The organism is Nocardioides oceani (assembly GCF_030412965.1).
GTDB classification, from domain to species: Bacteria; Actinomycetota; Actinomycetes; order Propionibacteriales; family Nocardioidaceae; genus Nocardioides; species Nocardioides oceani.
The window spans coordinates 272,373-365,592 of the sequence record NZ_JAUHJQ010000003.1; the positions used below are offsets into that span (position 1 = coordinate 272,373).

The window sequence follows — 93,220 nt, forward strand, 5'->3', positions numbered from 1 at the left end:
TCGGCGATGTCGAGCTCGCGGTCGTCGAAGGCGAGCATCGAGGTGGCGGCGCTGGTGGCGGTGTACGCCCCGCCCATGACCTGGAAGGACAGGTCGGCGCTCGTCCCGCGGCGGCCGCGGACGACGTACTCCACGCCCTCGCGCAGGTAGGCGTTGAAGTAGAGCGCGTCGGGGTTGTCCAGGCCCTGCCGGGAGAACTGGTGGGTCGGATTGACGAACAGCGGCCGCTCGAGGTCGTAGTCGAACGCGGTCTGCATCGCCATCCGGATCCGGCCCGCGAGGTAGTCGTAGCCCTCGAGCCGGTCCTGCTCGGTGCGGATGAACGGCGCGTTGGCGATGAGCTCCTCGGCCTCGGCGATCGCGTCCTGGAGGGGCTTGGTCAGGTTCAGCGAGTGGCTCATCGGATCACCCGTTGACCTTGGCGATGACGTTCTCGGCGTACTGCTCGAGGTGGGCGACCTTCTTCTCCAGCGGCTCGGCGTCGGGCCCCACGATGTAGGGGACGCGGAAGCCGACGATGCAGTCGGTCACGCCCTTGTCCTCCAGGCGCTTGATGCCGTCGGGGTCGTAGGCGTCGTAGGAGATGACGTGGACCTCGAAGTCGTCGCGGGTGTCGCCCTCCTCCCGGCGGATCTCGGCGAGCCGGCCGAGCAGCCGGTCGAGCTCCTCGCCGTCGCCGCCGGCGTGCATCCAGCCGTCGCCCTTGCGCACGGCGCGGCGCAGCGCGGCGTCGGCGTGGCCGCCGACGAGCAGCGGCAGCCGCTCGGTCGGCGCCGGGGTCTGCTTGAGGGAGGCGACCTCGTAGAACTCCCCGGAGTAGGAGAAGTACGACTGCGTGCCGTCGGCGGCCGCCGGGGTGGTCAGGCCGCGGACGATGTCGATGCACTCGTCCATCCGCTTGCCGCGGCGCTCCCACGGCACGCCGAGGGCCACGAAGTCCTCGGGCCACGGCGAGATGCCGACGCCGAGGCCGAGCCGGTTGCCGGAGAGGTAGGCCAGGGAGGATGCCTGCTTGGCCACGAGCACCGGCGGGCGCACCGGCAGCTTGAGCACGAACGGCGTGAGCCGGAGCGTGGTCGTCACGGCGAACAGGTGCGCGCAGAGCACCATCGTCTCGATGAACTCCTTGCCGTCGAGGAACTCCCGGTCCCCGGTGTCGGTGTAGGGGTAGGTGGAGTCCGACTCCTCGGGGTAGATGAGGCTGTCGGCGACGGTCATGCTCGTGTAGCCGGCCGCCTCGGCGGCCTGCGCGAGCGGCGCGTAGTAGTCGACGCGCGTCATCGCCTCGGCGTAGGTGAATCGCATGGGCGCACACTAGAACGTGTTCCAGTTGTGTGCCAGGGTTCGTCCCGTGGACCTGGACGAGCTCAGCGACCGCACGGAGATCGCCGCCGTGCTGACCCGCTACACCCGCGCGATCGACACCGGCGACTTCGACCGGCTCGACACCGTCTTCACCCCCGACGCCCGGATCGACTACACCGAGTCCGGGGGGATCGCCGACGGCTTCGAGGCGGTCAAGCCGTGGCTGGCCGAGGTGCTGCCGGCGTTCTTCCCCCGGCGCATGCACACGCTCGGCCAGGTGGAGATCGAGCTGGCCGGCGACGAGGCCGACGTGGCGGCGTACTTCCACAACCCGATGCCGACGACGGCCGAGGACGGCAGCGAGAAGATCGTGGAGTTCGGCGGGATCTACCACCACCGCATGGTCCGGACCCCGGACGGGTGGCGCAGCCGCGAGCTGCGCGAGGAGATCGTCTGGAAGCGCACCTAGGGTGCCCTCCATGACCCTGCCCGACGAGAAGCCGGCCGGGCTCGACTCGCCGCTGGTCCCCAAGGTCCTCAAGCGCGTCGCGCAGGTGCAGGTGGCGGCCTTCCGCGCCACCAACGGCCGCGTCGGCTCCCGGTGGCGCATCGGCGCGGGCTGGCGCAAGCCGGTGCCGACGCTGCTGCTCGACCACGTCGGCCGCAGGAGCGGCCAGCGGTTCACGACGCCGCTGCTCTACCTCGAGGACGGCCGGGACCTCGTGGTGGTGGCCTCGCAGGGCGGCCTGCCGAAGCATCCGCAGTGGTACCGCAACCTCCTCGCCCATCCCGACACGCAGGTCGCCCTCAGGGGCGAGCGGGCGCGACAGGTGCGGGCCCGGGTCGCCGACCCCGCCGAGCGGGCGGCACTGTGGCCCCGGCTGGTCGAGCTGTACGCCGACTTCGACCGCTACCAGCGGTGGACCGAGCGGGAGATCCCCGTGGTGGTGCTGGAGCCGCGGTGACCGCCGGCCCTTGGCCCGGCTGGGTCCGTCCCCGACAATGGGGCCGTGCCCTCCGACCAGCCCACCGACAAGCTCCGTGACGAGCGCCCCGACCGCCCCGTGCTCACCGGCCTGATCGCGCTGGTCGGCGTGGGGCTGGTGGTCGGCCTGGTGCTCGGCGGCGTCGCGCTGGGCGCGGTCAGCGTGCTCGGCCTCGGTGGCGGTGACGGCGGCTCCGGCGGGACCGCGAACCAGCAGTCGTTCTACCTGCCCGAGCCCGAGCCCACCGACGAGCCCAGCGGCCCGCTGATCACGCTCGCACCCGAGCCCGGGTCCGACGGCTCGGGCTCGGCGGAGCCGTCGGAGTCGGCCACCACCGAGGCGCCGGAGGAGGAGATCTCACTCTCGGCCGGGCAGACCAGCGTGTCCCCGATGCAGCAGATCGACCTCACCGGCGTCTACCCGGGCGGCGAGGGCGCGATCCTGCAGGTGCAGCGGTTCGCCGACGGCCAGTGGGTCGACTTCCCCGTCACGGCGTCGGTCAGCAACGAGACGTTCTCCACCTACATCCAGACCGGCCAGCTGGGCGAGAACCGCTTCCGGATGGTCGACACCAGCACCGGCCTGGAGTCCAACGAGGTCACCGTCACCATCGGCTGACCGTGCGGCCGGTCCGGGGAGCACGCCGGCGAGCACGCCGCCCAGCACGAGCGCGGAGCCGAGCGCCTGCGCGGGCCCGAAGAGCTCCCCGGCGACCAGCACCCCGAGCACGGTGCCGACGACCGGGTTGAGCAGCCCGACCAGCGCGACCGCGCCGGCGGGCATCCGGGCCAGCCCGCGGAACCAGCAGACGTAGGCGAGCACGGTCCCGACGGCGCCGAGCCAGGCGTAGCCGGCGACCGCAGGGCCGTCGAGCGCCGGTGGCGGTCCCTCGACGAGCAGCGCCACCGGCACGAGCGCCAGCCCGCCGACCACCAGCTGCCAGGAGACGAGCGCCAGCATGTCGACGGGCGCGGGCCACCGCTTGACCAGCACGAAGCCGGTCGCGGAGACGACCACGGACGCAGCGGCGGCCGCGAGCCCGACCGGGTCGACCCCGGCCGGCGCCCGGAGCACGAGCAGGCCGACCCCGGCCAACCCGACGAGGGCCGCCAGGACCCGCCGACGCGTCACCGGCTCGCCGAGGACGGCGTACGCCAGGGCCATCACGGCCAGCGGCGAGGTCGCCTGGAGCGTGCGGCCAGCCCGCCCGGCAGGGCGTAGGCGGCGAGGAAGAGCACCGGGAAGAACAGGCCGATGTTGCACAGGCCCAGCACGACGGCCCGCCACCACCAGTCGCCGCGCGGCAGCCGGCGGCACCAGGCGAGCAGCAGGAGCCCGGCGGGGAGCGCCCGGACCGCGGCGCCGAAGAGCGGGCGGTCGGGCGGGAGCAGCGCCTCGGCGGTGAGGTACGTCGTGCCCCAGGCGGTGGGTGCGACGGCGGCGAGGGCTACGACGCGGACGGAAGTAGTTTCCACGGAAGACAAAGTACCTTCCGGGTGAGATATCGTCCAGGGGTGGACGGGACAGATCCGACGACCGACCCTGCCGGCGCGGGTCACGGGGACCCGGACTTCGTCGGCGAGGTGATGGACCGCTGGCGCGCCGAGCGGCCCGACCTGGACGTGGCGCCGCAGGGTGTCGTCGCCCGGCTGCACCGGCTGGCCGCCCGGCTGACCGAGGAGCTGGTGGCGGTGTACGCCGAGCATGGTCTCGGCGAGGGCGAGTTCGACCTGCTCGCCACGCTGCGGCGCTCGGGCGCGCCGTACGAGCTCACGCCGGGGGTGCTCGCCGCCTCGACCATGGTCAGCTCCGGCGCGATCACCAAGCGCGTGGACCGCTGCGTGCGGCAGGGATGGGTCACCCGCCGGGTGGACGATCGCGACGGCCGGGGCCGCGTCGTGGCGCTCACCGATGCGGGCCGGGATCTCATCGACCGGGCGTTCACCGCCCACATCGCCAACGAGCACCGACTGCTCACGGGGCTCACGCAAGAGCAGCGCGACCAGCTGGCCGGCCTGCTCGAAACCTGGGGCCGGGCACTGGAGGCCGCCGACTAGGATCCGAGGCATGACCGAGAGCGCGCAGACCTCGTCCAACGGCCCCCGCATCGTCGTCGGGAACGACGGCTCCGAGCCCGCCCTGCGGGCCGTGGAGTGGGCGCTCGACCACGCGCGCGCGGTCGGCGGCTCGGTCACCGTGCTGCGCGGGTGGACGCTGTCGACGGCCCCGCGGCCGGCGTCGCAGACGATCGGCTACGTGCCGCCGCGCGCCGACTTCGAGGCGGCCGTGCTCGACGACCTGCGCTCGGACGTCGCCGACGCCGTGGCGGCCCGCGGCGAGGGCGTCGACGTGCACTACGCGGCGTACTGCGGCCCCGCCGGCAACGCGCTCCTCGAGGCCTCCGAGACCGCCGACCTCGTCGTGGTCTCCTCGCGCGGCCGCGGCGGCTTCCGCGGGCTCACCCTCGGCTCGACCACCGACCAGCTGGTGCGCCACGCGGCGTGCCCCGTCGTGGTGGTGCGGGGCGCCCGGACCAGCGAGACCGAGCGCACCCGCACCCTCGACGTGGCGGTGCCGTCCTCCGAGTGAGGCGCCGCGCGGACGGGCGCCGGTCAGCCCGGCACGTAGTCGAACGTGTCGGGGTCCGGGCCGGTGCGGCCCGCCGTGCCCCGGTCGAGGCCGCTGATCTCGGCGACCTCGTCGACGGTGAGCGAGAAGTCGAAGATGTCGAAGTTCTCGCGGATCCGCTGCTCGGTCACCGACTTCGGGAAGATGATGTCGCCGCGCTCGACGTGCCAGCGCAGCGTCACCTGCGCGGGCGTCTTTCCGTGCGCCGCGGCGATCCGGCCGATGACCTCGTCGTCGAGCACCGCGCCCTGCGCGATCGGCGACCACGCCTCGACCTCGATGCCGTGGCGGATCGAGGCGGCGCGGGCCTCCTCGTTGCAGAAGTAGGGGTGGACCTCGATCTGGTTGACCGCCGGGACCACGCCGGTCTCCTCGACGATCCGGTCGAGGTGGGCGGGCTGGAAGTTCGAGACGCCGACGGCGCGGGCGCGGCCCTGCTCGACGAGCTCGGTCAGGGTGCGCCAGGTCGAGACGTAGTCGCCGTCGTACAGCGTCGGCAGCGGCCAGTGGATGAGGAACAGGTCGATGGTGTCGACGCCGAGCTTGGTCAGCGTCTCGTCGAACGCGCGGCGGGCGTCGTCGGGGCGGTGGAAGCCGTTGTTGAGCTTGCTGGTGATCCACAGCTCGTCGCGGGGGATGCCGGAGGCCTTGACGGCCTCGCCGACGCCGGCCTCGTTCTGGTACATCTGCGCGGTGTCGATGTGCCGGTAGCCGATCTCCAGCGCCGTGCCGACCGCCGCCGCGGTGTCCTCCGGCGGCACCTGGTAGGTGCCGAAGCCCAGCTGGGGGATGGTCGTCTGGTTGTTCAGGGTGATCGTCGGGACGCTCATGCCTCCCGACAAGACCAGCCGGGTCCAAATCCTTCCCCGACCGGCCCGCAGGAGAGGATGGTCACGTGAACGCCCCCGAGCCGGTCCCCTACACCGCCTACGACACCCGCCTGGCGTCGTACGCCGTCATCACCGACGACGAGGGCCGGATCCTGCTCGCGCTGTGGAACGAGGCGTCCGACGGCGGCCGGTGGACCCTCCCCGGCGGCGGCGTCGAGCTCGACGAGACCGTCGAGGAGGGCGCGGTGCGCGAGGTCCGCGAGGAGACCGGGTACGACGTCCGGCTCGACCGGCTGATGACCGTCGACACCTACGTCATCCCCTCCTCCCGCCGCCACGTCGAGACCGACCGCCCGCTCAAGGCGGTCCGCGTGCTCTTCGCTGCCACGATCGTCGGCGGCGAGCTCACCCCGGAGGTCGACGGCACCACCGACGAGGCCCGCTGGTTCACCCCCGCCGAGGCCGCCCGCCTCCCGCACGTCTCGCTCGTCGACCTCGCGCTGGGGCTGCTCGGCTAGTCCCGGGGCCGGCCGGCTCCGGCGCTCCGGCTCTTCGGCACCGGCTCCGGGCGTCGACAATCGTTCAATTGCGCGGTTGTAGCGCTTCTACCGGCGGGTAACGCGTCACAACCGTTCAATTGCGCGATCGTGGACCGGCGGACGCGGCTCGCCGGTCCACGGGGCGGCTAGCGTGGGCGGATGAGGCGGTGGGGGACGGGGCTGGCGCTGGCGACCCTGCTGCTGGCCGGGTGCACCGACGAGACGGCCGAGCCGGGGGCCTCGCCGACCACGAGCGGCCCACCCGAGGCCGAGCCGGGTCCGGAACAGGGGCCGGAGCAGGAGCAGAAGCCGGAGCTGGTCGTCGTCGGGCACGCGACGCAGCCGCAGCTGCGCCTGTCGCGTCGTACGTCGGCGCGGGTGACCAGCGGCGAGGTGACCCGGTGGCGCGGCCGGCGGGTGGTGGCGGCCGGCCCCGTCGAGCGGCGGCTGCGAGCCGTCGAGGGCGACCCGGGCACCGTGGCGGTCGTGCCGCTGGAGGAGGTCCGGCCGACGGTGGTGGCAGCGACGGTGGCCGGCCGCGACCCGGTCCGCGACGACCCGCGCGCGGTGCGGGTGGCGGTGGTCGGCGACGTGATGCTCGTGCGCGGGGTGCCGGACCCGTGGGGCGCGCTCGCGCCGACGGCCGGCCGGCTCCGCGCCGCCGACGTGACGGTCGGCAACCTCGAGAGCACGCTCAGCCTCGACGGCGAGCCGATGCAGGACCCGCCGAGCGACTCGTTCGGCGCGACGCCGGCCCTGCTGGGGCCGCTCCAGCGTGCCGGGTTCGACGTGCTGTCGCTGGCCAACAACCACACCGGCGACTTCGGGGAGCGCGCGCTGCTCGACACGGTCCGCACGCTGCGCCGCAGCCCGGTCGAGGTGTTCGGCGCCGGCCCGGACCGCGCGGCGGCCAGCCGGCCGGCGTACCTCGTGCGCGGCGGGGTCCGCTTCGCCTTCGTCGGCTTCAACGCGATCGGCGAGACGCCGCAGGCGACGCCGGCCGGTCCGGGGGCGCTGAGCGTGCGGATGCCGCCGCGGACCGGGCCGCTGGTCGAGGCCGACCTCCGCCACGTCGAGCGGACGATCGCCCGGGCCGAGCGCGAGGCCGACGTGGTGGTCGTGCTGCCGCACTGGGGCACGCAGTACACCCACGAGCCCGTGCCCGTGCAGCGCACGGTCGCCCGTCGCCTCGTCGCGGCCGGCGCGGACCTCGTCGTGGGCGGCCACCCGCACTGGGTGCAGGGCGTGGACGCGGTGGCGGGGGTGCCGGTCGTGCACTCGCTGGGCAACTTCGTCTTCGACATGGACTTCATGGAGCAGACCCTCGAGGGCGTCGTGCTCGAGGCGACGTTCTGGGGCGCCGACCTCAGGGACGTCCGGCTGGTCCCCTACGCGATGGACCCGGCCACCTTCGCCCCGCGGTTCGTCCGCGGCGCGCGCGCCGCGGACATCCTCGGCGACGTGTGGTCGACCAGCACCGGCCCGTACGCCGTCACCGGAGCCAGCTGAGCACCGTCCGCGCCGTGCGCGCCAGCTGGTCGCGGGAGACGACGGACGGCACGTCGGTCGAGGAGTGGTACGCCGCGTAGGACGTGCTTCCCAGCCGTGCCCCCGGCAGGCCGGCCCGCACGAACGACCAGTGGTCGCTGGACCGCTGCTCCAGGTCGGTCACCGTCGGCACGCCGGCCCGCTCCGCTGCCGCGAGCAGCTCCCGCTGGACGGGGTCGCCCGCGCCCGCGCTCCCGACCGGCAGCACCGACCCGACGCCGACCCGGTCGAGCGAGACCATCCCGCGCAGGCTCTGCCGCTCGCGGGCGGCCAGCCCGGCGACGTACGCCCGGGACCCGTAGTGGTGCTCGTCGTCGCTCGGCCCCCGCGGCTCCTCGGAGCCGAACGCGACCAGCACGACCGGCAGCCGGGTCCGCCGCTCGACCAGCGCCTCGGCGACCGCGAGCAGGACGCCGATCCCCGAGGCGTTGTCCTCGGCGCCGGGCGCCTGCGGCACGGTGTCGAGGTGGGCGCCGACGAGCAGCCACGGCCGTCCGGGCCGGAGGTCGCCGCGGGTCGCGACCACGTTGGTGGAGGGGCCGCCGCGGACCGGGATCCCCCACGAGACGCCCGCCGGTGTCGGGAACCGCTGCTGCTCCACGGACCAGTCGAGGTCGCGGAAGCGGCCGGCGACCCACCGGGCCGCACGGCGGTACGCCGGCGACGTGCCCGGCCGCGGGCCGACCGTGCCCGCGAGGTGCTCGACCGCGGCGACCGCCGTCGCGACCCGCACCTCGTCCGGGGACACCCGCGGCTCCGGCGCGGGCTCCGCGGTCGGAGAGGGAGGCGGAGGGGAGGTGGGCGCGGTCGCGGAGGTCGGGGGCGAGGGTGACGGCGCGGGCCCGGCGGCGGGCTCCGGGTCGCCGCTGCACGCGACGCCGAGGCAGACCACCAGCCCGACCGAGGCGATCGCGGACCGGCGCACCCGACGATCGTGCCCTACGCGGGAGCCCCGTGGGGCGCGAGCGCGCGGTCGACGAGCAGCGAGGCGTGGGCGACGGTCGAGTCGACGAGGGGGAGCGGGGCGTCCTCGGGCCCGACGAGCAGCCCGATCTCGGTGCAGGCGAGCACCACGGCGTCGGCGCCGCGGTCGCGCAGCCCCTCCATCACCGCGACGTACGCCGCCCGCGACTCCGCCCGCACGATCCCCTGCGTCAGCTCCTCGAAGACCACCCGGTCCACCAGGTCGCGCCCGTCCTCCGGCGGCACGACGACGTCGATCCCGTGCGTGGCCAGGCGGTCGGCGTAGAACGTCTCCTCCATCACCCACCGGGTGCCCAGGAGGCCGAGCGTGGTCCAGCCCTCCCGCCGCGCGACGGCCGCGACCGCGTCGGCGATGTGCACCGCCGGGACGGTCAGCGCCGACTCCATCGCTGGGAAGTTCTTGTGCATCAGGTTGGTGCACAGGCCGACGAGGTCCGCGCCGCCGGCCTCGCAACGGCGGGCCGCGTCGGCGAGCAGCGCCGCCGAGCCGGCCCAGTCGCCGCGCAGCTGGTGGTCGCGCACCTCGGCGAAGTCCAGGGACTGCAGCGAGATGCGCGCCGAGGAGTGGCCGCCGAGGCGCGCGGCGACCTCGGTGTTGACGATCCGGTAGTAGGTGGCGGTCGAGTGCCAGGACATGCCGCCGACGAGTCCGATGGTCTGCATGCGCCCCAGCGTGGCGGGGCGCGCGATCCAAAGGGAATCCCCATCCTGGTAAGACCGGGCATAAGTTGAGCCTATGGCCATCGACCCCCGCCGCCTGCTCCTGCTGCGCGACGTCGCCCGGGCCGGCTCGATCAGCGCGGCGGCGCGGGCCGTCGGCTGGACCCAGCCGGCCGTCAGCCAGCACCTCGCCCGGCTCGAGCGCGACGCGGGCGGGCCGCTCCTGCTGCGTGGACCGGCCGGCGTCACCCCGACCGAGGCCGGCCGGGCTCTGCTGCGCCGCGCGGACGTGGTCGCCGCCGAGCTGCACGCCGCCGAGGAGGAGCTGGCGGCGCTGCACGGGCTACGCGGCGGCCGCGTCCGCCTCGTCGCGTTCCCCTCGGCGGCCGCGACGCTGGTCCCCCGCGCGCTCGGCGCGCTCGCGGCGGCGCACCCCGACGTCGAGGTCGGCCTCGAGCAGGCCGAGCCGCCCGAGGCGCTCGCCGCGGTCGCGGCCGGCGACGCCGACCTCGCGCTCGTCTTCGGGTACGACGGCCCGCCGGCCGGTCTCGGGGCGCTGGCCTGGCGCCCCGTCCTCGAGGAGCCGGTCCACCTGGTCCTCCCGCCGGGACCGCCGGGTCCGGCGGAGGCGGCCGACCTGGCCGACCTCGCCGAGCTCGCCGACGAGGACTGGATCGGCGGCTGCGTGCGGTGCCGGACCCACCTGGTCGAGCGCTGCGAGGCCGCGGGGTTCACGCCGACCGTGCGGCACAGCAGCGACGACTACGTGGTGGTGCAGAACCTCGTGGCCCGCGGGCTGGGGGTCACGGTGCTGCCGGCGTCGGCGCTCGCGGCGTACCGCCACCCCGCTGTGCGCGTCGTGCCGCTCGCCGCGCTCGGCCGCCGGCACGTCGGCGTGGCGCACCGGCCGGGCGCGGACGCCGTGCCGGCCTTCGCCGCCCTGGTCGCAGAAGTCATGGCGGCAGGGCGGGAACAACCCCGGCCCGCCCTCCGTTGAGCCCAGTGAGCAAAGTTGAGTTGGACGGACTCAAGTCGTCTGTCAGACTCGGACCAGCACCGCGACCGGCCCGGCCGGCCCGCGGCCGAAGACTCCCGGTGCCCCGGCGGCACCGGTCCCAGAACACCCGAGCAAGCGGAGGTTGCATCCCATGGCACGTGCGGTCGGCATCGACCTCGGCACGACGAACAGCGTCGTGTCGGTCCTGGAGGGCGGCGAGCCCACCGTCATCGCGAACGCCGAAGGCGCCCGCACCACCCCGTCGGTCGTGGCGTTCGCCAAGTCCGGCGAGGTCCTCGTCGGCGAGGTCGCCAAGCGGCAGGCGGTCACCAACGTCGACCGGACCATCCGCTCGGTCAAGCGCCACATGGGCACCGACTGGAAGCAGAAGATCGACGACAAGGACTTCACGCCGCAGCAGATCAGCGCGTTCGTGCTGCAGAAGCTGAAGCGGGACGCCGAGGCCTACCTCGGCGAGCCGGTCACCGACGCGGTGATCACCGTGCCGGCGTACTTCTCCGACGCCCAGCGCCAGGCCACCAAGGAGGCCGGTGAGATCGCAGGCCTCAACGTCCAGCGCATCGTCAACGAGCCCACCGCGGCCGCGCTGGCCTACGGCCTCGACAAGGGCGACGACCAGCTGATCCTCGTCTTCGACCTCGGTGGCGGCACGTTCGACGTCTCGCTGCTGGAGATCGGGGAGGGCGTCGTCGAGGTCAAGGCGACTTCCGGCGACAACCACCTCGGCGGCGACGACTGGGACTCCCGCGTCGTGGAGTGGATGGTCACCAAGTTCAAGAACGCCAACGGCGTGGACCTGGCGGCCGACAAGATCGCCAAGCAGCGCCTGCAGGAGGCCGCGGAGAAGGCGAAGATCGAGCTGTCCTCCTCCTCGGAGACCACGATCCACCTGCCCTACATCACCCACGGCGAGTCCGGCCCGCTGCACTTCGAGGAGCGACTGACCCGCAGCGAGTTCCAGAAGCTGACCCACGACCTGCTCGAGCGCACCAAGCAGCCCTTCCAGCAGGTGCTCAAGGACGGCGGCGTCAAGGTCGGCGACATCGACCACGTCGTCCTCGTCGGCGGCTCCACCCGCATGCCGGCCGTGACCGACGTCGTCAAGGAGCTGCTCGGCGGCAAGGAGCCCAACAAGGGCGTCAACCCCGACGAGGTCGTGGCGCTCGGCGCCGCGCTTCAGGCCGGTGTGCTCAAGGGCGAGGTCAAGGACGTCCTGCTGCTCGACGTCACCCCGCTGTCGCTGGGCATCGAGACCAAGGGCGGCGTGATGACCACGCTGATCGAGCGCAACACCACCATCCCGACCAAGCGCTCGGAGATCTTCACGACCGCCGACGACAACCAGCCGTCGGTCGAGATCAAGGTCGCCCAGGGCGAGCGGCAGATGTGGTCGCAGAACCAGCCGCTGGGCAACTTCGAGCTGACCGGCCTGCCGCCGGCCCCGCGCGGCGTGCCGAAGATCGAGGTCACCTTCGACATCGACGCCAACGGCATCGTCCACGTCACCGCCAAGGACCAGGCCTCCGGCAAGGAGCAGTCGATGACGATCTCCGGCGGCTCGGCGCTGAGCAAGGACGACATCGACCGGATGGTCCGCGAGGCCGAGCAGTACGCCGAGGAGGACGCCAAGCGTCGTGCCGCGGTGGACGCCCGCAACCAGGCCGACCAGCTCGTCTACACGACCGAGAAGTTCCTGGCCGACAACGGCGAGAAGATCCCGGACGAGGTCAAGACCGAGGTCCAGGCCGACGTCGACGCCCTCAAGGCGACGCTCGAGAACGCCGAGGCCTCCGCCGAGGAGATCCAGGCCGGCGTCACCAAGCTCGGCGAGTCCAGCCAGAAGATGGGTGCGGCGATGTACGCCGCGGCCGAGGCCGACGCCTCCGCCGCGGGCGGCACCACCGGTGCGACCGGTGACGCCGACGACGACATCGTCGACGCCGAGGTCGTGGACGAGGGCGCCGAGGGCACCGAGGGCGAGACCAAGTGAGCGGCGCCCACCCCGAGGACCCTCAGCCGGACATGGGCGGCCCGCCGATGACCGACGACCCCGTCGACCCGGTCACCGGCGACGCGGCCGGCCACGTGGACGAGGCGGGGGTGGCCGAGACCCCCGCCGCGCCCGGGCCGGACCTCGCGCCCGAGGACGTCGAGGGCGCGCCCGCCACCGCGGCGGGCGAGACCCCCGGCGAGCCCGACCCGGCGCAGGACGAGCTCACCGTCACGCGGATGGAGCTCGCCGAGCGGACGGCCGACCTGCAGCGGCTGCAGGCCGAGTTCGTCAACTACAAGCGCCGCGTCGAGCGGGACCGCGACCTGCTCCGGGAGAACGCGACGTACGCCGCGCTCACCCCGATCATCGAGGTGCTCGACACCATCGACCGCGCGCGGGAGTCGGCGCAGCACCAGGGGGAGGAGCTCGAGGGTGGCTTCCGGACCGTCGCCGAGCAGCTCGAGCGGACCGTCGAGCGGCTGGGGCTGACCAAGTTCGGCGCCCCGGGCGACGCGTTCGACCCGAGCCTGCACGAGGCGCTCAGCCACCTCGGCGAGGACCCCGAGGTCGAGGTGACCACCTGCAAGGTCGTCGCCAAGGCCGGCTACCGGATCGGCGACCGCGTGGTCCGCGCGGCGCAGGTCCTGGTCGCGGACCCGCCGCAGTAAGGCAGACACCACAGATGACGGGAGGGAGGTGCGGATGAGCACCGACGACGGCTTCCGGGCCGACTGGGTCCAGAAGGACTTCTACGCCGAGCTCGGCCTGAAGAAGGACGCCACGGCCGACGAGATCAAGAAGGCCTACCGCAGGCTCGCGCGCGCCAACCACCCCGACTCCAACCCCGGTGACACCGCCAAGCACGAGAAGTTCAAGGCGGTGGCCGAGGCGTACGACGTCGTCGGTGACCCGGAGAAGCGCAAGAAGTACGACGAGCTGCGCTCCCTCCACGGCTCCGGCGCGTTCCGTGGCGGCTTCGGCGGGGGCGGCTTCGGCGGTGGTGGCGCGGGCGGCATCAACCTCGAGGACCTCCTCCGCGACCGCGCCGGCGGTGGCGGCGGGTTCGGGGACATGTTCGGCGACCTCTTCGGCGGGGGAGGCGGCGGTGGCGGCTTCGGCCGGCGCGGCCAGCAGGCCCGCCGGCCCGCCAAGGGCGCCGACGTCGAGACGACCGCGACGATCGGGTTCACCGACGCGATCGAGGGCGTGACCGTCTCCCTGCGGCTGTCCTCCGACGCGCCGTGCCCGGACTGCTCGGGCACCGGCGGCAAGCCCGGCACCAAGCCCAAGGTCTGCCCCGAGTGCGAGGGCGCGGGGTACGTCGTGGCGTCGGCGGGCGGCGCGTTCGCCATCAACGAGACCTGCCCCCGCTGCGGCGGCCGGCAGCTGGTCTACGACGAGGCGTGCCCGACCTGTCACGGCAGCGGCCGCGGCACCTCGGCGCGCACCATCCAGGCCCGGATCCCCGCCGGCGTCAAGGACGGCCAGCGGATCCGGCTGCGCGGCAAGGGCGCGGCCGGCGAGAGCGGCGGCCCGGCCGGTGACCTCTACGTCACGGTCAAGGTCTCCCCGCACCGGATCTTCGGGCGCAAGGACGCCAACCTCACCCTCGACGTGCCGATCTCCTTCGACGAGGCGGCGCTCGGGGCCGAGGTGAAGGTCCCCACGCTGAGCGGCGCGCCGGTCACGCTGCGGATCCCGCCGGGCACGCCCACCGGCCGCACGTTCCGCGTGCGTGGCAAGGGCGCGCCCAAGCCGGACGGCTCGACGGGCGACCTGCTCGCGACCGTCGAGGTGCAGGTCCCGGCCGTGCTCGACGCGCGGGCGCGCGAGGCGGTCGAGGCCTACCGGGATGCGATGGCCGGCAAGCCGCTGCGGGCCGGGTTGTTCGAGGGGAGCTGAGCATGGCGACGTCGACGCCCCCGCCGTTCGTCCCGGGTCCGGACGCGGCCGTCTACGTCATCAGCGTCGCGGCGGAGCTCACCGGCCTCCACCCGCAGACGCTGCGCACCTACGAGCGGCTCGGGCTGATCACGCCCGGCCGCACCGGCGGCGGCGGGCGGCGCTACTCCCACCGCGACATCGAGCGGCTGCGCGAGATCGCCGACCTCACCTCCGCCGGCATCGGCATCGAGGGGGTCCGGCGGATCATGGACCTGCAGAACCAGGTGCTGGCGCTGCGCTCGCGCAACGAGGAGCTGCAGGGCGAGCTCGACGCCACCCGCGAGGCGCTGCGCCAGGCGCTCGCCCCGCGGCGCGCCGAGGCCGCGGCGAACAAGCTGCCGGTCCTCCGCTCGCCCGACCCCACGGCCGCCGTCGTCGTCTGGCGCCGCGGCCGCTGAGCCGCCCACCCTGCAGCCCAGCCTGCAGCCCAGCCCGCAGCTGAGCCCGGCGTCAGCAGGCGCGCAGGCTGATGGTGAAGACCGACCCGCCGTAGGGCCCGGGGGCGTACGCCGCGCGGCCGCTCTGCGCCTCGGCCAGCGTCCGCACGACGTAGAGCCCGAGGCCGGTCCCGGTCGCGACCGTGCCGTGGGCGCGGCTGAACTCGTGGAACAGCGAGCCGCGGAACTCCTCCGGCACCCCCTCGCCGGCGTCGATGACGTCGATGGAGACCAGGTCGCCGTCCGGCCGGACGTGCACGGTGTAGGGCGCCGCGCCGTACTTGTGCGCGTTGCCGAGCAGGTTGGTGAGCATCTGCTCGAACCGCAGCGGGTCGGCGCGGACGAGGCGCTCGTCGTCGATGCGGACGGTGACCTCGTAGCGGTCGGCGACCACGGACTCGATGACCGCGCGCGGCTCGACGGTCTGCAGGTCGATGCGCAGCGTGCCGCGCTGGATCTGCGCGGCGGTCAGCAGGTCGGCGGTGATGCTGTCGAGCATCCGGGCCTGGCGCGCCACGGAGGTCATCAGCCGGTCCCGCTGCTCGGCCTCGAGGTCGGCGCCGGACCAGCCGATGGTCTCCGCGATGCCGCAGATGACCGCGACCGGGCCGCGGATCTCGTGGGCGGTCGTGGCGATCGCCCGGCGCAGCAGGCCCACGTCGTCGGAGGCGGAGTCGAGGTAGACCAGCACCGACCATCCGGTCCGCCGCAGCGTCGCGCGGACCGCGCCGCCGGGCAGGACGACCTCGAAGGACGCGTCGTTGTCGAGCCGGTGAAAGGCCACGAGGCCGGCCAGCTGCGGCGCGGCCAGCGACAGCGGCGTACCGGGCGCGCAGCGCTCGACGAGCAGCCGCTGGGCCACGGTGTTGGCGTAGACGACGCGGAAGAGCGGCTCGTCGGCCAGCTCGAGCACGCCGTACGGCGCCATGCCGAGCGCCTCCCACGACGAGACGTGCGCCCCGACCGGCGGGTGCGCGGGCTCGCTGGTGTCCGGGGCGTGCACGGTCGGTCGCCGTGTCGCCTCCTCGGTGACGGTGAGCGTGTCCCCGCTCGGGTCCTCAGCGGTCATCTGGTCGTGCTCCTCGGTGGCGGTGCTCGGCGGTTCGGGGACCACCGAGAGGGGACGGGGCGCGCGGACCAGGCCTCCGGCCGTGACACCACGGACGTAGTCGAGGATCGAGGTGAGCGAGGCGCCCTTCTGCACGTAGCCGTCCGCGCCGGCGGCCATGGCCCGCGCGGACATCTGGGTGGCGCCGAACCCGGAGAGCACCACGATCTTGGCCTGGGGGGCGAGGCGCCGGATCGTCGGCAGCGCCTCGAGCCCGTCCATGACGGGCATGGAGAGGTCGAGCAGGACCACGTCGGGCCTCGTCTCGCGGACGGCCTCGATCCCGGCCCGGCCGTCGCCGGCCTCGGCGACGACCTCGAAGCCGCCGCGGTCCAGGGCCATCCGGAGCAGCTCGCGCAGGTCGGCGGTGTCGTCGACGATGACGACGCGGCTGGGGTCGATGCTGGGTGCGGCGCTCATGGGGTCGGCCTCTCGGTCGCGGTGGCGGTGCCGGGCGCGGCGGCGACGTCGGCCGGCGCGCTGCGCGTCATGTCGACGGCGAAGTGCTCGCTGCCCAGCAGGTCGGTGATGATCCGGCTGGCGGAGTCGATGGAGGTGTCCAGCGCGCGGTGCGCCTTGGTCGGGTCGCCGAGGTCGAGCGCCATCTTGGCCACGACCATGCCCTGCAGGACGGTGTCGTTGAGCTCGAGCGCCTGCTGCTCGCGGCGACGGAGGTCCTCGAAGAGCTGGGCGCCCTGCATCAGCGAGGAGTAGGTGCGCCGCAGCGACCAGTACCAGATGCCGACGAGCGCGCCGACGATGTCGGAGATCGCCAGCGGCCAGCCCCAGGCGGTGCGCATCGCGTAGCCCGCGGCGAGGTCGATGCCGAACTCCGGCATCAGCATGTGCACCGAGTGTGCGCCGTGGTGCACCGCGCAGGAGAGGAAGATCGCCGCGGTCGCCGCGCCGAGCGGGTTCGACCGCAGCTGGTGGCTGCGCCACAGCGGCACGACGATCGCGACGCTGATGAGCAGGTAGGCGACCATGATCACGGTGTTGCACACCAGGCCGACGACCCAGGACTCGATCATGCCGCCACCCCGCTCAGGGACGTGACGGCCAGGACCACGGCCGAGCCGACGAGGAACCGGCGGGCTGCGGGCTGCCAGTCCCACCAGCGCGCGGGCCGCGTGCCGGCCGCGCCCGTGGCGAGCAGCCGGACGCAGGCCACGACCAGCACCAGCTCCCAGCTGGCCGCCAGCAGGTCCCACACGCCGACCGGCTCGGGGGCGGTGAGGCCCGGGACGCCCGGCAGGCCGGTGGTCCGCGAGGCCAGCCACACCCCGACGAGGGCCGTGTTGCCGAGCAGCGCGGCGACCACCGACGCGGGCGAGGGCCCCCGCAGCGAGTCCGCGGCCCAGGCCACCTGGGCGAGCGCGCAGAGCAGGAAGAAGGCGCCGAGCAGCGGCTGGCCCGCGAGGTGGGCGGCGCCGACGGCCGCGTGCACCCCCGCGGCCGCCAGGCCGGCGACCAGCGCGACGGGGACCGTGGCGCGGGCGGCGTACGACGGGGTGGCGCGGTCCGCGTCCCCGGTGGGGGCGTCGGCGGGGAAGAACGGCGTGGCGGTGGGTACGCCGCTGGACGCGCCGGCCAGCAGCCGGACGCGCACCTCGTGGACCCGCCGCTCGTGCTCGTCCCGCGGCGCCGACGGGGCCGGGTGGAGCCGGGGGGCGAGGCCGGGGGCGAGCCGGTCGAGCACCCGGTCGAGCAGGGAGGGCAGCACCAGCGCCACCATCCCGGCGGTCCCGCCGAGGACGATGGTCCAGTGCACACCGTGCGCGAGCAGGCTCGCCCCGCTCGCGGCCGTGAGGGCCGTCATCCGCTGTTCCTCCCCTGTCCCGACCGAGGCCGGGACTCCCGCGATCGAGGCTAGGACGGCGCGGCGCCGGCGTCGCCACCTTCGCCGCAATTGCGCCGCAAATGGCCCGGGCGGACTAGGCAGCGCCCCGGGGGCCGGGCCGATCGGCCAGTGCCGCCCGGCCCGCGCCACGCCGGCCGGGGAGCGGCCGCACCCGCTGCGACCTGCGCGAAGAAGTCGAAGTTGAGTGGAACAGACTCAACTTCTGGTGCGTTGTCCTCGTGACGACCACACTGGTCCCACCACGCAACAGGAGACACGCATGAGCCAGTTCGGTGCCGAGAAGTTCACGACCCGCAGCCGCGAGGCCATCGAGGCCGCGCAGCTCTCCGCCACCACCGCGGGCAACACCGCGACCGAGCCGATCCACCTCCTCGTCGCCCTGCTCCTCCAGGAGGGCGGCACCGCCGCGAACCTGGTCGCCAAGGCGGGCGTCGACGTGGCGGCCCTCGTCCGCACCGCGGCCGCCGAGCGCGACCGGCTGCCGAAGGCCTCGGGCGCGACCGTCCAGCAGCCCGCCGCCTCGCCGGCGCTGACCCGCGTCCTGGCCGGCGCGCTGGACCTCGCGTCCTCGATGAAGGACGAGTACGTCGCCAGCGAGCACCTCCTGATCTCGCTGGCCACCGTCGAGAGCAGCGCCCGGACCGTGCTGACCGGCGCCGGGCTCACCGCCGACGGGCTGCGCGAGTCGCTGACCGCCGTCCGCGGGAACCGCCGCGTGACCAGCCAGGACGCCGAGTCGACGTACGAGGCGCTCGAGAAGTACTCCGTCGACCTCACCCGGGCCGCCGAGGAGGGCCGGCTCGACCCGGTGATCGGCCGCGACGCCGAGATCCGCCGCGTGGTCCAGGTCCTCTCCCGGCGCACCAAGAACAACCCGGTCCTCATCGGTGAGCCCGGCGTCGGCAAGACCGCCGTCGTCGAGGGGCTCGCCCAGCGTGTCGTCGCCGGCGACGTGCCCGACTCGCTCAAGGGCCGGCGCGTGCTGAGCCTCGACCTCGCGGCGATGGTCGCCGGCGCGAAGTACCGCGGTGAGTTCGAGGAGCGGCTCAAGGCCGTCCTCGAGGAGATCAAGGACGCCGGCGGGCAGGTCATCACGTTCATCGACGAGCTGCACACCGTCGTCGGTGCAGGCGCCGGCGGCGACTCCGCGATGGACGCCGGCAACATGCTCAAGCCGATGCTCGCCCGCGGCGAGCTGCACATGATCGGCGCCACCACGCTCGACGAGTACCGCGAGCGGATCGAGAAGGACCCCGCCCTCGAGCGCCGCTTCCAGCAGGTCTTCGTCGGCGAGCCCAGCGTCGAGGACACCATCCAGATCCTGCGCGGCATCCAGGAGAAGTACGAGGCGCACCACGGCGTGCGGATCACCGACGCCGCCCTCGTCGCCGCCGCGACCCTCAGCGACCGCTACATCCCCGGCCGCCAGCTGCCCGACAAGGCGATCGACCTCGTCGACGAGGCCGCAAGCCGGCTGCGGATGGAGATCGAGTCCTCCCCGGAGGAGATCGACCAGCTGCGCCGCCAGGTCGAGCGGCTGAAGATGGAGGAGTTCGCGCTCGAGAAGGAGTCCGACGACGCCTCGGTCGACCGGCTCGAGCGGCTGCGCGCCGACCTCGCCGACCGCGAGGAGGAGCTGCGCGCGCTCGAGGCCCGCTGGGAGGCGGAGAAGCAGTCGCTCGAGGGCGAGGGCGAGCTGCGGCGCCACCTCGACCAGCTGCGCATCGAGGCCGAGCGGCTCCAGCGCGAGGGCGACCTGGGCAAGGCCAGCGAGATCCTCTACGGCCGGATCCCCGAGCTCGAGCAGCAGATCGAGGCGGCCTCCTCGACGTCCACCTCGACCCTCGAGCCGCTGGTCGGCGAGGAGGTCGGCGCGGAGCAGGTGGCCGACGTCGTCGAGGCCTGGACCGGCATCCCGACCGGCCGGATGCTCGAGGGGGAGACCGCCAAGCTGCTGCGGATGGAGGAGGTCATCGGCGAGCGGCTGATCGGCCAGCGCGAGGCCGTGACCGCGGTGAGCGACGCCGTGCGCCGCTCGCGGGCCGGCATCGCCGACCCGAACCGCCCGACCGGCTCCTTCCTCTTCCTCGGCCCCACCGGCACCGGCAAGACCGAGCTGGCCAAGGCGCTGGCGGACTTCCTCTTCGACGACGAGCGGGCGATCGTCCGCATCGACATGAGCGAGTACTCCGAGAAGCACGCCGTCTCGCGCCTGGTCGGTGCGCCTCCGGGCTACGTCGGCTACGACGAGGGCGGCCAGCTCACCGAGGCGGTCCGCCGCCGGCCGTACTCCGTCGTGCTGCTCGACGAGGTGGAGAAGGCCCACCCCGAGGTCTTCGACATCCTGCTGCAGGTCCTCGACGACGGTCGGCTGACCGACGGCCAGGGCCGCACGGTCGACTTCCGCAACACCATCCTCATCCTGACCAGCAACCTCGGCTCGACCTACCTGGTCGACCCGACGCTGGACCCGGAGAAGAAGCGGGAGTCGGTGATGGCGGTGGTCCGGTCCTCCTTCAAGCCGGAGTTCCTCAACCGGCTCGACGAGATCGTCACGTTCGACGCGCTGTCGCTGGCCGACCTCACCCGGATCGTCGACCTGCAGCTCGCGCTGCTCGAGCAGCGGCTCGCCGTGCGTCGCATCTCGATCGGGGTCTCCGAGGCCGCCAAGGCGTGGCTGGCCGAGAAGGGCTGGGACCCGGCGTACGGCGCCCGGCCGCTGCGTCGGCTCATCCAGTCGGCGATCGGCGACCCGCTCGCGCGGATGCTCATCGCGGGCGAGGTCACCGACGGCGGCGCGGTCTCGGTCGACCTCGGCGGCGAGGGCCTGGAGCTGCGTGCAGGCTGACCTGGGAGACTGGGCGCCATGAGCGACCAGCCGGCCCGTCCCCGCCAGGCCACGCTGTCGGCCTGGATGATCATGGGCGGCTCGCTGTTCGTGGTGCTCTCGGTCTTCGAGCGGGTCTCGGGGCTCACCAGCCTCGAGACCCGCGAGGCCGTGGAGGACTTCCTCGCGGTCCCGCCGGGCGACGGCCTCGGCCTCGGGACGAGCGAGGTGCTCGACCTGCTGCGGGTGCTCTCGATGGCCGCCGGGGCGTGCGCGGCCGCGATGGGGGTGCTCGGGTTCTACGTGCTCCAGCGCTCCCGGGGCGCCCGGCTCGCGCTGTCGGTCCTCGCGCTGCCGCTGTTCCTCACCGGCATGGCCGCCGGCGGGTTCGTCTCCTCGATCGTCGCCGCCGCCGTCGTCGTGCTCTGGATGCAGCCGACCCGCTCCTGGTTCGACGGCACGCAGCCGCCGGCCCGTCCCGAGCCGGTGCGCCGGGCCGAGCAGCCGGGCCGGTCGGGATCCTCGGCCGGGTCCGCCGGCGGTGCGGCCGGGTCCCCGCAGGCGGGGCCGCCGTCCGCGGCCGAGCCGCGCCCGTGGCAGGGCTTCGGGACGTCGGCCGGGCACGCGCCCGCCGCCCCCCGGCAGCAGCAGCCGTCGGGCCAGCCGGCGGCGTACCCCGCCCGCCGCGGCGACGCCCGCCCCTCCGGGCTGGTGTGGGCCTGCGCGCTGACCTGGGCCGGCACCGGCCTGGCCGCGATCGGCATGGGCATGGCGGTCCTGGTGGTCCTGGTCGCGCCGGAGTTCGTGCTCGACCAGGTCCGCCGCAGCGCCGACCTGCGCGAGGGCGAGCTGACCGGCTCCGCGGTGCGCGAGTCGGTGCTGGTCACCGGCGCGGTGGTCGTCGTCTGGTCGTTGCTCGCCGCGGTCGCGGCCGGCTTCGCCTGGCGGGGCGCCCCGTGGGCCCGCGTCGTCCTGCTGGTCTCCGCGTCGCTGGCCTCGGTGCTGTGCGTGGTCAGCCTGGTGCTGGGCAGCCCGCTCTCGGTGCTGCCGCTCGGCATCTGCGTGGCCGCGCTGGTGCTCCTCGCCCGCCCCGAGGTGCGCGCGTTCTTCGCCGCTCGGTGAGCGCGTCCGCGGCGCGGTGGTCTGGGAGAGTGGCCCCATGAGCGACTCTCCCTACGGACCGCCCCCGGCGAGCGAGAACCCCTACGGCCAGCAGCCGCCGAACCAGCCGCCGTACCAACCCCAGGGCCAGTCCCAGGGCCAGCCGCCGTACGGCCAGCAGCCCTACGGCGGCCAGCCGGCCGGCCAGCCCCAGGATCCCTACGGCGCCGCCTCGTACGGCACGCCCCCGCAGGACCCGGACCGCCGCCCCGGCACCGTCACCGCGGCCGCCGTCATCACGCTGGTGTGCGCCGGCCTGTCGGCGCTGCTGTTCGGGCTGGCGGCGATCGCCCTCGTCGTCGCCCGCGACTCCTTCTCCGAGGAGCTGCGCCGCGCGATCGAGGACGACCCGGCCTTCGACGGCACCGACATGCCGAGCGGCGACGAGCTGGCCTCGATCTTCATCGTGGTGATGGTCGCGCTGTTCGTCTGGTGCGTCGTGGCGTGCGTGCTGGCCGTGCTGGCCATGCGCCGCTCGAACGTCGCCCGCATCCTGCTCGTCGTCAGCGCCGCGATCAGCGCGCTGCTCAGCCTCGTCGGCATCCTCTCGATCGTCTCGGCGGTGCCCCTGATCGCCTCGATCGCCACGATCGTGCTGCTCTTCGCCGGTGGCGCGGGGGACTGGTTCGCGCGCCGCGGGCAGCAGCAGCTGCCGACCGGCACCTCCCAGCCCTGGGGCTGAGGCCGGGACCGCCGGCCGGGGATCAGGCCCGGAGGTCGGCCTCGCGCAGCCGCGCGAGGCCGTCCTCGATCACCGCCTCGTCCTTGCAGAACGCCCACCGCACCAGGTGCCGGCCGGCCTCGACGTCGTCGTGGAAGGCCACCGCCGGGATCGCCACGACCCCGGCCCGCTCGGGCAGGGCGAGGCAGAACTCCCGCCCGTCGGCCCAGCCGTACGCCGCCACGTCGGCGATCGCGAAGTAGGTGCCCTCCGGCACCCGCACGTCCATCCCCACCTCGGCCAGCCCCGCGCAGAGCAGGTCCCGGCGCCGCCGCAGGTCGCGGGCCAGCTCGCGCGGCCACTCCGGCTCCTCGTCGAGGGCCCGGGCGACCGCCGGCTGCAGCGGCGCGCCCGAGGTGAACGTCAGCCACTGCTTGGCGCCCAGCAGCGCGCCCACCAGCTCCCGCGGACCGGTCGCCCAACCGACCTTCCAGCCCGTCAGCGACCACGACTTGCCGACGCTGGAGAGGGCCAGCGTCCGGTCGCGCATGCCCGGCAGCGTCGCCAGCGGGACGTGCTCGTGGTCGTAGGTGAGGTGCTCGTAGACCTCGTCGGTCACCACGACCAGGTCGTGCTCGACGGCGACCTCGGCGACGGCGGCCAGCTCCGCGCGGGTCAGCACGGTGCCCGTCGGGTTGTGCGGGGAGTTCAGCAGCACCAGCTTCGTGCGCGGGCCGACGGCCGCGCGGAGCTCGTCGGGGTCGAGGCGGAAGTCCGGCGCGCGGAGCGTGACCGGGCGGCGTACCCCTCCGGCCATCTGGATCATCGCGGTGTAGGAGTCGTAGTACGGCTCGAGCACCACGACCTCGTCGCCGGGGTCGACCAGGCCGAGCAGCGCGGCCGCGATCCCCTCGGTCGCGCCGGTGGTGACGACGACCTCGGTGTCCGGGTCGAGCTCGAGGCCGTAGTGGCGCTGCTGGTGGCGCGCGACCGCCCGGCGCAGCGCGGGGACGCCGGGGCCGGGCGCGTACTGGTTGTGGCCCTCCCGCAGCGCGGCGACGGCCGCCTCCCGCACCGAGGCCGGGCCATCGGCGTCGGGGAAGCCCTGCCCCAGGTTGACCGACCCGGTCCGCAGCGCCAGCGCCGACATCTCGGTGAAGATCGTCGGCGGGATGCCGTCGAGGCGCGCCGCGCTCCGGGGTCTCGTCACGCCGGCCAGGGTACGCAGCCGCGGTGCCCCGGCGGCGTACGTGGCGGCCTCGGCGGGGGCGTGCGCGACAATGCCGTCGTGACCACGACCGACGACTCGCTCGCCGCCGACATCGACGCCTGCTGCCGCCTCACCGGGACGTTCACGCTCCGGTCGGGGCAGGTGGCCTCGGAGTACTTCGACAAGTACCTCTTCGAGGCCGACCCGATCCTGCTCCAGCGGGTGGCCCGGGAGATGGTCCAGCTGCTCCCGCACGACACCGAGCTGGTGGGCGGGCTGGAGCTGGGCGGCGTGCCGCTCGCGACGTCGGTCAGCGGGATGACCGGCACGCCGGCGCTGTTCGTGCGCAAGAAGGCCAAGGAGTACGGCACCTGCAAGCTCGCCGAGGGCCCCGACGTCGCCGGGCGCCGAGTCACCCTCATCGAGGACGTCATCACCACCGGCGGGGCCGTCCGCGACGCCACGCTCGCGCTGCGCGAGGCCGGCGCCGTGGTGGAGGTCGTGGTCTGCGCGATCGATCGCAGCCCCGAGGGTGAGCAGCCGCTCGCCGACCTCGGCCTGGAGGTCCGCGCGGTGCTGACCAAGGCCGACCTCGACGCCGCCCGCGGCTCCGCGTGACCCCCGCCGCCGTGCTGGGCTCCACGGTCCTGGCCGCCGCCGGGGAGTCCGAGGAGCTCGGCGGGGTCGCCGGCTGGGCCGTCGACCTGATGGAGAAGCTCGGCGCCCCCGGCGCGGGGCTGGCCATCGCCCTGGAGAACCTCTTCCCGCCGCTGCCCAGCGAGGTGATCCTCCCGCTGGCGGGCTTCACCGCCAGCCAGGGCAGCTTCACCCTCGCCGAGGCGATCGGCTGGACCACCGCCGGCTCGGTCCTCGGTGCCGTGCTGCTCTACGCGCTCGGCGTGGTCATCGGGCGCGACCGCGTCTACTGGGTGTGGGAGCGGCTGCCGCTGGTGAAGACCCAGGACCTCGAGCGGACCGAGGCGTGGTTCGGCCGGCACGGCCGCAAGGCGGTCTTCTTCGGCCGGATGATCCCGATCTTCCGCAGCCTCATCTCGGTCCCGGCCGGGCTGGAGCGGATGCCGTTCGGCCAGTTCCTGCTGCTCACCCTGGCCGGGTCGGCGATCTGGAACACCACCTTCGTGCTCGCCGGCTACTGGCTCGGCGAGCAGTGGCACCGCGTCGAGCAGTACGTCGGCGTCTTCCAGTGGGTCGTCATCGCCGCCGTCGTGCTCGGCGTGTGCTGGTGGCTCGTCCTGCGCGTCCGCGCCATCCGCCACGAGCGCCGCTCCGCCTGACCCGCCCAGCCGCCCCTCCCGACCCGCGCCCGGCCTTGTAACGCGACGTTCGCTGCTCTGTCGGCACGCTGCAGCGTGCCGACACAGTGGCGAACAGCGCGTTACAAGGGCCGCCCCGGCCCGCGGTGGAGGACGTTCAGACGCCGTGCTGCGGCGGGACCGAGGCGCCGGTGATGTCGCGGTCGGGCCGGCCGTCGTGGTCGTTGTCGTCGGCGAGCGGGCTGTCGGTGCGGCGGTGGCGCCACCACTCGTAGGCGATCGGCACGGCGGTGAAGGCGAGGATCACCAGGAAGATCAGGTCGATGTTGCTCTCCAGCCACGGGACCGTGTGGCCGAGGAAGTAGCCCAGGCTGGTCACGACGACCACCCACGAGACGCCGCCGACGAGGCTCCAGGTGTAGAACCGGCGCCGCGGCATGCCCGTGATGCCGGCGACCACGGTGATGTAGGTCCGCACGAACGCGACGAACCGGCCGATGACCAGCGCCTTGTTGCCGTGCCGGTCGAAGAACGCCTCGGTCTGGTCGAAGTACTTCTGCTTGAGCACCCGGCCCTCGCGCTCGCGCAGCGACGGGCCGATCCGCCGGCCGATCTCGTAGCCGGTGACGTTGCCCAGCCACGCCGCCACCACCATGAGCGTCATCGCGACCAGCAGCTCGACCAGCCGGGAGCCGGGGAAGAGGTCGATCTGGCCGGTGGCGATGAAGATCCCGAGCGCGAACAGCAGGCTGTCGCCGGGCAGGAACGGGAAGAACAGCCCGCACTCGACGAAGACGATCAGGAGGCTGAGCCAGAACAGCTCGGCGCCGAACTGCGCGAGGAGCCACTGGGGGTCGAGGAAGTCGAGGCCGAGCATCATCGGCGAGGGGAGGACGAGGCCTCCCGCGAGCGCGCTCACCTCCCCAGCCTATCGGCCGGGCCGCGGAGCCGCGGGCCTGCCCGCCTAGTCTCCTGCGCGTGGACGAGGACCGCCGGGCGCCGTACGACCCCATGCCGCACGGCCCGGCCGAGGTCGGCGTGGGCCCGTGGGAGGGGCCCTGGCCGACGGGGGAGCAGTACGACGCCGCGCTGCTGGCCGAGGGCGACCGTCGCAACGTCGTCGACCGCTACCGGTACTGGTCGGTCGAGGCGATCGTGGCCGACCTCGACTCCCGCCGCCACGACTTCCACGTGGCGATCGAGAACTGGCAGCACGACTTCAACATCGGCACGATCGTGCGCTCGGCGAACGCCTTCCTCGCCGCGGAGGTCCACATCGTCGGCAACCGGCGGTGGAACCGGCGCGGGGCGATGGTCACCGACCGCTACCAGCACGTCCGGCACCACCCGACGGTCGCCGACCTGGCGACGTACCTCCACGGGCTGCCGGGCGGGCCGGTGCCGCTGCTCGGCATCGACAACCTCCCCGGGTCGGCGCACTTGGAGACGATGGACGTCCCGCGACGGGTCTGCTTCCTCTTCGGGCAGGAGGGGCCGGGGCTGAGCGAGGGCGCGCGGAAGGCGTGCGACGGGACGTTCTCGATCGCACAGTTCGGCTCGACCCGCTCGATCAACGCCAGCGCCGCCGCCGCGATCGCCATGCACGCCTGGGTGCGCACCCACGCGGACCTCTCCGGCGACAGCGCCTGGCGCGGCTGACCGGGTCCGCCGAAGCCGCTCGACTGCTGTCGGTGGTCGGGTCCACGATGGGCGGATGACCGACCTCGTCCTCTTCCACCACGCGCTCGGGCTCACCGAGGGCGTCCGCGCCTTCGCCGACCGGCTCGCGTCCGCGGGCCGCACCGTGCACACGCCGGACCTCTTCGCGGGCCGCCGGTTCGACACCGTCGAGGAGGGGGTCGCCCACGCGCAGGAGCTGGGGTTCGCCACCGTCCTCGAGCGCGGCCGCGAGGCGGTGGCCGGGCTCTCGGAGGGGCTGGTGTACGCCGGGTTCTCCCTCGGCGTGCTGCCCGCGCAGCTGCTGGCCCAGACCCGTCCGGGCGCCCGCGGGGCCGTGCTGATGGAGTCGTTCGTGCCGCCGTCGGAGTTCGGCACCTGGCCCGACGGGGTGCCCGCCCAGGTGCACGGGATGGCCGACGACCCGTTCTTCGCCGGCGAGGGCGACCTCGCGGCCGCCCGGGAGCACGCGGCCTCCGGCGCGGCCGAGGTGGAGGTGTTCACCTACCCCGGCGACGTGCACCTGTTCGCCGACAGCACGCTCCCGACGTACGACGAGGACGCGGCCGGCCTGGTGGCCGAGCGCGTCCTCGCCTTCCTCGAGCGGGTCGGGTGAGGGTCGTCGGGGCAGCGCTCACCCGGCCCGGCGGCAGGCGCGCAGGTCGAGGTCGCGCACCTGGCCGCGGGCGACGAACACGCGCGTGCGGTGCAGCACCTTCCCGCCGCGTTCGCAGGTCAGCGTGTAGACCTCGCGCTTCCCCGCCGTCGTGCGGGTGACGGTGTCGAACGCGCCGACGGTGACCTCGTGGCTCGGGGCGACCGAGGCGTAGTTCGTCGCGCGCAGCACGTAGGTCCCGGCCCGCGCGTCCGGCACCTCGACCGACTCCGCGGTGCCCGGCAGGTTGCCCGAGCTGCCGACCTCCATGAGGCGGTCGCCCTCGCGGCGGTAGACCGTGAGGTCCATGTCGTCGGGGGTGGGCCAGGTCAGCCCGACGCGCAGGACGTCGGCGTCGCGCGGGAGCCGCACCTCGTGGTCGGTCGAGGACCCGGGGGCGGTGAAGGAGCCCTCGATGCTGCGTGCGAACCACGGCTCGCCGGAGACCTGGTCGTAGGTCCGCGGCTGCACCACGGGCCGGGTCGAGGGGTTGACCACCCAGCGGAACCGGCCGCTGCGGGGCACGGTGATGGTGGAGTCCACGAAGTCGTCGTAGGCCGACTCCCACGTCGGTGAGCGGAACTCCTTGCGCAGACGGAGCACCGTCCCGGCCGGGGCGGAGCCGCGGAGCACGCCGTGGTGGGCGGTGTCGATGGTGTGCTGGAGGGCGACGAGGTACGCGCCGCGGTTGCCGCCGCCGGCGTACTTCCCGGTCCCGCCGTACTGGTCGACGACGTCGGGGAACGGCGGGTGGAACTCGTCGGGCCCGATCTCGAAGGTGTAGCCGAAGCCGCCGGTCGCGTTGTACGACCAGTCCTCGGTGGTCCCGGTGGTGTCGTAGAGCTGCCAGCCGTGGATGTTGGCGTAGCCGTTGTTGGCCGCCATCGCGGCGCCGAGCCGCTTGAGCGCCTTCTCGTCCGGGGCGTCGCCGACCGGCTTGCCGTCGGGGCCGAGCGTGCTCGGGTTGACACCGTTGGGGCGCAGGATGAGGTTGCCGAAGGTGTGGTTGGAGATGAGCATCGTGACCTGGCGGCCCCGGACGAGGTCCTGGATGTTCTGCGTCTCCGGCTCGGAGAACGCCGCGGGGCCCCGGTAGGTCGGGTCGAGCACGCCCGCCTCGACGTTGCCCACGTCGGGCGTGGTCGCGGCCGCCCCGGGCCCGCCCCAGAAGCCGCCGTAGTTGCGGTTGAGGTCGACGCCGATGCCGAACCCGCCGTTGCTGGTCAGCGACGCGCGGCAGGTGCCGTCGGGGGTGTCCACGCCGTCGAGGACGCGGCAGTTCTTGCGCTTGTAGGCGTGGCCGGGCGTGCCGAGGATGGACAGCGAGCCGTCGAGCGGGTCCGCGTCGTTCAGCGCCCGCAGGTCGACGTACTCGCCGTCGGTGCGGGAGAGGTCGAAGCCGTCGACGTTGACGACAGGGACGACGACCACCCGTGCCTGCTTCAGCATCCGGGTGATCCGGCGGTCCTTGCCGTACGACGTCGCGAGGTCCACCGCGAACTCCATGGCGTTCTCACCCGACGGCCACTCGCGGGCGTGGTGCACCCCGAGCAGCACGAACGTCGGGCGGCCGCTGGCGGGCCGGCGCACGTCCTCGCCGATCTCGACGCCGTAGATCGTCCGGCCGTCGAGGCTGGGCCGCTTCAAGGCGAACCGCTTCACGATCCGGCGGTGGTCGCGCTCGAGCTGCGCCATGTCGGCCTCGTAGTCGGCGAGCGTCCGGTAGGTGTCGCGGCCCGAGGGCAGCGGCGAGCGCGCCACGCGGGCGGCGTACGCCTCGTTGATCTCGGCGACCTCGACCCCGCGGCGGACCAGGTCGGGGATGCGCACGTCGAAGGAGAACCCGCCCGCGACGAGCGCGGCCAGGTCGGCCGGCGTGTGCAGGACGACCTCGACGTAGTCGTGGCCGGCGTGCTCGGTCAGGTCCAGTCCCAGCGCGGTCAGCTTGTCCTTGTGCGCGCCGGTCGGGGTGTCGACGGTGACCAGGCGCGGGGCGAAGGCGGTGGCCGCGCTCGCGGCCGTGCCGGTGGCGGAGGGCGCCGGGCTGAGGGCGCCGAGCGCCAGGGCCAGGGTGGCGGTGGTCGCGGCGGCGAGGGCGGGGAGTCGCATGTCGGGCTCCTGGGTGGCGGGTCGGTTGCCACCAGAACGGGTCTTTACCCCTCCAGGTCACGCGCCAGGTCACGGGCGAGGGTGTCGACCGCCGCGGTGGGCGAGACCACCACCGTGCCGACGTCGCCGGGCAGGTCCCACGGGTCGAGCAGCACGAGCGGCACGCCCGTGCGGCGCGCCAGCGCGATCCCGCTGAGCGTGCCCCAGCTGCAGCCGACCGCGACGACCGCGTCCGCGGCCCTGACCAGCAGGCCGTTGCGCAGCTCGCCCAGGCCGGTCGGCAGGAGGAAGGCGTGCTCCGGCGACCCCGCCGTCCGGTCGTCCCCGGGCAGCAGACCGATCGCCGTGCCGCCGGCGTCCCGCGCACCGGTCGCCGCGGCCCGCATCACCCCGTGCAGGCCGCCGGTGAGCACGACCGCGCCGGCGCCGGCGAGCAGCCGGCCGACCTCGGTCGCCGCGGCGAGCTGGTCCCCGGTCGCGGTGTCCGCCGGGCCGACGACGGCCACGTACCGGCCCGCGAGTCCTCGGCCCATGATCGGCTCAGCGGCCCTGGAGCACGTCGCGCAGGACGCGCCGGTGCACCAGCTCGGCGACGGTCTCCCGCGCGGGCAGGTCGGCGAGGAGGTACGCCGCGCCGACGATCCCGTCCGGGTCGAGCCGGACCTCCTGCTCGAGCCGGCAGCCCGTCGGCCCGTCGGGTGCCACCGTCGTCGTCAGCGTCACCCGGCCCGGGGAGCGCAGGTCGGCGACGAGCACCAGGCGGCGGGTGCCCGCCGGCTCCTCCTCGACCTCCCAGACGCGCCAGAACCCGACCGTGTCGCCGCGGACGAGCAGCGGCCGGTCCGGCACCTCCCACCGCCGGCCGGCCCCGCCGGCCAGCCGGTCGATCAGTCCCCGCACGACGAGCGGGCCGGCGTCGACGTACCACCGGGAGCCCGCGAGGCCGCACGCGACGACCGCCCAGGCGTGGTCTGCGGGCAGCGGGACCCGGCTGGCGCGGCGGGTCGTCCGGAGCGAGGTGCGACGGAGCATGCCCCGCAGGTAGCCACTAGGGTGCGAGCAGAATCCCTGGCCCCGCGCCGGTCCCCGTTCGTCCCGATCCCTGCCCGTCCCCTGGAGGAGCCCGCAGTGCCCATCGCGACCCCCGAGAAGTACGCCGAGATGCTCGACGCGGCCAAGCAGAACGCCTACGCGTTCCCGGCCATCAACGTGTCGTCCTCGCAGACGCTCAACGCCGCCCTCAAGGGCTTCGCCGACGCAGGCAGCGACGGCATCATCCAGGTCTCCACCGGCGGTGCCGAGTACCTCTCGGGCCCGTCGGTCAAGAACATGGTCAGCGGCTCGGTCGCCTTCGCGCAGTACGCGGCCGAGGTCGCCAAGAACTACCCGGTGAACATCGCGCTGCACACCGACCACTGCCCGAAGGACAAGCTCGACGGGTTCGTCCGCCCGCTGCTCGACATCTCCCGCGAGCGGGTCCAGCGGGGCGAGGCGCCGCTGTTCCAGTCGCACATGTGGGACGGCTCCGCGGTGCCGCTGGAGGAGAACCTCACCATCGCCTCCGAGCTGCTCGAGAAGTGCATCGAGGCCAAGATCATCCTCGAGATCGAGGTCGGCGTCGTCGGCGGGGAGGAGGACGGCGTCGCCCACGAGATCAACGACAAGCTCTACTCCACCCCCGCCGACGCGATCGCGACGGCGAAGGCGCTCGGCTACGGCGACCGCGGCTACTACATGACCGCGCTGACCTTCGGCAACGTGCACGGCGTCTACAAGCCCGGCAACGTCAAGCTGCGCCCCGAGGTGCTCAAGGAGGCGCAGGAGGCGGTCGTCTCGGAGTTCGGCCTCGAGGCCGGCGCCAAGCCGTTCCACCTCGTCTTCCACGGCGGCTCCGGCTCCACCGCCGAGGAGATCGCCGCCGCCGTCGACTACGGCGTGGTCAAGATGAACGTCGACACCGACACCCAGTACGCCTTCACCCGCCCGGTCGCCGCGCACATGTTCAGCAACTACGACGGCGTCCTCAAGGTCGACGGCGAGGTCGGCAACAAGAAGACCTACGACCCGCGCGCCTGGGGCAAGGCCGCCGAGGCCGGCATGGCCGCCCGCGTCGTCGAGGCCTGCGAGCACCTGCGTTCCGCGGGCGCCTCGCTCGGCTGAGGCCCTCTCCGCTCCACCTCGCTCCATCTGTTCTACCTGCGACGCCGGTCCCGCCTCGGGGCCGGCGTCGTCGCGTTCCGCCGAGCCTCCCCGGTCGACCCGACCGGTGTTCAGCGACCTTCCTGCCGCTTCACAGGTCGCCGGAGGCGTGTGAAGCGACCACAGGGTCGCTGAAGTCGCCCCAGCGCGGTCGCGGCCCACCGACCTTCCACAGACGGCTGCGCGGCGGGACCGTCCCCAGGGCGCCGGCTCGGCGGTAGCCGAGGAGACGGTGAGTGCCGAGAGTCGACGCATGCGCCCCGCCCTCCGAGCCATCGCCGACCGACAGTCGGGCTTGGTGCTGCGCCACCAAGTCGCAGCTGCCGGGTACTCCGACCGCGACCTCCGCTCCCACCTCGCCCTGCACGGGTCCTGGACGGGGGTCCGTCGCGGCGTGTACGCCGAGTCGTCGGTGTGGGACGCCCTCGACCCGGTCGGCCGATGGCGGCTGCGTGACCTTGCCGTCCACCTCACGACCGACGTGGAGCACGCGATGAGTGTCGACTCGGCAGCGCGGGCGCTCGGGTTGCCGTTCGTCATGCCGGCGCAGCCGATGTCCCACCTGGTCCGCCCGGGCAGGAGAGGCACCCGATCGGAACGAGGAGTGAAGCACCACCTGTCCCGACGCATGCCGGAGCCGTTGGTCGAGGTCGAGGGCATGACGGTCACTCCGCTGGCGAGGACAGCTCTCGACATCGCGCGTGAGCACGGGTTCGAGGCGGGCGTGGCCGCGTGCGACGGCGCCATGCGACGCGGGGTCAGCAGGCAGGTGCTCGAGCGGGAGCTCGACGTCATGACCTCGTGGCCCTTCATCACCCGCGCACGGCCAGCGGTCGAGCACGCGGACGCCGGTGCGGAGAACGTCGCCGAGTCCTACGCCCGCATCCTCGTGGCTGAGCTGGGCCGGGGCCGTCCCTCGACGCAGTTCCCCGTGCGGGTCGCCTCAGGCGTCGTGTGGTGTGACCTGCAGCTGGGCAACCACGTCTTCGAGTTCGATGGACGGATCAAGTACGTCGACCAGACACACGGCGGCGTCGCCGATTTGCCCGTCGATCGGGTGGTGTGGGAGGAGAAGAAGCGTCAGCGCGAGGTCGAAGCCGTCGGACTCGGCCTCTCGCGGATCATCTGGGCGGACTTCTTCGCCGAGGGGCGTGCGGCCGCCCGAACCCGCCTCCTCGCCGACGTGGAGATCTCCGACCGCCGATTCGGGCCCGTCCTGGCACCGCACCTGGCGGAGGACGCAGCGCGCCTGCGCCTGGTGCGTGAGGCTCGCATCTTCCGCTCCGCGAGCTGAGCCGAGGCCGAGTGTTCAGCGACCTTGTCGTCGCTGCACACGTCGCAGAACGCGTGTGGAGCGACAACAGGGTCGCTCAAGACGCGCCAGGGACGACGCGCCAGGGACGACGCGCCGAGGACGCGCCGCCGACGACGCGCCAACGGACGCCGCGCCGCGGTCAGTCCGCGGCGACGGCGGGGACCGGCACGACGGAGCCCCCGCCGAAGCCGGCGTGCCGTGGCCGCTCGAAGAGCAGCACGGCGAGCAGGCCGAGCAGCAGCACCGCGGGCGGCAGGAGCAGCGAGGCGCCCATCGCGTCGCTGAAGGACTGCGCCACGTCGGCGGGCAGGTCGCCGACGGCCGAGGCGCCGGCCTCGCCGCCGCCGTACGCCGGCAGTCCCTCGGCGGCGAGCCGGGCGTCCATCAGCACCGCGATCGCCGCGGAGCCGAGCACGGCGCCGACCTGGCGGGTGGCGTTGTAGACGCCCGATCCGGCGCCGGCCTGGTGCGGCGGCAGGTTGCGGGTGGCGGTCGCGGAGGTCGGCGCCCACACGAAGGCGTTGCCGACGCCGAGCAGGAGCATCGGCGGCACCAGCCACAGGATCGAGCCGTCCGGACCGATCGCCAGCGCCAGCCAGACCAGCGAGCCGATGATCGCGGTGAACCCGAACCCGGTCAGCACCCGCGGGTGCACCCGGTCGGTCAGCCCGCCGACCGGCCGCGCGAGCACGATCGTCATCACGGCCATCGGCACCAGCAGCAGGGCCGACCGGGTCGGGCTGAGGCCGCGCACGACCTGGGCCCAGAGCATGAGCGGGATCGCCATCGCCGTGATCGCGAAGCCCATCGCGCTGATGGCGACGTTGGCCAGCGAGAAGTTCCGGTCGCCGAACAGGCCCAGCGGCACGAGCGGCTCGGCCCGGTTGCGCGCCTGCCAGCCGACGAACAGCGCGAGCACGGCCACGCCGCCGACGATCATCGACCAGACCAGCGGGCTCCAGTCGAGCTGGTGGCCCTCCTGCACGCCGAAGACCAGCAGGAACATGCCGGTCCCGCTCAGCGCGACCCCGAGCCAGTCGAAGCGGTGGGCGTTCGTCGGGAGCACCGGCACCAGCCGCAGGGCGAGCACGAAGCCGACGACGCCGACCGGGACGTTGATGAAGAAGATCCACTCCCAGCCGAGCCCGTCGACCAGCACGCCGCCGAGGATCGGCCCCACGAGCGTCGCCACGCCGGCGGTCGCGCCCCACAGCGCCATCGCCTTGCCGCGGCGCTCCGCGGGGAAGATCCGGGTGATGATCGCCATCGTCTGCGGCGTGATCATCGCCGCGCCGAGGCCCTGCACCACCCTGGCCGCGACGAGGCCCTCGACCGAGCCGGTCAGCCCGCACCACAGCGAGGCGAGCGTGAAGACGGTCAGGCCGGCGAGGTACATCCGCCGCGGCCCGAACCGGTCGCCGAGCCGGCCGGTGATCAGGATCGGCACGGCGTACGCCAGGAGGTAGGCGCTGGTCACCCAGACCACGGCGTTCACGTCGGCCTCGAGGTCCTCGATGATCGCGGGCGTCGCCACCGAGACGATCGTGGAGTCCACGAGGATCATGAAGAAGCCCAGGCACAGGGCGAGGAGCGCGGGCCAGGGGTCCTTGGTCGCGGTGGCCGGCGCAGCGGTGCCGGGAGCGGTCGAGGTCACGGCGGGAGTCAACACCTCGCCATGGACAATGCTTCCATGACCACCCCGATCGGACGCGACCTGATGGCGGGACCCCCGCCGACCCACCTCCCGGCGGACCCGGCCAGCGACGCACTCGCGGGCGGGGAGTCGCCGACCGAGGTCGTGCGCCGCAGCCCCGCGTCCCCCGTCGCCTGGGCCGCGCTGGCCGAGCAGGCGGTCGCGGCCGACGCCGACGCGGTGACGGTCTACGCCTACGCCCGCGTGGGCTACCACCGCAGCCTGGACATGCTGCGCCGCAACGGCTGGAAGGGCCACGGTCCGGTCCCGTGGGAGCACGAGCCCAACCGCGGCTTCCTCACCTGCCTGGCCCTGCTGGCCAAGGCCGCCCGCTCGATCGGCGAGACCGACGAGTGGGAGCGGTGCCGCGACTTCCTGCGCGACTCCTCCCCGACCGCCTACGCCGAGCTGCTCGGCGACGCCTGACCCGACCGGGCGAGCCGCACCAGGGCGGCGGCCGGTCCCTCCGGCCGCCGCGACGGCAGCCAGACCGCCCGCAGCGCGCGGCTGAGGTCGAGGTCGGCGACGGGTACGTCGACGAGCTGGCCGGTCGCGAGCTCTGCGGCCACCGCCAGCTCGCTCAGCACCGCCGGCGCTCCGCCCTCACCGGCCGCGGCCTTGACCGCCGCGGTGCTCGCCAGCTCCAGGCGCTGCTCACCGAGCGCGTGGCCGGCCAGGTCGAGCGCGCGCACGAGCGTCTCCCGCGTGCCGGACCCGGCCTCGCGGAGCACGAGGTCGGAGGCGACCAACTCCGCGGCGGTCACCGCCGTACGCCGCCGCGCCCACGGGTGCGACGGCCCGACGACGACGAGCAGCCGGTCCCGGGCGACCGTGGTGGAGGCGACGGTCCGAGGCACGGTCGGTGACTCGACGAACCCGAGGGGCACGCGGCCGGAGGCGACCCGCTCCAGCACGTGGTGGGAGTTGCCGACGTCGAGGCTGACGTGCAGGTCGGGGTGGTCGCGCCGGAACCGCGCCAGCCACCGGGGCGCGAGGTGCTCGGCGACGGTGAGGCTGCTCGCGACGGTCAGGTGCGCCTTGCGCTGCGCCGCGAGCGACCGGGCGCCCAGGACCACCCGGTCGACGGCGGTGAGGGCCTCCCGCGCCCACGCCACGACCACCTCGCCCTCGGTGGTGAGCCGCGACCCCGCCGTCGTGCGGACGAGCAGGACGAGGTCGAGCTGTCGCTCGAGCCGGCCGAGCAGCCGGCTGGCGTTGGGCTGCGCCATGCCGACCTGCCGCGCCGCCGCGCCGACCGAGCCGGTCTCGGCCACGCGGACCAGCAGGTCGAGTCCGGAGAGGTCCAGCGGCGCGGCCATGCGTCGACGATATGAGCACGCCGGCGCTCATATCAAGATGGCATGACTCGCGGCTCGATCGACGGCTACCGCGCGGGAAGCCCCGGACCGAGGCTGGTGCCATGGTCGATCGACGTGTCCCCGGGCTGGCGCTCGCCGGCGCGGCCGGTGGTGCGGCCCTCGCCGCGCACGCGGCCGTGCCGGCCCTCGGCGCCACGCTCGTCGCGGTGCTGCTCGGCCTCGCAGCCGCCGCGTCGGGGCGGCTCCCGGCGGCCGTGCGCCCCGGGCTCGCGACGGCGGCGCGGGGCGTCCTGCGCACGGGCGTCGCCCTGCTCGGCCTGCAGCTGGTGCTCGCCGAGGTCGTCGCGCTCGGGTGGCCGGTCCTCCTGGTCGTGGTCGGCGTGGTCGCGCTCGGCATCGCCGGGACCCTCCTGGCGGCCCGGCTGCTCGGCGTACCTCCCGAGCAGGGGCTCCTCGTCGCCTGCGGCTTCTCGATCTGCGGAGCGGCCGCCGTCGCAGCGCTCGACGGCGTGCGCCGCGGCCGTGCCGAGGACGTCGCCCGCGTCGTCGCGCTCGTCGTCGTCTGCGGCAGCGTCGCGATGGTGGGGGTGCCGTTGCTCGGCGCGCTGCTCGGGCTCTCCCCGGTGTCGACCGGCGCGTGGGCCGGGGCCTCGGTGCACGAGGTCGGCCAGGTCGTCGTGGCCGGCAGCATCCTCGGTGGCGCGGCGCTGCAGGTCGCCGTCGCGGTCAAGCTCGGCCGGGTGCTGCTCCTCGCCCCCGTGCTCGCGGTCGTCGCCGTCCGCGCCCGCCGCGAGCACACCCCCGACAGCCCCGTACGCCGCCCGCCGCTCGTGCCGGGGTTCGTGCTCGTCTTCGTGGCGCTCGTGGTGCTGCGGGCGGTCGTGCCGCTCCCCGACGTGGCGCTCGGCGCAGCCGCGCAGGTCCAGTCCGCGGCGCTGGCCACCGCGATGTTCGCGCTCGGCTGCTCGCTCGACCCCGTCGCGCTCCGGCGGACCGGCCGGCCGCTGCTGGCCCTCGCCGCGGCCGCGACCGCGGTCGTCACGCTGCTCGGCCTGCCGGCGGCGTACCTCGTGGCCGGCTGACGCCCCGCGGCCGCGGTCAGGCCCGGTCTCGGCCGGATCTCCGGGAAGGGAGGGGGTCTCGAGACGGCCCTGGTGGGCCTCCTCGGCCGGCCGGGCCGGGCCCGACCCGCCGGGGTGCAGCGTGTCGGTCAGGCCGGCGGGGTCAGCAGGTGCCGGATGCGGTCGGAGCCGAGGGCGAGGAACAGCGTGGGCAGGCGCGGGCCGCGCTCGGCGCCGACGAGGAGCTCGTAGAGCAGCCGGAAGAACGCCTTCTGGTCGGCCTTGACCTGGTCGGTGGGGGCGTCGTCGATGCCCAGGCCGCGGGCCAGCTTCGGCACGCCGTAGACCAGGGCGGTGGTGCCGTCGACGTCGAGCTCGGAGGGCAGCCGGTCCAGCAGCTGCGCGAGCCACAGCTCCTCGTCCTCGGAGAGCCGGGCGAGCCGCTCGGCGTCGGGCTCGTCGCGGACCGTGGTGCGGTCCTCGGCCGGCACGAACTCCGCGGTCCAGGTCATCGCCCGGCCGAGCCGGGGCTGGAGGTCCTCGACGGAGCCGTGGTCGTGCCCGCCGCGGGCCGCGATCCCGCTGATCAGCTCCGCGCTGCCGGCGGTGACGTCGGCGACCGAGGAGAGCAGCCGGAAGGGGACGACCACCCGCGGCGTCGGCAGCGTCCCGGCCGCGGCGGTGGCCGACGCGCGCTCGAAGGCGAGCACCTGCGCGTCCCGCTTCGCGGGGTCGCCGGCCTTGCGGCCCAGGGAGTCCCACTCGTCGTACAGCCGGACGACCTCGGGGCCGAAGTCCACGTTGAACGCCTGCTTGGGCTGGCGCCGGACGTAGAGCCACCGCAGGATCGGCGCCTCGAGCACCTTCAGCGCGTCGGCCGCGGTGGGCACGCCGCCCTTGGAGGAGCTCATCTTCGCCATGCCCGCGACCCCGACGAAGGAGTAGCCGACGAACGACGGCGCGCGGCCGCCGTAGACGTCGGCCACCAGCTCCTTGCCGACGGTGTAGGAGGACCCCGGCGTGGCGTGGTCGACGCCGCCGGGCTCGAAGTCGACGGCCTCGACCGACCAGCGCATCGGCCAGTCGACCTTCCAGACCAGCTTGCCCTCGTGCTGGGTCGTCACGTTGGTGACGCCGGTGAACCCGCAGGAGGAGCACGCGTAGGACAGGTCGGTGGTCGCGTCGTCCCACGCCGTCACGGTCGTGGTGTCGCGGCCGCACTCGCGGCAGTACGGCTTGTACGGGAACCGCGCGAGGTCGTCGCCGGCACCTGGGGCGGCGGCCTCGTCGTCGGCGTCGGCCACGGAGTCGGCCAGCGCCTCGGCCTCCTGCTCGGACTCCGCGACCGGAGCGGCCTTCTTGGTCCGGTAGCGGCTCAGCACCGCCTCGATCTCGTCGCGGCGACGGATCGCGGTGAGCACCTGCTCGGTGTAGGCGCCAGCCTGGTACCGCTCGGTCTGGGACACCTCCTCCATCTCCACGCCCATCTCGGCCAGCGCGTCGCGGAGGGGGGCCTTGAAGTGCTCGGCCCACGACGCGTGGCAGCCCCACGGGTCGGGCACGGCGGACAGCGGGCGGCCGATGTGCTCGCTCCAGGAGGGGTCGACGCCGGCCGGCACCTTGCGGAAGCGGTCGTAGTCGTCCCAGCTGTGCAGGTGCCGCACCGGCAGGCCGCGGCGGCGGATCTCCTCGGCCACGAAGTGGACGGTGAGGAACTCACGCAGGTTGCCCAGGTGGATCGGGCCCGACGGGCTCGCGCCGGACGCGCAGGTGATCACGCGCTCGCCGGCCTCGGCGCCGGCGTGCCGGATCGCGTCGTCGGCGGCACGGGTCACCCAGTCGGTGGGCTCGGCGCCCTGGTCGGACCGGTTGCCTCGCGCCACTGCTCGCTCCTGCACGTACGTCGGGTGGGGGCCGTCGACACGTGGCCCGGCCCGGGACGGGGGCCCACGCTACCGCCGGGGGAGGAGGGCGCCGGAACCGTCCCCTGCGGCGGTCCCGACGCCCTCCGGCACGCCGACCGACCTCCACGTCCCCCGACGCGGGCCCGGTCGGTCGCCGCCTCCCCCGAGTCCGGCGGCCGACCCGTCGGCGCACACCCCCAGCATGCCTGGCCGTTCCAGGACAACACAGCACTCGGCTGCCGGTGGCCGGAAGATGCCACTACCGTGACCGGATGGCCGGCTCCCGCGTCCCCGCGACCCTGCTCGAGGCCCTGGGCCTCGGCGACGACGACGACCACTTCTACGAGAAGGTGCGCGCGCAGTCCGGCCGCGAGGTCGTGTCGGTCGCGGCGGCGCTGATGCGCACACCCGTGGAGCTGATGCGCGACCTGCAGCCCTTCGTCGAGCACGGGATCGTGCAGGTCCGCGACGACCGGGTCTTCGTGGACAGCCCGACCGAGGCGGTGGTCCGGGTGCTGACCGAGACGGCGGCGACGGCCGCCCGCGCGCACGCCCGGCTCTCCGACCTCGCTGCCGCGGTGCCGCTCCTGGCCGGCCGGGGCGCCCGCCCGCTGCCGGGCGACGTGGACGTGCGGCCCCTCGACGGCGAGGTCACGAGCGGCGGCCGGCCGGTGGAGCTGCTGCGCGGCCTGGTCGAGCGCGGCCGGGGCGAGATCCGGTGGCTGCGGCCCGACCCGTTCCGCGGCCCCGAGGAGGACGCGATGGTCGAGGTGATCGCGAAGGCGGTCGCCCAGGGCCGCCGCTCGCGGGCGATCTACCCCGTCCGCTCGCTCACCGACTCCCGCGAGTCCCTCGCGCGCCGGGTCCGCATCGGTGAGGAGGTGCGGGTGCTCCCGCAGCTCCCGACCCGGATGCTCATCGTGGGATCGACCCACGCGGTCGTCCCCGAGCCCCTGGGCTCGGCCGACGAGCCGCGCTCCCTCGTCCGCGAGCGCGGCCTGGTGCAGGCGATGACCCTGTGGTTCGAGGCGATGTGGGACCGAGCCCTCCCCGTGCCGGAGCTCGAGCACGGCGACGCGCGCCCCGACCTGCGCCGCTTCCTCATCCAGCAGCTCGCCGAGGGCGCGCAGGACGAGCAGATCGCCCGCCGGCTCGGCGTCAGCCTGCGGACGGTACGCCGCCGGGTCGCCGACCTGCTGACCGAGCTGGGCGCGGACACCCGCTTCCAGGCCGGCGCCGAGGCGGTCCGCCGCGGCTGGCTCTAGCGACCGGGGCAGGAACGGACCGGGGCAGGACGGGACTAGGGCAGGACGGGACTAGGGCAGGACCAGGGAGTACGCCGCCGGCTCGAGGCGCCACGTGCGCCGCCGCTCGGGGCCGTAGACCTCCCCGTCGGCCGAGCAGTAGAACTCCTCGCCGTCGACGGTGACCTGGCGGCCGCGCAGGTAGATGACGTCGTCGCGCTCGTGGTGCGTGCCGCGGACCAGCGCGCCGAGGTAGCCCACCCGCTGGAACGGGCCCACCGCGCGGGCCACCATCACGTCCATCAGCCCGTCGCGGGCATCGGCCTCGGGCGTCAGCTCGGTCCCGCCGCCGACGTTCGACCCGTTGCCGACGGCGACCATCAGGACCGGCTCGTCGTAGTCGATCACCACCTCGCCGTCGACCTCGACGCGGAGCCGGACGTGCAACGGCTTCACGGCGGCGAGCAGCGCACCGATCGGGTAGCCGAGCTTGCCGAGGTTCACCCCGCCCACCCCGAAGCGGTGCAGCCGCTCCTTCCAGAAGTCGGCGCGGCGGCTGGCCTGGGCGCCGGCGCCGGCGTGGACGCTGTTGACGACGATCTCGCCGACCTCGTCGAGGATCAGGTCCATGCGCCGGGGGCGTCCGTGGAGCACGACCTTGGCGGCCTCCTCGATGTCGAGGGGAATGCCGTTGCCGCGGGCGAAGTCGTTGCCGGTGCCCAGCGGGAGCAGGCCGAGGACCGCCTCCGAGAGCTCCCGCCTGCGGTGCAGCGCCGCCACGACGGCGTGCATGCTGCCGTCGCCGCCGGCGACGACGATGCGCCGCGAGCCCGCCCGGTGCAGCACGCCGTCGAGCTCGCCGGGGTCGGAGGTGCCGCACACCTCGACCGAGGTCCGCTCGCGCAGGATCGCCAGCGCGCTCTCGAGCTGCTGCTCGTCGGAGGTGCCGGCGTCGCTGTTGGTGATCACCAGGAGGGGGTCCATCGCGGCGACCATAGCGGTGCGGCGCCCTCGGCGTCCCCGCTCGCGGTCACGGCGAGCCGCGGCACCGTCGTTCTTGCTAACGTGTTGTCGCAAGAGCCCCGGACAGCGCTTGCTGCACCCGGGGCCTTTTCCATGGCGATGAGCCATCGCTTGTGAGGAGTCACGCATGCCCGCGATCGTCGTGCTCGGAGCCCAGTGGGGTGACGAGGGCAAGGGCAAGGCCACCGACCAGCTGGCCACCACCGACCCGATCGACTACGTCGTCCGCACCAGCGGCGGCCACAACGCCGGCCACACCATCGTGATCGACGGCGAGAAGTACGCCACCCACCTGCTGCCCAGCGGCATCCTGACGCCGGGCGCCACGTCGGTGATCGCCAACGGCGTGGTCGTCTCGCCGGAGGCGCTGTTCCGCGAGCTCGACGGCCTGCTCGAGCGCGGCGTCGAGATCGGCGGGCTCGTGGTGAGCGCCAACGCCCACGTCATCGCGTCCTACCACTCCACGATCGACAAGGTCACCGAGCGGTTCCTCGGCAAGAACCAGATCGGCACCACCGGGCGCGGCATCGGCCCGGCGTACTCCGACAAGGTCAACCGCTACGGCGTGCGCATCGCCGACCTGTTCGACGAGAAGATCCTGCGCGAGAAGGTCGAGGCGGCCCTCGACGTGCGCAACCACCTGCTCACCAAGATCTACAACCGGCGCGCCATCGAGGTCGACGCGGTGGTCGAGGAGCTGACGGCGTACGTCGACCGGCTGCGGCCGATGGTTGCCGACACCTCGCTGCTGCTCAACCAGGCGCTGGACCGCGGCGAGACGGTGCTCTTCGAGGGCGCCCAGGCCACGATGCTCGACGTCGACCACGGCACCTACCCGTTCGTGACGTCCTCCAGCCCCGTCGCGGGCGGCGTGTGCACCGGCGCCGGCGTCGGCCCGACCCGCATCGACCGCGTGATCGGCGTGATCAAGGCCTACACGACCCGCGTCGGCTCCGGCCCGTTCCCGACCGAGCTGTTCGACGAGGACGGCGTGCAGCTGCAGCGGCTCGGCGGCGAGATCGGCGTCTCGACCGGGCGCACCCGCCGCTGCGGCTGGTACGACTCCGTCGTCGCCCGCTACTCCTCCCGCGTCAACGGCCTCACCGACTACTTCCTCACCAAGCTCGACATCCTCGGCGCCTGGGAGCGGATCCCGGTGTGCGTGGCCTACGAGGTCGACGGCGTCCGGCACGAGGAGATGCCGATGACCCAGACCGAGTTCCACCACGCGACCCCGGTCTACGAGTACTTCGACGGCTGGGGCACCGACATCTCCGGCTGCCGCACCTTCGAGGAGCTGCCGACCAACGCCCAGCGCTACGTCCAGGCGCTCGAGGAGCTCTCGGGCACCAAGATCTGGGCGGTCGGGGTCGGCCCCGGCCGGGAGCAGACGGTGGTCGTCAACCCGTGAGCGCCCCCGCGGACATCCCGGCGCGCGTCCTGGTCGTCGGCACCGGCGGCCGCGAGCACGCCCTCACGCTCGCGCTGTCCCGCGACCCCGGCGTGCTCGAGGTGCACGCGGCCCCGGGCAACCCCGGGATCGCCGCGGTCGCCACGCTGCACGACGTCGACCCCGGTGACCCGGCCGCCGTCGCGGCGCTGGCCTCCGACCTGGGGGCGGACCTCGTCGTCGTCGGGCCCGAGGCGCCGCTCGTCGCGGGCGTCGCCGACGCGGTGACCGCCGCCGGGATCGCCTGCTTCGGGCCCTCGCGCGCGGCCGCCCGGCTCGAGGGGTCCAAGGCGTTCGCCAAGGAGGTCATGGCCGCCGCGGGAGTTCCCACCGCCAAGTCATGGGTGTGCGACTCCCCGACCGACGTCGGTAGAGCACTGGACGAGGCTGGGTCTCCGTACGTCGTCAAGGACGACGCGCTCGCCGCCGGCAAGGGCGTCGTCGTCACCACCGACCGGGACGAGGCGCTCGCGCACGCCGCGAGCTGCGGCACGGTCGTGGTCGAGGAGTTCCTCGACGGTCCCGAGGTGTCGCTCTTCGCGGTGTGCGACGGCAGCACCACCCGGCCGTTGCAGCCGGCGCAGGACTTCAAGCGCATCCACGACGGGGGCCGCGGTCCCAACACCGGCGGCATGGGGTCCTACTCCCCGCTGCCCTGGGCGCCGGCGGACCTCGCCGAGGTCGTCGTCGCGACCGTCGTGCAGCCGACCCTCGACGAGATGGCGCGGCGCGGTGCTCCCTTCCGTGGCTGCCTCTACGTCGGCCTCGCGCTGACTGCCGCCGGGCCTCGGGTCATCGAGTTCAACGTCCGCTTCGGCGATCCCGACGTCCAGCCGGTCCTCGCCCTGCTCGACTCCCCGCTCGGCGAGCTGCTGCTGGCCGCCGCGCAGGGCCGCCTCGACGAGGTCGACCCGCCCCGCTTCCGCGAGGGGGCGGCGGTCAGCGTGGTGCTCGCGTCGGCCGGCTACCCCGAGTCGTCCTCGAAGGGCGACGTCATCGTCGGCGCCGACCGGGCCGGCGACCGCCCCGGGGTCGACGTCATCCACGCCGGCACCGCGCTCGAGGGCGACGCGCTCGTGACCGCCGGCGGCCGGGTGCTCGCCGTCCGTGCGACCGGGGCCGACGTCGCTGCCGCCCGCGCCGCGGCGTACTCCGCTGCCGAGGAGATCACCTTCCCCGGCATGCAGCGCCGCTCCGACATCGCCGCCGAGCCGCTCGGCGTCGTCGAGGGCGCCTCCGTCGCCGGTTGAGCCGCGGCAGCCGGACGTTTCATCGGCCGGCCGATGAAAGTGTCGGTGGGCCGATGAAGTTCCATCGTCCCAGCGCGAGTTCCAGCGGCCGGCCGATGAATCCTCCGGCCGGCCGACCCGTGGAAGAATCCGCCGCGTGAGCGTCCCGAACGTCCTGGCCACGCGGTACGCCGCTCCCGACCTCGCCGGCATCTGGTCGCCGGAGCACAAGGTCGTCCTCGAGAGGCAGCTGTGGATCGCCGTCCTCAAGGCCCAGCGCGACCTGGGGATCGAGGTGCCCGACGGCGTCGTCGAGGCCTACGAGGCGGTCGTGGACCAGGTCGACCTCGCCTCGATCGCCGCCCGCGAGCGCGTCACCCGCCACGACGTGAAGGCGCGGATCGAGGAGTTCTGCGCACTGGCCGGCCACGAGCACGTGCACAAGGGCATGACCTCCCGCGACCTGACCGAGAACGTCGAGCAGCTCCAGGTTCGCCAGTCGCTGGCGATCGTCCGCGACCGCGCCGTCGCGACGCTGGCACGTCTGGGCCGCCTCGCCTCCGAGCACCAGGTGACCGTGATGGCCGGTCGCAGCCACAACGTGGCGGCGCAGGCGACCACGCTCGGCAAGCGGTTCGCGACGGTGGCCGACGAGATGCTGGTGGCGCTGGACCGCGTCGAGGACCTGCTCGGGCGCTACCCGCTGCGCGGCATCAAGGGACCCATGGGCACCGCCCAGGACATGCTCGACCTGCTCGACGGCGACGAGTCGCGGCTGGCCGAGCTCGAGCAGCGCGTCGCGAGCCACCTGGGCTTCGACCGGGTGCTCACCAGCGTCGGCCAGGTCTACCCGCGCTCGCTCGACTTCGACGTGCTCTCCGCGCTCGTCCAGCTCGTCGCCGGTCCGTCCAACCTCGCCACGACCATCCGCCTGATGGCCGGCAACGAGCTGGTGACCGAGGGGTTCAAGGAGGGCCAGGTGGGGTCCTCGGCGATGCCGCACAAGATGAACAGCCGCTCCTGCGAGCGCGTCAACGGCCTGGCCGTCGTCACCCGCGGCTACCTCTCGATGATCGGGGAGCTCGCCGGCGACCAGTGGAACGAGGGCGACGTCTCCGACTCCGTCGTCCGCCGCGTCGCGCTGCCGGACGCGTTCTTCGCCGTCGACGGCCTCTTCCAGACCTTCCTCACCGTCCTCGACGAGTTCGGCGCGTTCCCGGCGGTCGTGCAGCGCGAGCTCGACCGCTACCTCCCGTTCCTCGCCACCACGAAGGTGCTCATGGCGGCGGTCCGCAACGGCGTCGGCCGCGAGGCCGCGCACGAGGCGATCAAGGAGGCGGCCGTCGGCACCGCGCTCGACATGCGGCGTGGCCAGGCCGAGAACGACGTCTTCGCCCGGCTCGCCGCAGACCCCCGGCTCTCGCTATCGGCGGACCAGCTGACCTCGCTCGTCGCCGAGCCGATCACCTTCACCGGCGCCGCGGTCGCCCAGGTCCAGGAGGTCGTACGCCGGGTGGCGGCCGTGACCGATCGCCACCCCGGCGCCGCGGCGTACGCCCCCGGCGCGATCCTCTAGGCCGGCCGGTCCGGTGCGTCGGCGGGCCGGGGTGTGCCGATCCGCGGGCCAGCCGGCCCCGTGTCCAGCGACCGTACGGCCGCTCCACACGCGTCAGAACGCGTGTGAAGCGACCACAGGGTCGCTGGACATGCCGCCGCAGGCGGGGGTCGCCCGGGCCCACCGGCCTGCAACGACCCGGGCGGTGCCGGACATGAGCGAGGCATGAGCCCAGGCAGCGGCGCACGCGACGGCCCGCGCGAGGACGAGTTCCGCCGGTTGTACGCCGCCCACTTCGACGCCGTCCTCGGCTTCGCGCTGCGCCGCGTCGACCGGCCCGAGGACGCCGCCGACATCACCGCCGACACCTTCCTGGTGGCCTGGCGGCGGCTCGCGCACGTGCCGGCGGAGCCCGAGGCGCGGCCCTGGTTGTACGGCGTCGCCCGCCGCGTGCTGGCCAACCAGCGGCGCGGCGAGGGGCGGCGCAGTGCGCTCGGCGACCGGCTGCGCCGCGAGCTGGCCACCGTGGCGCCCGACCCGAGCGCCGACGTCGTGCAGCGGGCGGACGTGACCGCGGCGATGCGGCGGCTCAGCGGTCGCGACCAGGAGGTCCTGGAGCTGCACCTGTGGGAGGGGCTCGAGCCGCGGGAGATCGCGGAGGTCCTGGGCCTCTCCACGGTCGTCGTGCGACCGCGGCTGTCGCGAGCGCGCGCACGCCTGCGGGCGCTGCTGCCCGACGGGCCGGAGCCGCCCGGCAACGGGCCGGAGCCGCCCCGCAACGGTCCGGCGACGGCCGGACATCTCCCCAGCACACCCCAGCTCACCCGGAAGGAGCGGTAGATGGACCCCACGATCAGCGACGACGCGGTCGGCCGGCTGCCGATCGCGTCCGGGCGGGCCGAGCTCCTGGAGGAGATCATGAGCACTCCCGTCACCGACCGCCCGACCGCGCCGGCGGCCACCCCGCGCGGCCGCACCACCTGGCTGGTCCCGCTCGCCGCGGCCGCCGCCGTCGCGGCGGTCGCCACCGGCCCGCTGTGGTGGCCCTCCGGGGACGGCTCGACGCCCGGGCCGGGCGACGGCCCCGCGGCGCAGGGCTCGCCGACGGCAGGGTCCGGGTCGGGGTCGGAGCCGCAGGCACCGGCCGACGACGCGACGTACCGCGCGGTGCTGGACATGCCGGGCTGGACCGTCACCCACGTCTACGAGGAGGCCGGGGGCAACGGCGGCGAGATCTCCTACGAGCGCGGCGAGGCCCTGCTCGAGGTCACCTGGCGGCCGGGGTCGCTCCACGACGACTACGTCGAGGACCGCCGGCACATCGTGGACCCGCCGGCGGACGGGGCACCGCTGCAGGTCCTGGGGCTCACCGCGCAGCGGTGGTCCTACAGCGCCGACGACCACACCGTCATCCGCCCGGTCGAGGACGGGTTCACGCTGGAGGTCCGCGGCAGCGGGATGCCGTTGAGCGGCTTCGAGGACCTGCTCGACGACCTGCGCCTGGTCGACGAGGCCGGCTTGGAGAATGCCCTCCCGGACACGTTCGTCACCACGAGCGAGCGCGACGCGGTGGTCGAGGAGATGCTCGACGGCATCGCCGCGGCGAGCGGCCAGGAGCGGGTGGCCGGTGAGGAGCGGCCGGCGATCACCTCCGAGCAGGCCGACCGCTACCACCTCGGAGCGGAGGTCGCCGGACAGGTGGCCTGCGCCTGGATCGAGGAGTTCCGTGCGGCCCGGCAGGCCGGGGACGAGGAGCGCGCGCAGGAGGCGGTCGACGTGCTGGCCAGCTCCCGGCAGTGGCCGGTGCTGCGCGAGATGGACGCGCGCGGCGACTACCCCGAGGCGATCTGGGACTACGCCGACGAGGTCGCGCGCGGCGAGGTGCCCGAGGGGTTCCGGGGCGGCCTCGGCTGCTGAGCCGATCGGCGCAGGACGCGCGAGGGCCCGGACACCGAGCGGTGTCCGGGCCCTCGTGGGTGTGCCGGCGCTCAGCCCTCGATCGCGGCCGGCTGGGCCTCGGGGGAGGTGGAGCCGATCTCGATCTTGCGCGGCTTGGCCTTCTCGGCGACCGGCACGACCAGCCGCAGCACGCCGGCGTCGTACGACGCCTCGATGCGGTCGAGGTCGAGGTTGTCGCCCAGGACGAGCTGGCGGCTGAACGAGCCGCGGGTGCGCTCGCTGGCGAGCATCTGCCAGTCGCCGTTGTTCGCCACCCGCTCGGCGCGGACGGTCAGCACGTTCCGCTCGACGTCGAGGTCGATGCTCTCGCGGGCGACGCCCGGGAGGTCGAACTCGATGACGAACCGGTCGCCCTCGCGCCAGGCGTCCATCGGCATGACGGCCGGGCGGTTGGTCGTCCCCAGCAGCTGCTGGGTCAGGCGGTCGAAGTCGCGGAACGGGTCGGTGGTGCGCAGCAACATGGGGGTCTCCTCCTGCTCTGGGATGTCGCGACGGGCCTGCGTGAGTCCGTCGTACCTGTATCAACGGCTACAGGTTTCTTATATTCCACGTTTGCGGCAGGATCAAGTCCGTGAGTCGCGGAGGAGCAGAGCACCGGCGCGGGGTCTTCGCGATCTCGGTCGCGGCCGAGATGGTCTCGATGCAGATCCAGAACCTTCGGGTCTACGAGCGCCGCGGGCTGGTCGACCCCGACCGCACGGCCGGGGGCACCCGTCTCTACAGCCGGGCCGACATCGACCGGCTGCACCGCATCCGCGACCTGCTCGCCGAGGGCCTCAACCTGGCCGGCATCGCCCGGGTGCTCGCGCTGGAGGAGGAGGTACGCCGCCTGCGCGACGCCAACGCGCGGCTGCGCGCGTCCGCCCCGGAACAACGCGCGCCGCGGGACGGTTGAGCCGGCCGTGACCACCGGACTGTGGGTGCTCCTCGGCGCCGTGCTCCTGACCCTTGCCGTCGGCGGCTGGCGGACGGCGGTCGACGGACGGTTCGGGCGAGGGAGGACGAGGGTGCAGCAGGGGAGCGGGGACGCGGCGACGGTGCCGACCACGTGGTCGCAGGTCGCCGACGCGCTGCCCGGCGTCGTACCGGGGGACCGGGCGACGCTGCTGCAGTTCTCGACGGCGTTCTGCGCGCCGTGCCGGGCGACCCGCCGCACGCTGGCGGAGGTCGCCGAGCTGGTGCCCGGCGTGGTCCACGTCGAGGTCGACGCCGAGCAGCACCTCGACGTGGTGCGCCGGCTCGACGTGCTGCGGACCCCGACCACGCTGGTGCTCGACGCGTCGGGCCGCGAGGTCAGCCGCGCCGCCGGTGCCCCGCGCAAGGAGCAGGTGCTCGGCGCGCTCGCCGAGATCGTCTGAGCCGGATCGGGTCCTCGGCGGCCGCTCGTCCCGGCGCGGCGCCCCTCTCCAGCGGCACTGCTGCCTCTCCACACGCGGCAGGACGCGTGTGGAGCGGCAACAGCGTCGCTCCAGAGGCCGCCCGGCAGCCACCCGTCCGCCGGCCCGGCCGGCCTCACGAACCGGCCGGATCCTCGATCGGCCGGCCCCAGGTGACGGCGTCGAGCACCTCGGGCGGGGCGGCGTCGCGCAGGCCGGCGCCCGGCCGGGCGCCCAGCGCGCCGTTGACGGTCGAGAAGGCGAGCCGGGTGGCGACGTACACGGTCGCGGCGACGATCTCGGCGTCGCCGAGCCCCACGTCCCGCAGGCGCTCGACGTCCTCGGGCGTGGTGCCGCCCGGGTCGCGGGCGACGGCGCGGGCCCAGGCCGCGAGGGCGCGCTCCCGCTCGTCGAGCCCCTCGTCGGTGCCGGTGAGCACCGCGACCGGCACGGCCGGGTCGCCCGCCTCGTCGGCGAGCCGGCCGCCCCAGGCGATCGAGCAGTAGCCGTCGCCCATCGTGCTGGCCAGCGCGGTGACGAGCACGCCGCGGTCGCGCATGGAGAGGCCGGCCGCGTCGGCGGCGGAGGTGACCAGGGTGACGTAGGCGCGGTGGACGTCGGGCTGGTGCGCCCACACGCGCGTGAGGTTCATGACGAAGCCGTGCTCGGCCCGGTCGGCGTCGAGGAGTGCAGCGACGGCCGGGTACGGCTCGGGGTCGCGGACGAAGTTCTCGGAGGCCATGACCCATCACACCTCATTCGTGGCGACGCGACCAGACCGCAGCGGCCAGCGCCGTCGACAGCACGACCAGCGAGGCGATCAAGGCGGCCCGCAGGGCGCCCTCGCCACCGAACGGGCCCATCGCGACGCCGTACGTCGTCATGAGCAGCGCGGCCCCCAGCGAGGAGCCGATCCGCTGGCCGGTCTGCAGCGCGGCCCCGGCGGCGCCGCCCATCCGCGGCGGCACCTCGGCGAGCGTCAGGGTGAAGTTCGGCGAGATGACCCCGCCGCCGCCGAGGCCGGCCAGCAGCAGGCAGGGCACCAGCGCCATCCAGATCGCGCCGTCGTCGAAGCCGGGCGCCAGCCACGCGGCCAGCGCGGTGCCGCTCATCATCGTCACCAGCGCGACGACGGTCAGCGTGCGGCCGGCGCGGGAGACGAGCCGCCCGGAGAGCGGCGCGGTGATCGCGGCGCCGACGGCGAAGGGCGTGGTCAGCAGGCCCGCCATGAGCGGGGAGAGCCCCAGCTCGCCCTGCAGGTGGACCGAGAGCACCAGGAAGATGCCGGTGAAGCCGGTGAAGTACAGCGTGCCGATCGCCATGCCGGTGCTGTAGCCGGGCAGCGTGCGCAGCAGGCCGACGTCGAGCAGCGGCGGGCGGCCGAGGCGGCCCAGCCGCGCCTCCCACCGCACGAAGCCCCAGCCGAACGCCGGAGCCCCCAGCAGCAGCGCCAGCGGCAGCAGCGCCCCGCCCTCGAGGCTGACGAGCGGGAACAGCACGCACAGCACAGCCCCGCCGAGCAGCAGCGCGCCCGGCACGTCGATCCACGTGCCGCTGTCGTCCTGACGGTCGGGGCCCGGGACGATCACCGCGATCGCGACCAGGGCAGCCAGCCCGATGGGGACGTTGACGAGGAAGAGCCAGCGCCACCCCTGCTCCTCCCCGGCCAGCGCGATGATCGCGCCGCCGAGGACCGGCCCGAGGGCCGAGGAGAGGGAGACGGTGAAGCCGAAGGCACCGAAGGCGCGCCCGCGCTCGGGGCCGCGGAAGAGCTGCTGGATCAGCCCGGAGTTCTGCGGGGTGAGCAGGCCGGCGGTCGCGCCCTGGGCGAGCCGGGCGGCGATGACGGTCTCCACGTTGGGCGCGAGGCCGACCGCCGCGCTGGAGACGATGAAGCCGGTCAGGCCGATCAGCATGAGCCTGCGCCGGCCGTAGGCGTCGCCGAGGCGGCCGCCGGCCACCAGGGTCAGGCCGAACGCGAGGGCGTACCCGGAGACGACCCACTGGATCGTCCCCGTCGACGTGTCGAGTCCCTCCTGCATCGAGGGGATCGCGACGTTGACGATCGTGACGTCGAGCAGCGACATGAAGCCGACCACCAGGGTCACGCCGAGGATCCGCCAGCGCCGGGGGTCGGGGGTGTGCTGCTCCTGGCCCTCCGCCACCTCCCGGGTGTCGACGCCCTCCTCGCTCACCGGCACCCGTTGCCCCATCCGGGTCGCCGCCAGTCACGTGCCGGGTGGCCGGTTTGCGGCGGGCGCCGGCGTACGTCGAGCATGCGGCCATGAGCCAGCCCGTCACCGTCTCGATCACCCGCACCCTCGATCCGGGCCACGACGCGGAGATGCTCAGCTGGCTGCAGGCCGGCACCACCCTGGCCCAGCAGTTCCCGGGCTTCCTCGGCGCCGGCTGGGTGCGCCCCGAGACCGGCTCGGACACCTGGCACATGCTCTACCGGTTCGCCGACGACGCCGCGCTCCAGGCCTGGGAGCACTCCCCGCAGCGGCAGTGGTGGCGGTCCTCGGCGGCCGGCCTCGGGGTGGTGGAGTCCCGCGTGGAGCGACGCACCGGCATCGAGGGCTGGTTCGACGACCCGGCCGCGCGCGACGTCGAGGACCTCCGCGCGACCCCCGGCGCCCCGCCGCGGTGGAAGCAGGCGTCGGTGATCTTCCTGGTCTTCTACCCGCTGAGCGTGCTGGTCAACTGGCTGGCCACGCCGCTCCTCGGCGAGGTCTGGCTGCCGGTGCGCGTGCTCGCCGTCGTGCTCGTGATGACCCCGGTGATGACCTACGTCGCGCTGCCCTGGATGACCCGCCGGATGGAGTGGTGGCTCCAGGGCCGCCCCGCCCCCTGGCGCCGCACCGCTGGTTGAGCAGCGAGGGCCGCGGGGCCTGGACGTGTCGAGACCTGGTGTGACGTGCCCGAGGCCCTGCGCGGGTGCGGGGGTTTCGACGACGGCTCGCTGGCGCTCGCCTGCTCAACCAGCGGGCGTCGCTGGCGCTCGCCTGCTCAACCAGCGGGCGTCGCTGGCGCTCGCCTGCTCAACCAGCGGGCGTCGCTGGCGCTCGCCTGCCTCGACCAGCGGGCCGGTCAGGCGCGGGCGGTGCCGCCCCAGTTGGCGAGCTTGACGGCGACGGTGTGCAGGTCGGCGCGCCAGACGTCCTCGGGGCCGGGAGGCAAGATGGCGTCCCACTCCACGGCGTACGAGCCCAGCACGCTCGCGAGCCCCTCGGTCCGCGCGAAGAACCACAGGTGGAAGTGCGAGCCGCCGTCGCCCCAGCGGTTGACGTGGACCCGCCCGATGCCGTCGAGCGCGCCGACGATCCGCACGAGCCGGTTGGTGATCCGGCCGAGCTCCGAGGCGAGGTCGTCGTCGAGGTCGCCCATGTCGAGGTGCTCGCGGGTGTGCAGCATCAGCACGAGCGGCAGGCCGGACGGCTCGCCGAGGTGGGTGAGCACCCAGTGCTCGTCCTCCCACACGACCCGCTCGGGGTCGAAGCCGGCGCAGGAGGAGCACGGGCGCGCAGGGTCCTCGCCCTCGCGCAGCCGCTCTGCCTCCGGGGGGCGCAGCGCCCGCGGCGCGACGGCGCCCTCGCGCACCTCCCACGGGAAGACGTCCCACTCGCCGAGGTCCGGCATCGGCAGCCGGCCGTCGGAGGCGTGCTGGAGGACCCGGGCGTGGACCTGCTCGGCGGACTCAGCCATGGGCACACTCTGCCACCGCACTAGCCTGGAGGCGTGCCAGACGTCGAGATCCCCGCCGCCCCGACGATCGACGGGGCCACCCACCTGCACTCGGGAAAGGTGCGCGACCTCTACGAGCTGACCGAGGGCCCGTACGCCGGGGCGCTGCTCATGGTCGCCAGCGACCGGATCTCGGCCTACGACTTCATCCTCGACGCGACGATCCCCGACAAGGGCGAGATCCTCACCCGGATGTCGCTGTGGTGGTTCGACCGGCTGGCCGACATCGTGCCCCACCACGTCATCTCGACCGACGTGCCCACGCAGGTCCGGGGCCGGGCGGTGGTCTGCGAGAAGCTGTCGATGTTCCCGGTCGAGTGCGTGGCCCGCGGCTACCTCACCGGCTCGGGCCTCAGCGACTACCGCGCGACCGGGGCGGTGTGCGGCAACCCGCTGCCCGATGGTCTCGTCGACGGGTCCCGGCTGCCCGAGCCGATCTTCACGCCGGCGACCAAGGCGGCCGTCGGCGACCACGACGAGAACGTCGACCTGGCCGCGGTCGCCGAGGTCGTCGGCCCAGGCGGAGCGGCCCGGCTGCGCGACCTGACCCTGGAGGTCTACGCCCGCGCGGAGTCGATCGCCCGCGAGCAGGGGATCATCCTGGCCGACACCAAGCTGGAGTTCGGCGATCGAGCCGACGGCACCACGGTCCTCGGCGACGAGGTGCTGACGCCGGACTCCTCGCGCTTCTGGCCGCTCGCGGAGTGGCAGCCCGGCCGCGCCCAGCCGTCGTACGACAAGCAGGTCGTCCGCGACTGGCTGACCTCCCCGGCGTCCGGGTGGGACAAGGCGTCGGGCGCGGCGCCGCCCCCGCTGCCGCCGGAGGTCGTGGAGCGCACCCGGTCGAAGTACGTCGAGGCGTACGAGCGGCTGACCGGCGAGACGTGGTGACCGCGCCGCGATGAGCGGGACGGTCCGCTTCGAGGCGCCGCCCGCGGTGGTGCTCGACTACCTCGCCGACCCGGTCAACCGGGCGGCGTGGCAGTCCAGCCTGGCCCGGGTCGAGGACGTCGTCGGCCCGGTGGGCGTCGGCCAGACCTGGACCGACGTCACCGTGCCGGGGCTCCGACCGCGGATGCGGACCACCGAGCTGGTGCCCGGCGAGCGCTGGACCGAGACCGGGACGTGGCGCGGCTTCGAGGCCGACCTGACCCTCGAGGTGGCGCCGGCCGCCGGCGGCGGGTGCGTGGTGTCGGTGGCGATGGACCTGCGCGGCCGGGGCCTCGCCGGCCCGCTGGCACGGGCGCTCGCGCTGGTCTCGCCGCGCGCCGTGCGCTCCGACCTGCGCCGGGCGGCGCGCCTCCTCGGGGACGGCACCGGCCGGGCTCGTCCGCTTCGTGACCAGTGAGTAGGTTGGGCCCGTCCCGACCGACGTGATGGAGGCCACCCCAGTGTCGACGTACAACCTCTCGTCCCTGCTCGAGAACAGCGCCCGGCAGTACCCCGACCGGGACGCGGTCGTCCTCGGCGATACCCGGCTGACCTACGCCGCGGTCGACTCGTTCGCCAACATGGTCGCCAACCTGCTGGTCTCCCGCGGCATCCGGCCGGGCGACAAGGTGGCGCTGAGCTGCCCGAACCTGCCGTACTTCTCGGTCGTCTACTACGGCATCCTCAAGGCCGGCGCGACCGTCGTCCCGCTCAACGTGCTGCTCAAGGGCCGCGAGGTGGCCTACCACCTCGCCGACAGCGATGCGAAGGCCTACTTCTGCTTCCAGGGCACGCCGGACCTGCCGATGGCGCAGGAGGGGTACGCCGGGTTCGGCGAGGTCGAGGGCTGCGAGCACTTCTTCGTCATCACCGCCGACCTCGGCGCGCCGAGCCCGATCGAGGGCACCGAGACCATGGCGCAGGCGATGGGCGGCCAGCCGGGTGAGTTCACCTCGGTGGAGACCGACGAGGACGACACCGCGGTGATCCTCTACACCTCCGGCACCACCGGCCAGCCCAAGGGCGCGGAGCTGCGGCACCGGAACATGCGCGACAACGCGCTGCTCGGCGAGCAGCTCTTCGGGGCCGACGCGAGCAACCCCGACACCTACCTGTGCGTGCTGCCGCTGTTCCACTCCTTCGGCCAGACCGTCATCCAGAACGGCGCGTTCGCCTACGGGGGCACCGTCGTGATGCTGCCGCGCTTCGAGGCGCAGGCCGCGCTGGGCCTGATGCTGAAGGAGAAGGTGACGTTCTTCGCCGGCGTCCCGACGATGTACTGGGGCCTGCTCGGCGCGCTCGAGGAGGGCGTCGACGTCGCCTCGATCGCGGAGAACCTGCGGGTCGCGGCGGCCGGCGGCTCCGCGCTGCCGGTCGAGGTCCACAAGGACTTCGAGAAGCGCTTCGGCGTGACGATCCTCGAGGGCTACGGCCTCTCCGAGACCTCGCCGGTCGCCTCGTTCTCCCCGCACGGCCAGCAGCCGCGCGTCGGCTCCATCGGCGTGCCGGTGCCCGGCGTGGAGATGACGCTGCTCAAGCCCGAGTCGTGGGAGGAGATCGACGAGCCGGGCCCCGACGCGGTCGGCGAGATCGCGATCAAGGGCCACAACATCATGAAGGGCTACCACGGCCGGCCCGAGGCGACCGAGGAGGCCATCCGCGACGGGTGGTTCCGCTCCGGCGACCTCGCGCGCAAGGACGAGGACGGCTGGTACTACATCGTCGACCGGTCCAAGGACATGATCATCCGCGGCGGCTTCAACGTCTACCCGCGCGAGATCGAGGAGGTCCTGATGACCCACGAGGCGGTCTCGCTCGCGGCGGTCATCGGGGTCCCCCACGAGAGCCACGGCGAGGAGATCAAGGCGTTCGTCATCCTCAACGACGGCGCCACGACCACCCCCGAGGAGCTCGTCGCCTGGTCCAAGGAGCAGCTCGCGGCGTACAAGTACCCGCGCGTCGTCGAGGTCGTCGACACCCTCCCGATGACGGCCACCGGCAAGATCCTCAAGCGCGAGCTCGCGTGACGGTGCCGTCCCGGCTCTCCCGCGGAGGCGGCCGATGAGGGCCCTGCTGATGATCCTGGCGGGGTTCCTCATCATCTCCGGCGGCCTGTGGTGGGTCGACGGTGGATCGGGGATCCTCGGGCCGCTGCTCGCCGGTCTCGGCGTCGCGCTCGTGATCGTCGTCGTGCAGAACAGCCGCGGCTGAGCCGGCGCCGTCACGGTCAGGCGCCGGCCGTCCGCTCAGGCGAAGGGGTCCGGGCGGCCACCGGGCAGCTCGGCGAGCAGCTCCCGCGCCTGCGCGGCGACCTTGTGCTCGACGAGCACCTCGTAGCGGGTGGCGACGACCTGGGTGACCGAGGAGAAGTCGCGGCGGCCGCGGGTCGCGGCGTAGCCGGCGAGCGCCCAGATCACGCCGAAGAGCGCACCGAACAGCACCGTCGACAGCAGGATCGTGAGCAGGCCCTCCTCGGTGAACAGGCCGAAGAGCAGGCCGATGAAGAGGCCGAACCAGGCGCCGGACAGCAGCCCGCCGAGCGCGACCTTGCCGGTGGTGAGCCGGCCGGTGATCCGCTCCAGCCGCTTGAGGTCGGTGCCGACGATCATGCACTGCTCGACCGGGAACTTCCGGTCGGCGAGGAAGTCGACGGCCTTCTGGGCGGCCGCGTAGTCGTCGTACACGGCCAGCGACTGCGGGAAGTCCAGGCCGAGCGGGGAGCGGCCGGCGCCGGGGCCGCCCATCGGCGTACCAGTGGGGATGCTCATGCTCTGACCAGTGCCCGGCGCACCTAGACTGGACACATGCCTCGAGTCGTCGTCGACGTCATGCCCAAGCCCGAGATCCTCGACCCCCAGGGCAAGGCGGTCCTCGGCGCACTGCCGCGGCTCGGCTTCGACGGGGTGACCGACGTCCGCCAGGGCAAGCGCTTCGAGCTCGTCGTCGAGGGCGAGGCCGACGGCACCGTCAGCGAGGCGGTGCTCGCCGACGTCACCCGGATGGCCGAGACGCTGCTGTCGAACCCGGTCATCGAGAACTTCGCGGTGCGGGTGGAGCAGGACGCATGAAGGTCGGCGTCGTCACCTTCCCCGGCTCGCTCGACGACGTCGACGCGCAGCGCGCCGTCCGCCTCGGCGGCCACGAGGCCGTCGCGCTGTGGCACGGCGACCACGACCTCCGCGGCGTGGACGCGGTCGTGCTGCCGGGCGGCTTCTCCTACGGCGACTACCTGCGCTGCGGCGCGATCTCCCGCTTCTCCCCGGTGATGACCGAGGTGGTGGAGGCGGCCGGTCGCGGCATGCCCGTGCTGGGCATCTGCAACGGCTTCCAGATCCTGTGCGAGTCCCACCTGCTGCCCGGTGCGCTCATCCGCAACCAGCGCCAGAAGTTCCTCTGCCTCGACCAGCGCCTGCGCATCGAGAGCACCCGCACCCCGTGGACCGCGGCGTACGCCGAGGGCCAGGAGGTCGTCATCGCGCTCAAGAACGGCGAGGGGTCCTTCGTCGCCGACGAGGAGACGCTGGACCGGCTCGAGGGCGAGGGACAGGTCGTCGCCCGCTACCTCGGTGAGAACCCCAACGGCTCGCTGCGCGACATCGCCGGCATCAGCAACGAGCGCGGCAACGTCGTGGGCCTCATGCCGCACCCCGAGCACTCCGTCGAGGAGCTCTGCGGCACCGGCACCGACGGGCTCGGCTTCTTCGCGCTGGCCTCGCTGGCCGCCGAGGTCTTCGCGTGATCTCCTCGCCGAACCGGCTCTTCCGCACCGTCGCGACCGCCGAGGCGATCACCTGGGCCGGCCTGCTGGGCGGGATGTTCCTCAAGTACGCCACCGACACCACCGAGCTCGGCGTCCGGATCTTCGGGCCGATCCACGGCGCGGTGTTCATCGCCTACTGCGTCACGACCGTCGTCGTCGCCGTCGACCAGCGCTGGTCGCCCGGCCGGCTCGTCGGCGGCCTGGCCTCCTCGGTGCCGCCCTTCCTGACCCTGTGGTTCGAGCGGTACGCCGGCCGGCAGGGCCTGCTCGCCGACTCCTGGCGGCTGCGCTCCACCGACACGCCCGCGACCGGCCTCGAGCGACCCGTCGGCTGGCTGGTGCGCAACCCCGCCCGCGGGCTCGTCGCCGCCCTCGTCGCGGTCGTCGCCCTCTTCGGCCTCGCGCTCGTCGCCGGCCCGCCCGTCGGCTGACCCGTCCGCGCCGCCGGAAGTTTCATCGGCCGGCCGATGAAACTCCCGGTGGGCCGATGAAACTTCATCGTCCGACCGACAGTTCCAGCGGCCGGCCGACGAAACGTTCGCCGCTGGGCCGCTCGAGCCTCAGCGGACGCCGGAGCGGAGGGCGGCCCAGGACTCGGGGTTGACGACGCCGGAGACCGGCAGGTCGATCTTGTCCTGCCAGGCGCGGACGGCGGTGTCGGTACGGGCGTCGAAGACCCCGGTGACGACGACCTGCGCGCGGGGGCTCGCGGCGTTGATCGCCCGCTGCACGCGGCGCACGTCCGAGCCGGCCGACCCGCGCTTGAGGACCGGCGAGCCGCCGGCTGCGTGCAGGGACATCCAGTTGGCCTTGGTGAACCGGTCCTGGACCGGGAAGCCGTGGGCGGACTGCCACGCGCGGATGCTGGCGAGGGTGCGGGCGTTCAGGGTGCCGGTCAGCGCGCCGGCGTACTCGCCCTTCTCCTTGAGCAGGCACTGCAGCGCCTTGACCTGGCCGGGGTCCGACGGCTTCTGGTTGCCGGTGGCCGGACGGAGCGCGGCGTACGTCGGGTAGGAGACGCGCGTGCCGCCGCAGCGCGACTCGGGCGCGGCGACCGAGCCCCGGCCGACGTCGAGGAAGTTGCTGTCGATGTTGATCCGGACGCCGCCCCAGGTCTCGTCGTGCCCGCCGCGGTACTGCTTGACGCGGCCGTGCGGACGCCAGCCGTCGTCGCGGATGTAGGAGGTCGAGGTGTTGGCGACGCCGTCCCAGCGCGCGACCCAGATGTAGTCGGGCAGCGTGTAGGTGCCGGGCCGGTTGACGCGGACGTCGTCGAGCGCCTTGATGCCGGAGCCGGCGCTGGAGTAGACGCCGGAGACCCAGCCGAGCTCGTGGAGCCGCTCGGTCCACGCGCCGAGGAACGCCAGGGCGGACTCGCGGCAGTGGGTGTTGCTGTTGTCGTAGCCCTCGAGGTCGTACCACAGCGTGCTGCCCGGGGCGATGCCGAGCGCGGTCGCGGCGGCGACGGAGGAGTCGGCCTCGGCGATGCCCTGCTGGCGGGCCTGGAAGTACCGACCGTTGCCGCCCGGCTTGGGGTTGATCTTCACGTCGTCGTCGTAGCGGGGGAACCGCGGCTGGCACGACGCCTGCGGGCCGAGGGTGATCGGCAGCAGCCGCCAGCCCTTGCTGAGCTGGCTGCTCACCCAGGCCGGCGTCAGGTTCGGCTGGCTGCGGCAGGCGCGTGAGTCGCCGGCGATGTAGATGCCGACGGCGAGGAACGGGGAGTGCTTGAGCCAGCGGTTCATCGCCCGCTGGTCGGGCGCCAGGCACTGGTCGAAGCCGTAGCCGGTGAAGTCGCCGGGCGTCACGACGTTCGCCTTCTTGGCGACCGCCTTCGCGGCCGGTGCGGAGGAGGCGGGGGAGGGACCCTCGGCCTCGGCGGCCTGCGGGCCGAGCAGCAGGGCGCCGGCGAGGAGGGCGGACAGGACGGCGGGGGCACGGCGGCGCATGGGGCTCGATCACTCCAGGAGACGGGAAGGCGCCTCACCATAACCACAGCAGTCACACCAGTCACAGGGCTTCGGTCGAACTACACCGGGGTAGTTCTCGTCGCGCCGGCCGTGGTCGGTGACGCGACGTACCGCCGGTAGATTGTCGCCGTGCTCGACACCGTGGCCGCTGCCGCCGAGGACCCCGCCCGTGACCAGCCCTGGGCCGACCTCGGCCTCAAGGCCGACGAGTACCGACGGATCCACGAGATCCTCGGTCGTCGCCCGACGAGCTCGGAGCTGGCGATGTACTCGGTGATGTGGAGCGAGCACTGCTCCTACAAGTCCTCCAAGGTCCACCTCAAGCAGTTCTCCGAGCTGCCGCAGGAGACGCCGCTCGGCAAGACCCTGGCCGGCATCGGCGAGAACGCCGGCGTGATCGACATCGGCCAGGGCTACGCGGTGACGTTCAAGGTGGAGAGCCACAACCACCCGTCGTACGTCGAGCCCTACCAGGGCGCCGCGACCGGCGTCGGCGGCATCGTCCGCGACATCCTCGCGATGGGCGCCCGCCCGGTCGCCGTCATGGACCCGCTGCGCTTCGGCCCGCTCGACGCCGACGACACCCACCGCGTGCTGCCCGGGATCGTGGCGGGCGTCGGCGGCTACGGCAACTGCCTGGGGCTGCCCAACATCGGCGGCGAGGCCGTCTTCGACGAGACCTACCTCGGCAACCCGCTCGTCAACGCGCTGTGCGTCGGCGTGCTGCGCCACGAGGACCTGCACCTGGCCAAGGCGAGCGGCGTCGGCAACAAGGTCGTGCTGTACGGCGCGAAGACCGGCGGCGACGGCATCGGCGGTGTCTCGGTGCTGGCCTCGGAGACCTTCGACGCCGCCGAGGACGGCACCAGCGGCCCCGCGAAGCGTCCGGCCGTGCAGGTCGGCGACCCCTTCATGGAGAAGCTCCTCATCGAGTGCACCCTCGAGATCTTCGCGGCCGGCCTGGTCGCGGGCATCCAGGACCTCGGCGGCGCGGGCCTGTCCTGCGCCACCTCCGAGCTGGCCAGCGCCGGCGACGGCGGCATGCACGTCGACCTCGACCTGGTGCCGCTGCGCGACTCCACGCTCTCGCCCGAGGAGATCCTCATGAGCGAGTCGCAGGAGCGGATGATGGCGGTCGTCGAGCCCGGCGACGTGGAGGCGTTCCTCGCGATCTGCGCGAAGTGGGACGTCGACGCGACCGTCATCGGCGAGGTCACCGACACCGGCCGGCTCCACGTCGACTGGCACGGCCAGCGCGTCGTCGACGTGCCGCCGCGCTCGGTCGCGCACGAGGGCCCGACGTACCAGCGTCCCCTCGCCCGGCCCTCCTGGCAGGACGAGCTGCAGGCCGACCGCGCCGAGGACCTCCCGCGGCCGACGACGCCCGAGGAGCTGCGCGAGACGCTGCTGCGGATGGTCGCCAGCCCGAACCTGTGCGACAAGTCCTGGATCACAGACCAGTACGACCGCTACGTCCGCGGCAACACCGTCCTCGCCCAGCCCTCCGACAGCGGCATGGTCCGCGTCGACGAGGAGACCAACCTCGGCGTGGCCGTCTCGACCGACTGCAACGGCCGGTTCGCCAAGCTCGACCCGTACGCCGGCGCGCAGCTCGCCCTCGCGGAGTCCTACCGCAACGTGGCGACCGGCGGCGCCGTCCCGCTCGCGATCTCCGACTGCCTCAACTTCGGCTCGCCGGAGGACCCGGCGGTCATGTGGCAGTTCGCCGAGGCCTGCCGCGGCCTCAAGGACGGGTGCGCCGAGCTCGGCATCCCGGTGACCGGCGGCAACGTCAGCCTCTACAACCAGACCGGCGAGACCGCGATCCTGCCGACCCCGGTCGTCGCGGTGCTCGGCGTCGTCGAGGACGTCACGCAGCGGACCCCGTCGGCCTGGTCGGCCGCGGGCGAGTCCGTCTTCCTGCTCGGCGAGACCCGCGAGGAGCTCTCCGGCTCGGAGTGGGCGCACGTCGTGCACGGGCACCTCGGCGGCCTCCCGCCGCGGGTCGACCTGGCCGCGGAGAAGGCGCTCGCCGCGCTGCTGCACGAGGGCGTCGGGCTGCTCACCAGCGCCCACGACGTCGCCGACGGCGGGCTCGCCCAGACCCTCGCCGAGGCCGCGATGCGGACCATGGTCGGCGTGACCGCGACCGTCCCGGGCGACCCGTTCGTCGGGCTGTTCGCGGAGTCGGCCGCCCGCGCGGTCGTCACCGTGCCGGCCGGCGACGCCGACCGCCTGCGCGACCTCGCCGCGCGCCACGGCGTACCCCTCACGGAGCTGGGCACCACCGGCGGCGACTCCCTCGTCGTCGAGGGCGCCTTCGACGTGCCGCTGCTCGAGCTGCGGTCGGCGTGGATGGCCACGCTGCCGGCGGCTCTCGCCTGAGTCGGGCCGCCTGAGTCGGGTGCCGGAGGACCTCGTGGTCACGGGGACGTGGACCGTCCCCGACGCCGAGCTGTCCGAACGGTTCTCGCGCTCGTCCGGCCCGGGCGGGCAGGGGGTCAACACGGCGGACTCGCGGGTGGAGCTGTCGTACGACGTCGCCGGCTCCGCCTCGCTGCCCGACCGGCTGCGCGACCGCGTCCTCGCCCGGCTCGCCGGACGGCTGGTCGACGGGGTGCTGACGATCGCGGCCAGCGAGCACCGCACCCAGCTGGCCAATCGGAGGGCCGCGCGGGAACGAATGGCCTCCGTGCTCCGTGACGCCTGCGCCCCGCCCCCGCCGAGCCGGCGACCGACCCGGCCGACCCGCGGTTCGAAGGAGCGGCGGCTGTCGGCCAAGAAGCGGCGCGGGGAGACCAAGCGGGGCCGGCAGGGGCGGTTCGAGTGAGGGCCACCCGGCGTGGGCTCCTCGGCGGCGGCCTGGTCGCGGGCGTGGGTATCGGGACGCTGGCCGCCTGCAGCGAGGGCGAGCCGCCGACCACCACCAGGAGGAGCGAGGGCGTGACCGGAGCACCGACGACCCCCGAGCGGCGACGCATCGAGTACGGCCAGGACCCCTCCCAGTTCGGCGAGCTGCACCTGCCGTCCGGCGAACCGCGCGGCGTCGTGGTCGTGGTGCACGGCGGGTTCTGGCGCTCGCAGTACGACCTGTCGCTCGGCACCCCGCTCGCCGTGGACCTGGCCCGGCGCGGGTGGGCGGCGTGGAACATCGAGTACCGCCGGGTCGGCTCGGGTCCCGGCGGGGGCGGCGGCGCGCCCGAGACGTTCGACGACATCGCCGCGGCCGTCGACGCGTTGCGGGAGACCGGCCTGGACCTGTCGACCGTCGTCGCGGTCGGCCACTCCGCCGGCGGCCACCTCGCCGCCTGGGCCGCCTCGCGGACGCGCGACGAGCGCTGGGCCGGCGGGGTCGGGCTGACCGGCATCGTCTCCCAGGCGGGCGTGCTCGACCTCCGCCGGGCGATCAGCGAGGGCGTCGGCCAGACGGCCGTGCCGGACCTGCTGGGCACCGACCCCGACCCGGCCGCCGTCGACCCGGCCTACGACCCGCAGCAGCAGCTGCCCCTCGACGTACCGCTCTGGTGCGTGCACGGCCGCGAGGACGACATCGTCCCGATCAACCAGTCCGAGGAGTACGTCGCCGCCGCGACCGCCGCCGGCGCCTCGGCCGAGCTGGTCGCCGTCGACGGCGACCACTTCGTCGTCATCGACCCCGCCGGCGACGCCTGGGCCCGGATCGTCGCCATCCTCGACGCCCTCGCCTGACCCCGCTGGCCGAGCGACTCCGCCGGTCGAGCAGAGAGCCCTGGCGGGCGTCGTCGAGCTCCCGCTGGTCGAGCAGCGAGCGCCAGCGAGCGTCGTCGAGACCCGGTGAGGGTGCGTGCGGTGCTGGGTACGTCGCGGGGTTTCGACACGGTCGGGGCTGGGGCGCCTCCCTGCTCAACCAGCGGTGGACTCCTGCTGGTCGAGCAGCGAGCCCCGGCGAGCGTCGTCGAGACCCGGTGAGGGTGCTTGCGGTGCTGGGTACGTCGCGGGGTTTCGACACGGTCGGCGCTGGGGCGCCTCCCTGCTCAACCAGCGGTGGACTCCTGCTGGTCGAGCAGCGAGCGCCAGCGAGCGTCGTCGAGACCCGGTGAGGTGCGCAGGGCCTTGCGGTGGGCGGTGGCGGACTCCTGCTGGTCGAGCAGCGAGCGCCAGCGAGCGTCGTCGAGACCCGGTGAGGTGCGCAGGGCGTTGCGGTGGTCGCGGGCGCTCGGCTGGTCGAGGGGCGCGCGCTCGTGGCTGCCCCACCGCGACCACCCACCGCCCGCCGCCCGCAGGCCGCCTAGCCTGAGGGCGTGCTGCTGCGGTGGAGGCTGGGCGTCGTGGTCGGCGGCGGGACCGGGGTGGGGCACGAGGTCTGCCTGCGGCTGGCTCGGTCGGGGTCGGGGGTGCTCGTGGTCGACCCCGACGCGGCGGCGGCCGAGGTGACGGCGGCGGAGGTGCGGCGCAGCCGGGTGTCGGGCTGGACGCTGCAGGCCGACCCGGCGACCGAGCCGGCCGACGACCAGCTGGTCGCGGGCCGGGCCCGGGACCTCGGCGGCGCCGACCTCCTGGTGACCTCCGGCATGACCGCGCGGGCGGCGCTCGCCCTGGGCCGCGCGCTGCTCATCGAGCCGGTCCTCGTCCCAGGCCCGCGCGACCTCGACGCGAGCCGCACCGCGGCCGCCGTGCTCGGCCTCCTGCGCGACGCCGACCCGGGCGCCGTCGTCGTCCTCTAGCGCGCCGCCGGCGACGTGAGCGTGCGGGCCTCCGGCCCGGGGCCGGGCTGGCAGTGCGGGCACCACCAGGTACGCCGGTTGGCGGGGTCGTTCGGGACCTCCGGCACCACCTCGACCCGGGTGCCGCACCGCAGGCACGGCCGCCCGGCCCGCCCGGACACCCAGTGCGACTCGCCCTTGCGGCCGACGCCGGTCGTGACCTGGTAGGCACCCTCGACGGTCGCCGAGTGCACCAGCGCCCGGGCCCCCAGCGCGACGAGCCGCTCGACGTCGACGTCGCCGATCGGCGTCCAGGGGCTGCGGCCGACGAGGAAGGCCAGCTCGTTGGCCCACAGGTTGCCCCAGCCGGCGACCTTGCGCTGGTCGAGCAGCGCGGACACGAGCGGCACGGCGGGCTCGGCGCGCAGGCGGCGTACGGCCTCCTCGGCGTCCCAGTCCGCCCGCAGCGGGTCCGGTCCGAGGTGGCCGACCAGCTCGTGCTCGCGGGCGGTCTCGACGAGCTCCACCTCGTGCAGCTTCAGCCCGTACGCCGTGTGGCCGGCGTCGGTCGCGAGCACGATCCGCACGTCCGGCATGAGCCTGCGGGGCAGCTGCTTGCCGGGGCCGGTGACCGACCAGGAGCCGTCCATCAGCAGGTGGGTGTGCAGGGTGGCCCCTCCGCTGAACCGGGTGAGCAGGTGCTTGCCGTGCGTCGCGTGCTCCAGCACGACACGCCCGGCGAGGTCCCGCGTGGCGAGCCGGGGCAGGCGCAGGTCGCTGCGCACGATGGTCCGCCCGCGGAGCGGCCGGTCGAGCCGCCGCGCCAGCTTGTAGACGCTGTCCCCCTCCGGCACCCCGCCATCCTCCGGGGCCCGGTCAAGCCCGCGGGCGGGGGAGGCCGGCGGCGGAACCTATCCTCGTGACCGTGCCCGCACGACTCCGCCCCGCCGACCCCGCCGACGTGTCCGCCGCCCTCGCGCGGGTCCGCGCGGACGAGTCCGGCAGGGGCGAGAAGGGCGACCTCCGGCTGCTCGTCAAGCACTACCTGGCGCTCCTCGAGACCCGCGCGCCGGGCCACTCGGTGGAGGTGCGGGTGCCGCCCTACGCCGCGGTCCAGGTGGTCCCGGGCGTCCGGCACACCCGCGGCACCCCGCCCGCGGTGGTCGAGACCGACGCCGCGACGATCATCGCGCTGGCCACCGGCGAGCTGACCTGGCACGAGGCCGAGCAGGCCGGCCGGGTCCGGGCGAGCGGCGAGCGGGCCGACCTGTCGCCGTACCTGCCGCTGCACCGCTCGATGTCTTGACCTAGCGTTGCGCGCATGACGACCCGCCCCACCACCGACGAGCTGCGCGCCAAGGTCACCGAGGTCCTGCCGGGCCTGAGGAAGGACCTGGAGGACCTCGTCCGCATCGAGTCCGTCAGCGCCGACCCCGCCCGCGCCGGCGAGGTGCAGCGCAGCGCCGAGGCGGTCGCCGAGCTGTTCCGCGCGGAGGGCTTCCAGACCGTCGACATCGTCAGCGCCGAGGGCGGCGCGCCCGCCGTCATCGCGCACAAGGCCGGCCCCGAGGGCGCGCCGACCGTGCTGCTCTACGCCCACCACGACGTGCAGCCCGAGAACGACCACGCCGACTGGGACTCCCCGCCCTTCGAGCCGACCGAGCGCGACGGGCGGCTCTTCGCGCGCGGCGCGGCGGACGACAAGGCCGGTATCGCCGCCCACCTCGGCGCGCTCCGCGTCTTCGGCGACGACCTGCCGGTGAGCGTCACGATGTTCATCGAGGGCGAGGAGGAGGTCGGCTCGGAGTCGCTGCCCGCGCTGCTGCGCGAGCACCAGGAGCGGCTGCGCTCCGACGTCATCGTCATCGCCGACTCCGGCAACTGGGACATCGGCGAGCCGGCGCTCACCACCAGCCTGCGCGGCCTGGTCCGCGCCGACATCGAGGTCCGCACCCTCACCCACGCCGTCCACTCCGGCATGTGGGGCGGCCTCGTGCCGGACTCCCTCATCGCGCTCTCCCGGGTCATCGCGAGCCTCCACGACGACGAGGGCAACGTCGCCGTCGCCGGCCTGCACAGCGGCCCGGCGGCCGACGTGGAGTACCCCGAGGAGCGGCTCCGCGCCGAGTCCGGCGCCCTCCCCGACGTGCACTGGATCGGCAGCGGCTCGACCGTGGAGCGGCTCTGGACCAAGCCGGCGCTGTCCATCACCGGGCTCGACGCCCCCAAGGTCGAGGGCGCCAGCAACACCCTCGTCCCGGCCGCCCGGGCCAAGATCAGCCTGCGCATCGCGCCCGGCGACACCACCGAGAACGCCGTCGCCCGCCTGCGCGAGCACCTCGAGGCCCACGTCCCGTGGGGCGCCCGGCTCACCTTCACCGTCGTCGACACCGGCGGGGCCACGCAGATCGACGCGACCGGCCCGGCGTACGACGCCGCGCGCGAGGCGTTCACCGAGGCCTGGGACGGCACCGCGCCGGTCGACATGGGCGTCGGCGGGTCGATCCCGTTCATCGCGGAGTTCCTCGAGGCGTTCCCCCGGGCCAGCGTGCTCGTGACCGGCGTCGAGGACCCCGACACCCGGGCGCACGGCGCGAACGAGGGCCTGCACCTGGCCGAGTTCGAGCGGGTCGTGCTCGCCGAGACGCTGCTCCTGGACCGCCTGGGCATCCTGGAGGTGTGATCGCCGCCACCCACGCCGCCCTGCTCGAGCACCGGCGGGCGCGGGTGGAGGTCCTGACCGACCGGCTCGTCGCGACCATCGAGGCGGCCAACCCCGGCTACCGCGCCACCGGGCTCGTCCCGCATGCCGACCTGCGGCGCTCCTGCCACGACAACGTCGTCCGCGCGCTGGAGCTCCTCGGCGGCCCCGCGCCGGGGGAGGGCGGTCTCGACCCGGCCGACGACCCGGCGTACGACGCGGCGCGCGCGACCGGTCGGCGCCGCGCCGAGCAAGGGCTGCCCCTCGACGACGTCCTCCGCTCCTTCCGGCTCGGCGGCCGGCTGATCTGGGAGGACCTCGTCGACCAGGTCGGTGAGTCGCTCCCCGGCGCGGAGGTCCGCGAGGTCGGGACCCGGCTGTGGGAGGTCATCGACGAGACGTCCGCGCAGGTCGCCGCGGCCTACCACGCCGCCGAGCGGGCGGCCGTCCGCGCCGACGAGCAGCTGCGGGCCGAGCTGTGGGAGGGCCTGCTGAGCGGCCGTGGGGAGGACCCGGGGTTCGCCCACGAGGCGGCGCGGATCCTCGACCTCCCGGTCGCCGGGCGGTACGTCGTCCTCACCGGCCCCGCGCTCGACCCCGACCGGCAGCAGTCGGCCCTTGCGCCGCTCCGCTCCTGCTGGGTACGCCGCACGGGCGGCGCCGTCGGGCTGGTGCTGGTCGGGGCGGGTCGGGCGGGGGAGGTGCACGACGCGCTCCGCCCGGTCGACAGCCCGCTCGGCGCCTCGGTCGTCGTGGCGGGCCTCGCCGGGGTCGGCACCGGCTTCCGACAGGCGTCGGTCGCGCTGCGGACCCTCGCGGGCGAGCCGGGGCTGGCGGCGTTCGACGAGCGGCTGCCCGAGGCGCTGCTGCTCACCGCGCCGGAGGTCGCGGGCCGGCTGGTCGCGGTGTGGCTGGGCCCACTGCTCGCGGCCGGCGGCGGGGAGCTCGACGCGCTGCTGGAGACGCTCGAGGCGTGGGTCGCCACCGGCGGCTCCGCGACGCACACCGCCGCACGGGCGCACTGCCACCGCAACACCGTGCTCAACCGGCTGCGCCGGGTCTCCACGTTGACCGGCCACGACCTCGTCGACGTCGTGCCGCCGGTCGAGCTGGCGCTGGCCCTGCGCGCCCACCGCGCCGGCCTGCCTCAGTAGCCGCCACGCGGTGTGCGGAGTGCACAGACCCATCCGTTGAATCGTGGGCGACGAAGGCATGGTGTGGCGACGGTCACCCGTGCCACGATTCGACACTCGGGCTGGCGTTGTAAAGCCCGGTGACCTCTCGGGAAGGACCACGCATGACCGCGCTCGAGCACGACCCCCAGGCCGGACCGGACTCCCCGGGGCTCGGCCGGCGCGGCTTCCTCGGGTGGGTCATGGCGGGCACGACGCTCGTCGTCGCGGCCGACCTCGGGCTGAGCCGCACCGCCGCCGGCGCCGCGATCCCGTCGGGCCCGCAGGTCCCCGAGATCTACGACCTCGAGGACCTCCAGACCGACGCGGCGCTGCCGACGGCGAACCTGATCACCGTCACGATCAACCGCGACGGCACGGCCTCCTTCGCGCTCCCGCGCATGGAGGTCGGCCAGGGCATCGTCACCTCGACCGCGATGATCCTCGCCGAGGAGCTCGACCTCCCGGTCGAGAAGGTCAAGGTCTCCCTGGCCCCCGCCCGCCCCGAGCTGCTGTTCAACCAGCTCACCGGCGGCTCGAACACGACGTTCTCGACGTTCACGCCGATCCGCGTCGCCGCGGCCGTCGCGCGACGGCGCCTGCTCGAGGCCGCCGCGATCCAGCTCGGCACGACCGTCGACCGGTTGACGACCACCGGCGGGATCATCAGCGACACCCTCGGCAACACCGTGACGTACGGCGACCTCGCGACGTCGGCCGCCAGCCAGGTCGTCGAGGCGGTCGAGGTGCTGCTGAAGTCCAAGGCCGACTACCAGGTCATCGGCAAGCCGCGGAACCGCACCGACGCCCGCGACGCGGTCACCGGCAAGAAGAAGTTCACCACCGACCTCGACGTCCCCGGCGCCCTCCCCACGATGGTCTGCCGCCCGCCCGAGCACCAGGGCTCGCCCCGGCGCGTCCGCAACAAGGCACAGGTCCTGAAGATGCCCGGCGTCACCCACGTCGCGATGGTCGACACCGGCGTCGCGGTGCGCGCCCGCACCTTCGGCCAGTGCATCGACGCCGTCCGCGCGCTCGAGGTCGACTGGAACCGCGGCACCGCCAGCGGCGAGTCCGACCAGACGGTCCTGGCCAAGCTCAAGGCCCAGGAGCTGCCGATGGTCGTCCCGGAGGTGCCGGTGCTGGCCGAGCAGGTCGACACCCGCTTCGAGTTCATGTTCCGCTCCAGCGCCGCGCTCGAGCCGTACGCCGCCATCGCCGACGTCCGCGCCGACCGCGCCGAGGTGTGGGCCGGCCTCAAGGCGCCGATCGTGGCGCAGGGCAACATCGCGGCGGCGACCGGCCTGCGGCAGGACCAGGTGAAGGTCAACGTCGTCACCGGCGGCGGCTCCTTCGGTCACAAGCTCTTCGGCGACCACGCGATCGAGGCCGCGAAGGTCTCGAAGGCGATGGGCGTGCCGGTCAAGCTCATGTGGCACCGCGTCGACGAGCCGCGGCAGGGCCGCCTGCACCCGATGGCGACCTCCCGGGTGCGCGCGACGGTGCTGGCCGGCCAGGTGCTGAGCTTCGAGCAGCGCCACACCAGCGTCACCACCGACTTCAGCCACGGGCTCGGCGAGATGATCACCTCGCTGGCCGACGAGCTCCCGACCGGCCTCGGCGGGCTCGGGTTCGCGGAGACGATCTTCACCCTCACCCAGGAGCTGCCCTACAACTTCGGGGTCGTCACCCAGCTGCTCAACGAGCCGCTGGAGTTCGAGGACAAGTTCTCCACCGGCTCCATGCGCAACATCTACTCCCCGGACACCTGCGTGGCCGCCGAGCTCACCATCGACCTGCTGGCGAGGAAGGCGGGCAAGGACCCGCTGCAGTTCCGCCTGGACCACGTGAAGAACAAGCGGGTCCGCGCGGTGCTGGAGAAGGTCAAGAAGGAGGGTCGCTGGGGCCGCCCGATGCCGGAGGGCATGGCCCAGGGCGTCGCGCTGCACAAGGAGTACAAGGGCGCCACCGCCGTCCTCGTCGAGATCGACTGCCGGCCGCGGACCGTCGAGCGCGACCTCGGCAAGGAGACCTACACCGGACCCCGCGTGACCAAGGCCGTGATCGCCGTCGACTGCGGGCTGGTCGTCAACCCGCGCGGCGTCGAGGCGCAGATGCAGGGCGGGTTCATGGACGGCCTGGCGATGACGTTGAGCGCCAGCAACCACCTGCGCGACGGCCGGTTCCTCGAGGGCAGCTGGGACAACTACTTCTACACGCGGCAGTGGAACGTCCCGCCGGAGGGCGTGGAGGTCCACATCGTCGAGTCCGACTCCGACACCCCCGGCGGGATCGGGGAGGCCGCGGTCGGCTCGTCGGCCGCCGCGGTGGCGTGCGCGTACGCCCGTGCCACCGGCACCCTGCCGACGCGCTTCCCCATCAACCACGGGCAGGTCCGGTTCAAGCCGAAGTCGTTCGTCCCCTCGATGCCCCCGTCGCCGACCGACGGCCTGAAGAAGACCTACTGAGGAGCCAGCCGTGCCCAAGCAGACCTTCATCCTCAACGGCAAGCCCGTCACCGTGAACGTCAACGACGACGTCCGCGTGCTCTGGGTCCTCCGCGACCTCCTCGGCGTCACCGGCCCGAAGTACGGCTGCGGCATCAACGTGTGCAAGGCCTGCACCAGCCACATCAACGGCAAGGCCTTCAACCCCTGCTCGGTCCGGGTCGGCGACCTGGAGAAGACCGACAAGGTCACCACCATCGAGGGCCTCCCGGCCACCGTCGGCGCGCGGGGCGACGACCTCCACCCGATGCAGGAGGCCTGGCTCGAGCTCGACGTCGCCCAGTGCGGCTACTGCCAGCCCGGCCAGATCATGGCGGCCGTCGCGCTGGTGAAGAAGGTGCGGCGCGAGGGCCGCGAGATCACCGAGGCCGACCTCGACCGGATCCGCAACGTGTGCCGCTGCGGCACCTACGTCCGGATCCGCGAGGCGATCGAGAAGGGCGCCCGCGCGATGCGCTGACCCCGACCCGGTCGGCCGGTCGTCGGGGTAGTCACGGACAGAAACGTCCGTGGCTACCTGACCGACGGACGAAAACGTCCGTGACTACCCCCGGACCCCGGTCGGTCGGCAGTCCGGCTCAGGCGGCCGGCTGGGCGCCCGGCAGCCGCACGCGGAACGTGCTCCCGCGGCCCAGCTCGGAGTCCAGCTCGATCCGGCCGCCGTGGCGCTCCACGATCCGCGCGACGATCGCCAGCCCGAGCCCCGTGCCGGGCTGGGCGACGGCGACCGGGTTGGTGGAGCGGAAGAACTCGGTGAAGAGCTTCTCCTGGTCCTCGGGGCTGATCCCGAAGCCCTCGTCGCGGCACTCCACGACGACCTCCTCGCCGTCGCGGGCCAGGCAGACGGTCACGGTGCGACCGGGCTCGGAGTACTTCACCGCGTTGCTCACCAGGTTCGACAGCACCCGGTCCAGCTCGTCGGGGTCCCCGCTGGCCAGGACGGGGTACGTCGGCGACTCGACGAGCACCGTGATGTCCCGCTTCTGCGCGGCGACGCTGGTCAGGTCGACCACGTCGGCCGCGACGGACGCCAGGTCCACGGGCCGGGGGATGACCGGGTTGCTGGGGTCGCCGACCTTGGAGAGCAGCAGCAGGTCGTCGATGACGCGCACCATCCGCCTCGCGCCGCGGTCCATCGCGGAGAGGGCCTGCTTGACCGCGCCCTCGACGTCCTCGCCCTCGAGCATCTCCAGGTAGCCGACGATCGAGGTCAGCGGGTTCTTCAGCTCGTGGGCGACGGTCGCGATCAGCTGGCCCTTGTACTGGTCGAGCGCCTGCAGCTCCTTGACCAGCCGGTGCTCGCGCTCGAAGGCGCGGACGTTGAGGATGGCCGTGCCGAGGTCGTGGCCGATGTCGAGCGCGGCGCTGGCCTCGGTGTCGGTCCACGGCGCGCCCCCGTGCGGCCGGGTGAGCACCAGGTTGCCGAGGGTCTCGGGGCCGACGCCGATGGGCACGAAGAGGATCGAGCCGATGTCGAGGCCGTCGAGGAAGTCGACGATCTGCTCGCGCTCGTCGTCGCTCAGCCCGTCGCGCAGGCCACCGCGGGCGACCACGACCGTCTGCTGGGCCGCCCAGGCCATCCGCGCGGACCTCTCCGCGACGGCCAGGATCGCCTCGGGCAGCACCACCTCGGTGCCGTCGGTCGCGTGGATCGCCCCCGTGCCGAGCCCGTCCTCGTCGATGGTCTGGATCCACATCCCGAGCGCCCGGAAGCCCTCGACCAGCGCCTCGCCCGACTCGTCGAGGATCTTCGACAGCGAGCGCTGCCGCGACGCCCGGCGCACCACGCGGCGGGCCGTGGCGGCCAGCCGGACCTGCTCCTCGAGCTCCTCGCGCTCCAGCGCGCGCAGCACGGCGCGCGAGGCCTGCGCGGCGTACCGCTCCAGGAGCCGGCGGCGCTCGGGGCCGGGGCGGCGGCCGTCGTCGGGCAGGTCGATGGAGACCAGGCCGCGCATCGTGCCGTCGGCGTCGAGCAGCGGTGCGGTGAGCATGTCGAGCGGGTGCCAGGCGTCGGGTGCCTCGAGCGGTTCGAGGGTCGGCACCCAGCCCCAGGTCTCGATGTCGGAGCGCAGCCGCTCGTGCGGCACGAACTTCAACGGACCCCAGTCGTCGGCGACCTCGAGCTCGTTGGTCAGCAGGTGCAGCGGCGTGCGCCGCCCGACGAGCTCCTTGCGCGCCTGCGGGCTGCCCGCGACCGAGACCATCTCGAGGAAGCCGTCGCGCACGAGACCGATGGCGGCGACGCCGAAGCCGGCGATCGCCGTGATGCCCTCGGCGATGAGCTGGAGGGACTCCAGCGCCTCGGGCGAGAGTCCCGGCGACAGGTCCGGCGACCCCGGTGGGGTCGGTGCGGTCGCGCGCGGGGCCATCGTGCTCCAAGGGGGTGAAGACCGGGGGGAGCGCCCACGATACGCAGCCTCCGGCGCCGGCGTCCGGGGAACAGGTACGGACCGGGCCGTGGGCCTCAGTCGAGGGGGCCGGTGCGCGCCTCGACCCGGGGGCGGACGGCGGCGGTGATCTGGCGTACCGCCTCGACCTCCGCGGGGTCCAGGGTGCGGGTCCAGTAGTCGGTGGACTGCTGAACGTTGCGGTGCGGGTCGTGGGTGCGGGTGGCCGACGGCTCGCTGGTGCCCTCGTCGCGGTAGTCCTGCTCGATCGCCGCCCGCGCGTCCGCCGTCAGCTCGAGCCCGGCCAGCGCGTAGAGCCGGCGGTAGGCGGCCATCGGGTCCGCGATCAGCCCGGCCGTGCTCACCCACGCGACCGGCGGCGGGGCGGCGGCGGGCCCTGTGAGCCCTGGGAGCCCGGTGAGCGCCGCGTCGAGGTGGCCGTAGAGCAGCCGCCACAGCAGCGCGCCGTTGGTGGTCGGCGAGTCCGCCCAGGCGTCCCACCCGTCCTCGCGGACGGCGGCGTCCAGGTCGGGGAAGCGGGCGGCGACCTTGCGACGTACCCGATCGACGTCGAAGCTCCACCCCAGCCGCTTGAAGCTCGCCGCGGTCGCCTCGGGGGAGCGGACCGTCACGACCGTCGGCATGGCGTGCCGGGCCACGACGCGGTCGACGAGGAACGCCGCGAAGGGGTCCTTCCACACCACCGTGCGCACCCGCGGGTCGAACCGGCAGCGGTACGCCGAGGTGCGGGTGCGGCTGCCGGTGACCCGCTTGACGGTCCGCCGCAGGGCGCCGTCGGTCGGCCAGACGCCGTCGCGCACGCGCAGGTGCAGGCCGAGGACCTCCGCGAGCCGCTCGTCGACGCCGGGGTCGTCGGGGAGCAGGAAGTACTCCGGCACCGAGCGGAGCCCCGACTCGGCGTTCAGCGGCTCGTAGAGGTACGCCGCCCCGGGCGCGTGGGCGAGGGCGCTGCCGATGCCGGTGGTGCCCGACCGCGGCATGCCGGTCACCAGCACGAAGCGGCGCCCGCCGCGACCGCGCGTCGGCTCCGGCGCCGAGGGCGAGGGTCCACGCGGCTCGGTCACGAATCGGACCCTACTGCCGCCCGCCGCTACGATCGGGGCCGTGCCCTACCTCAGCAGCAGTGGCAGCTCGCGCAGGGGCGGCGACGGCCGGCTCACGACCGCGCTGGACCCGCAGGAGGCCGGCCCGCAGGACGCGTGCGGCGTCTTCGGGGTCTGGGCGCCGGGCGAGGACGTCGCGAAGCTGACGTACTTCGGTCTCTACGCGCTCCAGCACCGCGGCCAGGAGTCGGCCGGCATCGCGGTCAGCAACGGCCGGCAGATCCTGGTCTACAAGGACATGGGCCTGGTCTCGCAGGTCTTCGACGAGACCACGCTGGACTCCCTCAAGGGCCACGTCGCGATCGGCCACTCGCGCTACTCCACGACCGGCGCCAGCACCTGGGAGAACGCGCAGCCGACGTTCCGCCCCACCGCCGACGGCTCGATCGCGCTGGGCCACAACGGCAACCTGATCAACACCCACGAGCTGCGCGGCATGGTCGACGACCTGCCCGGGCCCGACGACGAGCTGGAGCTGCACACCCGGCCGGCCGGCGAGGCCACCAACGACACCAGCCTGGTGACGGCCCTGCTGGCCCACCACCCGGACAGCACGCTCGAGCAGCGCGCCCTGGAGGTGCTGCCCACGCTGCGCGGCGCCTTCTGCTTCGTGTGGATGAACGAGAACACGCTGTACGCCGCCCGCGACCCGCAGGGGATCCGCCCGCTCGTCCTGGGCCGGCTCGACCGCGGGTGGGTCGTCGCCTCCGAGGACGCCGCGCTCGCGACGATCGGCGCCAGCGTCGTGCGCGAGGTCGAGCCCGGCGAGATGCTCGTCATCGACGACCAGGGCCTGCGCTCGCACCGGTTCGCCGAGCCCGAGCGGAAGGGCTGCGTCTTCGAGTACGTCTACCTCGCCCGCCCCGACGCCACCATCAGCGGCCGCAACGTCCACGAGGCGCGGGTCGAGATGGGCCGCCGGCTGGCCCGGGAGTTCCCCGTCGAGGCCGACCTGGTCATGCCGGTCCCGGAGTCGGGCACGCCGGCCGCCTCGGGCTACGCCCAGGAGAGCGGGATCCCCTTCGGCCAGGGCTTCGTCAAGAACGCCTACGTCGGCCGCACCTTCATCCAGCCCAGCCAGACCCTGCGCCAGCTCGGCATCCGGCTGAAGCTCAACGCGCTGGAGCACATGATCCGCGGCAAGCGGATCGTCGTGGTCGACGACTCGATCGTCCGCGGGAACACCCAGCGCGCGCAGGTGCGGATGCTCCGCGAGGCCGGCGCGCTCGAGGTGCACGTGCGGATCTCCAGCCCGCCGGTGAAGTGGCCGTGCTTCTACGGCATCGACTTCGCCACCCGGGCCGAGCTGATCGCCAACGGCCTCGACGTCGACGAGATCGCCGCCAGCGTCGGTGCCGACAGCCTCGGCTACATCTCCCTCGACGGGATGATCGAAGCCACCGGACAGCCGGCGCAGTCGCTGTGCCAGGCCTGCTTCACCGGCGAGTACCCCGTGGCGCTGCCCGACGAGTCGCTGCTCGGCAAGCACCTGCTCGAGGCCACGCTGAAGTCCCCCACCATGGGCAAGGCGCTGCCCGTGCTCAACAACCCGTGAAGGACCGCCCGGTGACCGACGGCCAGAACGCCTACGCCCGCGCGGGCGTCGACATCGAGGCGGCCGACACCGCCATCGAGCTGATGAAGGGGTACGTCGCCCGGGCCAGCCGGCCCGAGGTGATCGGCGGCCTCGGCGGCTTCGCCGGCCTCTTCGACGCCAGCGCGCTGACGAAGTACGAGCGTCCGCTCCTCGCGACCTCCACCGACGGCGTCGGCACCAAGGTCGCGATCGCCCAGGCGATGGACGTCCACGACACCATCGGGTTCGACCTGGTCGGGATGGTCGTCGACGACCTGGTCGTGTGCGGCGCGGAGCCGCTGTTCATGACCGACTACATCGCCACCGGCCGGGTCGTCCCGGAGCGGATCGCCGCGATCGTCAAGGGCATCGCCGAGGCCTGCCAGGTCGCCGGCTGCGCCCTCGTCGGCGGCGAGACCGCCGAGCACCCCGGCCTGCTGGCGCCCGACGAGTACGACGTCGCCGGCGCCACCACGGGCGTCGTGGAGGCCGACCGGCTGCTCGGCCCGGGCCGGGTGCGTCCCGGCGACGTCGTCCTCGCGATGGCCGCCAGCGGCCTGCACTCCAACGGCTACTCCCTGGTCCGCCACGTCCTGCTCGGCGCCCCGGACGCCGGCGGCGCCGGCTGGTCGCTGGACCGCAACGTGCCCGAGCTGGGTCGCGCGCTGGGCGAGGAGCTGCTCACGCCCACCCGCATCTACGCCAAGGCCTGCCTCGAGCTGGCCGACCGCACCGGCGTCCACGCGATGTCGCACGTGACCGGCGGCGGGCTGGCCGCGAACCTCGAGCGGGTGATGCCGGTCGAGCTCACCGCCACGATCGACCGCGGCACGTGGACCCCGCAGCCGGTCTTCGACCTGGTCCGGCGCGTCGGCGACGTACCCCAGGCGGACCTGGAGGCGACCCTGAACTGCGGTGTCGGCATGGTGGCGCTCCTGCCGGCCGACGACGTCGACGAGGCCGTCCGCGTGCTCGCCGGCCACGGCGTCCGCGCCTGGGTCGCCGGCGAGGTCCGGGCGGCCGGGGCCGCGGGCTTCGCCCAGTCCCAGGCCGGCGGCAGCGTGCACCTCACCGGCCAGCACCCCGGCTGGTAGCGGCTCGCCGACGCCACTTGGCACCCGGACGTGCGGGAACAACCACGTAACAGGTAGCGTTGGCGTCACGGAGAATTTCTGAGGACCGCCCGGGTGCCACTGTGCCCCGGCCAAGTTGCGAGGGGGCTGACCCTATGGGGCGCGGCCGAGCGAAGGCTAAGCAGACGAAGGTCGCTCGCGACCTGAAGTACCGGACTCACGAGACGGACTTCGGGAAGCTGGCGCAGGAGCTGCACGGCGGAGAGACCGACCACCCGGAGTCCGAGGTGGATCCCGAGGTCCTCGAGAAGTGGGCCGACGTCGTGGAGCCCCGCCGCGACTGACCGCTGAGCCGGCCCCCGGCTCCTGCTCGCGCAGGGGCCGAGGACCGGGTCGAGGCGTGCAGCCGGCGGGTCCGCGTCAGCGGCCCAGCCAGATGCCCCGCAGGCGGCCGACGTCGCGGATGCGGCGCTCGGCGAGGCGGTCGGCGGCGACGGCCGGCGAGACCCCCTCGGCCGCGGCGGTCTCCAGCACCGCACGCGTGGTGTCGTAGATGCCCGTGGCCCGCTGGTGGGCGCGCTCGAAGGAGAACCCCTCGAGCTCGTCGGCGACCTGGATCAGGCCGCCGGCGTTGACGCAGTAGTCGGGGGCGTAGACGATCCCGCGGTCCAGCAGCGCCTTCTCCACGCCGGGGTGGGCGAGCTGGTTGTTGGCGGCGCCGCACACCACGCGTGCCGAGAGGATGTCGACGACCTCGTCGGTGATCGCCCGGCCCAGGGCGCACGGGGCGTAGACGTCGAGCGGCTCCGCGAGCAGGTCGGCGGTCGAGGCGACGGCGCGCACGGCGCCGCCGGCGTGACCACCGTGCTCGGCGAGCACGCGCTCGACGGCGGGCGTGTGGACGTCGGTGACGACGACGCGCGCGCCGTCCTCGACGAGGTGGCGCACCAGGTGGCGCCCGACCTTGCCGACCCCGGCGACGCCGACGGTGCGGCCGGCCAGCGAGGCCTCGCCCCAGGCGTGCTCGGCGGCCGCCCGCATGCCCTGGAACACGCCGTACGCCGTGAGCACCGAGCTGTCGCCCGCGCCGCCGTGGGCGACGGTGCGGCCGGTGACGTAGGAGCACTCGCGGGCGACGTGGTCCATGTCCTCGCTGTAGGTGCCGACGTCGCAGGCGGTGTAGTAGCGGCCGCCGAGCGACTGCACGAACCGCCCGTAGGCCCGCAGCAGCGCCTCGGTCTTGAGCGTCGCGGGATCGCCGACGATGACGGCCTTGCCACCGCCGAGGTCGAGGCCGGCGAGCGCGGCCTTGTAGGTCATCCCGCGGGAGAGGTCGAGGACGTCGGAGACGGCGTCGGCGGTCGAGGCGTACGGGTGGAACCGCGTCCCGCCCAGGGCCGGGCCGAGGGCGGTGGAGTGGATTGCCACGACGGCGCGGAGGCCGGTGGCCCGGTCGGTGCAGAAGACGACCTGCTCGTGCTCGGAGCCGAGCTCGAAGACGTCCACGACGGGGCTGGCTGACGAGGGTGTGGCTGACATGGGTGTGCCTGCTTCCTGTGCGGCCGCGGGGTGTGCGGCGGTGCGGTGTCGACCCGCAGGGGTGGCGCGGGTCACACCCAGCGTAGGGGCCTCAGGAGGCGAGGTGCACGGCGGCGTACGCCGCCGCGAACGCGACCACCAGCACCAGCACGGCCAGCAGCGCGGTGACCACGGGCGAGGACACCGGTGCAGGGCCCGGCCGCGCGTCAGCGGCGCGCTCCGCCCGAGCGGACGCCGTCCGGGGCGGCAGCAGCACCGTCGCGTCCGCCCCGAGCGCGCGGCGCAGGCCGGCCACGAGCGCGGCGACGTCGTCGGGGCGGCGGTCGGGATCCGGGTCGAGCGCGCCGAGCAGGACACCGTCCACCGCGGCCGGGAGGTCGGCGCGCGTGGACGGCGCGGGAGGCAGGCCGGCGGCGGCCAGCGAGCTGACCGAGCCGGTGCGGGCCAGCTCGCCGGTGAGCATCTGGTAGGCCACCGCCGCCAGCGCGTGCACGTCCGCACGTCGGTCGACGCCGGTCCCGAGGGCCTGCTCGGGAGCCATGTACGCCGGGGTCCCCACGACCTGGGTCAGGCCGCTCGCGTGGAGCATCGCCTTGGCGACGCCGAGGTCGGCGACGAGCAGCCGGTCGCCGGCGCTGCCGCCGCTGCGCAGGAGGAGGTTCTGCGGCTTCACGTCGCGGTGGACGACACCGAGGTCGTGCAGCACGGCCAGCCCGTCGGCGGCCTGCGCGACCAGGTCGAGCACCCGGCCGGGCGGGAGCGGCCGGCCCGGTTCGAGGAGCGTGGCGAGCGAGCCGAGGTCGGCGTGGGTCATCACGAAGTACGGCGTCCCGTCGGCCTCGCCGATGTCGTGCACCCGGACGACGTGGTCGCTGTCGGCTCGCCGCAGGATTCGTGCCTCCTCGAGGAAGCGCTCGCGGACGTCGAGCCGCTGCGCCCAGTTCTCCGCCAGCGCCTTCACGGCGACGTCGGAGTCCAGCTCGGCGTCGTGGTAGAGCCACACGGTCGCGAACCCGCCGACCCCGAGCCGGTCGACGCGCCGCAGGCGGCCGAGGCGCTCGGGGAGGGGCATGGGTCGTATCGTCCCAGACCGTGGAGGACCCGACACCCGACGAGCTCGACGCCCTCGCGCTGCGCGCGGCCGCGGGCGACCGGGACGCGCTCGAGGACCTGCTCGCCGCGGTCCAGCCGCGCGTGCGGCGGATCTGCGGCCGGATGCTGCTCCACCCCGAGGACGCCGAGGAGGCCGCGCAGGACGCGCTCCTGCTCGTGGCGACGCGGATCGGCTCCTTCGGCGGCCGCAGCCGGTTCACCACGTGGCTGCACGTCGTCGCGTCGAACAGCGCGCGGTCGACGTACCGCACCCTCAAGCGGCGCGCGGCCGAGCGCCCCACCGACGAGCTGCCGGTCGCCGCGGACCCGCGCACGACGAGCGTCATCGCGGGCAGCCGGCTGGACCTGCTCGACGCGCTCGAGGTCGTCGCCGCCGACCGCCCCGAGCTGGTCGAGCCGCTGGTGCTGCGCGACGTGCAGGAGCTGGACTACGCGGAGATCGCCCGCGTCCTCGACGTGCCGCTGGGCACGGTGAAGTCGCGCATCCACACCGCACGCAACGCCGTCCGCCCGCTGCTGCGCGTCACCGACTAGGGCTGACCGGCGGCCGTCCGCATCACGACGACGTCGCCGTGCGTCCCGTAGCCGGCCAGCGGCCCGCCGGCCCGGGTGCCGTCGAAGGTGACGGCCAGCCAGCCGCCGCCCTCCGCCTCGGTGAGCGGGACGAGCGTGGGCCACGGGATGTTCGAGGGGTACGGCGCGTCGAGCCGGCCCGTGCGGCGCACGGCGAGGTCGTGGACGGGCCACGAGCGCTCGTGCCGGTCGCTGGCGAGCAGCCGCCAGGCGCCGTCGAGGTGGAGCAGCGTGCTGCCCTCGCACTCGCGCGGCGTGGGGTCCGCCCCGAGCAGCCGGAGGCGGTCGAGCCCGGGCCCACCGGCCAGCGCGGGGTGGAACCGGAAGTAGCGGCTGGCGTTGACGAAGCCCACCAGCCAGCCCTCGTCGGTGCGGACCAGGTGCGGGTCCCAGACCGCGACCGAGGGCAGGTCGCCGGTCGGCAGCGGCAGCTCGCGGCTGTCGAGCACGTGGGTCCCGTGCAGCAGGTCGGCGGTGGTCTCCGCGAGCGTGACGCGGGTGCGCCGGCGACGGTCGAAGTCGCCCCACGTGCTGGTCGCGACCAGCCACCGGTCGCCGTCGCGGACCAGGTGCGTGGCGTGGTCGCCGAGCACGCCCGGCCGGTCGGGGCGGCGGAAGAACAGGTCGGCGCCGTGGGTGAGCGCGGACGTCGCCGGGTCGAGGGTCCACACCGAGGTGTGTGCGGTGTCGAAGAACCCCGGTCCGGCCGAGGTGGCGGTCAGGTGCACCAGCCCGTCGGGGCGGTACGCCGCACCGTCGGCGGTGGTGACCACGCGCAGGTCGCGCAGGCCGAGCTGGCCGAAGGAGCCCAGCCGCCCGCCGACCGCCTCGAGGGTGGCCAGCCGGTCCTCGTCGCGCGCGTCGACCCGGCCGGCCAGGTCGACGCGGCAGCGGGCGACCCAGGCCCCCGCCTCCCGCGTCAGGAGGGTCACGTGGGTGCCGGTGAGCGCCAGGCAGAGCCGCTCGACCGGCGCGGCCGCCCGCCCGTGCCGCCGGGACCGGTGCCGCGTGGTGCGCCCGCCGGCAGTGACCGCCAGCCGGGCCGCGCCGTCGCACTCCCCGACGACCTGCAGGCCATGACCGGCGAGCGTGAGCGGGCCGTCGCCCTCGACGGCGAGGTACGGCGCCACCGGCCGTTCCAGCGGCCGGACCAGCTCGACCGGGCGCCGGCGGGCGACGACCTCCAGCCGGGGGCCGAACGGGGGCAGCACTACCGCTCGACCGCGTCCCGGAGCGCGGCGACGGCGGCGGCGACCTCCCGGTCGAGGTCCTCGAGCATCCCGGTCATGCCGGCGGTGCTGCCGAGCTCGGCGTGGTCCTCCATGCGCTGGGTGACCTCGGCGACCCGGGTCAGCCCGAGGTTGAGCGCGCTGCCCTTGACGAGGTGGGTGGAGGTGAAGGTCCGGTTGGCGTCGCCGGCCCGGACGGCGTCGCGGATGGCGGCGACCTGCTCGTCGATGCGCCCCATGAACGACCCGGCGGTGCGGACGAAGAAGCTAACGCCGTCCTTGCGCAGCTCGTCGAGCATGCGCACCCGGGAGGGGTCGAGCACCGGACCGGTTGGCAGCGGGCCCCCGGCCTCGCCGGCCAGCGCCTCCGCCGCCTGCACGGTCCGGTCCGCCCCGGCCGGCTCGGCCGCGGCGGCGGCGGCCCGACCGCGGCCGGCCGGCGTGGCCTGGGGGCCGGTCCAGCGGCGCAGCACGGCGTCGAGGTCGCCGGGGTCGACGGGCTTGGTCAGGAAGTCGTCCATGCCGGCGGCCAGGCAGCGCTCGCGCTCGCCCTCGAGGGCGGACGCGGTCATCGCGATGATCGGCACCCGGCTCCCGGTGCGCTCCCCGCGACGGTAGGTGCGGGTGGTCTCGAAGCCGTCGAGCCGCGGCATCCGGCAGTCCATCAGCACGGCGGCGTACCCGTGGTCGGGGCGCAGCCGCTCCAGGGCCTCCAGCCCGTCGGAGGCGACGTCCACGGCGTAGCCGCGGCTCTCCAGGATGCCGGTCGCGACCAGCTGGTTGACCGGGTTGTCCTCGACGACGAGCACGCGCAGCCCGAGCTCGTCGGCGGGCTCGGCCGCCGGGAGGGCGCCGGTGTCCGCGGACGTGCCGAGCAGGGAGGCCAGCAGCTCGCGGAGCTCGTCGTGGCGCACCGGCTTGGCGACGGTCGTGTCGAACCCCGCGGCGCGCGCGTCGCCCGCGCCGACGGCCTGGTCCGGTGAGAGCAGCACGAGCCGCGGCTGCCGCAGCGTGGTGTCGGACCGGAGCCGGCGGGCGAGCTCGAGGCCGTCCTCGCCGGGCATGACCAGGTCGATCACCGCGACGTCGTACGGCCGTCCCCGGCGTGTGGCGGACCGCAGCGCGAGGAGCGCCTCGGGCGCGGTGGCCACGGCGACGACGTCGACCTCCCAGGCGGCCAGCTGCTCGGTGAGCACCCGGCGGTTGGTGGCGTTGTCGTCCAGGACGAGCACGCGGCGTCCGGCGAGCGCCGCCACGGGCGGTCCGCCGGCGGGACCGTCGGTCCGCGCCGGGGCCGCGCCCCGGGCGAGCCGTGCGGTGAAGGTGAAGGTGCTGCCGACGCCCGGCTCGCTCTCGACGCCGATCTCCCCGCCCAGGGCGTGCACGAGCTGGCGGCTGATCGCCAGGCCGAGCCCGGTGCCGCCGTGCCGGCGCGTCGTGGACGGGTCGGCCTGGGTGAAGGCGTCGAAGAGCCGGCTGCGCCCCTCGGGGTCGATGCCGACGCCGGTGTCGCGCACGGAGACGCGCAGCACCACGGCGGTCGGCGTCTCGCTGACCACCTCGGCGCTGACCACGACCTCGCCGCGGTCGGTGAACTTCACGGCGTTGGAGGTCAGGTTGGCGACGACCTGCCCGAAGCGCACGGCGTCGCCGCGCAGCACCGGCGGCAGGTCGGGCGCGCACGCGATCACCAGCTCGAGGCCCTTGGCGTGGGCGGGCCCGGCCAGCACGCCGGCGGTCTGGTGCAGCACGCCGCGGAGGTCGAAGTCGGCCGTCTCCAGCTCGAGCTTGCCGGCCTCGATCTTGGAGAGGTCGAGGATGTCGTTGATGATCGCCATGAGCGTCTGGCCGGCGTCGCGGAGGCCGTCGACGAGGCGGCGCTGCTGGTCGTCGAGGCCGGTGCGTCCGAGCAGCTCGGTCAGGCCGATCACGCCGTTCATCGGCGTGCGGATCTCGTGGCTCATGGTGGCGAGGAACTCCGACTTCAGCCGGGACGCCTCCATCGCCTCGTCGCGCGCCTCGGCCAGCTCGGTCGCGTGCTGCGCCCGCTCGGCGACGATGCCGAGCTGGATGGCGACCTGCCGCAGCATCGAGTACGACGTCTCGTCCGGCGGCACCTCGTCGGCCAGGAGCATGATCACGCACTCGATCCGGCCGCCGGCCGCGACCGGCACCGCGACCACGCTGTGCGTCGTGGCCCGGCCCGGCGCCGGGACGGCCTCGATCTCGCCGCTGCTGCGGGCCCGCTCGGCCAGGTCGCGCGCGAAGGCGCCGTCCATCGGCACGTCGCCGTCGAAGGCGGCGAGCAGCACCATCCGGCCCCCCTCGGGGACGTGCACCCCGAGCGCCTCCCACCCGTCGGCGTTGGCCGGCAGCGCCCGGGCCGCGATGTCGATGGCCTCCGCGAGCGTGCTCGCCCGGTTCGCGGCGAACGCCATCTCCTGGAGCAGCCGCAGCCTCCGGGTGGCGTCGGCGGCCTCCGCGTCGGACTCCTGCAGCTCGGTGATGTCCTGGCCTGTCCCGCTCAGCACGCGCTCGCCCGACGGGGTCTCCCGCGCGCGGCCGAGCCCCCGCACCCAGCGCACCGTGCCGTCGGGGCGGATCACCCGCGCGTCGAAGGAGAACGACTCCTCGCCCTCGAGCACCGCGGCGATGGCTTCCGCGACCCGGTCCCGGTCGTCGGGGTGGACCAGCGCGAGGAAGGAGGACAGCGTCGGCCGCCACGTCCGCGGGTCGCGGCCGGCGATCCGGTACATCTGCTCCGACCACTCCGCGAGGTCGGTGCGCGGCTCCCACGTCCAGCTGCCGACGCGGGCGATCTCCTGGGCGTCGGCGAGGGCACGCTCGCGCTCCTGCCACTGCTCCAGCAGCCCGCGCCGACCGGCGTACGGCGTCACCCGGACCATCCGGCGCCACCGGGGGCCAAGGTCCTCGGGCAGGGGCACCGAGGAGGCCAGCGCCGGCACCTCGGTGCCGGCGGCGTGGGCGAGGAGGGTCTCGACGTTCTCCCGCCTGCGGCCGTCGGCGTACGCCGCCTCCTCGCCGGGCGGGATCACGAACAGGTGGGCCAGCGGGCTGCCGACCAGGTCGGCGACGGTCCGCCCGACCGCCGCGGCCACGGCGTCGTTGGCGAAGGTGATCGTCCCTGCGGCGTCGACGAAGCACAGGCCGTCGGTCGTCGTCTCGGCCACGAACCGGAACAGGTGCTCCGGCGGCCGCTCGGCCTCAGCCACGGGCACCACCTCCAGCGCACCATGATGACGTGGACCGCCTCATCGTGCGGCCGGACCGTCAGAAGCGGGCGCGGACCGACCCGGGCCGGCGCCCCACGGGGCAGGTCACGGTGCAGGTCTCGGGGCAGGTCACCGGGAGGGTTCGGGCACCTCCGGCACCTCGCAGTCGACCTTCGGGTTGGCGCCGACGTAGTTGAGCGGGCCGGCGACGATCGTCAGGGCGGTGTCGCCGAAGCTGCTGCAGCTGACCTCCTGGTCGTCGCCGAAGTAGCCGCGCTGCCACGCGGCGGCCGCTCCGATCACCAGCCAGACGACCAGCAGCAGTCCGATGAGTCCACGCACGGGTCGCTCCTTGCTCCGGGGACGCCTCCGGTACCCGCGCGGGCCGCGGGGGATGTGTCCGGGCGCCCACCCTCCGTCCGGCTGCACCCGCCGAGGCGTGCAGTAGGTTCCGCCCATGCCCGAGAGTCCGACCATCGTCGTGGTCGACGACGCGCCCGAGGTCCGCCTCCTGGTGAAGACCCAGCTGCGTCTGTCCGGTCGACTGGAGGTCGTGGGCGAGGGCGCGGACGGGTACGACGCCGTCGAGCTCGCCCGCGCGCACCGCCCGGCCCTGATGCTGCTCGACGTCTCGATGCCCGGCCGCGACGGGCTCGCCGCGCTGCCGCTCGTGCTCGACGCCTCCCCGACCACCCGGGTCGTGATGTTCAGCGGCTTCGACCGCTCCGGCCTGGCCGACCACACCCGGCGGCTCGGGGCGACCGAGTTCGTCGAGAAGTCGGTGCCCCTCGACGAGCTCGTCGACCGGCTGGTCGCCATCGCCGCGCCGCCGGGCGGCGGTGCCCCGCCGGCCCACGCGGGGCGCGACGACGGCGGCGCGACCGGTGCGGACGGTGGCGCGGGTGCTGCGGGCGGCCGTCGCGCCAAGGCGGACCTGGATCTCGACCCGGTGCTGGCCGAGCACCTCGAGCGCTTCCGCGAGATCTTCGACGACGCCGCCATCGGCATGGCGACCATGACGCTCGACGGCCGGATCGTCCGGGCCAACCGCCACCTCGTGGGGCTGCTCGGCGACGACGCCGACGCGCTCATCGGCACCGCCTACGCCGACCTCGCGCTCGACGCCACCCCGGTGCTCGAGGGCCTCCAGGCCCTCCGCGAGGGCGGCGGTGCGGTGCAGCTCGAGCACGGCCTGGCCGACGAGCCGGCGCGGCGGTTCGCCGCGACCCTGTCGGCGGTGCTCGACGCGCAGGACCGCCCGCTGTACTTCCTGCTGCAGGCCCAGGACGTCACCGAGCAGCGCGCCGCCGAGGCCGAGCTGCACGAGACCGAGCAGCGCTTCCGCCTGCTGGTCGAGGCGGTGCAGGACTACGCGATCTTCATGCTCGACCCCGACGGCCACGTCGCCAGCTGGAACGCCGGCGCCCAGCGGCTCAAGGGCTACAGCTCCGACGACATCGTCGGGCGGCACTTCCGGATCTTCTACCCCGTCGACAAGCAGTCCGAGCGGCATCCCGAGCACGAGCTGGCGATCGCCCGCCGCGAGGGCCGCTACGAGGAGGAGGGGTGGCGGCTGCGCAAGGACGGCACCCGCTTCTGGGCGCACGTCACCATCACCGCCGTCCACGACGCCGACGGCGTGCTGGTCGGCTTCGCCAAGGTCACCCGCGACTCCACCGAGCGGCGCCGGATCCTCGAGCTGCAGCAGCAGGCCAACGAGCGGCTGCGCCGGTCGGCCGCCGAGCAGGCGGAGTTCCTCGCGGTCACGGCCCACGAGCTGCGCTCGCCGGTCGGCGTGCTGGCCGCGACGGCGGAGACGCTCGCGCGGCACCACGACGAGCTGACGCCCGTCGAGCGGACCGACTTCGCCGAGGGCATGCGGCGCACCGCCGACCAGCTGCGCCGGCTCCTCGACGACCTGTTGACCGCCTCCCGCGCGGACGCCCGCAGCCTGGGCCTGAGGGTGGAGCCGGTCCCGGTCGACGACCAGCTCCGGGCGGTGGTCACCTCCGCGCGCAGCAGTCGCCCGGGTGCGGAGATCGTGCTCGACGTCGAGGAGGGGCTGGTCGTGCGCGCCGACCCCGGCCGGCTCGCGCAGATGGTCGACAACCTCGTCGTCAACGCGCTCACCCACGGCCGCCCGCCGGTCGCCGTCGCCGCCCGCGCCGAGGGCGATGCCGTCGTCGTGTCGGTCCGCGACTCCGGGCCGGGCGTCGCGGCCGACCTCCGCGGGCGGCTCTTCGAGCGGTTCGGCACCACCACGGGCGGCACCGGGCTGGGCCTCTACATCGTGCGCGCGCTCGCCCAGGCGCACGGCGGCGAGGCGACGTACCAGGTCGAGGACCAGAGCTTCGTCCTCCGGCTGCCCCGCGAGCGGGGCGCCTGACCGGCTCGGACGTTCTTTGCCGTCGACGCCGTATGCGCGCCGACACGCCCGGCTACCGCGCGGACGCCAGCGAGCGTCAGGAGCGCCATGAACGACCCGCACCCGCCCGTCCCGGGCGCGCACCCCGACCGTCCCTCGATCCCGCGGCCGGCCGACGAGCAGGTCGTCCTGCGCGCGGCCGAGGACGACGTCGTCGGTGCCTCCCACCGCCGACGCCTCGACGTCCCGGCCACCCTCGGCGGCGCGCTCGCCGCCCTCGGCACGCTGCTCCTGCTCTCCAGCCTGGTCGGCACCCTCGGCACGATCGGCTTCCAGCGCGGCGTCGACGGCCAGGACCTCGGCATCGGCGGCCTCGTCGCGGGCCTCGTGGTCCTGCTGCTCGCCTGCCTCGTCGGCGGCTTCGTCGCCGGTCGGATGGCGGGTGCGCGCGGCGGGCTGCACGGGCTGCTCGCCGTCGTCTGGCTGGTCGTGCTGGCCGCGGCGCTCGCCGCCCTGGCCGCCCTCGCCGGCGACGAGGCGGACGTGCGCCAGCGGGTGGGGCTGCCGGACTGGTTCGGCTCCGACGCGCTGGGCGCCGCCGCGGTCGCGACGGGAGTCGTCGCGCTGCTGCTCATGCTCCTCGGCGGGTGGCTCGGCGGCCGGCTCGCGGACCGGCACCGCGCCGGCACCGACGTCGAGGTGGTCAGGACCCGCCGCAAGGTGCGCACGCACCCGGGCGGCATCACCGCGGAGGAGCACCGATGAGCCACCGTCCCGACGAGCCCGGCGACCGCACGGAGCCGATCGACGCCCTGGACCCCCTGGACCCCCGCACGCCGGTCCCCGACGAGACGGCCGTCGTCCGCCGCGAGGAGCGCGCCGACGTCGGCACCGAGCTCCACGAAGCCGGCCGGGTCCGGGTCCGCAAGCACGTCGAGACGCACGTGGTCGAGGAGCCGGTCAGCCGCGGCGTCGAGCACGCCGACACCTCCGAGCGCGTCCCCGCGCTCGAGGGCGACAGCGGCGAGGTCGAGACGCTCGAGGACGGGTCGGTCTCGATCCCGGTCTTCGAGGAGGTCCTCGTCGTCACCAAGAAGCTCGTCGTCCGCGAGCGCGTCATCGTCCGCAAGCACACGGTCGTCGACGAGCACACGCTGCGCACCGAGCTGCGCCGCGAGCACGTCACGGTCGAGGGCGACGACGACGTCGAGGTCGAGGACCGCCGCCCGACCGCGGGCGCCTGAGCGCCTGCTCACACCTTCCGCGTCCTGCCACGCGGAGCCACCGCGCGCGCCTACCCTCGCGCCATGGCGCTCGTCCGTTGCACCTGCCTGGCCCGGATCGCCCCGGTGACCGGAGGCGGTCATGCGCTGCGCGTGGAGGTCGCCGACCCCGAGTGCGGGTACGTCCTGCACCGGTTGGCCGCCGAGCTGCCGTCCGAGCCCGCGGCCCCCACCAGCTGATCCGACCGGCTCAGCCACCCGAGTGGGTCCGCCCGGCTGGTCTGCCCCGGCTGATCTGCCCCGGCTGGCCCGACCCGGCTGGTCCGCCCGGCTGGTCCGCCCGGCTGTTCCGACCCGGTCGGCCGACCTGGCGACGTACCTCTCCGGGACGCGCGGACGCCCGCACCCGGGTCCGGGTGCGGGCGTCCGCGTCGTCGTGCGGGACCGAGCTCAGGCGGTCCGGGGGTCAGAGCCGGCGGTCGTCCGCCTCGCCCTCGACCTCGATGTGCTCCTTGCGCACGTCCTCGGTGACGGTCTCCTCACCGACGACCGTCTCGGTGCCGAGGCGCACCCGCTCGACCGGCTCGGCGGTCTTGTCGACGACCGCACGCTCCTCGTGGAGGACGACCTCGTGCTCCTCCTCGGAGATGGCCGGGCCGTCGAGCGCCTGGTCGACGTTGCCGCCGGTGACCGGCTCGGTCTCGACGACCGCCCGCTCCTTGGCGACCGGCACGGTGCGCGTCTCGGTCTCGGTGGTGACGTACTTGCGCAGGCGGGCGCGGCCCGCCTCCTGCGTGGTCGTGCCGACCTCGAGGTGCTCCTCGGAGCGCGTCATCGCGTCGTCGGTGTTCGGGCCCGACGTGTCGTGGCCCGCGGGGGCGGTGCCAGCGGTGCCAGCCGTCCCGGTGGTCCCGGCGACGCCGAGCACGCCCGCGTCGTCGGTGGTGCCCGCGGTGTCGTACGACGTGCCGGCGTCACCGTAGGTGCTCGCCACGCCACCGCCCATGCCGTAGTGGGCGTAGAGGCGGTCCTCCTCGGCCTGGTCGAGGTGGCCGGCGTCGAGGTCGACGTTGGGGGCGTCCTTGACGGTGTCCTTGGTGTAGGGCACGCGGAGCTCGGTGCCGTTGAACTCGGCCTCGGAGACCGGGACGAAGGTCTCCTTGAGCCCGAAGAGACCGGTGTTGACGGTCACGAACTCCGGGCGACCGGTCTGGTCGTCCAGGAAGAGCTGACCGACCTTGCCGATCTTCTCGCCGTCGGTTCCGTAGACGGTCGATCCGACGACGTCGCGGGCCTGGGTCTCGGTGATCATGGGGGAGTGCGTCCTTCCGAAGGGGATGGTTGCCGTCCCTCCCGTCTCCGGCTCGGGCCCCGCGCATCCCCGGCGGGACGGCAAAGAACACAAGACCATCCCGCCGGGTGAGGCCCGTCACGAGCGCTCAGGTGCGGCGCCAGTCCGACCCCGCGCCGTCGTGCCCGTGGGCGGCCATCAGCGACAGGCCGCCGTCGACGACGTAGCTGCTGCCGGTGACGTACGCCGCCCGCGGCGAGGCCAGGAACGCGATCACCGAGGCGACCTCGTTGACGTGGCCGGGCCGGCCGAGCGGGTTGCCCGGACGCTCCTCGTGGTAGGCGTCCTCGGTGTCCATCCCGGTCATCTCCGTCGAGATCTCGCCGGGGGCCACGGAGTTGACGGTGATGCCGTGCTCGCCCAGCTCGAGGGCGAGCACCTCGGTGAGGGCGCCGAGGCCCGCCTTGGCGGCGCAGTACGCCGCCGCGCCGAGCCGGGGCAGGTGCTCGTGGACGCTCGTGACGTTGACGATCCGGCCGGGGTGACCGCCCTCGACCATGTGCCGCGCGGCCGCCCGGCAGGTGAGGAACGGCCCGTCGAGGTCGGTCGCCAGCACGTGGCGCCAGGTCTCGAGGTCGGTGTCGAGGACGCGGCTGCTGTGGCCGGTGCCGGCGACGTTGACGAGCACGCCGAGGCCGCCGAGCTGCGCGACGAGGCGGTCGACCACGGCGCCGGCGTCGGCGTCGGAGGCGTCGAAGGGCTCGACGAAGGCGCGCTGGCCGCGCTGCTCGATCGCGGCGGCGGTCTCCCGGGCGCCCTCGGTGTCCTGGTGGCAGGTGAGCCCGACGTCGTACCCCTCGGTGGCGAGGAGCTCGGCGGTGGCGCGGCCGATGCCGGAGTCGGCACCGGTGACGATGGCGAGGCGGGGGTGGTGGGTCATGCGGCGTCGGTACCCAGCCCCGCGGCCCGCAGGACCTCCGGCAGGAGCGCCGCGGCGATGACCGCGTAGCCGGCCGAGGAGGGGTGGAACCGGTCGGCGGAGAACAGGCCGGGGTCGTCCGCGAAGGCGTCGGACCCGCGGTGCTCGGGGTCGGCCACCCGACCGCCGGCGGCGCGCACGGCGTCCTCCTGGCGCGAGCGCAGGTCCTCGCTGGCGGCGCGCACCAGCGCCCGCAGCGGCTCGGGCACGTGCGGCACCGCGCTCAGGTCGGGTGCGGCGGCCACGACGACCTCCGCGCCGGCCTCCCGCAGCCGGCGCACGGCCCGGCCGAGGTCGGCCGCGGCGCGCTCGGCGGGCACGCGGTGGGTGAGGTCGTTGGCACCGATGACGACGACGGCCAGGTCCGGGTGGAGAACGGCCGCCCGGTCCACCTGGCGCGCGAGGTGGGCGCTGCGCGCCCCGGGCACCGCGACCACGTCGGCGCGCGCGTCCGCGCCGGCCGCCGCCAGGCCGGCCACCAGGCGCGGCGCCAGCCGCTCACCGGGCGCCGCCGCGCCCTGTCCCCACGCGATCGAGTCACCGAGCAGCACCAGCGAGAGCCCCATGCGGGCGCGGTACCCGCCGCGAGCCGTCGGCCTAGGGTGGCCTCCGTGACCAGCACCGACCGCCCCGTCGACGCCGCCTCCGACCGGTACGTCGAGCAGCTCGCGGCGCTCGACCCGGTCTCGGCGACGTACCTCGGCGTCGCCGGGCACGAGCACCGGCTCACCGACCTCTCCCCGGAGGGGTACGACGCGCGGGAGGAGCTCACCCGCCGCGCGCTGGCCGAGGTCACCGCCGCGACGCCGGTCGACGCGCGCGAGGCCGTGGCGCGCGACGCCTTCCGCGAGCGGCTCGGCCTCGAGGTCGACCGCTACGACGCGGGTGTCGTCCGGTCCGAGGTCTCGGTGATCGCCAGCGGCCTCCACGACCTGCGGCAGGTCTTCGACCTGATGGACACCGGCTCGACCGAGGGCTGGGAGGCGGTCGACGCCCGCCTCGCGGCGGTCCCGGCGGTGCTCGAGGGCTACCGGGTCACGCTGGCCGAGGAAGCGGCGCGCGGGCACGTGTCCGCCGTGCGGCAGTACGTCGAGGTCGCCGAGCAGGTGCGCGGGTGGACCGGCCAGCAGGGGGCCGGCGGCGACGTCTTCTCCGCGCTCGTCGCCCGCAGCGGCCGGTCCGGTGCGCTGCAGGCGCAGCTGGAGCAGCACGCCGCCGCCGCGACCCGGGCGCTCGCCGACACCGGGCTTTTCCTCGAGGACGAGATGGCCCCGCGCGGCCGGGAGCGCGACGCGGTCGGGCGCGAGGCCTACGCCCTGGCCTCGCGCTACTTCCTCGGTGCCGAGGTCGACCTCGAGAGCACCTACCTGTGGGGCTGGGCGGAGCTGCACCGGATCACCGAGGACATGGCGCGGACCGCCGACCGGATCCTGCCGGGCGGCTCGGTGGACGAGGCCGTGGCCGCGCTCGAGGCGGACCCGGCGCGGACCATCCACGGCCGCGAGGCCTTCCGGGACTGGATGCAGGAGCTGGCCGACCGCACCATCGCCGAGCTCGACGGCGTGCACTTCGACGTCCCCGAGCCGGTGCGGCGCATCGAGTGCATGCTCGCCCCCACCAACGACGGCGGCATCTACTACACCGGTCCGTCCGAGGACTTCGCCCGCCCGGGGCGGATGTGGTGGTCGGTCCCCGACGGCATCGAGGACTTCGCGCCGTGGAAGGAGGTCACCACGGTCTTCCACGAGGGCGTGCCCGGCCACCACCTCCAGGTCGGGCAGACGGCGTACCGCTCGGAGCTGCTCAACCGCTGGCAGCGGCTGATGTGCTGGGTCAGTGGCCACGGCGAGGGCTGGGCGCTGTACGCCGAGCGGCTGATGGACGACCTCGGCCACCTGGCCGACCCGGCGGACCGGCTCGGCATGCTCGACGCCCAGGGCTTCCGCGCCGCCCGGGTCGTCGTGGACATCGGGATGCACCTGGAGCTGGAGATCCCTCGCGACAACCCGTTCGGGTTCCACCCCGGCGAGCGGTGGACGCCCGACCTCGGGCTCGCCTTCATGCGCCGGCACTCGCGGATGGACGACCCGACGATCCGGTTCGAGGTCAAGCGCTACCTCGGGTGGCCGGGCCAGGCGCCGTCGTACAAGGTCGGCGAGCGGATCTGGCTCGAGGCCCGCGAGGAGGCCCAGGCCCGCGCCGGCGCCGCGTTCGACCTCAGGGCGTTCCACCGGGCCGCGCTCGACCTGGGCTCGCTCGGCCTCGACCCGCTCAAGCAGGCGCTCGCCCGCCTCTGAGCCGACCCACCTGCTGGGGTGGATGACGCGGGGCGGGTGCGGCGGTTAGCGTCCCGGCATGAGGCGCCCCCACGAGAACGTGGCGACCGTCCTGGTCGACCCGGCCGTGCTGCCCGAGCTCGAGCTGGACCTGATGGCGCTCGACCTGTGGGTCTGGCCCCTGGCCACCGCACCGATCGCCGGCGACGGCCCCCGCCTCGCCTTCCAGGTCCGGCGCCGGCTCGTGGAGGCGCGGCGCGGGACCTGGGACTGCGCCCGGGACTGGACGCCGGTCTGGGTCTCCTTCGGCCAGAGCTGGTACGACGGCGACGAGCCGCTCCCGTGGTCGGCGCACCAGGCGCTGTGGACGGCGCTCGGCCGGCACGCCGACCGCGTCCGCCACACCGTCCGCCTCGGCGGCGTCCCACGCCTGCCGGTCCGGCACGAGCGGGGCGTCGAGCGGGACTCCGCCTGACCCTCTGGTCCATGCGTGTTCGCGGACGTTCCGTGCACGAACGCCCGCTCCCTCCTACGCTGCCTGCCGTGGACGGACGCACGCTCACCTTCAAGGCACAAGGAGACGTGCTGCGCGTCGCCGGCAGCGTGGACGAGGACATCGTCGCGGTCCTGCAGGAGCGGCTGGCCGACTTCGTCGCCGCCCACCGTGGCGGGGTCGTCTGGGTGGACGTCGACGAGGTCGACTTCCTCCCGAGCGCCGGCATCGGCGCGCTCGTCGCCGCCCAGGGTGCGGCCCTCCGCTCGGGCGGCCTGCTGACCCTCGTGGCCGCCGACGGGACGCTCGCGGCGCGGGTCTTCGGGCTGATGGGGATCGAGCACGACGCCGAGCTCCGAGGCCGTCCGACGGCCTGATCCGGGGAGGGACCACCCCGATTTGGCACTTCACCACGGAGTCGCCTAATGTTTTCTCTGTCGCCAGGGAGCGGCGGGGAGCAAGGCCGGTCTGGTCGGGCTTCCGGCCCCGGGTTGACCGTCGCTCGTTCCTGTCGGGCCTTCTGCTTCGGATTCGTCCG

95 protein-coding genes and 1 pseudogene (1 of these 96 running past the window's edge) are annotated in these 93,220 nt (G+C 74.3%); 59 read left to right on the forward strand and 37 right to left on the reverse strand.

What is annotated here, in order from left to right:
* Both QWY28_RS10830 and QWY28_RS10835 read right to left on the reverse strand, forming a co-directional pair.
* Nucleotides 1-401 carry the 5' end (the start) of a hypothetical protein gene (locus QWY28_RS10830; RefSeq protein WP_300952550.1) on the reverse strand. The gene continues 760 nt to the left of window position 1, outside the view, so only the first 401 of its 1,161 coding nucleotides appear in the window; it begins with the start codon at nt 399-401; the stop codon falls past the left edge of the window.
* 4 nt (nt 402-405) lie between these two features.
* Nucleotides 406-1,305, reverse strand: coding sequence for a TIGR03619 family F420-dependent LLM class oxidoreductase (locus QWY28_RS10835; RefSeq protein WP_300952551.1), 900 nt, complete (start codon nt 1,303-1,305; stop codon nt 406-408).
* 46 nt (nt 1,306-1,351) lie between these two features.
* On the opposite strand from QWY28_RS10835, the gene QWY28_RS10840 reads away from it, so the two are divergent.
* The 3 genes from QWY28_RS10840 to QWY28_RS10850 are packed head-to-tail and all read left to right on the forward strand — an operon-like array spanning nt 1,352 to nt 2,909.
* A complete protein-coding gene (locus tag QWY28_RS10840) occupies nt 1,352-1,774 on the forward strand; it encodes a nuclear transport factor 2 family protein (protein ID WP_300952552.1) in 423 nt (140 codons plus the stop codon).
* Nucleotides 1,775-1,784: 10 nt separating this feature from the next.
* On the forward strand, nt 1,785-2,270 hold the full coding sequence (locus QWY28_RS10845; RefSeq protein WP_300952553.1) for a nitroreductase family deazaflavin-dependent oxidoreductase: 486 nt from the start codon (nt 1,785-1,787) through the stop codon (nt 2,268-2,270).
* 45 nt (nt 2,271-2,315) lie between these two features.
* Nucleotides 2,316-2,909, forward strand: coding sequence for a hypothetical protein (locus tag QWY28_RS10850; protein ID WP_300952554.1), 594 nt, complete (start codon nt 2,316-2,318; stop codon nt 2,907-2,909).
* Nucleotides 2,910-2,999: 90 nt separating this feature from the next.
* On the opposite strand, the pseudogene QWY28_RS24425 reads toward QWY28_RS10850, so the two are convergent.
* Nucleotides 3,000-3,455: pseudogene (locus QWY28_RS24425) on the reverse strand (DMT family transporter); the annotation flags it as partial.
* Nucleotides 3,455-3,766 carry a hypothetical protein gene (locus QWY28_RS10855; RefSeq protein WP_300952555.1) on the reverse strand — a complete coding sequence of 104 codons (312 nt, stop codon included), beginning with the start codon at nt 3,764-3,766 and terminating at the stop codon, nt 3,455-3,457. The pseudogene QWY28_RS24425 and the gene QWY28_RS10855, both read right to left, overlap by 1 nt.
* 39 nt (nt 3,767-3,805) lie before the next feature.
* Here QWY28_RS10855 and QWY28_RS10860 point away from each other — a divergent pair, with 39 nt between their 5' ends.
* Entirely contained in the window at nt 3,806-4,348 is a 543-nt protein-coding gene (locus tag QWY28_RS10860) for a MarR family winged helix-turn-helix transcriptional regulator (RefSeq protein WP_300952556.1), read from the forward strand.
* Between the two features lie 10 nt (nt 4,349-4,358).
* On the forward strand, nt 4,359-4,880 hold the full coding sequence (locus QWY28_RS10865) for a universal stress protein (RefSeq protein WP_300952557.1): 522 nt from the start codon (nt 4,359-4,361) through the stop codon (nt 4,878-4,880).
* A 23-nt stretch (nt 4,881-4,903) separates the two neighbouring features.
* Here QWY28_RS10865 and QWY28_RS10870 read toward each other — a convergent pair whose 3' ends face one another.
* On the reverse strand, nt 4,904-5,749 hold the full coding sequence (locus QWY28_RS10870; protein ID WP_300952558.1) for an aldo/keto reductase: 846 nt from the start codon (nt 5,747-5,749) through the stop codon (nt 4,904-4,906).
* 65 nt (nt 5,750-5,814) lie between these two features.
* On the opposite strand from QWY28_RS10870, the gene QWY28_RS10875 reads away from it, so the two are divergent.
* Both QWY28_RS10875 and QWY28_RS10880 read left to right on the forward strand, forming a co-directional pair.
* Nucleotides 5,815-6,267 carry an NUDIX hydrolase gene (locus QWY28_RS10875; RefSeq protein ID WP_300952559.1) on the forward strand — a complete coding sequence of 151 codons (453 nt, stop codon included), beginning with the start codon at nt 5,815-5,817 and terminating at the stop codon, nt 6,265-6,267.
* A gap of 180 nt (nt 6,268-6,447) precedes the next feature.
* Nucleotides 6,448-7,797, forward strand: a complete 1,350-nt coding sequence (locus tag QWY28_RS10880) for a CapA family protein (protein ID WP_300952560.1) — start codon at nt 6,448-6,450, stop codon at nt 7,795-7,797.
* Here the strand turns inward: QWY28_RS10880 and QWY28_RS10885 are convergent.
* Complete coding sequence (locus tag QWY28_RS10885) at nt 7,781-8,761, reverse strand: M28 family metallopeptidase (RefSeq protein ID WP_300952561.1); 981 nt, start codon at nt 8,759-8,761, stop codon at nt 7,781-7,783. The two genes, QWY28_RS10880 and QWY28_RS10885, sit on opposite strands and share 17 nt — an antisense overlap.
* A 14-nt stretch (nt 8,762-8,775) precedes the next feature.
* Nucleotides 8,776-9,483 (reverse strand): aspartate/glutamate racemase family protein, encoded by a 708-nt coding sequence (locus tag QWY28_RS10890; protein WP_300952562.1) that lies wholly within the window; start codon nt 9,481-9,483, stop codon nt 8,776-8,778.
* A gap of 73 nt (nt 9,484-9,556) precedes the next feature.
* Between QWY28_RS10890 and QWY28_RS10895 the strand changes: the two genes are divergently transcribed.
* The 5 genes from QWY28_RS10895 to QWY28_RS10915 all read left to right on the forward strand — a co-directional run bounded on the left by QWY28_RS10895 (nt 9,557) and on the right by QWY28_RS10915 (nt 14,833).
* A complete protein-coding gene (locus QWY28_RS10895) occupies nt 9,557-10,477 on the forward strand; it encodes a LysR family transcriptional regulator (RefSeq protein ID WP_300952563.1) in 921 nt (306 codons plus the stop codon).
* Between the two features lie 151 nt (nt 10,478-10,628).
* Nucleotides 10,629-12,488: a molecular chaperone DnaK gene (gene dnaK, locus QWY28_RS10900; protein WP_300952564.1), complete on the forward strand. Its 1,860-nt coding sequence runs from the start codon at nt 10,629-10,631 to the stop codon at nt 12,486-12,488.
* Complete coding sequence (gene grpE / locus QWY28_RS10905; RefSeq protein ID WP_300952565.1) at nt 12,485-13,159, forward strand: nucleotide exchange factor GrpE; 675 nt, start codon at nt 12,485-12,487, stop codon at nt 13,157-13,159. Before dnaK ends, grpE begins: the two co-directional genes overlap by 4 nt.
* Before the next feature lie 34 nt (nt 13,160-13,193).
* Nucleotides 13,194-14,393, forward strand: a complete 1,200-nt coding sequence (gene dnaJ, locus QWY28_RS10910; RefSeq protein WP_300952566.1) for a molecular chaperone DnaJ — start codon at nt 13,194-13,196, stop codon at nt 14,391-14,393.
* A 2-nt stretch (nt 14,394-14,395) separates the two neighbouring features.
* Nucleotides 14,396-14,833 (forward strand): heat shock protein transcriptional repressor HspR, encoded by a 438-nt coding sequence (locus QWY28_RS10915; protein WP_300952567.1) that lies wholly within the window; start codon nt 14,396-14,398, stop codon nt 14,831-14,833.
* Nucleotides 14,834-14,885: 52 nt separating this feature from the next.
* On the opposite strand, the gene QWY28_RS10920 is transcribed toward QWY28_RS10915, so the two are convergent.
* The 3 genes from QWY28_RS10920 to QWY28_RS10930 are packed head-to-tail and all read right to left on the reverse strand — an operon-like array spanning nt 14,886 to nt 17,799.
* Complete coding sequence (locus QWY28_RS10920; protein ID WP_300952568.1) at nt 14,886-16,400, reverse strand: ATP-binding response regulator; 1,515 nt, start codon at nt 16,398-16,400, stop codon at nt 14,886-14,888.
* Nucleotides 16,397-17,011 carry a hypothetical protein gene (locus tag QWY28_RS10925; protein WP_300952569.1) on the reverse strand — a complete coding sequence of 205 codons (615 nt, stop codon included), beginning with the start codon at nt 17,009-17,011 and terminating at the stop codon, nt 16,397-16,399. The genes QWY28_RS10920 and QWY28_RS10925 overlap by 4 nt, the downstream gene beginning before the upstream one ends.
* Nucleotides 17,008-17,799: a hypothetical protein gene (locus tag QWY28_RS10930; protein ID WP_300952570.1), complete on the reverse strand. Its 792-nt coding sequence runs from the start codon at nt 17,797-17,799 to the stop codon at nt 17,008-17,010. Before QWY28_RS10930 ends, QWY28_RS10925 begins: the two co-directional genes overlap by 4 nt.
* Nucleotides 17,800-18,100: 301 nt before the next feature.
* On the opposite strand from QWY28_RS10930, the gene clpB reads away from it, so the two are divergent.
* From clpB to QWY28_RS10945, 3 genes are read left to right on the forward strand one after another with little or no spacing between them, the layout of a single operon-like run.
* Nucleotides 18,101-20,689: an ATP-dependent chaperone ClpB gene (gene clpB, locus QWY28_RS10935; protein WP_300952571.1), complete on the forward strand. Its 2,589-nt coding sequence runs from the start codon at nt 18,101-18,103 to the stop codon at nt 20,687-20,689.
* Between the two features lie 18 nt (nt 20,690-20,707).
* Complete coding sequence (locus QWY28_RS10940; RefSeq protein WP_300952572.1) at nt 20,708-21,790, forward strand: hypothetical protein; 1,083 nt, start codon at nt 20,708-20,710, stop codon at nt 21,788-21,790.
* 37 nt (nt 21,791-21,827) lie between these two features.
* Nucleotides 21,828-22,511 carry a hypothetical protein gene (locus QWY28_RS10945; protein WP_300952573.1) on the forward strand — a complete coding sequence of 228 codons (684 nt, stop codon included), beginning with the start codon at nt 21,828-21,830 and terminating at the stop codon, nt 22,509-22,511.
* A 22-nt stretch (nt 22,512-22,533) separates the two neighbouring features.
* Here the strand turns inward: QWY28_RS10945 and QWY28_RS10950 are convergent, their stop codons facing one another.
* A complete protein-coding gene (locus tag QWY28_RS10950) occupies nt 22,534-23,700 on the reverse strand; it encodes a pyridoxal phosphate-dependent aminotransferase (RefSeq protein WP_300952574.1) in 1,167 nt (388 codons plus the stop codon).
* Between the two features lie 78 nt (nt 23,701-23,778).
* Here QWY28_RS10950 and pyrE point away from each other — a divergent pair, with 78 nt between their 5' ends.
* Together pyrE and QWY28_RS10960 are read left to right on the forward strand one after the other, a co-directional pair.
* Nucleotides 23,779-24,318 carry an orotate phosphoribosyltransferase gene (pyrE, locus tag QWY28_RS10955; RefSeq protein ID WP_300952575.1) on the forward strand — a complete coding sequence of 180 codons (540 nt, stop codon included), beginning with the start codon at nt 23,779-23,781 and terminating at the stop codon, nt 24,316-24,318.
* The gene (locus QWY28_RS10960; protein ID WP_300952576.1) at nt 24,315-24,995 is read left to right on the forward strand and encodes a DedA family protein; all 681 of its coding nucleotides are present in this window, start codon (nt 24,315-24,317) and stop codon (nt 24,993-24,995) included. Before pyrE ends, QWY28_RS10960 begins: the two co-directional genes overlap by 4 nt.
* A gap of 136 nt (nt 24,996-25,131) precedes the next feature.
* Here QWY28_RS10960 and QWY28_RS10965 read toward each other — a convergent pair whose 3' ends face one another.
* Nucleotides 25,132-25,893, reverse strand: coding sequence for a DedA family protein (locus QWY28_RS10965; RefSeq protein WP_300952577.1), 762 nt, complete (start codon nt 25,891-25,893; stop codon nt 25,132-25,134).
* Between the two features lie 92 nt (nt 25,894-25,985).
* On the opposite strand from QWY28_RS10965, the gene QWY28_RS10970 reads away from it, so the two are divergent.
* Both QWY28_RS10970 and QWY28_RS10975 read left to right on the forward strand, forming a co-directional pair.
* Nucleotides 25,986-26,633 carry a TrmH family RNA methyltransferase gene (locus QWY28_RS10970; RefSeq protein ID WP_300952653.1) on the forward strand — a complete coding sequence of 216 codons (648 nt, stop codon included), beginning with the start codon at nt 25,986-25,988 and terminating at the stop codon, nt 26,631-26,633.
* A gap of 55 nt (nt 26,634-26,688) precedes the next feature.
* A complete protein-coding gene (locus tag QWY28_RS10975; protein WP_300952578.1) occupies nt 26,689-27,267 on the forward strand; it encodes a dienelactone hydrolase family protein in 579 nt (192 codons plus the stop codon).
* 18 nt (nt 27,268-27,285) lie between these two features.
* Here the strand turns inward: QWY28_RS10975 and QWY28_RS10980 are convergent, their stop codons facing one another.
* The 3 genes from QWY28_RS10980 to QWY28_RS10990 are packed head-to-tail and all read right to left on the reverse strand — an operon-like array spanning nt 27,286 to nt 30,447.
* The gene (locus QWY28_RS10980; RefSeq protein WP_300952579.1) at nt 27,286-29,415 is read right to left on the reverse strand and encodes a M14 family zinc carboxypeptidase; all 2,130 of its coding nucleotides are present in this window, start codon (nt 29,413-29,415) and stop codon (nt 27,286-27,288) included.
* 44 nt (nt 29,416-29,459) lie between these two features.
* Nucleotides 29,460-29,948 carry an SLOG cluster 4 domain-containing protein gene (locus QWY28_RS10985; protein WP_300952580.1) on the reverse strand — a complete coding sequence of 163 codons (489 nt, stop codon included), beginning with the start codon at nt 29,946-29,948 and terminating at the stop codon, nt 29,460-29,462.
* A 7-nt stretch (nt 29,949-29,955) separates the two neighbouring features.
* The gene (locus QWY28_RS10990; RefSeq protein WP_300952581.1) at nt 29,956-30,447 is read right to left on the reverse strand and encodes a DUF2867 domain-containing protein; all 492 of its coding nucleotides are present in this window, start codon (nt 30,445-30,447) and stop codon (nt 29,956-29,958) included.
* 96 nt (nt 30,448-30,543) lie between these two features.
* On the opposite strand from QWY28_RS10990, the gene fbaA reads away from it, so the two are divergent.
* On the forward strand, nt 30,544-31,575 hold the full coding sequence (fbaA, locus tag QWY28_RS10995; RefSeq protein WP_300952582.1) for a class II fructose-bisphosphate aldolase: 1,032 nt from the start codon (nt 30,544-30,546) through the stop codon (nt 31,573-31,575).
* Between the two features lie 292 nt (nt 31,576-31,867).
* The gene (locus tag QWY28_RS11000; protein WP_300952583.1) at nt 31,868-32,908 is read left to right on the forward strand and encodes a hypothetical protein; all 1,041 of its coding nucleotides are present in this window, start codon (nt 31,868-31,870) and stop codon (nt 32,906-32,908) included.
* A gap of 160 nt (nt 32,909-33,068) precedes the next feature.
* Here the strand turns inward: QWY28_RS11000 and QWY28_RS11005 are convergent, their stop codons facing one another.
* On the reverse strand, nt 33,069-34,583 hold the full coding sequence (locus tag QWY28_RS11005) for a DHA2 family efflux MFS transporter permease subunit (RefSeq protein WP_300952584.1): 1,515 nt from the start codon (nt 34,581-34,583) through the stop codon (nt 33,069-33,071).
* Between the two features lie 36 nt (nt 34,584-34,619).
* Between QWY28_RS11005 and QWY28_RS11010 the strand changes: the two genes are divergently transcribed.
* Nucleotides 34,620-35,048, forward strand: coding sequence for a DUF3151 domain-containing protein (locus QWY28_RS11010; protein WP_300952585.1), 429 nt, complete (start codon nt 34,620-34,622; stop codon nt 35,046-35,048).
* On the opposite strand, the gene QWY28_RS11015 is transcribed toward QWY28_RS11010, so the two are convergent.
* Nucleotides 35,021-35,941, reverse strand: a complete 921-nt coding sequence (locus tag QWY28_RS11015) for a LysR substrate-binding domain-containing protein (RefSeq protein WP_300952586.1) — start codon at nt 35,939-35,941, stop codon at nt 35,021-35,023. The two genes, QWY28_RS11010 and QWY28_RS11015, sit on opposite strands and share 28 nt — an antisense overlap.
* A gap of 101 nt (nt 35,942-36,042) precedes the next feature.
* Between QWY28_RS11015 and QWY28_RS11020 the strand changes: the two genes are divergently transcribed.
* Nucleotides 36,043-37,023 carry a YeiH family protein gene (locus QWY28_RS11020; RefSeq protein WP_300952587.1) on the forward strand — a complete coding sequence of 327 codons (981 nt, stop codon included), beginning with the start codon at nt 36,043-36,045 and terminating at the stop codon, nt 37,021-37,023.
* Nucleotides 37,024-37,151: 128 nt separating this feature from the next.
* On the opposite strand, the gene lysS is transcribed toward QWY28_RS11020, so the two are convergent.
* Nucleotides 37,152-38,885 (reverse strand): lysine--tRNA ligase, encoded by a 1,734-nt coding sequence (gene lysS, locus QWY28_RS11025; RefSeq protein ID WP_300952588.1) that lies wholly within the window; start codon nt 38,883-38,885, stop codon nt 37,152-37,154.
* A 293-nt stretch (nt 38,886-39,178) separates the two neighbouring features.
* Here lysS and QWY28_RS11030 point away from each other — a divergent pair, with 293 nt between their 5' ends.
* Entirely contained in the window at nt 39,179-40,171 is a 993-nt protein-coding gene (locus tag QWY28_RS11030; protein WP_300952589.1) for a helix-turn-helix domain-containing protein, read from the forward strand.
* 51 nt (nt 40,172-40,222) lie between these two features.
* Here the strand turns inward: QWY28_RS11030 and QWY28_RS11035 are convergent, their stop codons facing one another.
* On the reverse strand, nt 40,223-41,134 hold the full coding sequence (locus QWY28_RS11035; protein ID WP_300952590.1) for a diacylglycerol/lipid kinase family protein: 912 nt from the start codon (nt 41,132-41,134) through the stop codon (nt 40,223-40,225).
* A gap of 166 nt (nt 41,135-41,300) precedes the next feature.
* Between QWY28_RS11035 and QWY28_RS11040 the strand changes: the two genes are divergently transcribed.
* The 5 genes from QWY28_RS11040 (at nt 41,301) to QWY28_RS11060 (ending at nt 47,324) form a co-directional block, all read left to right on the forward strand.
* Nucleotides 41,301-42,584, forward strand: a complete 1,284-nt coding sequence (locus tag QWY28_RS11040; RefSeq protein ID WP_300952591.1) for an adenylosuccinate synthase — start codon at nt 41,301-41,303, stop codon at nt 42,582-42,584.
* Nucleotides 42,581-43,873 (forward strand): phosphoribosylamine--glycine ligase, encoded by a 1,293-nt coding sequence (purD, locus tag QWY28_RS11045; protein ID WP_300952592.1) that lies wholly within the window; start codon nt 42,581-42,583, stop codon nt 43,871-43,873. Before QWY28_RS11040 ends, purD begins: the two co-directional genes overlap by 4 nt.
* Nucleotides 43,874-44,009: 136 nt before the next feature.
* The gene (purB, locus tag QWY28_RS11050; RefSeq protein WP_300952593.1) at nt 44,010-45,428 is read left to right on the forward strand and encodes an adenylosuccinate lyase; all 1,419 of its coding nucleotides are present in this window, start codon (nt 44,010-44,012) and stop codon (nt 45,426-45,428) included.
* A gap of 204 nt (nt 45,429-45,632) precedes the next feature.
* Nucleotides 45,633-46,247: an RNA polymerase sigma factor gene (locus QWY28_RS11055; RefSeq protein WP_300952594.1), complete on the forward strand. Its 615-nt coding sequence runs from the start codon at nt 45,633-45,635 to the stop codon at nt 46,245-46,247.
* Nucleotides 46,248-47,324 carry a hypothetical protein gene (locus QWY28_RS11060; protein WP_300952595.1) on the forward strand — a complete coding sequence of 359 codons (1,077 nt, stop codon included), beginning with the start codon at nt 46,248-46,250 and terminating at the stop codon, nt 47,322-47,324.
* 71 nt (nt 47,325-47,395) lie between these two features.
* Here QWY28_RS11060 and QWY28_RS11065 read toward each other — a convergent pair whose 3' ends face one another.
* Nucleotides 47,396-47,827, reverse strand: a complete 432-nt coding sequence (locus QWY28_RS11065) for an Hsp20/alpha crystallin family protein (protein ID WP_300952596.1) — start codon at nt 47,825-47,827, stop codon at nt 47,396-47,398.
* Between the two features lie 110 nt (nt 47,828-47,937).
* On the opposite strand from QWY28_RS11065, the gene QWY28_RS11070 reads away from it, so the two are divergent.
* Both QWY28_RS11070 and QWY28_RS11075 read left to right on the forward strand, forming a co-directional pair.
* Complete coding sequence (locus QWY28_RS11070; protein ID WP_300952597.1) at nt 47,938-48,261, forward strand: MerR family transcriptional regulator; 324 nt, start codon at nt 47,938-47,940, stop codon at nt 48,259-48,261.
* Nucleotides 48,262-48,268: 7 nt separating this feature from the next.
* Nucleotides 48,269-48,724: a thioredoxin family protein gene (locus QWY28_RS11075; RefSeq protein ID WP_300952598.1), complete on the forward strand. Its 456-nt coding sequence runs from the start codon at nt 48,269-48,271 to the stop codon at nt 48,722-48,724.
* Nucleotides 48,725-48,878: 154 nt separating this feature from the next.
* On the opposite strand, the gene QWY28_RS11080 is transcribed toward QWY28_RS11075, so the two are convergent.
* Together QWY28_RS11080 and QWY28_RS11085 are read right to left on the reverse strand one after the other, a co-directional pair.
* Nucleotides 48,879-49,484 carry a carboxymuconolactone decarboxylase family protein gene (locus QWY28_RS11080; protein WP_300952599.1) on the reverse strand — a complete coding sequence of 202 codons (606 nt, stop codon included), beginning with the start codon at nt 49,482-49,484 and terminating at the stop codon, nt 48,879-48,881.
* A gap of 13 nt (nt 49,485-49,497) precedes the next feature.
* The gene (locus QWY28_RS11085; RefSeq protein WP_300952600.1) at nt 49,498-50,937 is read right to left on the reverse strand and encodes an MFS transporter; all 1,440 of its coding nucleotides are present in this window, start codon (nt 50,935-50,937) and stop codon (nt 49,498-49,500) included.
* Nucleotides 50,938-51,026: 89 nt separating this feature from the next.
* On the opposite strand from QWY28_RS11085, the gene QWY28_RS11090 reads away from it, so the two are divergent.
* Nucleotides 51,027-51,614 carry an antibiotic biosynthesis monooxygenase gene (locus QWY28_RS11090; protein ID WP_300952601.1) on the forward strand — a complete coding sequence of 196 codons (588 nt, stop codon included), beginning with the start codon at nt 51,027-51,029 and terminating at the stop codon, nt 51,612-51,614.
* Between the two features lie 218 nt (nt 51,615-51,832).
* On the opposite strand, the gene QWY28_RS11095 is transcribed toward QWY28_RS11090, so the two are convergent.
* On the reverse strand, nt 51,833-52,447 hold the full coding sequence (locus QWY28_RS11095; RefSeq protein WP_300952602.1) for a hypothetical protein: 615 nt from the start codon (nt 52,445-52,447) through the stop codon (nt 51,833-51,835).
* Nucleotides 52,448-52,480: 33 nt separating this feature from the next.
* Here QWY28_RS11095 and QWY28_RS11100 point away from each other — a divergent pair, with 33 nt between their 5' ends.
* Genes QWY28_RS11100 through QWY28_RS11115 form a run of 4 tightly spaced genes read left to right on the forward strand, consistent with a single transcriptional unit; the run spans nt 52,481 to nt 55,627 of the window.
* Entirely contained in the window at nt 52,481-53,377 is an 897-nt protein-coding gene (locus QWY28_RS11100; RefSeq protein ID WP_300952603.1) for a phosphoribosylaminoimidazolesuccinocarboxamide synthase, read from the forward strand.
* Nucleotides 53,378-53,387: 10 nt separating this feature from the next.
* Entirely contained in the window at nt 53,388-53,834 is a 447-nt protein-coding gene (locus QWY28_RS11105) for an SRPBCC family protein (protein WP_300952604.1), read from the forward strand.
* Nucleotides 53,835-53,862: 28 nt separating this feature from the next.
* On the forward strand, nt 53,863-55,443 hold the full coding sequence (locus tag QWY28_RS11110; protein ID WP_300952605.1) for a long-chain-fatty-acid--CoA ligase: 1,581 nt from the start codon (nt 53,863-53,865) through the stop codon (nt 55,441-55,443).
* A 34-nt stretch (nt 55,444-55,477) separates the two neighbouring features.
* Nucleotides 55,478-55,627 (forward strand): hypothetical protein, encoded by a 150-nt coding sequence (locus QWY28_RS11115; RefSeq protein WP_300952606.1) that lies wholly within the window; start codon nt 55,478-55,480, stop codon nt 55,625-55,627.
* A gap of 35 nt (nt 55,628-55,662) precedes the next feature.
* On the opposite strand, the gene QWY28_RS11120 is transcribed toward QWY28_RS11115, so the two are convergent.
* Nucleotides 55,663-56,184, reverse strand: a complete 522-nt coding sequence (locus QWY28_RS11120; RefSeq protein ID WP_300952607.1) for a general stress protein — start codon at nt 56,182-56,184, stop codon at nt 55,663-55,665.
* A gap of 36 nt (nt 56,185-56,220) precedes the next feature.
* On the opposite strand from QWY28_RS11120, the gene purS reads away from it, so the two are divergent.
* From purS to QWY28_RS11135, 3 genes are read left to right on the forward strand one after another with little or no spacing between them, the layout of a single operon-like run.
* Complete coding sequence (gene purS, locus QWY28_RS11125; protein ID WP_300952608.1) at nt 56,221-56,484, forward strand: phosphoribosylformylglycinamidine synthase subunit PurS; 264 nt, start codon at nt 56,221-56,223, stop codon at nt 56,482-56,484.
* Nucleotides 56,481-57,155 carry a phosphoribosylformylglycinamidine synthase subunit PurQ gene (purQ, locus tag QWY28_RS11130; RefSeq protein ID WP_300952610.1) on the forward strand — a complete coding sequence of 225 codons (675 nt, stop codon included), beginning with the start codon at nt 56,481-56,483 and terminating at the stop codon, nt 57,153-57,155. Before purS ends, purQ begins: the two co-directional genes overlap by 4 nt.
* Nucleotides 57,152-57,607 (forward strand): DUF3817 domain-containing protein, encoded by a 456-nt coding sequence (locus tag QWY28_RS11135; RefSeq protein WP_300952611.1) that lies wholly within the window; start codon nt 57,152-57,154, stop codon nt 57,605-57,607. Before purQ ends, QWY28_RS11135 begins: the two co-directional genes overlap by 4 nt.
* A gap of 129 nt (nt 57,608-57,736) precedes the next feature.
* Here QWY28_RS11135 and QWY28_RS11140 read toward each other — a convergent pair whose 3' ends face one another.
* The gene (locus QWY28_RS11140; RefSeq protein WP_300952612.1) at nt 57,737-59,125 is read right to left on the reverse strand and encodes a glycoside hydrolase domain-containing protein; all 1,389 of its coding nucleotides are present in this window, start codon (nt 59,123-59,125) and stop codon (nt 57,737-57,739) included.
* A gap of 150 nt (nt 59,126-59,275) precedes the next feature.
* On the opposite strand from QWY28_RS11140, the gene purL reads away from it, so the two are divergent.
* The 3 genes from purL to QWY28_RS11155 are packed head-to-tail and all read left to right on the forward strand — an operon-like array spanning nt 59,276 to nt 62,854.
* Nucleotides 59,276-61,531, forward strand: a complete 2,256-nt coding sequence (gene purL / locus QWY28_RS11145) for a phosphoribosylformylglycinamidine synthase subunit PurL (RefSeq protein ID WP_300952613.1) — start codon at nt 59,276-59,278, stop codon at nt 61,529-61,531.
* Nucleotides 61,532-61,550: 19 nt separating this feature from the next.
* Nucleotides 61,551-61,976, forward strand: coding sequence for an alternative ribosome rescue aminoacyl-tRNA hydrolase ArfB (arfB, locus tag QWY28_RS11150; RefSeq protein ID WP_439117249.1), 426 nt, complete (start codon nt 61,551-61,553; stop codon nt 61,974-61,976).
* Nucleotides 61,973-62,854 carry an alpha/beta hydrolase family protein gene (locus QWY28_RS11155; protein WP_300952614.1) on the forward strand — a complete coding sequence of 294 codons (882 nt, stop codon included), beginning with the start codon at nt 61,973-61,975 and terminating at the stop codon, nt 62,852-62,854. Before arfB ends, QWY28_RS11155 begins: the two co-directional genes overlap by 4 nt.
* Nucleotides 62,855-63,159: 305 nt before the next feature.
* Here the strand turns inward: QWY28_RS11155 and QWY28_RS11160 are convergent, their stop codons facing one another.
* The gene (locus QWY28_RS11160) at nt 63,160-63,483 is read right to left on the reverse strand and encodes a hypothetical protein (RefSeq protein WP_300952615.1); all 324 of its coding nucleotides are present in this window, start codon (nt 63,481-63,483) and stop codon (nt 63,160-63,162) included.
* On the opposite strand from QWY28_RS11160, the gene QWY28_RS11165 reads away from it, so the two are divergent.
* Entirely contained in the window at nt 63,475-63,849 is a 375-nt protein-coding gene (locus QWY28_RS11165; RefSeq protein ID WP_300952616.1) for a hypothetical protein, read from the forward strand. The two genes, QWY28_RS11160 and QWY28_RS11165, sit on opposite strands and share 9 nt — an antisense overlap.
* On the opposite strand, the gene QWY28_RS11170 is transcribed toward QWY28_RS11165, so the two are convergent.
* Entirely contained in the window at nt 63,846-64,682 is an 837-nt protein-coding gene (locus tag QWY28_RS11170) for a DNA-formamidopyrimidine glycosylase family protein (protein ID WP_300952617.1), read from the reverse strand. The genes QWY28_RS11165 and QWY28_RS11170 overlap by 4 nt on opposite strands.
* Before the next feature lie 71 nt (nt 64,683-64,753).
* On the opposite strand from QWY28_RS11170, the gene QWY28_RS11175 reads away from it, so the two are divergent.
* The 5 genes from QWY28_RS11175 (at nt 64,754) to QWY28_RS11195 (ending at nt 70,668) form a co-directional block, all read left to right on the forward strand.
* Nucleotides 64,754-65,134: a sterol carrier family protein gene (locus QWY28_RS11175; RefSeq protein ID WP_300952618.1), complete on the forward strand. Its 381-nt coding sequence runs from the start codon at nt 64,754-64,756 to the stop codon at nt 65,132-65,134.
* Between the two features lie 15 nt (nt 65,135-65,149).
* On the forward strand, nt 65,150-66,511 hold the full coding sequence (locus QWY28_RS11180; RefSeq protein ID WP_300952619.1) for a dipeptidase: 1,362 nt from the start codon (nt 65,150-65,152) through the stop codon (nt 66,509-66,511).
* On the forward strand, nt 66,508-67,683 hold the full coding sequence (locus QWY28_RS11185; RefSeq protein WP_300952620.1) for a PucR family transcriptional regulator: 1,176 nt from the start codon (nt 66,508-66,510) through the stop codon (nt 67,681-67,683). Before QWY28_RS11180 ends, QWY28_RS11185 begins: the two co-directional genes overlap by 4 nt.
* 143 nt (nt 67,684-67,826) lie before the next feature.
* Nucleotides 67,827-70,169: a molybdopterin cofactor-binding domain-containing protein gene (locus tag QWY28_RS11190; protein ID WP_300952621.1), complete on the forward strand. Its 2,343-nt coding sequence runs from the start codon at nt 67,827-67,829 to the stop codon at nt 70,167-70,169.
* 10 nt (nt 70,170-70,179) lie between these two features.
* Nucleotides 70,180-70,668 carry a (2Fe-2S)-binding protein gene (locus QWY28_RS11195; protein ID WP_300952622.1) on the forward strand — a complete coding sequence of 163 codons (489 nt, stop codon included), beginning with the start codon at nt 70,180-70,182 and terminating at the stop codon, nt 70,666-70,668.
* A gap of 118 nt (nt 70,669-70,786) precedes the next feature.
* Here QWY28_RS11195 and QWY28_RS11200 read toward each other — a convergent pair whose 3' ends face one another.
* A complete protein-coding gene (locus QWY28_RS11200; RefSeq protein ID WP_300952623.1) occupies nt 70,787-72,577 on the reverse strand; it encodes a sensor histidine kinase in 1,791 nt (596 codons plus the stop codon).
* A gap of 95 nt (nt 72,578-72,672) precedes the next feature.
* Nucleotides 72,673-73,680: a hypothetical protein gene (locus QWY28_RS11205; RefSeq protein ID WP_300952624.1), complete on the reverse strand. Its 1,008-nt coding sequence runs from the start codon at nt 73,678-73,680 to the stop codon at nt 72,673-72,675.
* A 40-nt stretch (nt 73,681-73,720) separates the two neighbouring features.
* Here QWY28_RS11205 and purF point away from each other — a divergent pair, with 40 nt between their 5' ends.
* The 3 genes from purF to QWY28_RS11220 all read left to right on the forward strand — a co-directional run bounded on the left by purF (nt 73,721) and on the right by QWY28_RS11220 (nt 76,712).
* The gene (gene purF, locus QWY28_RS11210; protein WP_300952625.1) at nt 73,721-75,274 is read left to right on the forward strand and encodes an amidophosphoribosyltransferase; all 1,554 of its coding nucleotides are present in this window, start codon (nt 73,721-73,723) and stop codon (nt 75,272-75,274) included.
* Nucleotides 75,275-75,285: 11 nt separating this feature from the next.
* Nucleotides 75,286-76,389: a phosphoribosylformylglycinamidine cyclo-ligase gene (purM, locus tag QWY28_RS11215; protein ID WP_300952626.1), complete on the forward strand. Its 1,104-nt coding sequence runs from the start codon at nt 75,286-75,288 to the stop codon at nt 76,387-76,389.
* Between the two features lie 134 nt (nt 76,390-76,523).
* Complete coding sequence (locus tag QWY28_RS11220) at nt 76,524-76,712, forward strand: DUF3073 domain-containing protein (RefSeq protein WP_300952627.1); 189 nt, start codon at nt 76,524-76,526, stop codon at nt 76,710-76,712.
* A gap of 76 nt (nt 76,713-76,788) precedes the next feature.
* On the opposite strand, the gene QWY28_RS11225 is transcribed toward QWY28_RS11220, so the two are convergent.
* Together QWY28_RS11225 and QWY28_RS11230 are read right to left on the reverse strand one after the other, a co-directional pair.
* Nucleotides 76,789-77,907, reverse strand: a complete 1,119-nt coding sequence (locus QWY28_RS11225) for a Glu/Leu/Phe/Val family dehydrogenase (RefSeq protein WP_300952628.1) — start codon at nt 77,905-77,907, stop codon at nt 76,789-76,791.
* Nucleotides 77,908-77,998: 91 nt separating this feature from the next.
* On the reverse strand, nt 77,999-78,979 hold the full coding sequence (locus tag QWY28_RS11230; protein WP_300952629.1) for a serine/threonine-protein kinase: 981 nt from the start codon (nt 78,977-78,979) through the stop codon (nt 77,999-78,001).
* Nucleotides 78,980-78,999: 20 nt separating this feature from the next.
* Here QWY28_RS11230 and QWY28_RS11235 point away from each other — a divergent pair, with 20 nt between their 5' ends.
* Complete coding sequence (locus QWY28_RS11235; RefSeq protein WP_300952630.1) at nt 79,000-79,554, forward strand: RNA polymerase sigma factor; 555 nt, start codon at nt 79,000-79,002, stop codon at nt 79,552-79,554.
* Here the strand turns inward: QWY28_RS11235 and QWY28_RS11240 are convergent.
* The 3 genes from QWY28_RS11240 to QWY28_RS11250 form a co-directional block, all read right to left on the reverse strand.
* On the reverse strand, nt 79,551-80,804 hold the full coding sequence (locus QWY28_RS11240; protein ID WP_300952631.1) for a hypothetical protein: 1,254 nt from the start codon (nt 80,802-80,804) through the stop codon (nt 79,551-79,553). The two genes, QWY28_RS11235 and QWY28_RS11240, sit on opposite strands and share 4 nt — an antisense overlap.
* Nucleotides 80,804-84,055 (reverse strand): response regulator, encoded by a 3,252-nt coding sequence (locus tag QWY28_RS11245; RefSeq protein ID WP_300952632.1) that lies wholly within the window; start codon nt 84,053-84,055, stop codon nt 80,804-80,806. Before QWY28_RS11245 ends, QWY28_RS11240 begins: the two co-directional genes overlap by 1 nt.
* Before the next feature lie 129 nt (nt 84,056-84,184).
* Nucleotides 84,185-84,397 (reverse strand): hypothetical protein, encoded by a 213-nt coding sequence (locus QWY28_RS11250; protein WP_300952633.1) that lies wholly within the window; start codon nt 84,395-84,397, stop codon nt 84,185-84,187.
* Nucleotides 84,398-84,512: 115 nt separating this feature from the next.
* Between QWY28_RS11250 and QWY28_RS11255 the strand changes: the two genes are divergently transcribed.
* The 4 genes from QWY28_RS11255 to QWY28_RS11270 all read left to right on the forward strand — a co-directional run bounded on the left by QWY28_RS11255 (nt 84,513) and on the right by QWY28_RS11270 (nt 87,883).
* Entirely contained in the window at nt 84,513-86,441 is a 1,929-nt protein-coding gene (locus QWY28_RS11255) for a PAS domain S-box protein (protein WP_300952634.1), read from the forward strand.
* An 87-nt stretch (nt 86,442-86,528) separates the two neighbouring features.
* Nucleotides 86,529-87,185 carry a hypothetical protein gene (locus tag QWY28_RS11260; RefSeq protein ID WP_300952635.1) on the forward strand — a complete coding sequence of 219 codons (657 nt, stop codon included), beginning with the start codon at nt 86,529-86,531 and terminating at the stop codon, nt 87,183-87,185.
* Nucleotides 87,182-87,664: a YsnF/AvaK domain-containing protein gene (locus tag QWY28_RS11265; protein WP_300952636.1), complete on the forward strand. Its 483-nt coding sequence runs from the start codon at nt 87,182-87,184 to the stop codon at nt 87,662-87,664. The genes QWY28_RS11260 and QWY28_RS11265 overlap by 4 nt, the downstream gene beginning before the upstream one ends.
* A 63-nt stretch (nt 87,665-87,727) precedes the next feature.
* Nucleotides 87,728-87,883, forward strand: coding sequence for a hypothetical protein (locus QWY28_RS11270; RefSeq protein WP_300952637.1), 156 nt, complete (start codon nt 87,728-87,730; stop codon nt 87,881-87,883).
* A 226-nt stretch (nt 87,884-88,109) separates the two neighbouring features.
* On the opposite strand, the gene QWY28_RS11275 is transcribed toward QWY28_RS11270, so the two are convergent.
* From QWY28_RS11275 to QWY28_RS11285, 3 genes are all read right to left on the reverse strand, one after another.
* Nucleotides 88,110-88,955 (reverse strand): DUF2382 domain-containing protein, encoded by an 846-nt coding sequence (locus QWY28_RS11275; protein ID WP_300952638.1) that lies wholly within the window; start codon nt 88,953-88,955, stop codon nt 88,110-88,112.
* Between the two features lie 127 nt (nt 88,956-89,082).
* Complete coding sequence (locus tag QWY28_RS11280; protein ID WP_300952639.1) at nt 89,083-89,874, reverse strand: SDR family oxidoreductase; 792 nt, start codon at nt 89,872-89,874, stop codon at nt 89,083-89,085.
* Nucleotides 89,871-90,479: a GDSL-type esterase/lipase family protein gene (locus QWY28_RS11285; protein ID WP_300952640.1), complete on the reverse strand. Its 609-nt coding sequence runs from the start codon at nt 90,477-90,479 to the stop codon at nt 89,871-89,873. Before QWY28_RS11285 ends, QWY28_RS11280 begins: the two co-directional genes overlap by 4 nt.
* A 45-nt stretch (nt 90,480-90,524) precedes the next feature.
* Between QWY28_RS11285 and QWY28_RS11290 the strand changes: the two genes are divergently transcribed.
* From QWY28_RS11290 to QWY28_RS11300, 3 genes are all read left to right on the forward strand, one after another.
* Entirely contained in the window at nt 90,525-92,210 is a 1,686-nt protein-coding gene (locus QWY28_RS11290; protein ID WP_300952641.1) for a DUF885 domain-containing protein, read from the forward strand.
* Between the two features lie 58 nt (nt 92,211-92,268).
* A complete protein-coding gene (locus tag QWY28_RS11295) occupies nt 92,269-92,664 on the forward strand; it encodes a hypothetical protein (protein WP_300952642.1) in 396 nt (131 codons plus the stop codon).
* A 68-nt stretch (nt 92,665-92,732) separates the two neighbouring features.
* A complete protein-coding gene (locus QWY28_RS11300) occupies nt 92,733-93,059 on the forward strand; it encodes an STAS domain-containing protein (protein WP_300952643.1) in 327 nt (108 codons plus the stop codon).
* Nucleotides 93,060-93,220 lie beyond the last annotated feature (161 nt).

Coding starts and splice junctions, on each gene's coding strand:
- QWY28_RS11095 (WP_300952602.1), bottom strand. CDS start 52,447: ATGGCTGAGTCCGCCGAGCAGGTCCACGCCCGGGTCCTCCAGCACGCC.
- QWY28_RS10920 (WP_300952568.1), bottom strand. CDS start 16,400: ATGAGCGCCGCACCCAGCATCGACCCCAGCCGCGTCGTCATCGTCGAC.
- QWY28_RS11295 (WP_300952642.1), top strand. CDS start 92,269: ATGAGGCGCCCCCACGAGAACGTGGCGACCGTCCTGGTCGACCCGGCC.
- QWY28_RS11065 (WP_300952596.1), bottom strand. CDS start 47,827: ATGTTGCTGCGCACCACCGACCCGTTCCGCGACTTCGACCGCCTGACC.
- QWY28_RS10895 (WP_300952563.1), top strand. CDS start 9,557: ATGGCCATCGACCCCCGCCGCCTGCTCCTGCTGCGCGACGTCGCCCGG.
- purQ (WP_300952610.1), top strand. CDS start 56,481: ATGAAGGTCGGCGTCGTCACCTTCCCCGGCTCGCTCGACGACGTCGAC.
- QWY28_RS11140 (WP_300952612.1), bottom strand. CDS start 59,125: ATGCGCCGCCGTGCCCCCGCCGTCCTGTCCGCCCTCCTCGCCGGCGCC.
- QWY28_RS11035 (WP_300952590.1), bottom strand. CDS start 41,134: ATGGACCCCCTCCTGGTGATCACCAACAGCGACGCCGGCACCTCCGAC.
- QWY28_RS11180 (WP_300952619.1), top strand. CDS start 65,150: ATGACGACCCGCCCCACCACCGACGAGCTGCGCGCCAAGGTCACCGAG.
- QWY28_RS11010 (WP_300952585.1), top strand. CDS start 34,620: ATGACCACCCCGATCGGACGCGACCTGATGGCGGGACCCCCGCCGACC.
- dnaJ (WP_300952566.1), top strand. CDS start 13,194: ATGAGCACCGACGACGGCTTCCGGGCCGACTGGGTCCAGAAGGACTTC.
- purS (WP_300952608.1), top strand. CDS start 56,221: ATGCCTCGAGTCGTCGTCGACGTCATGCCCAAGCCCGAGATCCTCGAC.
- QWY28_RS11220 (WP_300952627.1), top strand. CDS start 76,524: ATGGGGCGCGGCCGAGCGAAGGCTAAGCAGACGAAGGTCGCTCGCGAC.
- QWY28_RS11020 (WP_300952587.1), top strand. CDS start 36,043: ATGGTCGATCGACGTGTCCCCGGGCTGGCGCTCGCCGGCGCGGCCGGT.
- QWY28_RS11275 (WP_300952638.1), bottom strand. CDS start 88,955: ATGATCACCGAGACCCAGGCCCGCGACGTCGTCGGATCGACCGTCTAC.
- QWY28_RS10990 (WP_300952581.1), bottom strand. CDS start 30,447: ATGCTCCGTCGCACCTCGCTCCGGACGACCCGCCGCGCCAGCCGGGTC.
- QWY28_RS11060 (WP_300952595.1), top strand. CDS start 46,248: ATGGACCCCACGATCAGCGACGACGCGGTCGGCCGGCTGCCGATCGCG.
- QWY28_RS11190 (WP_300952621.1), top strand. CDS start 67,827: ATGACCGCGCTCGAGCACGACCCCCAGGCCGGACCGGACTCCCCGGGG.
- QWY28_RS11265 (WP_300952636.1), top strand. CDS start 87,182: ATGAGCCACCGTCCCGACGAGCCCGGCGACCGCACGGAGCCGATCGAC.
- QWY28_RS11260 (WP_300952635.1), top strand. CDS start 86,529: ATGAACGACCCGCACCCGCCCGTCCCGGGCGCGCACCCCGACCGTCCC.
- QWY28_RS11105 (WP_300952604.1), top strand. CDS start 53,388: ATGAGCGGGACGGTCCGCTTCGAGGCGCCGCCCGCGGTGGTGCTCGAC.
- QWY28_RS11280 (WP_300952639.1), bottom strand. CDS start 89,874: ATGACCCACCACCCCCGCCTCGCCATCGTCACCGGTGCCGACTCCGGC.
- QWY28_RS11040 (WP_300952591.1), top strand. CDS start 41,301: ATGCCCGCGATCGTCGTGCTCGGAGCCCAGTGGGGTGACGAGGGCAAG.
- QWY28_RS11230 (WP_300952629.1), bottom strand. CDS start 78,979: ATGCCCCTCCCCGAGCGCCTCGGCCGCCTGCGGCGCGTCGACCGGCTC.
- QWY28_RS11200 (WP_300952623.1), bottom strand. CDS start 72,577: ATGGCCCCGCGCGCGACCGCACCGACCCCACCGGGGTCGCCGGACCTG.
- QWY28_RS11110 (WP_300952605.1), top strand. CDS start 53,863: ATGGAGGCCACCCCAGTGTCGACGTACAACCTCTCGTCCCTGCTCGAG.
- QWY28_RS11015 (WP_300952586.1), bottom strand. CDS start 35,941: ATGGCCGCGCCGCTGGACCTCTCCGGACTCGACCTGCTGGTCCGCGTG.
- QWY28_RS10945 (WP_300952573.1), top strand. CDS start 21,828: ATGAGCGACTCTCCCTACGGACCGCCCCCGGCGAGCGAGAACCCCTAC.
- dnaK (WP_300952564.1), top strand. CDS start 10,629: ATGGCACGTGCGGTCGGCATCGACCTCGGCACGACGAACAGCGTCGTG.
- QWY28_RS10915 (WP_300952567.1), top strand. CDS start 14,396: ATGGCGACGTCGACGCCCCCGCCGTTCGTCCCGGGTCCGGACGCGGCC.
- QWY28_RS10865 (WP_300952557.1), top strand. CDS start 4,359: ATGACCGAGAGCGCGCAGACCTCGTCCAACGGCCCCCGCATCGTCGTC.
- QWY28_RS10940 (WP_300952572.1), top strand. CDS start 20,708: ATGAGCGACCAGCCGGCCCGTCCCCGCCAGGCCACGCTGTCGGCCTGG.
- QWY28_RS10890 (WP_300952562.1), bottom strand. CDS start 9,483: ATGCAGACCATCGGACTCGTCGGCGGCATGTCCTGGCACTCGACCGCC.
- QWY28_RS10870 (WP_300952558.1), bottom strand. CDS start 5,749: ATGAGCGTCCCGACGATCACCCTGAACAACCAGACGACCATCCCCCAG.
- QWY28_RS11055 (WP_300952594.1), top strand. CDS start 45,633: ATGAGCCCAGGCAGCGGCGCACGCGACGGCCCGCGCGAGGACGAGTTC.
- QWY28_RS11285 (WP_300952640.1), bottom strand. CDS start 90,479: ATGGGGCTCTCGCTGGTGCTGCTCGGTGACTCGATCGCGTGGGGACAG.
- QWY28_RS11270 (WP_300952637.1), top strand. CDS start 87,728: ATGGCGCTCGTCCGTTGCACCTGCCTGGCCCGGATCGCCCCGGTGACC.
- QWY28_RS11030 (WP_300952589.1), top strand. CDS start 39,179: ATGGCCGGCTCCCGCGTCCCCGCGACCCTGCTCGAGGCCCTGGGCCTC.
- QWY28_RS10985 (WP_300952580.1), bottom strand. CDS start 29,948: ATGGGCCGAGGACTCGCGGGCCGGTACGTGGCCGTCGTCGGCCCGGCG.
- QWY28_RS10925 (WP_300952569.1), bottom strand. CDS start 17,011: ATGATCGAGTCCTGGGTCGTCGGCCTGGTGTGCAACACCGTGATCATG.
- QWY28_RS10845 (WP_300952553.1), top strand. CDS start 1,785: ATGACCCTGCCCGACGAGAAGCCGGCCGGGCTCGACTCGCCGCTGGTC.
- QWY28_RS11090 (WP_300952601.1), top strand. CDS start 51,027: ATGAGCCAGCCCGTCACCGTCTCGATCACCCGCACCCTCGATCCGGGC.
- QWY28_RS10970 (WP_300952653.1), top strand. CDS start 25,986: ATGCCGCACGGCCCGGCCGAGGTCGGCGTGGGCCCGTGGGAGGGGCCC.
- QWY28_RS10835 (WP_300952551.1), bottom strand. CDS start 1,305: ATGCGATTCACCTACGCCGAGGCGATGACGCGCGTCGACTACTACGCG.
- QWY28_RS11115 (WP_300952606.1), top strand. CDS start 55,478: ATGAGGGCCCTGCTGATGATCCTGGCGGGGTTCCTCATCATCTCCGGC.
- QWY28_RS10880 (WP_300952560.1), top strand. CDS start 6,448: ATGAGGCGGTGGGGGACGGGGCTGGCGCTGGCGACCCTGCTGCTGGCC.
- QWY28_RS11000 (WP_300952583.1), top strand. CDS start 31,868: ATGCGCCCCGCCCTCCGAGCCATCGCCGACCGACAGTCGGGCTTGGTG.
- QWY28_RS11255 (WP_300952634.1), top strand. CDS start 84,513: ATGCCCGAGAGTCCGACCATCGTCGTGGTCGACGACGCGCCCGAGGTC.
- clpB (WP_300952571.1), top strand. CDS start 18,101: ATGAGCCAGTTCGGTGCCGAGAAGTTCACGACCCGCAGCCGCGAGGCC.
- QWY28_RS11225 (WP_300952628.1), bottom strand. CDS start 77,907: ATGTCAGCCACACCCTCGTCAGCCAGCCCCGTCGTGGACGTCTTCGAG.
- QWY28_RS10930 (WP_300952570.1), bottom strand. CDS start 17,799: ATGACGGCCCTCACGGCCGCGAGCGGGGCGAGCCTGCTCGCGCACGGT.
- QWY28_RS11120 (WP_300952607.1), bottom strand. CDS start 56,184: ATGAGCATCCCCACTGGTACGCCGATGGGCGGCCCCGGCGCCGGCCGC.
- QWY28_RS10980 (WP_300952579.1), bottom strand. CDS start 29,415: ATGCGACTCCCCGCCCTCGCCGCCGCGACCACCGCCACCCTGGCCCTG.
- QWY28_RS11080 (WP_300952599.1), bottom strand. CDS start 49,484: ATGGCCTCCGAGAACTTCGTCCGCGACCCCGAGCCGTACCCGGCCGTC.
- QWY28_RS10975 (WP_300952578.1), top strand. CDS start 26,689: ATGACCGACCTCGTCCTCTTCCACCACGCGCTCGGGCTCACCGAGGGC.